Source organism: Phytohalomonas tamaricis (assembly GCF_003012345.1).
GTDB classification, from domain to species: domain Bacteria; phylum Pseudomonadota; class Gammaproteobacteria; order Pseudomonadales; family Halomonadaceae; genus Phytohalomonas; species Phytohalomonas tamaricis.
The window spans coordinates 230,687-329,679 of the sequence record NZ_PVRV01000021.1 but is presented as its reverse complement, the minus strand read 5'-3'; the positions used below and the strand labels follow the sequence as shown (position 1 = coordinate 329,679).

General features: G+C 53.6%; 87 protein-coding genes and 5 pseudogenes (1 of these 92 cut by a window edge). 46 read left to right on the top strand and 46 right to left on the bottom strand.

All coding sequences use genetic code 11. The features are described from left to right. Positions 1-101: 101 nt before the first annotated feature. Complete coding sequence (locus tag C3Z11_RS11225; RefSeq protein ID WP_317450669.1) at positions 102-1,178, bottom strand: TRAP transporter substrate-binding protein; 1,077 nt, start codon at positions 1,176-1,178, stop codon at positions 102-104. Between the two features lie 1,569 nt (positions 1,179-2,747). Between C3Z11_RS11225 and C3Z11_RS11215 the strand changes: the two genes are divergently transcribed. Then, the gene (locus C3Z11_RS11215) at positions 2,748-3,107 is read left to right on the top strand and encodes a hypothetical protein (protein WP_106478030.1); all 360 of its coding nucleotides are present in this window, start codon (positions 2,748-2,750) and stop codon (positions 3,105-3,107) included. Positions 3,108-3,270: 163 nt separating this feature from the next. Continuing rightward, the gene (locus C3Z11_RS11210; protein WP_106478029.1) at positions 3,271-3,864 is read left to right on the top strand and encodes an exopolysaccharide biosynthesis protein; all 594 of its coding nucleotides are present in this window, start codon (positions 3,271-3,273) and stop codon (positions 3,862-3,864) included. 149 nt (positions 3,865-4,013) lie between these two features. Here the strand turns inward: C3Z11_RS11210 and C3Z11_RS11205 are convergent, their stop codons facing one another. Beyond that, positions 4,014-4,613 carry a CAP domain-containing protein gene (locus tag C3Z11_RS11205; RefSeq protein ID WP_106478028.1) on the bottom strand — a complete coding sequence of 200 codons (600 nt, stop codon included), beginning with the start codon at positions 4,611-4,613 and terminating at the stop codon, positions 4,014-4,016. Between the two features lie 697 nt (positions 4,614-5,310). On the opposite strand from C3Z11_RS11205, the pseudogene C3Z11_RS11200 reads away from it, so the two are divergent. From C3Z11_RS11200 to C3Z11_RS11155, 9 genes and pseudogenes are all read left to right on the top strand, one after another. Further along, a pseudogene (locus C3Z11_RS11200) lies at positions 5,311-5,448 on the top strand (S-(hydroxymethyl)glutathione dehydrogenase); the annotation flags it as partial. Positions 5,449-6,065: 617 nt separating this feature from the next. Then, positions 6,066-7,730, top strand: coding sequence for a methyl-accepting chemotaxis protein (locus C3Z11_RS11195; protein WP_106478027.1), 1,665 nt, complete (start codon positions 6,066-6,068; stop codon positions 7,728-7,730). A 908-nt stretch (positions 7,731-8,638) separates the two neighbouring features. Continuing rightward, a complete protein-coding gene (gene vapB / locus C3Z11_RS11190) occupies positions 8,639-8,869 on the top strand; it encodes a type II toxin-antitoxin system VapB family antitoxin (protein ID WP_106478026.1) in 231 nt (76 codons plus the stop codon). Then, complete coding sequence (vapC, locus tag C3Z11_RS11185) at positions 8,869-9,279, top strand: type II toxin-antitoxin system tRNA(fMet)-specific endonuclease VapC (protein WP_106478025.1); 411 nt, start codon at positions 8,869-8,871, stop codon at positions 9,277-9,279. Before vapB ends, vapC begins: the two co-directional genes overlap by 1 nt. A gap of 1,060 nt (positions 9,280-10,339) precedes the next feature. Further along, positions 10,340-10,678 carry a DUF1353 domain-containing protein gene (locus C3Z11_RS11180; protein ID WP_106478024.1) on the top strand — a complete coding sequence of 113 codons (339 nt, stop codon included), beginning with the start codon at positions 10,340-10,342 and terminating at the stop codon, positions 10,676-10,678. A 2,202-nt stretch (positions 10,679-12,880) separates the two neighbouring features. After that, on the top strand, positions 12,881-13,573 hold the full coding sequence (locus C3Z11_RS11170; protein ID WP_106478022.1) for a plasmid recombination protein: 693 nt from the start codon (positions 12,881-12,883) through the stop codon (positions 13,571-13,573). 97 nt (positions 13,574-13,670) lie between these two features. Further along, a complete protein-coding gene (locus tag C3Z11_RS11165; protein ID WP_106478021.1) occupies positions 13,671-13,898 on the top strand; it encodes a hypothetical protein in 228 nt (75 codons plus the stop codon). A 500-nt stretch (positions 13,899-14,398) separates the two neighbouring features. Then, positions 14,399-14,935, top strand: coding sequence for a type IV toxin-antitoxin system AbiEi family antitoxin (gene abiEi / locus C3Z11_RS11160; protein WP_106478020.1), 537 nt, complete (start codon positions 14,399-14,401; stop codon positions 14,933-14,935). Continuing rightward, entirely contained in the window at positions 14,928-15,299 is a 372-nt protein-coding gene (locus C3Z11_RS11155; protein WP_106478019.1) for a hypothetical protein, read from the top strand. Before abiEi ends, C3Z11_RS11155 begins: the two co-directional genes overlap by 8 nt. 417 nt (positions 15,300-15,716) lie before the next feature. Here C3Z11_RS11155 and C3Z11_RS11150 read toward each other — a convergent pair. From C3Z11_RS11150 to C3Z11_RS11140, 3 genes and pseudogenes are all read right to left on the bottom strand, one after another. Beyond that, positions 15,717-16,883, bottom strand: a pseudogene (locus C3Z11_RS11150) (transposase). Between the two features lie 103 nt (positions 16,884-16,986). Continuing rightward, positions 16,987-17,514: a YgjV family protein gene (locus C3Z11_RS11145; protein WP_106478018.1), complete on the bottom strand. Its 528-nt coding sequence runs from the start codon at positions 17,512-17,514 to the stop codon at positions 16,987-16,989. Positions 17,515-17,532: 18 nt separating this feature from the next. Further along, the gene (locus tag C3Z11_RS11140; protein WP_106478017.1) at positions 17,533-18,426 is read right to left on the bottom strand and encodes a dihydrodipicolinate synthase family protein; all 894 of its coding nucleotides are present in this window, start codon (positions 18,424-18,426) and stop codon (positions 17,533-17,535) included. Positions 18,427-18,483: 57 nt separating this feature from the next. Between C3Z11_RS11140 and C3Z11_RS11135 the strand changes: the two genes are divergently transcribed. Then, positions 18,484-18,915: a hypothetical protein gene (locus C3Z11_RS11135; protein ID WP_106478016.1), complete on the top strand. Its 432-nt coding sequence runs from the start codon at positions 18,484-18,486 to the stop codon at positions 18,913-18,915. Between the two features lie 245 nt (positions 18,916-19,160). On the opposite strand, the gene C3Z11_RS11130 is transcribed toward C3Z11_RS11135, so the two are convergent. Next, the gene (locus C3Z11_RS11130; protein WP_106478051.1) at positions 19,161-20,126 is read right to left on the bottom strand and encodes a LysR family transcriptional regulator; all 966 of its coding nucleotides are present in this window, start codon (positions 20,124-20,126) and stop codon (positions 19,161-19,163) included. A 249-nt stretch (positions 20,127-20,375) separates the two neighbouring features. Between C3Z11_RS11130 and rhmD the strand changes: the two genes are divergently transcribed. The 9 genes from rhmD to lldD all read left to right on the top strand — a co-directional run bounded on the left by rhmD (position 20,376) and on the right by lldD (position 30,514). Beyond that, entirely contained in the window at positions 20,376-21,560 is a 1,185-nt protein-coding gene (rhmD, locus tag C3Z11_RS11125) for an L-rhamnonate dehydratase (RefSeq protein ID WP_106478015.1), read from the top strand. Positions 21,561-21,664: 104 nt separating this feature from the next. Next, on the top strand, positions 21,665-23,020 hold the full coding sequence (locus C3Z11_RS11120; RefSeq protein ID WP_106478014.1) for a GntP family permease: 1,356 nt from the start codon (positions 21,665-21,667) through the stop codon (positions 23,018-23,020). A 571-nt stretch (positions 23,021-23,591) separates the two neighbouring features. Next, complete coding sequence (locus tag C3Z11_RS11115) at positions 23,592-23,936, top strand: L-rhamnose mutarotase (RefSeq protein ID WP_106478013.1); 345 nt, start codon at positions 23,592-23,594, stop codon at positions 23,934-23,936. Between the two features lie 2 nt (positions 23,937-23,938). Beyond that, a complete protein-coding gene (locus C3Z11_RS11110) occupies positions 23,939-24,829 on the top strand; it encodes an amidohydrolase family protein (RefSeq protein ID WP_106478012.1) in 891 nt (296 codons plus the stop codon). A 94-nt stretch (positions 24,830-24,923) separates the two neighbouring features. Next, a complete protein-coding gene (rhaT, locus tag C3Z11_RS11105; protein ID WP_106478011.1) occupies positions 24,924-25,979 on the top strand; it encodes an L-rhamnose/proton symporter RhaT in 1,056 nt (351 codons plus the stop codon). Between the two features lie 36 nt (positions 25,980-26,015). Then, positions 26,016-26,786: an SDR family NAD(P)-dependent oxidoreductase gene (locus C3Z11_RS11100; RefSeq protein ID WP_106478010.1), complete on the top strand. Its 771-nt coding sequence runs from the start codon at positions 26,016-26,018 to the stop codon at positions 26,784-26,786. A 28-nt stretch (positions 26,787-26,814) separates the two neighbouring features. Next, complete coding sequence (locus tag C3Z11_RS11095) at positions 26,815-27,612, top strand: HpcH/HpaI aldolase family protein (protein WP_106478009.1); 798 nt, start codon at positions 26,815-26,817, stop codon at positions 27,610-27,612. A 40-nt stretch (positions 27,613-27,652) separates the two neighbouring features. Further along, positions 27,653-29,089, top strand: a complete 1,437-nt coding sequence (gene aldA / locus C3Z11_RS11090) for an aldehyde dehydrogenase (RefSeq protein WP_106478008.1) — start codon at positions 27,653-27,655, stop codon at positions 29,087-29,089. Positions 29,090-29,359: 270 nt separating this feature from the next. Then, positions 29,360-30,514, top strand: a complete 1,155-nt coding sequence (lldD, locus tag C3Z11_RS11085; RefSeq protein ID WP_106478007.1) for an FMN-dependent L-lactate dehydrogenase LldD — start codon at positions 29,360-29,362, stop codon at positions 30,512-30,514. Positions 30,515-30,831: 317 nt separating this feature from the next. Here the strand turns inward: lldD and C3Z11_RS11080 are convergent, their stop codons facing one another. The 10 genes from C3Z11_RS11080 to C3Z11_RS11045 form a co-directional block, all read right to left on the bottom strand. Continuing rightward, positions 30,832-31,584: a sulfite exporter TauE/SafE family protein gene (locus C3Z11_RS11080; RefSeq protein ID WP_106478006.1), complete on the bottom strand. Its 753-nt coding sequence runs from the start codon at positions 31,582-31,584 to the stop codon at positions 30,832-30,834. 84 nt (positions 31,585-31,668) lie between these two features. After that, on the bottom strand, positions 31,669-33,663 hold the full coding sequence (locus tag C3Z11_RS11075; protein WP_106478005.1) for a tripartite tricarboxylate transporter permease: 1,995 nt from the start codon (positions 33,661-33,663) through the stop codon (positions 31,669-31,671). A gap of 82 nt (positions 33,664-33,745) precedes the next feature. Further along, entirely contained in the window at positions 33,746-34,825 is a 1,080-nt protein-coding gene (locus tag C3Z11_RS11070) for a Bug family tripartite tricarboxylate transporter substrate binding protein (RefSeq protein ID WP_106478004.1), read from the bottom strand. A 147-nt stretch (positions 34,826-34,972) separates the two neighbouring features. Then, positions 34,973-36,052 (bottom strand): ABC transporter substrate-binding protein, encoded by a 1,080-nt coding sequence (locus tag C3Z11_RS11065; protein ID WP_106478003.1) that lies wholly within the window; start codon positions 36,050-36,052, stop codon positions 34,973-34,975. Beyond that, positions 36,049-37,470, bottom strand: coding sequence for a sensor histidine kinase (locus C3Z11_RS11060; RefSeq protein ID WP_106478002.1), 1,422 nt, complete (start codon positions 37,468-37,470; stop codon positions 36,049-36,051). Before C3Z11_RS11060 ends, C3Z11_RS11065 begins: the two co-directional genes overlap by 4 nt. Beyond that, positions 37,463-38,134: a response regulator transcription factor gene (locus C3Z11_RS11055; RefSeq protein WP_106478001.1), complete on the bottom strand. Its 672-nt coding sequence runs from the start codon at positions 38,132-38,134 to the stop codon at positions 37,463-37,465. Before C3Z11_RS11055 ends, C3Z11_RS11060 begins: the two co-directional genes overlap by 8 nt. Positions 38,135-38,742: 608 nt before the next feature. Next, positions 38,743-38,889, bottom strand: a complete 147-nt coding sequence (locus C3Z11_RS16875; RefSeq protein WP_158701016.1) for a hypothetical protein — start codon at positions 38,887-38,889, stop codon at positions 38,743-38,745. 283 nt (positions 38,890-39,172) lie between these two features. After that, complete coding sequence (locus C3Z11_RS11050) at positions 39,173-40,936, bottom strand: tannase/feruloyl esterase family alpha/beta hydrolase (protein ID WP_106478000.1); 1,764 nt, start codon at positions 40,934-40,936, stop codon at positions 39,173-39,175. A gap of 30 nt (positions 40,937-40,966) precedes the next feature. Continuing rightward, on the bottom strand, positions 40,967-41,125 hold the full coding sequence (locus tag C3Z11_RS16870) for a hypothetical protein (protein ID WP_158701014.1): 159 nt from the start codon (positions 41,123-41,125) through the stop codon (positions 40,967-40,969). A gap of 483 nt (positions 41,126-41,608) precedes the next feature. After that, complete coding sequence (locus C3Z11_RS11045; protein ID WP_106477999.1) at positions 41,609-43,420, bottom strand: tannase/feruloyl esterase family alpha/beta hydrolase; 1,812 nt, start codon at positions 43,418-43,420, stop codon at positions 41,609-41,611. A gap of 442 nt (positions 43,421-43,862) precedes the next feature. Between C3Z11_RS11045 and C3Z11_RS11040 the strand changes: the two genes are divergently transcribed. Beyond that, positions 43,863-44,450: a TetR/AcrR family transcriptional regulator gene (locus C3Z11_RS11040; RefSeq protein ID WP_106477998.1), complete on the top strand. Its 588-nt coding sequence runs from the start codon at positions 43,863-43,865 to the stop codon at positions 44,448-44,450. A gap of 662 nt (positions 44,451-45,112) precedes the next feature. Here the strand turns inward: C3Z11_RS11040 and C3Z11_RS11035 are convergent. From C3Z11_RS11035 to C3Z11_RS11025, 3 genes are all read right to left on the bottom strand, one after another. Continuing rightward, entirely contained in the window at positions 45,113-46,615 is a 1,503-nt protein-coding gene (locus C3Z11_RS11035) for a tripartite tricarboxylate transporter permease (RefSeq protein ID WP_106477997.1), read from the bottom strand. Between the two features lie 12 nt (positions 46,616-46,627). Beyond that, positions 46,628-47,104 carry a tripartite tricarboxylate transporter TctB family protein gene (locus tag C3Z11_RS11030; protein ID WP_106477996.1) on the bottom strand — a complete coding sequence of 159 codons (477 nt, stop codon included), beginning with the start codon at positions 47,102-47,104 and terminating at the stop codon, positions 46,628-46,630. Between the two features lie 62 nt (positions 47,105-47,166). Continuing rightward, positions 47,167-48,168 (bottom strand): Bug family tripartite tricarboxylate transporter substrate binding protein, encoded by a 1,002-nt coding sequence (locus C3Z11_RS11025; RefSeq protein ID WP_106477995.1) that lies wholly within the window; start codon positions 48,166-48,168, stop codon positions 47,167-47,169. A 675-nt stretch (positions 48,169-48,843) separates the two neighbouring features. Here C3Z11_RS11025 and C3Z11_RS17315 point away from each other — a divergent pair. Further along, the gene (locus C3Z11_RS17315) at positions 48,844-48,996 is read left to right on the top strand and encodes a GNAT family N-acetyltransferase (protein WP_158701012.1); all 153 of its coding nucleotides are present in this window, start codon (positions 48,844-48,846) and stop codon (positions 48,994-48,996) included. Positions 48,997-49,318: 322 nt separating this feature from the next. Continuing rightward, positions 49,319-50,347, top strand: coding sequence for a 23S rRNA pseudouridine(2604) synthase RluF (gene rluF / locus C3Z11_RS11015; RefSeq protein WP_106477994.1), 1,029 nt, complete (start codon positions 49,319-49,321; stop codon positions 50,345-50,347). Positions 50,348-50,475: 128 nt separating this feature from the next. Here rluF and C3Z11_RS11010 read toward each other — a convergent pair whose 3' ends face one another. The 3 genes and pseudogenes from C3Z11_RS11010 to C3Z11_RS11000 all read right to left on the bottom strand — a co-directional run bounded on the left by C3Z11_RS11010 (position 50,476) and on the right by C3Z11_RS11000 (position 54,795). Further along, complete coding sequence (locus tag C3Z11_RS11010; protein WP_262927370.1) at positions 50,476-52,401, bottom strand: TonB-dependent siderophore receptor; 1,926 nt, start codon at positions 52,399-52,401, stop codon at positions 50,476-50,478. A 949-nt stretch (positions 52,402-53,350) separates the two neighbouring features. Then, positions 53,351-53,971 carry a flavin reductase family protein gene (locus tag C3Z11_RS11005; protein ID WP_106477992.1) on the bottom strand — a complete coding sequence of 207 codons (621 nt, stop codon included), beginning with the start codon at positions 53,969-53,971 and terminating at the stop codon, positions 53,351-53,353. Between the two features lie 124 nt (positions 53,972-54,095). After that, positions 54,096-54,795, bottom strand: a pseudogene (locus tag C3Z11_RS11000) (IS5 family transposase). Between the two features lie 165 nt (positions 54,796-54,960). Here C3Z11_RS11000 and C3Z11_RS17125 point away from each other — a divergent pair. Further along, positions 54,961-55,332 (top strand): sulfatase-like hydrolase/transferase, encoded by a 372-nt coding sequence (locus tag C3Z11_RS17125; protein WP_262927369.1) that lies wholly within the window; start codon positions 54,961-54,963, stop codon positions 55,330-55,332. Positions 55,333-55,450: 118 nt separating this feature from the next. After that, positions 55,451-55,702, top strand: coding sequence for a hypothetical protein (locus C3Z11_RS17120; RefSeq protein ID WP_262927368.1), 252 nt, complete (start codon positions 55,451-55,453; stop codon positions 55,700-55,702). A gap of 229 nt (positions 55,703-55,931) precedes the next feature. On the opposite strand, the gene C3Z11_RS10990 is transcribed toward C3Z11_RS17120, so the two are convergent. From C3Z11_RS10990 to C3Z11_RS17110, 3 genes are all read right to left on the bottom strand, one after another. Then, positions 55,932-56,318 carry a cupin domain-containing protein gene (locus C3Z11_RS10990; RefSeq protein WP_106477991.1) on the bottom strand — a complete coding sequence of 129 codons (387 nt, stop codon included), beginning with the start codon at positions 56,316-56,318 and terminating at the stop codon, positions 55,932-55,934. 279 nt (positions 56,319-56,597) lie between these two features. After that, on the bottom strand, positions 56,598-56,741 hold the full coding sequence (locus tag C3Z11_RS17115; RefSeq protein WP_262927367.1) for a hypothetical protein: 144 nt from the start codon (positions 56,739-56,741) through the stop codon (positions 56,598-56,600). Beyond that, entirely contained in the window at positions 56,741-57,088 is a 348-nt protein-coding gene (locus C3Z11_RS17110) for a Rossmann-fold NAD(P)-binding domain-containing protein (protein ID WP_262927366.1), read from the bottom strand. Before C3Z11_RS17110 ends, C3Z11_RS17115 begins: the two co-directional genes overlap by 1 nt. Here C3Z11_RS17110 and C3Z11_RS16865 point away from each other — a divergent pair. Together C3Z11_RS16865 and C3Z11_RS16860 are read left to right on the top strand one after the other, a co-directional pair. Further along, positions 57,066-57,419, top strand: coding sequence for an APC family permease (locus C3Z11_RS16865; protein ID WP_262927365.1), 354 nt, complete (start codon positions 57,066-57,068; stop codon positions 57,417-57,419). The two genes, C3Z11_RS17110 and C3Z11_RS16865, sit on opposite strands and share 23 nt — an antisense overlap. Beyond that, on the top strand, positions 57,407-57,565 hold the full coding sequence (locus C3Z11_RS16860; protein WP_158701008.1) for a hypothetical protein: 159 nt from the start codon (positions 57,407-57,409) through the stop codon (positions 57,563-57,565). The genes C3Z11_RS16865 and C3Z11_RS16860 overlap by 13 nt, the downstream gene beginning before the upstream one ends. A gap of 99 nt (positions 57,566-57,664) precedes the next feature. Here C3Z11_RS16860 and C3Z11_RS10975 read toward each other — a convergent pair whose 3' ends face one another. From C3Z11_RS10975 to hpaI, 4 genes are all read right to left on the bottom strand, one after another. Then, positions 57,665-59,287: a GMC family oxidoreductase gene (locus C3Z11_RS10975; RefSeq protein ID WP_106477990.1), complete on the bottom strand. Its 1,623-nt coding sequence runs from the start codon at positions 59,285-59,287 to the stop codon at positions 57,665-57,667. A gap of 210 nt (positions 59,288-59,497) precedes the next feature. After that, positions 59,498-59,932: a homoprotocatechuate degradation operon regulator HpaR gene (gene hpaR, locus C3Z11_RS10970; protein WP_106477989.1), complete on the bottom strand. Its 435-nt coding sequence runs from the start codon at positions 59,930-59,932 to the stop codon at positions 59,498-59,500. Positions 59,933-59,995: 63 nt separating this feature from the next. Beyond that, the gene (gene gabD, locus C3Z11_RS10965) at positions 59,996-61,447 is read right to left on the bottom strand and encodes an NADP-dependent succinate-semialdehyde dehydrogenase (protein WP_106477988.1); all 1,452 of its coding nucleotides are present in this window, start codon (positions 61,445-61,447) and stop codon (positions 59,996-59,998) included. Between the two features lie 63 nt (positions 61,448-61,510). After that, a complete protein-coding gene (hpaI, locus tag C3Z11_RS10960; protein WP_106477987.1) occupies positions 61,511-62,314 on the bottom strand; it encodes a 4-hydroxy-2-oxoheptanedioate aldolase in 804 nt (267 codons plus the stop codon). A gap of 389 nt (positions 62,315-62,703) precedes the next feature. Between hpaI and hpaA the strand changes: the two genes are divergently transcribed. Beyond that, the gene (gene hpaA, locus C3Z11_RS10950) at positions 62,704-63,603 is read left to right on the top strand and encodes a 4-hydroxyphenylacetate catabolism regulatory protein HpaA (protein ID WP_106477986.1); all 900 of its coding nucleotides are present in this window, start codon (positions 62,704-62,706) and stop codon (positions 63,601-63,603) included. 66 nt (positions 63,604-63,669) lie between these two features. Here hpaA and C3Z11_RS10945 read toward each other — a convergent pair whose 3' ends face one another. From C3Z11_RS10945 to C3Z11_RS10925, 5 genes are all read right to left on the bottom strand, one after another. Then, a complete protein-coding gene (locus C3Z11_RS10945) occupies positions 63,670-64,470 on the bottom strand; it encodes an FAA hydrolase family protein (RefSeq protein ID WP_106477985.1) in 801 nt (266 codons plus the stop codon). Further along, positions 64,461-65,345: a fumarylacetoacetate hydrolase family protein gene (locus C3Z11_RS10940; RefSeq protein WP_106477984.1), complete on the bottom strand. Its 885-nt coding sequence runs from the start codon at positions 65,343-65,345 to the stop codon at positions 64,461-64,463. The genes C3Z11_RS10945 and C3Z11_RS10940 overlap by 10 nt, the downstream gene beginning before the upstream one ends. A 72-nt stretch (positions 65,346-65,417) precedes the next feature. Continuing rightward, positions 65,418-66,398, bottom strand: a complete 981-nt coding sequence (hpaD, locus tag C3Z11_RS10935) for a 3,4-dihydroxyphenylacetate 2,3-dioxygenase (RefSeq protein ID WP_106477983.1) — start codon at positions 66,396-66,398, stop codon at positions 65,418-65,420. Positions 66,399-66,458: 60 nt separating this feature from the next. Next, positions 66,459-67,967, bottom strand: a complete 1,509-nt coding sequence (gene hpaE / locus C3Z11_RS10930) for a 5-carboxymethyl-2-hydroxymuconate semialdehyde dehydrogenase (RefSeq protein ID WP_106477982.1) — start codon at positions 67,965-67,967, stop codon at positions 66,459-66,461. Between the two features lie 43 nt (positions 67,968-68,010). Further along, positions 68,011-68,397 (bottom strand): 5-carboxymethyl-2-hydroxymuconate Delta-isomerase, encoded by a 387-nt coding sequence (locus C3Z11_RS10925; RefSeq protein ID WP_106477981.1) that lies wholly within the window; start codon positions 68,395-68,397, stop codon positions 68,011-68,013. 537 nt (positions 68,398-68,934) lie between these two features. On the opposite strand from C3Z11_RS10925, the gene C3Z11_RS10920 reads away from it, so the two are divergent. From C3Z11_RS10920 to C3Z11_RS10900, 5 genes are all read left to right on the top strand, one after another. Next, entirely contained in the window at positions 68,935-70,815 is a 1,881-nt protein-coding gene (locus C3Z11_RS10920) for an FAD-binding monooxygenase (protein ID WP_106477980.1), read from the top strand. 312 nt (positions 70,816-71,127) lie between these two features. Next, complete coding sequence (locus C3Z11_RS10915) at positions 71,128-71,841, top strand: TRAP transporter large permease subunit (RefSeq protein WP_106477979.1); 714 nt, start codon at positions 71,128-71,130, stop codon at positions 71,839-71,841. 334 nt (positions 71,842-72,175) lie between these two features. Next, positions 72,176-73,075, top strand: coding sequence for an alpha/beta hydrolase (locus C3Z11_RS10910; protein WP_106477978.1), 900 nt, complete (start codon positions 72,176-72,178; stop codon positions 73,073-73,075). 29 nt (positions 73,076-73,104) lie between these two features. Continuing rightward, the gene (locus tag C3Z11_RS10905; RefSeq protein ID WP_106477977.1) at positions 73,105-74,730 is read left to right on the top strand and encodes a flavin-containing monooxygenase; all 1,626 of its coding nucleotides are present in this window, start codon (positions 73,105-73,107) and stop codon (positions 74,728-74,730) included. A gap of 25 nt (positions 74,731-74,755) precedes the next feature. Beyond that, a complete protein-coding gene (locus tag C3Z11_RS10900) occupies positions 74,756-75,502 on the top strand; it encodes an SDR family NAD(P)-dependent oxidoreductase (RefSeq protein ID WP_106477976.1) in 747 nt (248 codons plus the stop codon). A gap of 211 nt (positions 75,503-75,713) precedes the next feature. On the opposite strand, the gene C3Z11_RS10895 is transcribed toward C3Z11_RS10900, so the two are convergent. Next, positions 75,714-76,592: a transporter gene (locus tag C3Z11_RS10895; RefSeq protein ID WP_106477975.1), complete on the bottom strand. Its 879-nt coding sequence runs from the start codon at positions 76,590-76,592 to the stop codon at positions 75,714-75,716. Positions 76,593-78,021: 1,429 nt separating this feature from the next. On the opposite strand from C3Z11_RS10895, the gene C3Z11_RS10890 reads away from it, so the two are divergent. After that, positions 78,022-79,512 carry an aldehyde dehydrogenase family protein gene (locus tag C3Z11_RS10890; protein ID WP_106477974.1) on the top strand — a complete coding sequence of 497 codons (1,491 nt, stop codon included), beginning with the start codon at positions 78,022-78,024 and terminating at the stop codon, positions 79,510-79,512. Between the two features lie 63 nt (positions 79,513-79,575). On the opposite strand, the gene feaR is transcribed toward C3Z11_RS10890, so the two are convergent. Next, positions 79,576-80,514: a transcriptional regulator FeaR gene (feaR, locus tag C3Z11_RS10885; protein WP_106477973.1), complete on the bottom strand. Its 939-nt coding sequence runs from the start codon at positions 80,512-80,514 to the stop codon at positions 79,576-79,578. Between the two features lie 220 nt (positions 80,515-80,734). Here feaR and C3Z11_RS10880 point away from each other — a divergent pair, with 220 nt between their 5' ends. Further along, a complete protein-coding gene (locus C3Z11_RS10880; RefSeq protein ID WP_262927363.1) occupies positions 80,735-81,559 on the top strand; it encodes a helix-turn-helix transcriptional regulator in 825 nt (274 codons plus the stop codon). A 106-nt stretch (positions 81,560-81,665) separates the two neighbouring features. Here the strand turns inward: C3Z11_RS10880 and C3Z11_RS10875 are convergent, their stop codons facing one another. Beyond that, the gene (locus tag C3Z11_RS10875; RefSeq protein ID WP_106477972.1) at positions 81,666-82,307 is read right to left on the bottom strand and encodes a hypothetical protein; all 642 of its coding nucleotides are present in this window, start codon (positions 82,305-82,307) and stop codon (positions 81,666-81,668) included. A gap of 331 nt (positions 82,308-82,638) precedes the next feature. On the opposite strand from C3Z11_RS10875, the pseudogene C3Z11_RS10870 reads away from it, so the two are divergent. The 7 genes and pseudogenes from C3Z11_RS10870 to C3Z11_RS10840 form a co-directional block, all read left to right on the top strand. Continuing rightward, positions 82,639-83,047: pseudogene (locus tag C3Z11_RS10870) on the top strand (transposase); the annotation flags it as partial. Beyond that, positions 83,047-83,184, top strand: a complete 138-nt coding sequence (locus tag C3Z11_RS17195; protein WP_317450671.1) for an FCD domain-containing protein — start codon at positions 83,047-83,049, stop codon at positions 83,182-83,184. The pseudogene C3Z11_RS10870 and the gene C3Z11_RS17195, both read left to right, overlap by 1 nt. A 331-nt stretch (positions 83,185-83,515) precedes the next feature. Further along, complete coding sequence (locus tag C3Z11_RS10860) at positions 83,516-84,103, top strand: TetR/AcrR family transcriptional regulator (protein ID WP_106478049.1); 588 nt, start codon at positions 83,516-83,518, stop codon at positions 84,101-84,103. Positions 84,104-84,253: 150 nt separating this feature from the next. Further along, the gene (locus C3Z11_RS10855) at positions 84,254-84,865 is read left to right on the top strand and encodes a hypothetical protein (protein ID WP_262927362.1); all 612 of its coding nucleotides are present in this window, start codon (positions 84,254-84,256) and stop codon (positions 84,863-84,865) included. 111 nt (positions 84,866-84,976) lie between these two features. Continuing rightward, positions 84,977-85,849 carry a cytochrome b/b6 domain-containing protein gene (locus tag C3Z11_RS10850; RefSeq protein WP_106477970.1) on the top strand — a complete coding sequence of 291 codons (873 nt, stop codon included), beginning with the start codon at positions 84,977-84,979 and terminating at the stop codon, positions 85,847-85,849. After that, positions 85,846-86,619 carry a molybdopterin-binding protein gene (locus C3Z11_RS10845; RefSeq protein ID WP_106477969.1) on the top strand — a complete coding sequence of 258 codons (774 nt, stop codon included), beginning with the start codon at positions 85,846-85,848 and terminating at the stop codon, positions 86,617-86,619. The genes C3Z11_RS10850 and C3Z11_RS10845 overlap by 4 nt, the downstream gene beginning before the upstream one ends. Positions 86,620-86,718: 99 nt before the next feature. Next, positions 86,719-87,297, top strand: coding sequence for a hypothetical protein (locus tag C3Z11_RS10840; protein WP_106477968.1), 579 nt, complete (start codon positions 86,719-86,721; stop codon positions 87,295-87,297). 6 nt (positions 87,298-87,303) lie between these two features. On the opposite strand, the gene C3Z11_RS10835 is transcribed toward C3Z11_RS10840, so the two are convergent. Then, positions 87,304-88,260, bottom strand: coding sequence for an AraC family transcriptional regulator (locus C3Z11_RS10835; RefSeq protein ID WP_262927361.1), 957 nt, complete (start codon positions 88,258-88,260; stop codon positions 87,304-87,306). Between the two features lie 111 nt (positions 88,261-88,371). Between C3Z11_RS10835 and C3Z11_RS10830 the strand changes: the two genes are divergently transcribed. Continuing rightward, complete coding sequence (locus C3Z11_RS10830; protein ID WP_106477966.1) at positions 88,372-89,205, top strand: oxidoreductase; 834 nt, start codon at positions 88,372-88,374, stop codon at positions 89,203-89,205. Positions 89,206-89,277: 72 nt separating this feature from the next. Here the strand turns inward: C3Z11_RS10830 and C3Z11_RS10825 are convergent, their stop codons facing one another. The 6 genes from C3Z11_RS10825 to C3Z11_RS10795 form a co-directional block, all read right to left on the bottom strand. Beyond that, positions 89,278-90,087 (bottom strand): anti-sigma factor family protein, encoded by an 810-nt coding sequence (locus C3Z11_RS10825; RefSeq protein WP_106477965.1) that lies wholly within the window; start codon positions 90,085-90,087, stop codon positions 89,278-89,280. Beyond that, positions 90,084-90,605 carry an RNA polymerase sigma factor gene (locus tag C3Z11_RS10820; protein ID WP_106477964.1) on the bottom strand — a complete coding sequence of 174 codons (522 nt, stop codon included), beginning with the start codon at positions 90,603-90,605 and terminating at the stop codon, positions 90,084-90,086. The genes C3Z11_RS10825 and C3Z11_RS10820 overlap by 4 nt, the downstream gene beginning before the upstream one ends. After that, on the bottom strand, positions 90,602-91,030 hold the full coding sequence (locus C3Z11_RS10815; RefSeq protein WP_106477963.1) for an SDR family NAD(P)-dependent oxidoreductase: 429 nt from the start codon (positions 91,028-91,030) through the stop codon (positions 90,602-90,604). The genes C3Z11_RS10820 and C3Z11_RS10815 overlap by 4 nt, the downstream gene beginning before the upstream one ends. Before the next feature lie 351 nt (positions 91,031-91,381). Next, on the bottom strand, positions 91,382-92,401 hold the full coding sequence (locus C3Z11_RS10805) for an alpha/beta hydrolase (RefSeq protein ID WP_106477961.1): 1,020 nt from the start codon (positions 92,399-92,401) through the stop codon (positions 91,382-91,384). A gap of 88 nt (positions 92,402-92,489) precedes the next feature. After that, complete coding sequence (locus tag C3Z11_RS10800) at positions 92,490-92,918, bottom strand: organic hydroperoxide resistance protein (RefSeq protein WP_106477960.1); 429 nt, start codon at positions 92,916-92,918, stop codon at positions 92,490-92,492. Positions 92,919-93,068: 150 nt separating this feature from the next. Next, positions 93,069-93,539: a MarR family winged helix-turn-helix transcriptional regulator gene (locus C3Z11_RS10795; RefSeq protein ID WP_106477959.1), complete on the bottom strand. Its 471-nt coding sequence runs from the start codon at positions 93,537-93,539 to the stop codon at positions 93,069-93,071. Between the two features lie 344 nt (positions 93,540-93,883). On the opposite strand from C3Z11_RS10795, the pseudogene C3Z11_RS10790 reads away from it, so the two are divergent. Then, a pseudogene (locus C3Z11_RS10790) lies at positions 93,884-95,047 on the top strand (IS3 family transposase). Positions 95,048-95,122: 75 nt separating this feature from the next. Here the strand turns inward: C3Z11_RS10790 and C3Z11_RS10785 are convergent. Further along, the gene (locus C3Z11_RS10785) at positions 95,123-95,461 is read right to left on the bottom strand and encodes an endonuclease (RefSeq protein ID WP_317450668.1); all 339 of its coding nucleotides are present in this window, start codon (positions 95,459-95,461) and stop codon (positions 95,123-95,125) included. A gap of 1,818 nt (positions 95,462-97,279) precedes the next feature. Between C3Z11_RS10785 and C3Z11_RS17105 the strand changes: the two genes are divergently transcribed. Continuing rightward, positions 97,280-97,738: a general glycosylation pathway protein gene (locus C3Z11_RS17105; RefSeq protein ID WP_262927360.1), complete on the top strand. Its 459-nt coding sequence runs from the start codon at positions 97,280-97,282 to the stop codon at positions 97,736-97,738. Between the two features lie 1,057 nt (positions 97,739-98,795). Here C3Z11_RS17105 and C3Z11_RS17310 read toward each other — a convergent pair. Next, positions 98,796-98,993 carry the 3' portion of a DUF551 domain-containing protein gene (locus tag C3Z11_RS17310; protein WP_394810209.1) on the bottom strand. 69 nt of this gene lie beyond the right edge of the window, so only the last 198 of its 267 coding nucleotides appear in the window; its start codon lies beyond the right edge, outside the window; it ends in the stop codon at positions 98,796-98,798.

Genomic DNA, 98,993 nt, shown 5'->3' with positions numbered 1-98,993 from the left:
CACGACATCGACGACGGTCACCATCATCATTGCCAGCAAGGCAATGCCGGCGACGGTCAGCGCGATGCGGCTCAGCCAGGTACTGAGACGAAGCAGGGCGTTCATGATGCGTTCAGACCCTCCGACGTCGGCTGATCGCCTGCGGTGGCACATTTCTCGCGTGCCGCCTGGGCCTGCTGATAGACCTCACGCGCCGGCAGTCTCTTTTTCTCCAGATCGTTCAAGTACTTATCGGTGGCCTGCTTGAGTGGGGGGCCCCAGGCGGGATCGTTGAGCGGGTCGGCAATGGTGAGGATATGGTCATCCTCACCCTTGGCCTGGGCTTCCTTGCGGCCGGCCAGATCGACGTTATCGAACACTTCACCGGCCTTGAGCGCCCACTTCATGCCGCTATTGTCATCGATGACTTTTTTCAGGTTGTCAGGCAGGCGCTGGTAGGCGCGCTCGTTCATGGTGGCGATGAACATCAGCGTGTAGAGCGGCATCTCGGTGTGGTAGTCCGCCAGCTCGTTCAAACGAAACGTCTTCATCCCTTCCCACGGCAGGGTAACGCCGTCGATCACGCCGCGCTGCATTGAGGTGTAGGCCTCCGGTGCTGGCATACCAACGGGTTGAGCACCGAGTGAGGTCAACAATTCGCCTACAACATTGGTGGGGCGACGGATACGCAAGCCGGCGAGATCAGAGGGCTTCTCAACCGCCTTGTCGCGGGTGTTGATGAAACCGGGGCCGGTGGTGAACATGAACAGTACGTGGGAGTCACGGTACTCATTGGCTAGCGCGCCGCCCTGGTCATACAGCGTCTGGGCAATGCAGGCTCCCTGCTGGGCGCTCTTTGAGATGCCAGGCAATTCGACGATCTGGGTGAGCGGAAAGCGTCCGGCGGTGTAGCCCTGTGCGGTGATGGTGATGTCAGCTACGCCGTTGACCGTCGCCTGATAGGACTGGGCTGCCTTGGACAGTGTCTCGGAAGGGAAGACCTGCACCTTGAGCTCACCGTTGGATTCCTTCGCGACGGTATCGGCCCAGTTTTGTACGATCTGCTGGTTGATTTGCGATCCGGCCGGCCAGAAGTGGGCGAAGCGCAGCGTGGTATCAGCATGGGCCGTTAAAGAAAAAGTGACAGCTAAAGCGAAAGACGCAGCAATAGAGGAGGGCCGGGGTATTGGTAACATCATTGTTATTCCTCATTCAGGCTAATGTTCGTTATTTGACGGCAGAATAAGCATTTTCACATTGTGGATACGCTTAGTAGCATCCTATAGCCAGTAATTAGTGATGCATTATCGAGATCTCATCACATGGAAATAAAGTAAAGCACTATGCTGTAAAAGGGATGAGAGCACTTTATTTGCTGGTGTCTTAGCGTCAATGATGTGACAGCTAAAGGGGTAATGCGTTATGTCGAAAATGCCATGCCATTTGTTTATGTATAGTTATCAATTAGTTGTAGATATATACTTAAGGAAATTCTTATTGATAAAGGGCCATCTTCGCTTAAGCGGCTCTATACGCAATTTATCTGGGCTGGGTGGCACATCGAAAATAATCCTTTGCACAGGTAAGCCATGAGCGGCCATATTAGTCACAAATAATCGCAAGAAACAATTGCCTAGACATATACATTATAAAAGTTATCATTTTTGAAATTTACATGGTTCAAGCGAATAATTTAAATCTGACATCAAGATCTGATCATTATGTGGCTGCAGAAAATAGGCATCATAATTACTGGGAAATGAGAGACGCTTTATCTATTGGGCAGTCAAGATTTATTGATAATAACACTTGTGCTTGGGATGTTGTTCGAATCGAATTTACAACGACGGCTCACGTTAAAAGTATCGATGCACCACTCTGCCTGTCAGATATCCTGAATAGGAAAATTTCAAAATAATTTTGCGCGTCTGATTAATAGTCAGGCATTGCTGGCAGCTAAAATAAGAGAAGTTCATATCTGGTCTATATAAACTCCATATACCGGGACTGGCAATAATCTGCATTCCACCTCTTAACTATATTCGACGCCGACGCCGTGAAGTCTAGACTGGGCACGGTAGCCTTGGTTTGCCCGAAGAGTCTCTTGTGCTAATTTTCCCTATGCCGCAGCGTAGGTAACGCATGTCAGGACGCTACGAGATATTTGGCGATGGGGCGTCAGCACCGTGATGATAGGTAGGTGTTAAACGGAAACTGCTGGATTCTTTGTTCTAGGACTATGACGTGACCTGCTAGGTTAAGATTCCAAGAAGTGATTTCAAGAGTAACAAAGTCAGCTGATACTAGATCCCATCTGTGAGAAGTCGAATGCGGGGCAAAAGTGTTTATTGGCGCGCAATATGAGAAGAGGATGTGGAAGGTGGCGATACAGTAGGCCTGATACAGGTGCTCAAGCAGGCAGGTCCTTGAAAAAAGATGGACACTAAGAGGACGTTGGCCTTCCAAACCATCCTGAAACGGAAGTATATAAACGAGCACTTAAAGAGAGCTCGCCACGATAGCTACAAAACGAGAAAATCTCTAAGCAGCAAAAAACACTTCCTTCGTTTGTCTACAAATGATCTTGGCAAGCCTGCTAAGAGCGAGCCTTACCAATAAGCTTCGACACTACAAGACGTATCAGCATGAACAAGGAACAACTTATCAAGGTAATGGGTGAGCAAGCATGAAGGTAGTCGTCAGATATTTCAAAAAATCGAAGAACGCTTTATTCGTAAATTTCAATTTCGAAACCGGAGTCACATCTCATGGGGAAACATAAGCGCAGCAATGCTCCGGTAGGAAATATAGACAAGGCGCGAGCGCGACGTGTCCGACGTGAAAAGGAGCAAAAGAAGTATGACAAAAGTGGTGCAATCCTGCCGAAAAACGAAGGCGAACGTCAGGATCAAGAAGCTTTTCTAAAGTGGAAGGCTGCAAGCAGTAAAGCAATGGCTGAACGGCGGCGGCAGGCCGCACTGCACCGTGAGGCTCTCGATAAAAAATGGTGGGTGAGACTGTACCGGTTATTGACAGGCAGACGTGACTATCCATTTGATGCCACCCGCAAGAGCAGACGTTACAAAGACAAGCGGTCACGCTTGTGGTCCTCAAAGAGGCCTTGGTAAGTGATCAGTACTTTGATGGATTACGTCATGTGATTACTTTAATGATCACTATTGAGCTGTTTAACGCTAACCGAGGTTCATCTGCAATGTGGGGGAGTGTTCTATATTGAGCAGATCATTACTGATCTACTTCGGAGCGTAATAAAAGGAGTCGTAGCGATATATGGATGAACAGCAGGGGCCCGTGAACCTGGAGCAGATGCTAGAACGAATCGGGAAAGCGGGGCAAGACAGTAATCGCGTTACAATCGATGCTGTTATTTCAGCGGTAGGGCGCAGGGCATTTGGCCCGATATTGCTCCTGACCGGCATGATCACACTCATGCCCATTATTGGTGATATTCCAGGCATGCCCACGCTTATGGCTGTTCTGGTGTTGTTGGTCTCGGGGCAGCTTTTATTACGCCGAGACACATTCTGGCTTCCTAACTGGTTACTCAATCGATCCATTGCCTGTAATAAGCTAAACAAGGCATTGGATTGGATGCGTCCTCCAGCACGCATCATCGACCGTTTTTTAAAGCAACGTTTTACTTTTCTTACCCATAGGCTTGGTACGCATATCGTTGCCGTCTTTTGCATCATAGTTGCACTGGGAATGCCCGTAATGGAATTCATCCCGTTTTCTGCTAATGGTGCTGGCGTTGCACTTTCTATGTTTGGACTTTCACTTATTGCCGATGATGGTCTTATGGCGCTAATAGCCATGGGGGTTATCGGCATTACGTTAACGGTGATTTTATACAATCTTGTTTGATGAGCACTTTAATATATTATTCATATATGCCTGGGATTTGAAAAATTCACCTATATACAGGATACAAGTTGTTTTTGAATTTATATCTAGTTAAATGACAGATTATGTAATGAGTAAGTAAGCGTAATGTTGATAGTTTGCAATCAAAGCTATCGTGGCCGGGCAAAAACTTGGGTCCAGTAGCGCGAATATTTAGAGCTTTGCATATCGACTCTTGCTAAACCCATCTCGGTGAATGTGCCATTCATAATGTTGGCGCAGTGCCCAGGGCTAGCGAGCCAGCCGTTGATAACGGCAGTGGCAGATCTCTGCCCGGCCGCAATATTCTCACCGACGGCCTGCCATTTGTACCCCACGGCACTTACGCGGTCTCCAATTCTGGTTCCTTCCGGGCTGGCATGGCCGAAGTAATTGGTCTTCGCCATGTCTTTAGAGTGTTCCATCGCAGCGGCTTCGAGCTTACAGTTCCATGTTAACGGTTCCGCCGCCTCAAATGATTCATCGCCACACTGACGAGTTTGGCTACGAGCTTTGTTGACACGATCCAATAACGCCTTTTTGGTTTGATCTAGTTCGCAGCTACTAGCGCGAGACTGATCGCTGGCGGCTGGGCTGCCCGTGGATGCCAGTATTATTACATCATCTGCCTTGGCCAGTGTTTCAGGAGGATTAGCTTGAAGATAGCCCGTAGGACAAAAAAGGATCAATACAATTATAGGCTGCACGAAGCGAACAATAATGCAAGGCATAAATATGTACCTTAGTCCTGTTAGAAAGCTTTGCCGTGCGTACTGCTTGTGTCTATAGAGTACGGTAATGACCCGTTGCCTCGAACTTTATCGGCGTGGCCTGATAGGCTTGTTATGGCTGCTCAATAAAAGGGGGTGGAGACTATGAAAGTAGCAAATAAAACCACCGATGCTGCAAAAAAATGCCTTTAGCAGAACGATTATGGCATAAAACTGGTTTGGTAGGAGAGAAGAGGTTAATGCGTAAAAAATCAGTTTGGTATAGTAATACAACCCGAAAGGAAATGACAAATGCTGCTTGGTGCCGTTACCAAAATGTAATTAGATTAAATAGCAGTTAATATTTTTATTAGTGCTTCTTGGCGAGAAATGATTTTTGCTTATCAAGGTGAAAATATTTAACTGAACAATCTGAAGAGAAATTATAAAGCTATTTTTTAGTGGATGAACATTCATGTGATTATAATGCGAGATATTTATAACCTCAAAATATCTCTTTTATTAAGTTTATTGTTGTGATTTCATTGTCAGAATAAATCTAATTTTGGCCAAGAATGATATAAGTCATTTTATATGTAAGTTGGGTGGTGACGATATATTGTGCAAGTTATTATTTATAATAAGGATGAAGGATGAAGGATGAAGGATGAAGGATGAAGGATGTGGAAATATAGGAAGAAATTTACTTGGCAATATGGGCTATGTCGAGAGCTATATGCGCGGAGAGATCAATATTGACGACTTTGTCACCCATACGATGAAAATTGATGACATCAATCATGCATTGGAGTTGATGCATGAGGGGAAAAGCATTCGTTCCGTGCTGACGTTCTGATTGTGTCTCGGCAGTAGCGGCCACGGTTTATCCGAATTGCCACAAAGATAAGCCTGAACCGTGGCCTAGAGCCGGGTGTGATAGTGAGAGAGGCGAACGCCAAGGCGTTCGCCTCTTAAGACGGGCCCTGTCTGGTAACAGATAACGCGAAACTTCCTCCCTCATAACTTGAGACGTTGTCTTGCCGCGTTGCTTTATATTTGGCCCTTATACTATCCAGAGGGTTCCACATAGGAGACACGCACAGATTGGATCCGCTCTTAGCGGATAAAGTCGATAGCAACTTGTAAGAGTAGTTCCTCAATTGCTTCGGTAGCGGGGCGCTCTAGTTTTGCTACGGTTGCCCCAGCCAAGTTCCCATTATCCTCGCAGTAACGCCGTTTTTTTATTTTAGATGGCAGTCTCAGCTTCCAGCATAGCCAGAGCAATATTTACCCTGCGAACACATAGTCATTACTAATTAACATCTATCGAATATGAGCCGATAGATCAGTGTTCCTACTCGAAGCGCTTGGAGTGTGCCTGCAAGGTTAGTGCCCATACAGTCTCTTTACGGACTTTTTGAGCCTTCCTTCCAGCTTTTTACGAAGAGCTAATAACTATTGAGGTTTCGTTACGTGTCTATTCAATGGACTATTGCAAAAAAGCTGGCTTTAGTGATGAGTCTGTGCGCTTTCCTACTTATAGCAGTTGGGGTTATAGGGTTGGCATCATTGTCGCGTTCTAACTCGGATATCAAACAAATTCATCAAGGCAACATTGGTCCCTTGGTTGCCTTGCCACAGGCGATGTTTGGACAAGAAGAAATAGTTAATGAATTCACATCTGCCATTGATCGCAACGATATTACCGCTTTGAAAGCTGCCTTGGGCCATCTGTCTCAGCTTCGTCAGGTGATTGATAACGCTTGGTCAAACTATTATCCCGAAGGGATATCTACCGATGAAGAAAAAAAGATCGCTGACAAATACATAGAGCAGGCGGCGGCGCGCACGGCTGCTTTAAATCAACTTAGTGAGGCTGCAGCTGCAGGGAATATTATCGAGGCGCAGCAGATTCTCACAAATAATATGATGCCTGCCTATCATGTATCCTCGCTTATGTTTAATCAGCTTATAGAGTTGAACGCTGCACAAGTAGAGCGACGTTATCAAAGAGCTTTAAATACCTACCATACTGTGAAATGGAGCGTTATTGCAGGTATTGGCTTTGGCTTGACTATCATGGTTGCGGTAGTGGTAATGCTTAACCGCACCATCGCTCAGCCTCTTAGGCATGCTGCTTGGGTGGCTGACGCTATTTCTAATGGAAACTTGGATCACCGTCTCAAAGCAAAAAGTAAAGATGAACTGGGCAGTCTATTTTCGTCGCTAGATCAGATGTGTATCAAGCTTCGTGAAATAATGAGTGGCGTTCTGATGAGCTCTAACGAAGTAAGTGCAGCTGCACGCGAATTATCCATGGGTAACAATGAGTTGAGCAACCGCACTCAGCAACAAGCAGCAAGTCTTGAAGAAACAGCGGCATCCATGGAAGAGATGACCTCTACCGTTAAACAGAATGCTAATCATGCTGATCAAGCTGACCAGCTGGTCCGTGTCGTAGAGAGACAGGCGGAAGAGGGGGGTAAAATCGTTGAGCAGTCCATTGCTGCGATTACTGAGATTAATGCTTCGAGCCAAAAGATCTCAGAAATTACCAGCATGATCGATGAGATTGCATTCCAGACGAACCTGCTATCACTAAATGCCGCAGTTGAAGCTGCCCGTGCCGGTGAGCAGGGACGTGGATTTGCGGTAGTTGCATCAGAAGTGCGCAACTTGGCCCAGCGCAGTGCTGTTGCGGCGAAAGATATTAAGCTGCTTGTCCAAGACAGCATCTTAAAAGTAGAAGATGGCTCAAGGCTGGTGAACCATTCTGGGAAATCGCTTGAAGAGGTGGTCCAGGGGGTTCGAAGAATGGCTGCTCTCGTGACGGAAATTGCTTCAGCTGGCCGTGAACAGTTTGCCGGCATTGATCAGGTCAATACTGCCGTGGTGCAGATGGATAGCGTAACTCAGCAAAACGCAGGCATGGTTGAAGAGGCAGCTGCAGCGAGTAAATCGTTGGAGGAACAGGCTGAGCACCTACAGCGACAAGTAGGGTTCTTTAAGTTTAACCAAGCAGGTACACCTACTGCTGAGCCATACATGCTTTCAAGTGTGGCTCGTAGTACAGAAACATTGCCCCAGCCCTCTTACTCCCAATATATAATTTCAAGACAGCTTGGAACGGCAGCTTAAGGGAGCTTTGAAATAGTTTTTAATAGCCTTGTTGAATTGAGCAGTAGAAGTAAGCACACCATCTCGTATAAGTGATACTCGTGAGGTACGGATCAGCTCAGCTTGTGATTCCTGCGCCTCGGCCACTTCGGTGATCGGGGCGTTTTCATGTGCAGCAAATAAAAAAGGCCCAGCGTACACGCTGAGCCTTTAAAAGTCTTGCCTTCAGAGAGCTTACTAAATGGGCCTCTATCCTTGAAGTAAGTCGACCAATCCGTGGTCAGCGCCGTATATTCAGTAGCGGCTGCCTTAGAGTAGGTAATCTACGCTTAATACTTATACATAGCGACGCATTTGTAGTGTCATTATTTAAGTCATTCAGCTTATTGTTGCCGTCCTTGCCTAGTCGATCCCTCTCGTATCCCAGGCAATAGTGGCTTCTTATCTCGGTAACTCCTCAGCCTCGCAACTTATCTGACGATGTCGGCAACGCGAATATTCCATCGAACTCTAGTGCAGCCTAATCATTCGATATGGCGCGTTCAGTTGCAAGGCAGGCTGCAGCAGTGTGGTGCCGATCAATAGATGGCTTGCCGCTGACATCACTCAATGGCCTGGATAAACAATTGAGCAGGTATCAGTTAATTTGATAAAGATTTTATTAGGATATGGTTAAAAACCATGTAAATCAAAATTTAGTTTTACAAGATAAAAATGCATCAATTATTTATCAATAAATAGAATATTAACTGACGTTGCAGATTCGAAAATTACTGCTAACCGCTATCTTAATTCGCTTTTTACTTCTATGTTGTTTGGCTTCCATTGGTGTTTTAACAGAACCATACCTACATAAGTATATACCGTTGACATATCCCGAAGCGCCGATAGTATATGTATGCACGACGTATATATTGAGGTGAACTTTTATGGCGCAAGGATCTGTCTTCCAGTCAAATCGTAGCCAGGCAATTCGCCTGCCCAAGGCAGTTGCCCTGCCAGAAGGTATAAAACGTGTAGAAGTGATTGCGGTAGGTCGTATACGGATTATTACTCCAGCAGGTGAGTCCTGGGATAGTTGGTTCGACGAAGAGGGTGTCGCAGCAGATTTTATGGCAACACGGGGGCAACCTGACGACCAAGAGCGAGAATCTCTGTAATGCTCAAGTATTTACTTGATACCAATATCTGTATTTTCACGATCAAAAATAAACCCACGCATGTTCGTGAACTATTCAAGCGTCATCAAGACCAGCTATGTATCAGTACTGTGACACTTATGGAACTGATCTATGGCGCAGAGAAATCTGCCCATCCCGAGCGGAATTTGCACACTGTCGAAGGATTCGCCGCAAGACTCGAAGTATTGCAATACGATTCAGATGCTGCAGCACATACGGGCCAGCTTAGGGCGGAGTTGGTCAAGACTGGAAAGCCGATTGGCCCATATGATCAGATGATTGCAGGCCATGCCAGATCTCTAGGCTTGATCGTAGTCACCAATAATATGCGGGAATTTGAGCGTGTCCCGGGCCTGCGGGTAACGGACTGGTCTGTTTCTGATGGATAACTCCGTGCCCGAAACTGGCCACTAGTATGGGGTGAATACGAGTGTTAGACCTTTCGAGTCTTCCTCAGGCAATCCAACTGGTTAATCTTCAGGTGCAGCTAGTATCGGATGTTTCCAGCTTGCCATAATCCCAACAAGAAGGCGGCGTAACTGCTGCAGTAGTGGCATTGCCTCTTGGTTAATGGAGGGAGAGGTATAAACCCCTCATGTAAATATCCTCGAGGAAGTTGGCTAGGTTCTGGGTAGGAGGCGCCCAGACGTATATCGACTTGTGCCACACTAATGGCGATACATTTCAAGGTTTAACGCTAAACGCCGAGTGCCTTTGTCCGTGCTTTTATCATATCCCGCCGATGATGGGTAACTAGGAGCTTCGTTCAAGGCATTAGCTGTGACGTTCGAGCCTGCGGTGGCGGTTCCAGAATAAGGAGTTCATACCTATGCCAAATAAAAAACTTTCAATTGCAACGTGCTCGAAGTTCATAGGAGCTAGGCCGATAAGTCCGTAATGATTTAATGTACTTCGCACAAAGGATTAGATAAAACATATATCCATCGTGCCTCTAAAAGAAGGCTGAGATGGCACCATTTTTCTCCAGTGTAAGAACGGGCTCTTCACTTCGGCTCCTCAGCTAAATAGTTAGCCGAATGTACGAATTACCATGTATATGAGTCTTTGACGATATCCTCTCAATCCTGTTTGTTAATACCGAGCCTTAGGTCTTCCCGCCAAAACGATTGAAGTGAATGACCCCTGTGAAGAGCACTAACGCTTCGGTGTCGATTTGGCACGTAGATAGGGCAGGGCAGTAGCTGCGTCACAAGGTTAACCGCTTCTTTGGCGAGTGCGCTGCCAAAGGCAGCACAGAAACGCTAGCCGTGCTGGCAGGGAAATACTTCACAAGGTGACTCAGAGTAGAGGTTTGTAGATGCGGAAATAGCGGGATTGCTGCTGCAGTGTAACCCTACCTCCTACACCGTTCCGTAGTAACAAGTAACCGCCACCCGGCGGTATTTTTACGCCTGTCAAAAACCTAATTATTGCTAACTAGGAGTTGCTATGGCATCTGAGCCTATTCCCGTCGACATTCTTCTGCCCGATTCATGGCGCCAGCCTGCCCAGTACCGTCTCAAAAATGGCATGTCGCTGGTGGGTGTAGACGTGCCGGCGGGATTCATAACTGATGGCGCGAGTGTACCACGCATGTTCTGGTGGTTATTTCCTTCAGTCGATCGATATTTCGACGCTGCAGCCGTACATGACTATCTACTATCGCAGGATACCGAGTGGAGCAAAGCAGCGGACGCTTTTAATGAGGCGTTAAAGGAAACGGCAGTGCCAGGGTGGCGGCGAGTTGTGATGGTCACTTCTGTCAGGCTGTGGGGACTATTCCAATAACCGGAGGTTAATCATTTACAATGTAAGGAGAAGCCCAGCCATTATGCTGGGTTTCTCATGGGCAATCGTTTGGGCGCACATTTTTTTGTTAAAAAGAAGGTAGGTTGGGTAATGATCATTTAGCTATGCTCACGACATACCATATTCAATATGCAGAGCGGCCAATATAGCGGCAATCTCATTCAAGCCTCTAAATTTGTCGAGTAATGTCTTTTCGCTTGCTTTCTGTATGGGCGCGGGCAGCATTAACTACGCTGTAGGACTTTTGGGGCTACATCAGCAGCCATATGGTCATCACAATAGGGCCATTATTATTCGTCTTCCTTTATAAGCGGTGCCACTTTATTGGCATTCCGGTAATCAATCTGATAACCAAGATCGGCACATCCGCGTTGGCTTCCATAGTTGACGAGCCGACACCCAATTAGAGTAAGATATCTGCTCCTGGCAAAACGTGCTCGGACGTGTTCTTCGGGCCGTAAAAATAATTTTTTACAGCTTATAACATTGTTCTATACAAGGAATAAAGATTTGCACATTTATTATGAATAAATTCTATATTCATTTCATTTCATGAAATTACTGCATAATAATTTTGTACAAATGTAATAGCCACCCTAGCGATTACAAATAAAATGCATCGAACATAATAGACTTAACTAGGCTAAGATCATCAATTAACCTTAATAGGGCTAGGAAGAATTTTCATTTATATCCTGGCATCTTTTCTTTGATAAAATGCAATGTTACGAATGTTGAACGCCTTGCTACGTTGAGTTAATTGGAATAATAATAAGCTCAATAAACGTTTCGTAACCAGATAACACAAAGGCGTCCAAGGTCATTTTATTCTACGATTACCGCCAAATTATAAGATATTATTATCGATATAATATTGCTCAGACTATGTCTAAATCGCAATATAAGACCATTCTCTGCCAACCTTAAATTGATGAGACTAGCAACTGTATCTGTATAATCAGCACTGTAATAGTTCTGATCATCTAGCTCAACCGGCATCGCTATTGTGCCTCGTGTAAATCCAAGGTGCCAATATCTGCATCGCTACTGTTGACTTAGATGAACCACCTTTAGTATTGACTACTAAAATCATCGCCTATCCTATTCTTCGCCACGGTATACGCGCATGTCATGTAACATGCTCTCCATAAGTATTTTAACAGATTGCTTTTTATGCTTGTTTTTAGGCATGATCTCGCCATCAGCATCTTCATCTTCGATTGGCGCTTCGCTAGCTGGATCCGTATTGATATTCGAGCGAGCTTCCTCGGTTAGATTCTGATTCGGCCGCTTGTATAGCTTTAAATAGGCTTCCAGAAACATCCTGCTTATATTGATTCGAACATGGCGTTTAGAACAGCTGATGCCAACCTAAACCAGAGCTTCTCTTAGACAGCGTACCGAAACCCCAGCTTCGACTAATGGAGCTAAGTCCTTACGAATAAGCTCTAGCATAGGGCGAAGCTTTCCTTGCATAGCCTCGAATTCACTTTTTCGACTCCTAAGGTGTGCGAGCCCCTGATAATCCTGCTTAGTCACCTGCTATTCCCCTCTGGTTAAAAGATTTAATCGCCTTCAAGCATAAAATTTCGTGTAGTAGTGTTGGCCTATATAAATACATTAAAAGGTTTTTTAAAAGTATACGGCAGTACACAGAAGGTGCACAGAAGGTGCACAGAAGGTGAGCAGAAGGTGCATAGCGAGCAATTAGAGTGCACCTAAGCGACATTTGAACAAGGATCATGTTGATATCAGGGTGCGGTAGGGCCATCAGCATCAGTAACAGGCAGCCCGCAGGATATCATGACGAAGCAAAGGTCAACTGAGCTAACCCGCTTAAGCAAAAAAGGCTCACTTCCCGTCACGCAGGCATGAATCACAACATTTCACAGCAATGGCAACAACGTGCATCAGTGTTGACCATAGTATCTGGTGCTGTGTGTGCTTTCACTCACGCATTAGAGCTGAGTACGAACCGTCAAAAATTATGGCTAGAAGGCCGGCCTTGAAAGGCCCACGCAAAGGAAGCCTCAGGAATTTAGGAGGAAGACCTATTCTGTATCAGGGTCTTCCTCGCAATGGGTCTTCCTTTCGTCTGGGTTTTCCTCTTCTGGAGCTACCCATTCCTGCGTGCCCGCCCCTTATCTGATGGGTAGAAAGAGAACTCAGGAGACCACACCAATGAGCAAACCCACTGGATATCAGTTTATTCGAATCCAAGGATTTCCCCGTGGGCCGGCATCGAAACGCCATACCGTAGGATCGATCCTGGCTGAAGGCTTGAGGCAGCCGGGACATATCAGCCACATTCCGGGAAAGCCTCACTATGAGCTTGAGCGTCTCGACTCCCCACTTGAGGTCGTTGAGGAGTTACCTGCTTGGTTGAACGAGCAGATGAAGATCGCCCGTAATAAATCAAAGCGCAGCGACGGCACTGAGTACTTCCGATCAGTGCGAAAGGACGCCCTAGCGATCGGGACAGTTATCGCGAGCCTCCCGGAATCAATGTCTGAATTTAATCCGGAACGGTACAAAAGCTTTTCAGAGTGCACCACAGAATGGTTTAAAGATTTTCTTTCTCCCTACGAAATGCTAATCCATTTCCGTTTGAATCACTTTGATGAAGAGCATCCCCATTTTCACCTATGGTTCACTCCACAACCTAACGAGAAAAGGGAATTCAATTGGTCTCTTACTTCTGTTTGTGCACAGGGCAGGCAGTTTTATCATGATCTTCAAAAGCGCTTTTTTTCTGAGGTCGGATATCAATTTTTCGAAGAACGAGCAAAACCTTTTGAGGATCGTAAGCCGCGTACGTCTCGATGGCATGCAGTTAAACAAAGAGATGCTATCAATTTAAGTACACGCCCCTAATAAAGAGCCTCACTTACTATCTTTAAATAAGGAAAGCTCTGTTAGTGAAAAGGAGATCGCTGCTGAAGTTGAACGCCGCGTAGCTGCTGAAATAGAAATGCGCACAGTAGCTATAATTGAACAGCGTATCCAGGAAGAATTAAGGCATCGCGAGCAAGAGATAAATCAGGAAATGCGCGCTCTTATTCTAGCGGTAACTCGCCATGTGAATATGGCGCATCTTCTGGAAAGAGAAAGCTACCTTCATCTCGTTTTGTATGATGCGCCGAGTGAAGATCGTGCAGAACAACTTTTCGGTGAGATTAACGCTGATCTGCCTATATAAGAAGAGCATGCTTAGCTAAAGAGAAAGAGGGGTGGTTTAATATTATTGGGCGATGATTAAGCCTGTTATCTAAGTAAGGCTAAGGATTTATAAATAAAGGCCTTAGCTCGATGATCAATAGAGTGCTTATTTTACATTGCAAACCAGCCCAGCGCTTATCTCTATTCTCCATATAAGTATAGTGGAGTTATTTAATCAGCATCGGAAGGTATAAGTTTAACAAGCGATCGGTCACTGTGCTTTAGGAAAACTCCGCACTGCTAGGCATCATGAGCGAAATTCATGATATTGCAACTTCTCCTGGGGAGTCGTAAGGCAGCACTTTAAAGATACTTCTTGGGTGATTAAGTTGTCAGTGGCGCTAGAGTTTGATGTCCCACCTCGATTAATTTTTGGTCGGAGGCGCTCCCAGGGGTATTACTAATATGCGGATAAAAGCCTGTCGTGACAGTAAGTGTACGGCTAAACTACGATTACATAGTCTAGCCGTACACTTAAAAATGAATCTCTATACAGCTCTACGTACCTTCGACGATTGGGATGCTCAACAGCGACACGTATTCACGCATCACGATCTCGCAAAGCTGTTCCTTGATGACAGCCCTAAGGCTCTGCAGGAAGGGATTAATCGGCTTGTACGGCAGGGCATTCTAGAGCGCCCCACGCGGGGCATTTACGTGTATGCCCGCGCACGAAGCTGCGATGCCTATGTACTGGAGCATATTGCCGTAGCCATGCGCCGTGGCGAATACAGCTACGTAAGTCTCGAATCCGCGCTGTCCGAGTATGGGGCCATCTCACAGATACCGATGGACCGGCTTACGGTCATGACGACTGGGCGCAAAGGCACCTACAAGACCCCGTACGGTACAATTGAGTTTACCCACACAAAACGCCCCCTGGCCGCGTTGCTCAAGCGCATGAAAGACATTGGCCGACCACTTAGGTTTGCCACCCTAGAAGGTGCCTGGGGAGACCTCAAGCGAGTGGGGCGGAATACCCATCTGGTCAAACTTGAAGCCGCGCTTGATGATTGAGAAAGCCGACTTTGAAAAGCTGGTAAGGCTGGCTATAGCCGAGCCTGTTCACCAAAACATGCTTCTAGTAATCATAAAAGAATTATTTCATGCAGATATTCTCTTTGCGCTGGACAAGGAAAGGCTCCTAGATGGGCTCCCCTTTTGTGGGGCATACCACTACGGTTGTGACAGGGGCCAACCAATAGGTAAAAATCTGGCTTTTACCGATGATCGAGGCTCTGCCTGTCAGGACCTAGTCAGCATCAAGCAGTGCATTCAGGATTGCATCAGCAGGCGCTATCAGTTTGTGGTAGGTATCAAGGCGCCGGCAGAGTTGCGCGGAAATCCGAGCTACGCTGCAATCAAAGTCAATAAATGGTAGGTGGCCGTGGTAACTGCGCCTGTTCACAAGGATACCCTCAAGCAGCAGATCACGCTGGAGGTCGCCAATTTCTCGACATACATGCATGCAAGAGGCACGATGCCTAACGTTAACTATTCGCTTCTGTCCGATGGCTATAGAGACCTACTGATCATGGCCGGGTCTTCGATGAGATCATGGCAGATAATCTGGGCTCTCTAGCCAACGCGCAGAATTATGTGCGCCATAGGGATATCTGGGATCTGCAGTGGTTGAAATAGCAGGGCGTCTCGCCGAGCATGATGCTCATTCAGAAAAACGGGTATCCGGTTTACAGGGTAGATGGAGTCTCTCTGTCCCTCCGAATCTTTAATCCTCCCAGAAGGTTGATAGATCAACGCCGTGGTCTTCTCGGCTCGGGAAGGCCTATGCTGTAGGTCAGATAGCTTTCCCAGGAACAAGGACTACTGTCTGTGGCGACTTCTTTTTGTGCTTGGTGGTGTAGAGCATCCTGGCTCGCATCACTTCAAATGAATAGCCCTGGCCATCTCAGTTGTTATCCCTGGCCAGCCGGTTGATCGTCTCTAGGAAGGCGTTGGTGATCAAGATGTCGGTCTCGAAGTAGACCAGCATCTCCTCACGCCAGCCGGTGACGGCGTTGACGAGTTTCTTCCACGCCTCCCTCTGGTTCTGCGGGATGCCGTTAATCCAGGCGACCATTTCTCTCTCGGCATTGCGGCGATTGTTGCAATCCCAGATGTGGAAAAATCGGGCCCTGTGCCCATATGAGAAAGGCCCCCTAGGTCTCCATGATGAGACGTCCGCAGTCTGAGACGTCGTGAGCCCACTTCAGCAGGATCTTTTGGTCTTCTCTGAGGGCCCAGCGCTGGCTTGCGGTCAGATCCTTCCTGAGCCCCTTGCGGGTCTTTTCCAAGGCTTCTTTGGCTATTTCGCACGACGTGGAACTTATCGATCTCGGTGCGGGCCTGTGACAGAACTGCCTAGATGGCACGGCGGTAGGAATCCCCACCTTGTGGCGGTCGGTCATGTTCATGAGGCGCCTGATGAGGACATCATGCTGACGACCAGGCAGTAGGTCCAGCAGGGTTCGCTCTTCCAGCTGGTCAGGATGCAGCGGTAACGGCGGTTCAGGTACAGTTCGTCAATGCCTAGGCAGCGTGGCGTCTCGAAGCGGTACTAGCCCGCCAGGAATTTGGCCTTCTTCCTGCATATCTCTCGAACGGTCTTCTCGTCGAGGCTCGTAGTGTTAACCATGTAGGCGCAAGGATGGTTGGACGCTTCTTTTTCAACAGCATGGCTGTAAAGCCTCCCCTGTCATGCGGTAATCAATCACCATTTTTGGGAGCGCAGGCCGGAACGTATAGCGGCGGCGGGTCACCCAGAGGGTGACCCGTTTGCCATGGATGGGTAGGTCTCGGTAGGCGACATCTCGCTTACCGAAGCGCACAAACTTATTCTTAATACCGCACTCCTCACAGGCTATAGGCACAGGTGCTTCGACTTGGAGGAGATTATGCTCCTTCACCTTGTGGCCCAAGATGAAGTACCCAACAAATGGAGAATATTGTCTGGCAGAGTGGCCACACAACTCTCTTACTTACTGGTCCAATTTGCTTGAGAGCGACAGTGCACTGAGGCCACATGAGTGCAACCGCTGGGATATGGGATAAATGCGTTCGGACATGTGCTAATTGATGACTTCCTGATAACGCTGTTTAGCTCGGTAGAGGCGATAAATGGTAATTGTATTGGTCAAGAGTACGAAGCCTTCGGCCAGCGTCCCACCCACTGATCCTACCAAGAGATGACTGACCATCCATGCGACTGCCCCAAGCCCCAGAAAAACACGCATGGGGATACCTCGGAGCAAAAACATGCCCACCGTACCCAGCACCATCGCCACGATGGCGGGCAGGTCTGCCCAGCTCTGCCAGGTGAGAACGGCAGCCGCGCCACTTGCCGCCAACATGATTGCCATTGCCGCTTTACTGCCTGGATAGCGGCGTGCGAGTGCAATGCGAGCGACCACCAGCAATGACAACGCAGCGGCAGTCCAGCTCGCAAAAAACATGAACTGTAAAGCGAAGGCCACGTTGGCGGAGAGCAGCAGCACCAACAGCCGATCATCCTGCTTGTTGGAAAAAGCCCAGACGCAGAGTATCAGCGTCACCAAACCAAAAAGCTGTCCGGCCACCGTGCTATAGCTTTCGATCATAGAATTGCATACTCCTTATTAGGCTAATTGCCACTCATGCAATAGCCTGGAAAGCGTTTGTCGGTCCGTTCCTTTAAGCGCGTTGAGAGGTAATGGTAAGCAAGGAGGCGTGACTAACCCCATCAGCTCCGCTGCTGTGGCTGCCACACGTAGGCTGCCGCCATGTTGGCTGAACGATGCCCATAACGGGTGCAATCTTTCAGAAAGGCGCAAGGCTTCCTGGGTATCACCTGCTTGAGAGGCACGAGTAATGGCCAGTGCTGTTTGCGGGAACAGGCCACCAATCACCGAATACCAGGCCTGACATCCGGCATTTAGGCCTGTGGCTGCCATGGGATCACCGCTTACCCCGATCGTGACATGAGACGGAATAAGCGTTCGTAGACGCTCGACACGCGCCCTGGCGGCACCAGGTTCTGTTGGAACGCCTGGAATCTTGATGGAGCCGACGTTGGAAAGTTGGGCGATGCGCCCATGCAGCTCGTCACTGAATTCGAAATGGGTGGTGCCAGGGTTGTCGTAGACACATAGCGGCACTGACAGTTTGCGTGTCACGGTTTCGTAGAGTCCGAAGACTTCATCCTCGGATAATTTCTGGTATGACATCGGAGCCAGTAGCACAGCGCTCGCCCCCGCCTCCTGCGCATCTTCGGCTAAAGCCAATACCTCTCGGGTACTCAAGGCGCTGATGCCAATGATGACTGGGACATCGCCGGCATGTTTCACCGCGAGCTGCGCAATGCATGCCCGCTCCTGCCGGGTGAGATAGGCGTAATTCCCCGTCGACCCCAGCGCACCGATGGAATCGACGCCAGCATCGGCCAGGCGCTCGATCAGTCGTATAAAGGCTACTTCGTCAACTATGCCATGCTTCATGGGGGTCAAGGGAAAGGCACTCAGTCCGGAAAACATAGTTCGACGCTCCTCAGTAAATGATGATAAGACGATGGCCCGGGATGAAAGACTCACATGCCTCCCGATCAGGCCTCAAAGTTGGCAATCGCCACTAGCACTCATAAGGTCATCATGATAGCCCCGCCGGGACAGGAGGCGCTCTCTGTCCGCCTTGGTAACCCCAGACTCAACGATTCGGCTCGCGGCGAAGACAGCAATCAGGTCAACCGTACTGTTCAACAAGATGCAGATACTTCCCAGCAGGATAAACTGAGGGACCATGGCCTGCTCAGAAGTTACGAATTGGGGAATAAAAGCCAGAACGAACATGGCAGTCTTTACGTTCAATATCTCGACTATGATGCCATCCCTAAAGGCCTTGGCAGGACCGGCTCGCTTTTGGCAACGACGCCAGCAACGGGCAAGCCGTCATTGGTGCGCTGGGAGACAGCCGCTGCCAGGATCGTCTCGCTAACCGAGCAATTACAACGACAGGAATATATCTGATTGGCATTTGCTACGACGAGGCGAAACCGGCTTGAACAGCTTTTTTCGTTATTAACGTGAGTAAAAGCTCCAACTTTTTAATAAATAATTGCCCCATCTGCCGAAACTAAGCGCGAGCGACACCTCCAAATATGCTTATTTTAGTGAGCAGAAACGCTAAGTATTCACTCTTAATCTCTAGACAACTGCTCAGCGCTATAGTTTTGCTATTACGCAAGTAAAAGCTCCAACTGGCTCTCCTACGCTCAGCTTGGCATAAACGTTGGATGCTCCTGTCTCGCCGCAATCGCTCGCAGTATGGTGCACAATTGCTGCATAGGCTCGCTGAAAGGCTCGCCCCTGCGTGTCATGATGCCATAGGCGGGCAGGGTTCTACCCAATGAAAGGGGAAGTGCCACGACTGCGCCCATCTCCAGATAGTCCTTCAGCACAGACTCCGCCATGACCAGTATGCCGTTGCTGCGCCTGATAAGCTGCAGGGCGGCGAAAATTGAGCCGCACTCAATGATATCCGCCGGTGACATTAGCCCGGCCAGCTCGAACTCCTTTTCCAGCGCTTGGCGGGCCGGACTTTCGACGGGCTGAAGAATCCAGGGCCACTGATCGAGCATCACCGAAAGAGAGAGATCGGTTCGCTCGCTTAAAGGATGGTCGCGGCGAACTACTACCAGCATCCGCTCGTTACCCAATGGCTCAAAGTCGAAAATGTTGTGCTGCATCGCCGTAACGTAGCGCGCAACGGCAATATCAATTCGATTTTGTGCTAGCAACTCCACCAACTGATCGCTCGTCTCACCCAGCAGGCGCACCTGAAGGAAGGGGTGCAAGCGCTTTAATTCGATCACCGCCTCGGCTACCAGATCGGGAGCCGCTCCCATGATTGCGCCCATTACTAGCTGACCTTGATTGCCTAGCCGATGACGCTGCAGCGATTCCGCGCAGCGCTCCAGTCGGCTCAGCGCGCCGCGAGCAAAATCAACCAGAATCTCTCCTGATCGGGTTGGCCTTACGCCGCGAGGGGAGCGTTCAAATAGCGCACACCCAAATGTCGTCTCGATCTCATGCAGCATGCGTGTCGCTGCTGGCTGCGACATGTTGAGACGCTCAGCCACCCTATGCAGATTACGCTGCTCATCCAATAACGCAATCAGCCGCAAATGCTTATAGCGCAGCCGATTGAGTAGTGCTGCCTGTTCCATGATCTCTGACACGATCATCCTTCCTTGCGGTAAAAGAGACAGACTATCGATAACGACTAGCTATACCAGCATTTTTGGCTCAGACATTGGTCTATGCATACAAAATGATGACTTGCCGAAGAAATTTTAACTGCTTGTCGGAAATGGTTTTTTTACGCCGATAATCAGAGGGTATCACGCTCGCCATATTGCGCATTGGTCATCCCTCATTAACGCCGGTATTGCTGTCTCTACCCTATGGCATGAATGCAAGGAGACATTATGGCGATGCCCACTATCAAGCAGGTTCGCGCCTTCACCGTTCGTGGTGGTGGCGCCGACTACCACGACCAAGGCGACGGCCACTGGATCGACAGCCAAATCTCTACACCAATGAGCAAGTATCCAGAGTACCGGATGACGCGCAAAAGCTTCGGACTCAACGTGCTTGGTACTCTGGTGGTCGAGATCGAGGCTAGCGATGGCACGGTCGGATTTGCAGTGACCACTGCCGGCGATATCGGCGCCTTTATTGTCGAGCGACATCTGGCACGTTTTCTGGAAGGGCAGCGAGTCACTGACATTGAAAAAATTTGGGACCAGATGTTCAGTGCCACGCTTTACTACGGACGCAAGGGCGTGGTGCTCAATACCATCTCGGGTGTCGACCTTGCCCTGTGGGATCTATTAGGAAAGATTCGTCAGGAGCCGGTCCATGCCATGCTCGGCGGTCCTGTGCGCGACGAGCTGACCTTTTACGCTACCGGCGCTCGTCCGGATCTGGCAAAACAAATGGGCTTTATTGGCGGGAAGATGCCCCTTGTGCACGGCCCGGCTGAAGGCGACGAAGGATTGAAGATGAACCTCAACCAACTCGCCGACATGCGTGAAAAAGTCGGCGACGACTTCTGGTTGATGTACGACTGCTGGATGAGCCTCGATCTCAACTATGCCACTCGGCTCGCCCAAGGCGCCCAAGAGTTCGGCTTGAAGTGGATTGAGGAAGCTCTACCACCCGATGACTACTGGGGCTACGCCGATCTGAGACGCAACGTCCCGTCCGGCATGCTGGTTACAACCGGCGAGCACGAGGCCACTCGCTGGGGGTTTCGTATGCTCTTGGAGAAGGAGTGCTGCGATATTATCCAACCTGATGTGGGCTGGTGTGGCGGCGTCACCGAACTCATCAAGATCTCAGCGCTGGCCGATGCCCACAACAAACTGGTCGTGCCACACGGCTCTTCTGTCTATAGCTATCACTTCGTGATTACTCGCCACAACAGCCCCTTTGCCGAATTTTTGATGATGGCACCGGCGGCCGATGAAGTAGTCCCGATGTTCACCCCACTGCTACTTGATGAACCAGTACCCGAAAACGGCCGTATGCGCGCGTCTAAGCTCGACGCGCCGGGCTTCGGCGTACGTCTGAACCCGGACGCTGACTTGGAAAGACCTTACAGCCATTAAGGCGCCTCAGCGGATACGTTTTGCGGGCCGTAGCCCGGCCCGCAGGCGGCAGCCAAGAAAAGAAAAAGCCCGGTTTTGTAAAGTTTTTGTAGAAGAGGTACGCCGTGGAAACGCTCCATCTGTTCATCACGATAGCTCTGATCCTGCTGCTAATTCTCTACTTCAAGCTGAACCCGGCGATTAGTTTAGTCGTTGGCTGTATCTATCTGGGGCTGACCATGGGCCTGGGAATGACCGCTACCGTAGACGCCATCGGTTCCGGCTTCGGCAACATTATGGCTGCGATCGGGCTACCCATCGGTTTTGGCGTCATTATCGGCCAACTGATGAGTGACTCCAATTCGGCTCACAAGATTGCATATACCATGGTCAAAAGCGCGCCTCGCGGCGCGGGGCTATATGCACTGGGCCTGACAGGGTTTTTGCTATCCATTCCTGTATTTTTTGATGTCACCTTCGTGATTCTGATTCCGCTGGGTGTAGCGCTGGCCAAAACGCTACAGAAGCCATTGCCGTACGCTATTGGTGCGCTCGTAATCGGCGCTGCCACCTCGCATACCATCGTGCCCCCTACGCCCAACCCGCTGGCAGCGGCCTCTATCCTTGGCTTTGATATCGGCCTGATGACGCTGGCCGGTCTTGTTGTAGGCCTGATTACAGCGCTGGTGGTCATGAAGCTTTACTTCTTGATTCTGGATATGGGGCTATGGAATCCCTCCAAGGACGAGCTGCATGTCCAAACATTGGTGAACAGCGAATCTGCAGAGATCACCTTACCGGACATACCTCTCTGGCAGGCGCTGCTGCCGATCGCGCTACCCATTCTTCTGATTCTGAGCGGCACTGTCTATGACTACGCCCAACAGTCCGGCCTGATCGGCGGTGAATCGCTGCCGTCTACTGTGGCTTTTCTTAGCGACCGTATCGTTGCGCTACTGGCCGGCGCTATTGCCGCCTATGTGATTGCAGGCCGCACAATGAGCCGCGACGAATGTGACAAGTCGGCTTCTCGCGGTCTGCAGACAGCAGGACTTGTGTTGTTGGTGACCGGCGCAGGCGGTTCGCTGGGCAGTGTCATTCAGGAAACGGGCATTGGTCGAATGCTGGTCGATTCTCTGTTTCAGGAAACCGGTTCGCCGTTTGCCATGGTACTACTGACCTACTGTCTGGCGCTGGTGTTCCGCGTTGCACAGGGTTCGGGCACTGTCGCGGGTATTACGGCGATGACTATTATGGCGGGCGCTGCTTCGACAGGCATCGTGAATCCTCTATGGATCGCTCTCGCTGCGCTTTCAGGCGGCATCAGTATCGGTCATGTCAATGACAGCGGTTTCTGGATCACCACGCAGCTCTCAGGTTTCAGCGTCCGCGGCGGCTTCAAGACATACACCTTGGCTGAACTGATGGTGTCACTGACCATTCTTGTTATCACCCTGGCGGGGGCGACTCTGTGGCCATGACTTATGTCGCCAGAATCTTTTGCATGAAAGCGTTGGCTTTAACGACACAGGGCATAAGCGTAATAAGCCGCAAGTTTATTGCGCAGCCGATGCAGCAACGCGTTCTGTCTCCTGAAGTCCGACATGATCACTCCTGCATACCCCATGAGTGACGGCAGGTAATAACGCTTTGCTATACCACATTTTGGTCTCAGACATTGGTCTAGGCGGATAAGGTAATGACTTTACAAAGGAAATTTAAATGCTTGTCGGTAATGGATTTTTTACCTCGATAACCAAGAGGTATCACACTCGCCGTGTTGCGTATTGGCCACCGTCATCTGACATCGGTATTGCTGTCTTCAATCAATAAATTAATGCAAGGAAACCTCAGGACAATGCCTAACAGGATGGGGTCCCCCGAGCCTAAAACGCAGTGCCAATGTTCAACCCGCTGCTGATGGATAAACCCACAGCGGAGAATAGGCTTATGCACGCTCTCAAACTCGACCCACTCGGCTTCTGTGTCCGCTTAACCCCTGAAAATAATCGGGCACGTCCTTATACGCCCTAATACTCGGGAGAACGCTCTATGATTATTCGCGCCTTTCGTATGATGCTCAATGATGGTCAGGCCGAGGAGTACCGGCGCCGCCATGAGGCGCTCTGGCCGGAACTTGAGACTTTACTGCTGGACGCCGGCGTACTTGATTACCGGATATTCCTAGACCCCGAAAGCCATCATCTCTACGCAATGATGCAACTCGACGATGACCACCAGGTGGACCGGCTTGCAGAGCACGCTGTGATGAAACGCTGGTGGGATCACATGGCCGACATCATGGCGACGCGCCCTGACAATGCACCAGAAGAAGTACCTCTCGAATCGATGTTCACTCTGACCGCGTCATCCAGCGCAGCCCGTCAAGGAGAGTGACCGTGCAAGTGATCGACGCCCATGTTCATTTCTGGAGTTTGTCCCTCGATATACAGCCCTGGCTGAGCCATCCCGCGCCGAACATGCTGGGAGACTACCGCTCGATGGCACGAGACACCGGGCCCGGCGAGCTGCTGGCCCAGCGCGGCACGGTCGAACTGTTGGGCGCGGTTCATATCGAGGCCGATGCTGCCGATGGCCTCAAGGAAACCGAGTGGCTTGCGACACTGCCGACCACTGCACCGCAAGGGCTACCGTTCGTCATGGTCGCCGGGGTGGATCTTGCTGCGCCTGACTGCGCAGAGCGTCTAGATACTCATATATCTATGACGGATCGCATCCGCGGCGTGCGTCAGATTCTGAACGTGCATCCGGACCCACACTTCGATTACGTGGGACGCCACTACATGCGCGAGGCGGCGTGGCAATCAGGGTTCAATGAACTGGGCAAGCGTGGACTTTCCTTCGATCTGCAGCTCTATCCTGCGCAGATGGCTGATGCTGCCCGGTTGGCCGATGCTCACCCTCACACACTATTCATCCTCAATCATGCCGGAATGTACGTCGACCGCCACAGCGTTGAAGGCTGGCGCCAGTGGCGTGACGGACTGCGGCAGCTTGCCGAGCGCGACAATGTCGTCACCAAGCTTAGTGGCTTCGGCATGCTGGACCACCGCTGGACGCCGGACAGCCTGCGTCCGCTGGTGTTAGAAACCATTGATGCCTTTGGCATCGAGCGCTGTATGTTCGCCTCGAACTTTCCGGTCGACATGCTCTATGCCCGCTACGAGCAAGTATGGCAGGCCTACGACAACATCGTCAGCGCAGGCTCCAGCACCGAGAAGGCCGCGCTGTTTCATGCCAATGCGAGCCGATTCTACCGTATGGAATAAACGAGGTCGCTCTGATCAGGCTGGGGGAGGGCCATGTTCCTGCCCAGTCACAAAACAACACTTTTAATAATAATCACGACGAGGACGCCATTTCATGACCATATTGCTCGGAGTATTTCTGCATTTTGTCGGCGGTTTCGCCTCGGGAAGTTTTTATATCCCCTTCAAGAAAGTTCGCGACTGGTCCTGGGAAAGCTACTGGATCGTTGGGGGCTTCTTTTCCTGGCTGATCGTCCCGTTGATCGCCGCCTGGCTGACGGTACCGCACTTCTGGGCCATCATCGCCGAGGCGGATGGCTCGACGCTGGGCTGGACGTATCTGTTCGGTGTCCTGTGGGGTATCGGTGGGCTAACGTTTGGTCTGACCATGCGCTATCTGGGCCTGTCGCTCGGCATGTCGGTCATCATGGGATTGACGTCGGCCTTCGGTGCCCTGATGCCACCAATCTACCGTGACCTCTTCACTGATGCCACCGAGGCTACATTCACGGCCATGTTGCACTCCAGTGGCGGGTTGTGGGTACTCGGTGGCGTAGCGATGTCGCTGGTCGGCATCGCCACCTGCGGGCGGGCCGGCATGATGAAAGAGCGCCAGGTGCCCGATAAGACCAAATTTGAAAGCGTTGCCGAGTTCTCGCTCTCCAAAGGGCTGACCGTTGCGATCATTTCCGGGGTGCTCAGTGCCTGTTTCAGCTATGGCATTGCTGCGGGCAAGCCGCTTGCAGCGGCTACTGTGGCGGCGGGCGCCAACTCGCTGTTTCAGAATAACGTCACCTTCATGCTGATCATGTGGGGCGGGCTGACTACCAATGCGCTCTGGTGCTTTGCGCTCAACGCTAAAAACCGCAGTTTCTCCAACTACACCGACACCCGCACGCCGTTGGTTAAAAACTATCTGCTCGCGGCGGCGGCTGGCACGATCTGGTTCCTGCAATTCTTTTTCTATGGCATGGGCGAGAGCCGGCTCAACAACGACGCCAGCTCCTGGGTATTGCACATGTCATTCATCATTATCGTTTCAAATGTATGGGGATTGGTGTTTCGGGAGTGGAAAGGCACCAGCCGCCACAACCGGCGAGTACTCATCAGCGGCATCGTCATTATTCTGGCAGCCGTCTGTATGGTCGGGTTCGGCAACTATTTGCGCTGAGCATTTGCCAGCCAAACGCATGAAGGAGAGAAGAACATGCTACTTGAAGGTAAGAACGTCATTATCACCGGTGCCTCACGAGGCATTGGTCGTGCCGCCGCCCTGGAATGTGCACGTCAAGGAGCCAATGTGGTCATTGGCTACAGTGGTAGCGCCTCCAGCACGCCGCTGGTTGAGGCACTGATCCAGGATATCCGCTCGCTTGGACGAGATGCCACGGCAGTCGGCGCGCCTGCCGGGGATCCAGACACCGGCGGCAAGCTGGTCGAAGCAGCGGTCAGCCAATTCGGCAGTGTCGATGTATTCGTTAACAACGCTGGTATCTGTCCGTTTCATAGTTTCCTCGATATGCCGCGTGAGACTTATCTGGAGACCGTCAATACCAACCTCAATGGCGCCTACTTTGCCGTGCAGGCTGCAGCCAACCAGATGAAGCGGCAGGGTCGCGGCGGCGCCATCATCGCTGTCAGTTCCATCAGTGCGTTAGTCGGCGGTGGCATGCAAACTCACTATACCCCGACCAAGGCGGGGCTGCTGTCTCTCATGCAGTCCTGTGCCATTGCGCTTGGTCCTTACAATATCCGCTGCAACGCTGTGCTTCCGGGCACTATCGAAACCGATATCAACAAAGATGATCTGTCTGATACCAAAAAGCGTGATGCCATGATCAGCCGCACCCCGCTTGGACGGCTGGGCAAGCCGGACGATCTGGCGGGCCCCATCGTCTTTCTGGCTTCAGAAATGGCCGGGTTCGTTACCGGTGCCTCACTGCTGGTGGACGGTGGTTGCTACGTCAACCTTCAGTAACGTAACGCTTATGCTTTAGGAGCAGACCATGCACTTGCCTAAGAATCCGTTCAAGGCGCATCTCAATCACGCCCCTCGCTACGGCTGCTGGGCCGGCTTCGCCAATGCCTATGCCGCCGAAATACTGGCCACTACCGGCTTTGACTGGCTGTTGATCGATGGAGAGCATGCACCCAATACGGTGCCGGTAATCCTCAACCAGCTGCAGGCGGTGGCGCCTTATCCTTGTGCCCCGGTGGTGCGGGCTGTCAGTCACGACCCGGCACTGATCAAGCAGCTCCTTGATGTTGGTGCCCAGACACTGATGGTACCGATGGTGGATACCGCCGAGCAGGCCGAAGCGCTGGTACGTGCGACCCGCTATCCACCGCACGGCATTCGTGGCGTGGGAGGTGGACTTACACGTGCCACACGCTGGGACGCTGTCGATGATTACTTGAACATTGCCCATGAGGAGCTGTGCCTGATCGTGCAAGTAGAGTCCCCCGCTGGGATCGAAAATGTCGAGGCGATTGCCGCAGTCGAAGGTGTCGATGCCGTCTTTGTCGGCCCCGCTGATCTCTCGACCAGTGCAGGCCATATCGGCAATCCGAATCACGACGAGGTGCAGGCCATGATCCGGCGTGCGCTCACCGCCACCAAGAAAGCTGGCAAGGCGGCAGGGATTCTGGCGCCGGTCAAAGCCGATGCCGACCGCTACGCTGAATGGGGATTCGATTTCATCGCCGTGGGCATCGACATCAGCCTGTTGCGCCGTGCCGCACTCGAAACTGTTGCCCGCTACAGAAGCGACGCGTCTCAGGCGTCATCGTCGAGTACCTACTAAATTCCGGCACCGATTAATGCTGAATAAAAGGAGAAATATCATGGCCAGCGAAAGGATCTACCAGAATTATATCAACGGTGAGTTCGTTGCCGCTCAAGAATATTTTGACGTCTACAATCCTGCCAATGGACAACTGCTATCGCGGGTTCCTGAATCCGCCCCGGCTGATGTCGAACGTGCCCTTGGCGCCGCCCGTAGCGGGCAGAAGCCCTGGGCGCGCCTGCCCGCCGTGGAGCGGGCGGCGTTTTTGCACAAGCTGGCGGACGCCATTCGCGGTGAGGCGAAAACACTGGCACGTGTCATCACCGAAGAGCAGGGAAAAATTTCCGGGCTTGCCGAAATCGAGGTCAACTTTACTGCGGATTATCTGGATTACATGGCCGAGTGGGCCCGTCGCATCGAGGGTGAAATTATCGAGAGCGACCGCGCCAATGAGAATATTTTCCTGTATCGCAAGCCGATCGGCGTCGTAGCGGGCATTCTACCGTGGAATTTCCCTTTCTTTCTGATTGCCCGCAAGATGGCACCGGCATTGGTTACTGGTAATACTATCGTCATCAAACCCAGCGAGGAAACGCCCAATAACTGCTTTGAATTCGCTAGGCTACTCGACGGAGTAGGCCTCCCAGCTGGTGTTTTCAATGTCATTAGTGGCGGTGGTGCCAGTACCGGCAATGCGATGACGGCCAGCCCGTTGGTGGACATGATCAGCTTTACTGGTAGTGTCGAGACTGGCTCGGCGATCATGCGCAACGCCGCCGAACACATCGTTAAGGTCAATCTGGAGTTGGGGGGTAAAGCACCTTCTATCGTCCTCGATGACGCCAACGTCGATCTTGCTGTGAAGGCCATCCGTAGTTCCCGCATCATCAACACCGGTCAGGTGTGTAATTGCGCTGAGCGTGTCTACGTGCAGCGCGGCATCGCTGAAGAGTTTACAGACAAAGTCGCCCGCGCCATGGCCGACACCACCTATGGCGATCCGCTGGCACAGCCGGATGTCGAAATGGGCCCGTTGATTAACCGAGGTGGTCTCGACAAGGTTGCCGCCATGGTCGAGAACGCCACCCGCAGCGGTGCGGAGGCGGTCACCGGTGGCAGTATTGCTGACCTGGGGCAGGGGTTTCACTACCAGCCCACCGTCTTGAGCGGTTGTCGCAGCGACATGGAAATCATGCGCAGAGAAATCTTCGGTCCCGTGTTACCCATCCAGGTTGTAGACGATTTAGATGAAGCACTCGCGCTCGCCAACGACTCTGACTATGGTCTAACCTCGTCGATCTACACCCGCAGCTTAGCTAGTGCCATGCAGGCCTGCCGCGAACTCGATTACGGCGAAACCTATGTCAATCGCGAGAATTTCGAGGCGATGCAGGGGTTCCATGCTGGGGCTCGTAAATCAGGCATCGGTGGGGCTGACGGAAAGCATGGCCTATATGAATATACTCGTAGTCACGTGGTATATATGGAAATCTGATCTGAGAAAATCACTTCAGAGAATACCTTATAAATGACATGATCTCTGATATGCCGACGGCAAAAGTATGGCCGTCGGCCGCTAACAACGATGCCAGCCTATACCACGGCACTGTTTCAAAATTCTTAGTCAGTACGTAAGAAGGTGAACTAAAAACCGTCTTTAAGTTGATATCGGTACGCTATCCAGACTGTGGGAGTGTTGACCTTTGAGGTCGCAATGAGATTAAGCAGCGGTACTGTCTAAAGCTGTGTATTTACAGGAATTACCATGATTATTTCTGCGTCTACTGACTATCGTTTAGCCGCCAAGCGACGACTACCCCCCTTTCTCTTTCACTACGCCGATGGTGGTTCCTATGCCGAGCACACTTTGAGGCGCAACGTTGATGATCTAGCCGATATAGCCCTGCGTCAGCGCGTGCTGACAGATGCGTCCAATCTGTCTCTGGACACCGAGCTGTTTGGCGAACGTTTGTCGATGCCGGTGGCCCTGGCCCCGGTGGGGCTGGCCGGCATGTACGCCCGGAGAGGCGAGGTACAGGCTGCCAGAGCTGCAACCAGAAAGGGTATTCCCTTTACGCTTTCGACCGTATCCGTATGCCCCATCGCAGAAGTCACCTCGGCGATCGACCGGCCTATGTGGTTTCAGCTCTACGTGCTGAAGGATCGAGGATTCATGCAGCATGTGTTGGAGCGGGCCAAGGCGGCAGGCGTCAAAACGCTAGTTTTTACGGTAGATATGCCGACACCCGGTGCACGCTATCGTGATGCGCATTCCGGCATGAGTGGCCGATACGCTGCTGAGCGGCGGATGTTGCAGGCGATCACCCATCCCTTCTGGAGCTGGGATGTAGGGATTCATGGACGCCCTCACGACCTGGGTAACATTTCAGACTATAGAGGCCAAGCAACAGGACTTGAGGACTACATCGGCTGGCTGGCCAAGAACTTCGACCCCGCTGTCGCATGGCGGGATCTGGAGTGGATTCGCGAATTCTGGGACGGCACGATAGTTATCAAGGGCATTCTCGACCCCGATGACGCCCGCGATGCCGTACGCTTCGGAGCCGATGGCATCGTCGTCTCCAACCACGGAGGTCGCCAACTCGATGGCGTGCTGTCTACAGCACGTGCCTTGCCTGTTATCGCCGATGCGGTAGGTAGGGACCTGACGATACTAGCAGATTCTGGTGTACGAAACGGCCTAGACGTGGTGCGCATGATTGCACTGGGTGCCGACGCCGTTCTGCTCGGTCGCGCTTGGGTATTTGCATTGGCAGCCGCAGGAGAAGCCGGCGTTACCCATCTGCTGGAACTAATCGAGAAAGAGATGCGTGTGGCGATGACACTAACCGGCAAACACTATATTGCTGAGATTGGACCGGACTCGCTAGCCTCGGCCGTAAAAGCTCTCCAAGATTAACCATGCCAGCCAACTTTAATAGCAAAGACTGATGTGATTCCTCCTGGAGGTTGGTTCCGAGGAGAGGAGGCTTACGAATCGTCCACACTGTTGATCCTTGAGCTGTAGATGGGGTAAGCCATCGGCAAGACGCCTCCGCCGGGGGGGCTCTCATCATTGCTGAGGGTCAGGTATTGGTGCGATCGTCTTCAGCGGTGTCTGTGACGGCAACGATTCCGGGGGCGCAGGGCGTAGCTAGCTTGATTAGCATGGGTAAAGTGACTCTCTCCAGAATGGTACAGCATTGAGTTCTTATAAGAAGGAGAGAGTCATGACCTTCACAGCGTTCCGATTGCCTGCCAGATCAGGCGCAGAGCGAGCAGCGTCAGAATCCAGTTGAATATCTTGCCAAAGTGCCTGTCAGGCACACGCTTGAGTACTCGCAAGCCAATCCAGGTGCCGATGGCGCCGCTGACAATCATCGCTACTATCAAGGGAATCCATGGCCACAGGTCGAATCCGGCGTGGTTGAATACGACGATCTTGCAGACATGCTGCATACTCATGACTGAGGCGAAAGTAGCCACGGTGCGGAAGCGGTCATGGTAGATCTGCTTCAGGAACGCACCAATCAGCGGGCCGGTTGCGCCCACAAACAGGGTAAGAAAGGTGGTGACGACGCCAACTAGTGTCGGTCCCCAGCGTCCAAGCACCATACTGGGCAGAGGGGGGCCCCAGCACAGATAAAGAATAAACGCGGCGATGCTCAGGTACATGACCGCCGGGGGCAAGGATACGAGGACGAAACTACCCAGAATGGAGCCCACGATGGCGCCCGGCAGGAACGATAGGATCAGCGTCCAGTCGACATGCTTGAACAGCATGCCAGCACGGCCAGCATTGGAACCCAATTGAACCACGCCGTGCAGGGGGATGATCATCTGGGGAGGAACAATCTGAGCCATGACGCCCAGCAACATGATACCGCCGCCGGCGCCAAGGCTGGCCGTCAGCAGGGATGTCAGGCAAGCCATCCCGACCAGCAGCAGGAAGATAAAGGGTGAGAGCCCGTTAAATAAGTATTCAGGCATGTCTACCTCGGTGAAAGCAGAACGAGTGTGTCCAGATTGCGCCGTGCGGGGCTGGCCCCTGTGCTGCTGGGGGCCCCTACCGGGTTATCCGTTATCCAGCGGCCAGGGCAGGCTGACGGCCTGCTGTAATAGCCCTGTGGGCAGATCCAGCACCATTACATGGGACAATATGATCATGAAGCCCATGCCACAGGCGGTAAGCACGGAGGTCCGGAGCAGTGATGCCCGCGCTTTCAACAGCAGAAAGACGACGAAGAACAGCGTCATGGCAATCACATAGCCTACTAAATAACAGCCGAGGATCAGTCCCGCGAACCACAGGATATAGTGGTAAAAACCCACTGGCAGGGCGGCATTCTCCCCGTTGCGCTCGGCATCTTGATTGATCGGATCACCGGCACGGCAGCGCAGCTGGCGGTACAGCATGATACCGATAAGCGTCAGCATGACGATGCTGATACTGGCCGGGAACACACGAGACAGGTACATGACCTGAAAGGCGTCATACAGGCCGTACGCAAACACTGCCCCCATCACACAGGTGAAGAGGATTTGCGGCAGCATGTCAGACAGGCTCGGCTTCGCAACGACATCTTCTGCTTGCGGCCCGATCTGGCGCGACATGCGGGCAACATGACGCCCGGCAAAAAAGACCGACACAACGAGTAACGCCGCAATGATCAGCACGCCCGGTTTGGTCAGGAACGACCAGCCATCAAACTGTACGGCCTGGTAAAGGTAATTCTCCATGCCTGAGGCGAGCACGAAGCCGATCAGAAATGCAGGTCGCGGCCAGCCGAACCGCTTGAGAAGAATCCCCAGCACGCCCACGCCGAGGAGTGCTACTAGGTCACCCAGGTTGCGCGTGGCTTGGAAGGCAGCAAAGCAGATCACCATGATCATGAACGGTGCCATCAGCGTATAGGGGATGGTCGTCAGGCGAGCGACCCAGCGTGACAGCAGCAGGCAGGCGCCAGCGCCGAGTACGTTGGCCAACGCCAGTGACCAGATGATGGTATAGGTCACATCCAGGTTGCTGCCGACCATGTTCGGGCCGGGTTCGAGACCGATCAGGATCATGCCGCCAAGAAATACCGCCATACTGCCCGAGCCGGGAATGCCGAACAGCAGAGTCGGGATCAGCGCGCCGCCTTCCTTGGCGTTGTTGGAGGCCTCTGGTGCGATCACCCCGCGAATCTCGCCCTTACCGAAATTTTCCTTAGACTTGGTCGTCTGCATCGCGTGCCCGTAAGCGATCCAGTCCACCACGCTACCTCCGAGACCCGGTAAGGCCCCGACGATGCAACCAATGACCGCGCAGCGTAGCGCCAGCCATTTATGTTGAAATAAGTCACGCACCCCGGCGACCCAGCCGCCGCCCAGTGTCGAGGCCTCGGCGATGGCCGTGTTACGGCGTAACAGGTCAATAATTTCGGGGATCGCGAAGATGCCCAGGCCCATTACTACAAGCGGTATGCCGTCCATCAAGTAATCGATACCGAACGACAGCCGGAATTCCCCCGTTGCTGGCGCGCCGCCCATGGTGCCGAACAGCAGCCCCAAGCCGCAGGCACAGAGTCCCTTGATCAGACTGTTACCCGCCAGTCCGCCGACCATGCTGAGGCCGAGCAGCGTCAGCATGAACAGTTCCGCCGAACCGAAGGCAAGGATGATCGGACGTGCGATCAGTACGAATAACGTCAGCACCGCGGCGCCGAACAGACCACCGAACAGTGACGCAGAAAATGCCGCCGACAGGGCCCGTGCCGCCTGGCCCTTCTTCGCCAGCGGAAAACCATCTAATACCGTGGCCTGGGAACCGCTCGAGCCGGGAATGCCCATCAGCACGGAAGTGAACGTATCGGAGGTGGGAATGACCGCGACCAAGCCTATCAGCATCGCCAGGCCCGAAATGGTGTCCATGCCGTAGATGAATGGCAACAGCAGCGAGAGGCCGGCAATCCCGCCGAGGCCGGGGAAAATGCCGATACACAGCCCCAGCAGCACACCGAGGCCGAGATACAAAAGATGAGGCCCCGAGACCAGCGAGCCCAGAGCAGCGAACATGACGTCGAGCATCGACAATACCTAAGTGGACGAGGGAGGGCAGCGGCGCCCTGAGAGGCGGCGCCGCTATCATTTCGGGGTCAGAGCAGGCGGGTTAGAACCTGACGCCGTATCTCTCGTTCAGCCAATGTTGAATCCACTGGGTATCTTCATCCGACAGGCTAAAGATCATCTTGAACGCGGTATCGACGTTCTTGCCGAGGATCTGGTCATAGTCGCCAATTGCGATGCTGGCCTTCTCCTTGAAACCGGGTTGCTTGGCAACCTCGATCGCAGCCTGGCGGTAGGTGTCCACGATCTCCTGCGGTGTACCCTCTTGAAGGAACATGATTTTCTGCGCGGCGAATCCGGCCACGAAGAACGTTTTCCAGATGTTATACGCTTGGCTGTCCGGCTTCTCGCCGTGGATCATTTCATAGACTTCGGCGAAGTGGGGCAGGTCCGGGAAGGACGGGTCGCGTTGCATGGTGCCGTCTTCGCCCAGTATCCCCCAGGACATGATGGGGACTGCCTTGCCTTCCTCGACCAGCGGCGTCACCTTCTTGATATAAGGGGCGGAGGTCTGGTAATCCACGTTCACTTCGCCGCGCTCGAACGCCAGCCGTCCAGCAGAGCGATCCATGCCGAATACCGGTTTGATCTTCAGGCCCAGCATTTCCATGGCAAGCAATGGCACCAAATCGAGCGAGGTTGGTCCCAGGCTTGGGAAGGTCAGTTCCTGATCCTGCAGCTTAACCAGTTCAGCTGCAGAGTTGACGCCTAGGTCGGGTGAGAGGTAGAGCACACCGCCGGTGGGAGTGGCGAAAACCGGAATCCAGTCTCTGGGCTGATAGCGGGCGCGCTTATCCCCCAGCATCGAGTAGAACAGCGTGGAAGCTGTCGAGCCGAACACATCCAGGCCGTTGTTATCCCCACGGGCATCGAACTGGTTGGCGCCGTTGATCGAACCACCGCCGGGGACATTTTTTATCACGATCGTCGGTTGGCCGGGCAGGGTCTCGGAGATCAAAGGTGAAAAGAAGCGGGCCCAAGTATCCGTGCCGCCACCTTCCTTGAACGGCACAATCCACTCGATACGCTCGCCGCTGAAGTCGGCCGCCAAGGTACTTTGGGACGTGCCCAGACCGAAGCCCAGCGTCAGTGAGGCGGCGATTCCCACTATTATTTTTTTCATCTGAATTTCCTCGTAGAGACTCTGTACTGAAGCAAGGGAGCCGGTGAGACAGGCTCGGGAGCTAATCTACGGGGCGAACCTTGCAGGCACCTGTCACAGGGCATACTGATGGCTGCAACTTTAGGCGTAGGAAGATATCAGCCGAGGTCAGTCGGCGAGAGAGGACTCGATGGATTCGAACCATTCGTGAAGCAGTAGTTGGCGTTTGGCATCATCGGTCTGCAGCAGCAACTCCAGCCCAAACGGAATCGGTCGTAGCGGGCTCTGAGTCGAGCGGCGAAGATGTGAGATTGAGTGCGGGCCAGTCACCCGCTCATCGACCGGGTTGAGGCTGGACTCGTTGGCCAGGATCTGCTGTCCCCGTGTCGATAGCAGAAAGTCCAGAAACAGCTGGGCCTCTTTCTTGTGCGGCGCCTCCTTGGGAATGAAAGCGCTGCGCATGATCACCGAGGTGTAATCGGTCGGCAGAATGACAGCGAGATCCGGATTGCGCAGTGCCCAGGCGCTGGCATAGGAGCCGAGCACGTTATACGCCACCATCACCTCACCGCTGTCCAGCGCCTGGAGCAGTGACGTGCTGTTGGGATAGAGCCGTGCCTGCTGCGAGCCGAACACTTCAAGCAGGCGACCGTAGGTACGCGACTGCTGGCTGTCGTGAGTCCAGGTCAGATACCCCATACCAACGGTTTCGATATCGAGCATACCGATCTTGCCGGTGAAACGCTGATCAAAGGTACGGATCAGGTCGAGCAGCTGGCTGCGGCTCTGCGGTAGAGGCTCACCCTGCAGCACCTGGGTATTAAGCGCAATCGTGATCGGCTCATAGGTAAAGCCGAACACCTCGTTGCGCCATTTCGCCCAGTCCGGCAGTGCCTCGGTCTGGTCCGACACGTAGGACAGGGCGTAGCCGTCGTTGACTAGCTTAATCTGCAGGTCCATCGCCGGGCTCATGATCAGGTCTGCAGATTGAGGATAGCTGTCGAGAAAGTGACGGTACAGAGCACGCGTGCTGAACTCGGCGTAGCGGATCTCGATCTCAGGGTGGCGCTTTTGGAAGGCCTCGAACAACGGCACCATGGCAGGATGGTCGGCAGCGCCGTGAATAATCAGCGTGCGCGCTGTCATAGCTGCACCGTTTCGTGCCGGATAGTGGTAGTGCTCGGCAGCCCGAGCGCCATGAGTAACGAGTAGCCAGGCGAATGTCAGCACGAAGATCAGATGCTTCATATCGTCGTCTCCCGTGGGTACGGAAAGACTACCTCGACGATCAGCCCCTGCGGCTCATTGTCTTTTAGGCGCAGGTGGGCATGATGATGTTCCGCTACCTCCCGGGCCATGGCCAGACCGATACCGACACCGGGATGGAGGTTGTCCTGAGCTCGGTAGAAGCGTTCGAATACCTGCTCCTTCTCCTCATCGGGAATGCCCGTGCCCTGGTCACGGATCTGCAGCACGACTCGAGCGGGGAATGCCTGCTCATCAAGATGGATATCAACCTCCACGGTTCCGCCGGGCGGGCTGTATTTGACAGCATTCTCGATCAGGTTGCGCAGCATCTGCTTGAGCGCAAAGTCATCGCCTTTCAGACGCACCTGCAGCTCGCTCAGGTAGGCGATCTCAACTTCCTGATTCAAGGCCCAGACCACCAGCTCACGGCAGCTCTCCTGGACCAGTCGATCGAGAGACAGCCATTGTGGGGTCTCGCTCTGGAAGCGGTGGGCAAGTGTGGCCTGGTTCAGTAGCTGGTTGACGGTATTGGCGAGCAGGTTGGCACTTTCCAGTATCTGTTGTAACTGCTGCTGGCGTATACCGGGTTCGGTTTCCTCCAAGGCATTTTCCGCCTGCAATTTCAGGCCGGCGAGCGGCGTGCGCATTTGATGGGCAGCTTCGGCGGTGAACTTGTCCAGTCGGCTGAGGGTACTATCCAGCTGCGCCATGTAGTGGTTGATAGTATCCACCAGTGGCTTGATTTCCTTCGGCACGGCTACTGCCAACGGCTGAACATCGACCGGCGAGCGTGCAGCGATCGCCAGTTCCAAGGTGTGCAGCGGCTTGAGAATCTTGCGAATGCCGAATACCAGCAGCAGCAGGGCGACGCAGAAAAATGCGATCACATACTGGAGTACCAGCAGGCTGATCTCGTCAGCCAATGCTTGGCGCGCTGCAAGGGTCTGGCCAACAATAATCGTTACTTCGGTAGCACGATCATCCTCAATCAGCTGTTTGTGAATGGCCAGAAACCGCACCCGTTCGCCACGGTAGGTAGCGTAGTAGTAATACTGTACTGGCGTATCCGGGTTGGCTGAGGTGCGCACGGCATCCAGCGGAGGTTGTGGGATATCGTCATAGCCGGTCAGGCGTTGGTGGTCGGGGCCGAAGATGCCGTAAAACGCGCGGTCATTGCGTGCCATTGCCAGTATCTCAAAGGCAGATCGGGGCAGGTCGATGACAATGTCGCCGTCAGCCAGACTGATGCTCTCCGCCATTTGCAGCACCGAGCCGAGCATCAATTGATCGAATGAGATGCGTGCTGCACGTTCACCGTAGGCCTTGGCGCCCCAGTAAGCTGCCAGCCCGCTGCCGAGCAACAACAGCAGTGATAAATAAAGCAGCTGGCGCCGGATAGATATGAGTGGGCTAGTCATCCCGTTTTTCCAGCATGTAACCGAGGCCACGCAGGGTGCGAATCGACAGGTCGCTGCTGATCAGCGCCTTGCGCAGTCGCGCCACGTAGGTCTCGATCGCGTTGGGACTCCGATCTTCATTGAAACTGTAAAGGTGTTCCAGCAGCGCCTCCTTGCTGAGCAACTGGCCGCTGTAAGCCAGAAACACCTCCAGCAAACGGTATTCCCGCTGCTTGAGCTCCACCGGTTGTCCCGCTATCTGAACGCTACAGGTGCGGCGATCGAGCGTGAGATTGCCATAATGTATCTCGTCCTGCGCCTGCCCTTGGCTACGCCTGAGCAGGGCGCGGCAGCGCGCCTCAAGCTCACCACCGTCGAAGGGCTTGCTCATGTAATCATCTGCGCCGAGGTCAAGCAATTGGATACGGTCCTGTATCTGATTGCGTGCCGTCAGAATTAATACAGGAGTCGTTAAGTGACGCTGCCGCAGACTCTGCAAGAGCTGATCGCCAGGCAGGCCGGGTAGGTTGAGATCGAGAATGATCAGATCGTAGGACTGAGCATTGAGCATCTCTTGAGCTTGGAGACCATTGATTGCCAGATCGACGCCATGGCCGGCCTTGCGCATCCGCTGACTGATGGCATTACCGAGTACTCGGTCGTCTTCAACTACAAGGATGCGCATGAATCGGCTCCTTCGAACGCACGGGGATAAGTCATTACGGGAACATCGTACGCGAGCGGCGGCTTTCAGCGGCAATTAATGCAACCGGTGATTTCAGCGATAAGTCATTTCTTATCAGATAGTAATCAGCGGTAGTCGTAATGACCGTCAAAACCCAACTGATTTAGCGTGGCGACTGGAGAAGTATACGCAGGGCTTGGGTGGGTATGTCAGCTTGGGCAAGTGGACAGGATGGAGCTGCATGTGTTCTTTAAATTGAGAGGAAGACGACAAAGTGCCCGTTCTGTAGTTCGGAGTGTACCTGTTGCAGCGACATCAGCTTAATACGTTCGCTGCTCAGATTAGGGCGGTAGAGGCTGGAATAATGGCATGTTTGGTTGCGTCCCGGTGATCACCGGACAGGGCGAGACCTTTCATGCTTAAGCGTCGTGAAGAAGTAACCTGCGGCACAGAGAGGGCCGTATGAAGGAGGAGAGACCTGAAGTTAAAAGACCGCTTCGCTAATCGCCAAATATGACCAGGCGGTACACGGAGGCATTGCATAAATACCTGAGGTACCGCGTCCTGGCATCACGAATAATTGTACTGCGTGATCAGACGATTCCGATTCAGAGAGTACCGTACTGTTTAACCAGCTGAGCCTGATAGCCCTGATAGGCGTTTTCAGACATACGCATCAGCATGCGGTTGGCGCGCTTGAGCAAGGATACCTGAACATCGTTAGTACGTGCGGTGGAGGTGTTCTGAGTAGACATATGAGTGACCCTGTCGATTCATTCATTAGTTGTGTTTTTATTATGACCGATTATTAGACCTTAGTCTAGTCAATGCGCCCTTCGTCTACACCTGTGGATCCACATCATCAGGCACGTTGGCTCTTTGCCTTGTCATACTTAGCACATACACTTTCTGGGTGGTCGGGTGGTCGGGTGGTCGGGTGGTCGGGTGGTCGGGTGGTCGGGTGGTCGGGTGGTCGGGTGGTCGCCTGCGCCGTTGCAGCAAAATTATGCCCCCGCGTTAAAGCGCGGGGGCCAGCGGTTATTGATTTGAAAAAGTATAGGGAGTGAAGAGGTTGCTTCCCGGCCAGGCGCGAAGATGCACTATCTCGGCCGCGTCTCCCTTTACCCAGTTGGCTGCGTCATTGACGTCACCAATACCGGTGTAATGAGTGATTGCCGGGTAGGGGTAAACGGGGCGTGACATCGTTGGCAGTGAAGATTGCTGCGCCATCGGCGGCTTCCTGCGCTGCTTCTCGCCCTTGGTGTTATCGCCTCTCATCGCATCTTTAGGCGGTGTGTCTCCCGCCACATTGCTGCCAAAGCGCGGTGTGCCGAAATCGCTAGACTGGCTTGCCGAGTGCGTCATCACTGCATCCGGCGCGTTGTGGCCTTCGACCCAGGACATCATCGGCGTCAGCAGGTCGAGATTGCTCGGCCCCTGACCGTTGCCACAATGGGCGACACCAGGCAGCAGGTAAAGACGTTCAAATCCTTGCACGGCTTTTCTTCCCATCTGCGCGATCATCGCTTTGTGCAGCGCGACGGTATTTGCCGGGGAGATATGCGGATCAGCGAGGCCATGCCACATGATCAACTTGCCGCCGGATTGCTCGAAAGCCGACAGGTCGGGGTTGGTTGCATCGAACAGCGAATGGCGCGTGCGAAGCGCATCGAGGGTTGCCTCGCTGAACGAAAAGGAAGCCAGCGTGGCGTCCGGTTGCGGCTGTTTGAAAGCCAAATAGCGGATGACCGGCAGGGCGGCATTGGTGCTCATCAACGAGCCGTCCGCCTTGTCTGCGACATAGACGCCGGCCCACTCGAGTTCCGAGCCGTATTGTGGTTGGCCCGCTGTGAGATAAGCTCCCGTCTTGGGGTCCTGCGGCCCTGTGTAGAACTTCCGGGCCACATCCGCTTCCGCAGGTATCAGGCAGGCTGAGGTGTCGGTGGCGTTGGCCGCGCAGGTAATCGTCGCGAGGTCGAAGTGACAGGCGGCAGGGTTGGCGATCAGGCCGTCCTTCGCGCCGTCAAGCGTGTCGCATGCCTTGATGGCAGCTTTGTGAAGGAGTGGCAGGCGGTCGGCGAGTAGAATCACCTTGCCGTTCGCGTCGGTATTCGCGTTTGCCTGCCAGGCGTGATAGAGCGTGTTCTGCACCTGGAACAGCATGGCGGGCGCGCCGGCGATGATGCCGTCGAAGTCATTAGGGAAGCGCATCGCTTCCATCAACGCCTCGCGGCCGCCATCAGAGCAGCCATTGAAGTAAGCATACTGTTGCGGCTGGCCGTAGAATATCTTGATCAGCGTTTTGGCCGCTTCGGAAGTCAGATGCTGGGCACGATAGGCAAAGTCGACCCGCTTCTGGTCGTCCAATCCCCAGCTTCCGTCGTTCATCATCCCGCCGGAATGGCCCATGTCAGTCGCTGCCATGACGAAACCGCCGTCATTGAGCACCTTGCAGCTATCGGAGGCGCCGGACCTCAGCGTAATCTGGCCGCACAGTCCTCCGCAGCCGACCTGAAGATAGCGCTGCGTCCAGCTGTCGATAGGCAACAGCACCTGAAAATTGATTGCCGGGGCGAGAGAGCCCTTGACCGAGCAGACCTTGACCCCGTCGCTTGTGGTCTCGACGGCAGCGGTGACGGTGCTGCCGTCACCGCCGATTTCGTTGAGATCCACGTCGCTGAGAGAGGCGCAGCTGGCGACGGGCTTCACCACGTTCAGGGTGTCCGGGGTGGGCTGTGCGTTGGCTTGCTGGGTCACCAGAGCGAGGGCGAGTGCCGCGACGACGCTGATCCATCTTTTCATGTTAGAGCTTCTTTTTCATTGGGGTTAGATTCAGGCGTAACATCCAGGTAGATCGATCATCTGGATGCCGAACTCACGAGCGGGGGCACTGAGTAGAGCACTGACCCGCTCGCCTTCTAGGTCCGTCAGCGCGAGATGGATTTTGCCGCGTGGTGCCGCGATCCTGAAGGCGTGCTGGAGCATAATCATGAGCATCCTCCCTGGATGACCTGCTGGTCGGCGGAATATGGTTTGGCGCTGGAGTGCACTGCGAAGAGTAGCGTTTTGTCATGCAGCCGATATTCCGCGCATATCAACGTAGGTAGTTCACATGCTATCTATAATCCCGATACCAATCGGGATTAAATTATGGAAATACAGAGGAAAGGCTATCAATGGCGCGGGAGCCAAAGCCTTGTAGTCAGGTTCGGACCCTAGTCGACCCGAGACGGGGATAGGCTCGCCTATATGGAGAAGACTCTCTTTACTTCGACATTCTCAGCAAAGACATCGGCAAGGCGCGCAAGTTTGCTGCGATATGGTGGAATTCAATATTGCGGGGTTGAGTACCGCTTTGGGACATATAGGCCAGAATTGCACTGCGGAAGGGGCCGGGGCTCACCGGTATAGGCGCCGGTCAGGACCTGTCCCGGAGACGATCATGCCCCCGCGTCGAAACGCGGGGGCCAGTGGTTATTGCTCTGAAAAATTATAAGGGGTGAAGAGATCGCTTCCAGGCCAGTCGCGCAGATGCACTGTTTCGGCCGGGTGACCCTTTTCCCAGTTGGCTGCGTCGTAGACACTACCTCTGCCGGTGTAATGAGCGGTTGCCGGATAGGGGTAAACAGGACGCGACGCCTCTGCTAATGTGGATTGCTGCGTCATCGGCGGCTTTCTATGCTTCTCGCCTTTGTGCTTGCCGCCCTTCTGCGAAGCATCTCCCGCCACATCGCTGCCAGAGCTCGCTGTGTCAGAATCGCTTTCCGCGCTCGTGGCGCTTGTCATCACGGCGTACGGTGCGTTGCCTCTTTCGACCCAGGACATCATTGGTGTCAGCAGGTCGATATTGCTCGGTCCCTCACCTTGGCCGCAGTGACCTACGCCAGGCAGCAGGTACAGGCGCTCAAACTGTTGTACGTTTTTCTTGCCCATCTGTGCGTACATCGCTTTATGCAGCGCGACGGTATTCGCCGGTGAGATGTGGGGGTCGGAGAGACCATGCCACATGATCAACTTACCGCCGGATTGTTTGAAGGCCGACAGGTCCGGGTTCGTTGCATCGAATAGCTTATGACGCGGGCGAAGCGCATCGAGGGTCGACGTGGTGAACGAGAATGAGTCCAGCGTGGCGTCCGGCCGTGCTTCTTCGAACGCGAGGTAGCGTATCACCGCCAGCGAGGCGTTGGTGCTCATCAACGAGCCGTCCGCCGCATCGGTGACATACACGCCATCCCACTCGAGTTCTGAGCCATATAAAGGCTGACCGGCCGTGAGATAAGCGCCCGTCTCGGGGTCCCGCGGCCCTGCATAGAACTTCCGGGCCACTTCCGCTTCTGCGGGTGTGAGGCAGGCCGAGGTGTCGGTAGCATCCTGTGTGCAGGTGATCCTGGCGACATCGAAGTGACAGGCCGCAGGGTTGGCGATCAGGCCGTCTTTTGCGCCATCCTTCGCATCGCAGGCTTCGACTACAGCATTGTGCAGGATCGGCAGGCGGTCGGTGAGCAGGATCACGTTGCCATTCTCATCGGTGTTCGACTCTGCCTGCCAGGCGTGATAGAGCGTATTCTGTACCTGGAACAGCATGGCGGGCGCGCCGGCGATGATGCCATCGAAGTCATCGGGGAAGCGCATCGCCTCCATCAACGCCTCGCGGCCGCCATCAGAGCAACCATTGAAGTAAGCATACTGTTGCGGCTGGCCGTAGAACGTCTTGATCAGCGTTTTGGCCGCTTCAGAGGTCAGGTGCTGGGCGCGGTAGGCGAAGTCGGCACGCTTTTGGTCGTCCAGCCCCCAGCTGCCGTCGCTCATCATCTCGCCGGAATGGCCCATGTCGGTCGCCGCCATGACAAAACCGCCGTCATTGAGCACCTTGCAGCCATCGGAGGCGCCGGAGGTCAGCGTGATCTGGCCACACAGGCCGCCGCAGCCAACCTGTAGATAACGCTGGGTCCAGCTTTCGGTCGGTAACAGCACCTGAAAATTGATTTCGGGGGCGAGCGTACCTTCTACCGAGCAGACCGAGATGCCGTCGCTGGTAGTCTCGGTTGCTGAGGTGACAGCGCTGCCTTCGCCTCCGATTTGGGTGAGATCGACGTCGGCGAGCGACGCGCAACTGGCGGTGGGGTTCACCACGTTCAGTGTTTCTGGAGTGGCTTGCCCATGGGATTCCTGTCGTACATGGGATTCCTGCCACGCATGGGATTCTTGCCGCGCATGGGCTTCCTGCCCCACCAGGGTGAGGGCGAGTACCGCGACACCGCCCAGGGTACTAATCCATGTCTTCATATAGAGGCTCTTCTCTACGGGTTGGGAGTCAGTTAATTTATCCAAAATAAATGGATCGAATTGTCTGCACGCCCGTATGGTTGTTGTGATCATTGCTTCTTTTTGTCGAACAGCGACGGAACCCACAGGCTCGGGTTAACCTCCTTGAAATGCGCGCGCACGAAGTGTTCCTTGAGATGGCAAAGCACCGGGTCAGTCTCGTGGTCAGTCTTTGGCGCGTGGTACTGCGATCTTGATGGCATAGTGAAACGTAATCATAAGCAACCTCCGTGATGGCCTATCGGCTGGCGGAATGTGGCTTCGTCGCTGGAGTGCACTGCGAAGAGTAGCGACTTGCATTTAAGCCACTAATCAATGCACAGAAACGAATATAACTCACATGCTAGTTATAATCCTGATACCAATTGGTATTAGTTGTGAAAATAAACAGGAAAGATGATTGATGGCGAGATTGAGCCGGGAAGAGAGTCAGGCATTAACGCGCGAGCGGCTGCTTACTGCGGCGCGAGAGCTGTTTTTCAAGGAAGGTTATGCCACGACTTCCGTAGAGCGGATCGCGGACGCCGCCGGTTATAGCAAGGGTGCGGTGTATTCCAACTTCGAAGGCAAGGACGCCATTCTCCTGGAGGTCTTGGACAGCCAGGGTCAGCAGTGTCTGGGCGAGCTTTGCGGGAAGATTGAGCGTGCTAATTGTGCTGCTGACGTTGTCGAGCTGCTCGTTGATTGGGCGAATGATCGTTCAGGCAGCGGCAGCTGGTCACTCACCATTATGGAACACGCGCGCGTCGCCCCGAAGGGCGCCGCATCCCTCAAGCGGCAGGAAGAGATACTGAGCGGGCATTGGCGCCAGCTCGGTGAATGCCTATTGCAGCAGTTTCCCGGCATCGCCGACGATCCAGAAACTCTGGGTGCGCTGCTCCACGAGATTGCCTATGCCCCCGCGATGACCTTTGTCGCGTGGCCCACGGCAGGTGAGTTGATGAGGCTGGCAATGACTCCACTGTTGGCAAAAGCTGCGCCACCAGACTAGTTGTTGCGAAAAGATTGGCCGCGAAGCGCGGTTTGTGACCTCAGTTAGCCACCCGTCGGGGCGCGGCGTTGGGAGTAAAGTTGTTATCCAGGCCCAATGAATGCTAAGCGTTTGCTCATGCCCGTAGCCGGAGCGTTGGTTCCTTATATAGTTCTTGGTTAAGGATTGGGCAGTGTGTTTCTTTAACGTATGAGCGCCTAAGGGGCCAGAGCCTTGCCGTCGAGTTCGGACTTTGGTAGGTCCGAAGCAGGGATAGGCTCGCATACATGGGCAAGTCCTGGAGCGCCTGCTATTTCTCGTTGGAGAGGGCAAAGATACTTTCTCGCTCGCGGATCATTAAGTTGTGGGAGAGTGAAGCTTCCTCCTCATCGCTAGCCAGTGGCATCCTCAGCCGCGTGCCATAGCCTTAGTGGCTACTCTTACTTCGACATGTTCAGCAAAGGCATCGGCAGGGCGCGCAAGTGTGCGGCGATATGGTGGGGTTCAATGTTACGGGGTTGAACGCGGTTGAGTAACGCCTCGGACCATATAGGCCAGAATCGCACTACTGAAGGGGCCGGGCTCACCGGTGTAGGCGTTGGTTAGAACCTGTCCCAAGAAGGCGTCACTCAGAACTCCTCAAACAGATAAACAAGGCCCGGGGCAATGCCCCGGACAGTCGATCATGAGGGATTCTTGCTGCTTCGTATCATTCGCTTCAAGGGAAGGTTGCTCAAGAGCAACAAAATGATAGCCAGGGTCAGCACGATGGATAAAGGATTGGTCATCAGCTCAATCAGAAAGGCCGGCATACTGTCACCTACCGAGGACATGGCCTGGCGATAGGAGTTATCCATCAGCGGACCGAGGATAACACCGAGAATGATCGGTCCCATCTGGAAGCCAAAGATTTTAAGGAAATAGCCAGCAATGCCAAAGCCGAGCATCCAGTAGACCTCATTCATGCTGTTGTTCAGTGAGTAGCTACCCACCACGCACAACACCAAGATCAACGGAACCAGGATTGCCTTGGGTAACTCGACGACTTTGGAGAACAACTTGATGCCCATCAGACCAAAGATTAGCAGAAAAAAATTGGCCAACACCAGCGCGCCTACCATGAACCAGAAGATGTACGGTGTTGTTACCATTAGCATCGGACCGGGGTTGAGCCCATGGATGACCAATGCTCCAAGCATGACCGCAGTGACGGCATCGCCGGGCATACCTAGTGTCAGCATGGGTACGAAGGCACCGCCCACGGCTGCGTTGTTGGCACTTTCGGGTGCCACCAGCCCCTCGTAGGCGCCCTGACCGAAGGGCTTGGAGGGGTTCTTGACCGAACGCTTGGCGTGATCGTAGGCGAACAGCGAAGCGATGTCGCCGCCAGTGCCGGGTAGGGCACCCACGATGACCCCGATGATCGAAGTACGAATCGACAGCGGCAGAAATTTCAGCACCAAATTGAGTGAAGGAATAATCTTCTCGACATTCTGGCGCACCGGTTTGACGTTAAGCTGATGCAACTGGAAGAGCGCTTCGGCAACACCGAACAGGCCGATCATGACCACGACGTAATGAATGCCGCCCAGTAGCTGCATACTGCCTAAGGTGAAGCGTCCTTCAGCTGTGACCGGGTCCATGCCGACTAGGCCAATGACTGCGCCCAGAGACGCGGCGAAGATACCCCGTGACAGCGACTCCGCTGCAAGGCTACCGACAAGCAACAGGCCGAGCACGGCAATCAGGAAATAGTCGCGCGGTGCGAACTGCAGCGCGAATTCGGATAGTACAGGCGCGGTACTGGCCAGGATCAGTACCCCGATCAGACCGCCGATCACGGACATGACTGTACTTAGCCCAATGGCTTGTCCTGCCTCGCCCTGCTGGGCTAGGGGATAACCGTCAAAGGAAGTGGCAACCGCAGAGGGCGCCCCAGGGATGTTGAGCAAAATGGCCGTACGAGAGCCGCCGTACACGCCACCACAGAAAACCCCCACCATCAACGCAAGGGCATCATTAACGTCCCAAGCAAAGGTGAATGAAATCAGGATCGACACGGCCATTGTTACCGAGAGGCCAGGAATGGCGCCGATATAAATGCCGGCGAAGGTACCGATTGCCGTCAATAATAGCAGCGACAGATCGGTCCATGACATCAGGAAATAGGTGAACGAGTCAGCCATGGGAGAACCTCGTCAGGGTAGGTAAACCTGGAACAACAATTTGAACAGGGAGTAGATGATGGCAATGGAAACGGCTGCAATGATCGCAGAAGATACGAAGCGGCCATGACGCAGATAGACCATCGAGACGAACAGGAATAGCAGGGTACTGATGACGAAGCCCAGCGGTTCAAGTAGCAATAGATAACCGATGGCCATGGTCGAAAAGATGACGATCGGCAAAGGAAAATGGGCACTCATGAATTGTCGGGCTTCATCCAAGGCGCCCTGAGTATCCGGCTTCTGCTTGCGGAACTGGCCGGCTATGATGACCACCATCGACAGGATCAGAACGATGCCCAGGCCGAGGGGAAAGGCACCAGGTGAGCTGATCGATTCGAAGCCGGGACCTGAAATCCGATAGGCTTCGTAGAAGATGCCTAGGCTGAACAGCAGCAGCATTAAATTGAATGCGGGCTCGCCTGGCTGGAGTTTGGATTGCTTAGACATGGGTTCCTCCATGGGGAAACGGCGGAAAAGCTTAGGTTTTCGCGCCGTTTCAACGCGCTAGGTTACGGCTTGGCTATGCCGAATTCCTCGGGAGAAACCTTGGCGGACCCCGCCTTTTCCAGAGCCCATGCAGTTACGGACTGCCAGCGGTCTAGAAACTGTTTGGCTTCTTCGCCACGGAGGTTGAGCGATTGAGCGCCGTTCTTGGTCAGGAACTGCTGGAACTGCTCGTTAGCAACGCCTTGTTCATAGGCATCGGCAAGCGTAGCCACGATGTCATCCGGTGTCTCCTTGCGGACCGCAACAGTCCAGAATGGACCCCAGGGCAGGTAGGACTCGATCTCGGGCAATGCCTCTGTGATTGGCGCAACCTCTGGTAACTGCTTGATCGGCTCTTTGGTCAGCACGGCCAAGCCCTTTAGGCGGCCGGAAGCGATATGCTCTTGGGCGGCGGCCAGGCTCAGCGGCATAAAGTCGATATGACCCCCGAGCATGGCGGTAATACCCGGACCATCGCCACCGAAGGTCACGTTGCGGACGTCTAGCTCATCTACGGAATTGATCATCGCCAGCACGGTATTAGGTAGGCCACCTGCTCCGGTGCCGCCCATGCGTAGTGTCCCTGGATTAGCCTGGGCGTCCTTCAGCAGATCGCCCAAATTCTCCCAATCCTTGTCGGCTGGTGCTGCAATGACGACCAAGCCTTGTCCGATCACATTGATAGGTGTCATATCGGCATAGGTGAAGTCGGCTAAGCCCATAACCGGGTAGAGCTGCGGGTTTTCGGCCCCGTAGAGCAGGGTGTAGCCATTGGCTGGCTTGGTGAGCACGCTATTCATGCCAATAACACCGGTCCCGCCGGGGCGGTTGGTCAGTACAATAGTAGTGTCCAAGGCGTCTTCGACATGGGGCGTCAGGCTGCGGGCAACGTTGTCAGTTGCACCACCGGCGCCCCATTGGATAATGCCTTCGATGTTTCGTTCCGGGTAGTCGGCCAAGGCCGGGGAGAGCGCAGTTAGTGCGCCAGCCGAAAGGGCCAGGGTTGCCAGGGCTTTCTTGATCATGGCGGTATCCTCCGAGGTGCTGTGATTATTATGTATGGAATAAAAGTGAAGCTTCGGATGTGAATAATGTTCGTTTAGCGAATGATCGTCCTTATGGCGAACAAAACTAGAGAGGGGGTAGTGCAGAGTCAATTCACCTTATGTCGACCTTCGACCAATGTAGTGGATATCCGATATAGAACATGTCAGGCCTGTGTTAGCTCCAGCCTGGCTTTTGCTACTCACTTAAATCAAGAGAAGATACTGTTGTAGCAGTGGGCCTGTTTAGGAGGGGCAAGTCCAGACAGTATCTTTTAAAAAATCAACTGTATGGACTAAAGAACACGATGCGAACCTCATTAAGTGAGGTGAGGTAGTGACGATTTTTCTTATGAGTACAACGCCAACAAGCTCCCGCTAGTACAGCAGGCGATTATGTAATTTGAGTCTAACCACTTGAGTGCATCTCAGACCAGGAGAGCGTCATAAGGGGCAGCAGCGATGGGCAGTAGGGCGTGCACTCGAAACGAACACTGGAAGAAACGCGCCTGCTGTTTGCCAGTGCCGCTCATGACAATGGCTCACCGCTCACCTGTGTTGCTCATCACGACGACTGACCGGTGGGCATGGCAAGTGTTGTCGAGAGCGACTGTTCACAACGCGCAGATCTGCGCCCCTGGCTCGCCGTGATTATTTGTGCATCCCGACTATCGTGGGCAAGGTATTGCAGATCGGCTGATCGAAACGGCGGAACAAGCTGCCCGGGCGCTAGGGGAGGAAAGGCTGTATCTGATTACCGCAAACGGTCAGGCGCTGTATGAACGACACGGGTGGATGACACAGGAATAGTAGAATATCCGGATAGGCCATGTGTGCTGACGGAGAAAACATGGCAGGCATCGCCTTACTAATACGCCAAACCTATCTGGGAAGGATTGCGGAAAAAGCTGTGATGCTGTCATGTTGATCGATTGGTGCGTATTTTTGGCTGCCGTGTCCAGAGGCCTCTACTTTCTTTCAGGAACAACTGTCTGTCCGTATGCTGGGCATAAAATCAGTATTCTTGAGAATTAAAGCTAGAAGTCGACCGAGGAAGCAGTCGCCTTCCTGCAATAGCCAAGCGCCTCTTTTTAGCGGTACTTTCTAACCACTTTTAGCCTTGCGGCGTGTTATGTCATTACGAAAATCTACCCGAATCAATAAATATATCAGCGAGAGCGGCCTATGCTCGCGCCGCGAAGCGGACCGCTATGTGGAACAGGGCAACGTCTGGATTAATGGTCGTCGTGCCACCACGGGCGATCAGGTGGTTGCCGGGGATCGGGTAAAGGTTAACGGCCAAGAGATTGAGCCCCAGGAAGAGGAAGACCTGATACTGATTGCACTCAACAAGCCTGTGGGTATTGTCAGTACCACTGAGTCGAGTGAAAAAGACAATATCGTTAAGTTTGTAAAACATGGCGCGCGTATTTTCCCGATTGGTCGGCTGGATAAAGACTCTCAAGGGCTGATTCTTCTCACCAATAACGGCGACCTAGTGAACAGGATTCTGCGCGCTGACAACAATCACGAAAAAGAATATCAGGTGACGGTCAATAAACCGATTACCGATGAATTTATTGAAGGCATGCAAAAGGGCGTGCCGATTCTTGGCCAAGTGACCAGGAAGTGCAAAGTGGAGAAAGCGTCCACGTTTGTATTTACGATCACCCTGGTGCAGGGGTTAAACCGGCAAATACGTCGCATGAGTGAATATTTTGGTTATGAGGTGACGCAACTGATCCGCACCCGGATCATGAACGTCTCGCTTAAAGGCCTGGCATTGGGTGACTGGCGTGACCTAACGCCGAAAGAAATCGATACGATCCTCGCGCTGACTGAAGGCTCCGAAGCGGCGCCTAAACGCGCCAAATCGAAAGCGAAACCTCGCGCCCAGGCCGGTCAGAATGCACGCAAAGGCAAGCCGGGTACGGGCGCAAAGCCTACAGGGGCCGGTAAGGCGGCTACCGGCAAAGCGCGCTCAAAAGGTAAGGGGAAACCACTCGCGGCATCAGGTAAAACGCATCCCCAATCAAAGGCCACGGCTGGAGGTAAACCCACCCCCCAGGGCAAGCAGGGTGGCAAGCCCGCGGGCAAGGGCCGGCCCAAAGCAGGAAAGCCTGCAGTATGCGGCGCTACCCGGCCTAAAACGAAGCGGTAAACATTCTGAATGGTTGCGTGTCTTGCAGCGCTTTTGGCTATGTCAGGCTAATAAAAAAACGTATGGAGCAGGGCTTTCACCAATGAAAAAAGCGGCCCCGTCAGGGGCCGCTTCAATCGACGTTTACCTCACCAGTGGTATCGCAGCGTGGTCAGCACTGAACGATCATTGCCGTAATAGGCACTGTTGCTATAAGTATCAATATAAGAGATGTATTCGCGATCAAACAGGTTGGTCGCGTTGACGGTGAGATCAACCTTTGGCGAAAACTGGTAGCTTGCCATGGCATCAACCAGGGTATAGGAGGCCACTTTGCCGGTGTTGGCATCATCGGAATAGGTGGAACCGACAAAGCGGGTGCCTAGACCAACAGTAATGTCTCCTCGGTTGGCATCTCCCGGAATGGTATAATCAGCCCAGACGGACGCCAGGTGCTCCGGCACAACTGCCGGACGGTTGCCCTTGTTGCCGCCGATACCGTCTTCTTCTATTTCTGCATCCCAGTAAGAGTAGGCAGCCGTCAAATTAAGCCGGTTGCTGAGCGCTACCTTGCCCTCAAGCTCCAGGCCTTTGACGTTGACCTCGCCGATCTGGCGATACTGAGTTGTGGATACCTGCTGGGTCACGTTGGTTTGGGTCAGATCAAACAGCGCCACAGTGAACAGTGCATTGGTATTGGCTGGGCGATATTTCATGCCCACTTCATACTGCTCGCCTTCCTGGGGTTTCGCCCTACCGGATATCAGAGACCTGCTAGCTGGCGGCTGAAAGGACTCCGCGTAGTTGGCGTACAGCGAAAGATCGTCCTGTATCTTGTACGTCAGGCCGATTCGCTTGGTGAAGTCGTAGTCATTAACTTCATCGTCCGAGCCCGACTCGGTGTTAACGGCGTCATAACGCCCGCCCAGTGTCAGTATCCATTGATCATTAAACGTGAGCTCTTCCTGCAGATAGTAGCCCTGTGAGGTCATTTTCTGATCGAAATCGGCCAGTCTGTCGAGACTGATACAAGCGGTGCCGCAGTAGTCAGGGTTATTAATGTTCAGCCCAGGGGCGGTGCCGTAGTACTGACGCTCAAGGGTATCGGACTTGAAGTAGTCAAACCCGACCAGCGTGCGTGAGCCGGCACCCATCACGTCAGTGTCATAGTGCAATTGGTTGTCTATCGCGTACTGGTCGCTCTCACCGTACACACCGAAGGCACTTCGGCTATCGGCGGGATCGGCAGTGCCGCCATACACGGTGTTGTAGGTCATATCGATATGGGTGTAGCGCGCGTTCTGGTCAAAACCGAAGCCGTTGCCGAAGTCATGGCTGAACTGATAGCCGATATTACGCGCGATGGTATCCATGGCGTCGTAATCGGGCTCACCCAGAAAGGTTTTGGGATCGATCCCCGAACCGTAGGGAATGGACTGAGAGGCGTTGCTTTTACGGTCATTGAAATCCGCCAAAAGCGTAAGTGTCGTGGCGTCGCTGGGCTTCCAGGTCAGCGCCGGGGCGAAATAGAAGCGATCATCCCGGGTGTGTTCAGCACCGCGATCGGCATCTTGCCAATTGGTTGTGATGCGATACGTCCACTCGCCGGCCTGGTCGATGGGCCCGCCAAAGTCCGCTCCGGTTTCTGTGTGACCATCGCCCAGTGTGGTGTACACCTCGCCAAAATCGTAATCCAGTGGGCGCTTGGTGATGGCGTTGGCGATGCCGCCGGGAGCGTTCAGACCGAACAGGGTAGAGGTTGACCCCTTGAGCACATCAATACGCTGGAGTCCGTAGGGCTCAAGACGGCTACCGGTAAAATCGTCGGTTTGATAGCGCAGGCCGTCGCGATAGGTGCCCAGCGAGGTTTCTTCAAACCCTCTTATGAGCAGGAAATCATAGCGCGCATCCGAGCCGTACTGACTCACGCCGACCCCAGAGGTATAGGACAGCGCCTGCTCTAGGTCCTGGACCTTACGCTTTTCCATCTCTTCTTCGGTGACGGTTGATACCGATCTTGAAAGACTCACCAAGGACGTATTTGTCTTGCTGCCCGTTGTGGTTTGTTCTGCCACGATAGAACTGTCCGGGCCTATTGCGCTGTCTTTGAGTGCCGTTGACTCCACGGTAATGGTGTCTTGTTGTACGACCTCCTGAGCGTTAGCTGGGAGTGCCAATAAGCAAGCTGAGGTGGAGAGAAAGGAGAAAGCCAACGTCTGATCTCTCTTTCGGAATATTCTTATGGAACATTTTTTACCCGCCCCTGCTAATTCTATTGGTTTGATTGTCATTAGAGTGCCCTTGTAGAAGCTTCATGAGGAAGCCGCTTTATTGGTATGAAGACAAGGGATTCTGAAAAGTTGCCATGCAATAGTCAATAATAGTGATAGTTATTTTCATTTAGATTCTCGATTGAGAATGCCCTAGGCTTAATTACACGTCTGTTTCAATGCTAAGTTGGAATATGGTGCTCTGGTGTTGAACGGTTTTGATGAGTACGACTGTCTATAGATGGGCCGTTATGATTCCCTAATAAGCCAATGCTTCCAGTCTAGGGGTTCATTAAGTAAAATTTTATACCGTTATCTAAATGAATGTACTAAAAACAAACATCCTTCCTACTTCATAAATAAATTCACTCTCCATATACATAAAGTTTATGTAAATAATGTGCCTGCACCGCATACTTCTGCGTCCAAAGATATGTCACGCTACTATGTATGTTGGAGATCAACCCACGAATGTGAAACTAACATGAGCTATTGGCATTTATCACATCGATACGCAGCCAAAGTCTCGGATAGCTCCGATTTCGCTGACCTCCACCCTTAGTTGCTAAGTGCCGATCAGGCAGAACTTGCACAGCATATTTTGGCGAATCTGGATGCAATCTTGCATCGATGAGTGAGGGGCTTTCTCAGCGGCAAAAACGGATGTTTAGCGAGTGCACCGCCTAGCGCTTATCCGAAGGCGGTACTTTATCTAAAGGTGAATGAGTCAAAAATGCGGGTGGCATCGTAGCTACTAGCGTGGTCGAAACATCTTAAAATTTTGATTCTGGCTGATTTCGAAATAGTCCGCAGGCCCGCCGCCGCGCAGGATGGGGCGCGCTGCAGCGGTCTGGTAGATTCCATCAATGAGTAAACTCTGATCGATATGTACACCGACCACTTCTCCCAGCACCATCCAGGTGTCCAGCTTGTCACCGGCGGCGGACTGTAACTGGATCGATTGTGTCAGCTTGCATTCAAATACCACCTGAGCCTCTCTGACATGAGGCACACTCACCACCCGGGACTCAGCTGGCGTAAGCCCGGAAAGTTCGAACTCATCGATCTCTGGCGCTACCGCCGCACAGCTGGTATTCATCGGCTCCGCCAAGGCGCGGGTGGCCAGTTGCCAGCAAAATTCCCCAGTCGCTTCGATATTGCGCACGCTATCCTTGTAGCCGACGCTGGCGAAACCGATGATGGGCGGGGTGTAGTTGAATCCGTTAAAAAAACTGTAGGGTGCCAGATTCAGGTCACCGTTGCTTGCCCTGGAAGATATCCAGCCAATAGGGCGGGGACCAATGATGGCGTTGAACGGATCATGCGGTAAGCCGTGGCCTAGCTCCGGTTCGTAGAAATGTACGTTGTCTGGCATGTGTCTGCGTCCTGAGGGTTAGGGAAGTGTCGGAATGCAAAGAAGAGAAGGGTAGCCGCATGTCGCGCGCCGCTGCCAATGACATCTTCAAACATGACATTGTCCACGAGGAGCTGTTGACGTTTCACATGTGCAGCCAGAGGAATCCACACGCCATGGCCACCATACTCTCGTAATTCCGCTCCAGCTTGTCATAGCGTAACTCCACTGCGCGGTAGTGCTTTAGCCGCGCAAAGGCATTCTCGACCAGGTGCCGATAGCGATACAGCCCCTTGTCCAGGTCGGCATTGCCCTTGAGCGGGTTACGTTTTCTCGGGATCACCGGACGGGCTCCCTGGTCCTCGATCTGCGCACCGATGCGTTCACTGTCATAACCCTTGTCAGCCACAATCGCCTCGCCAGAAGGCAGTTAGGCTATCAGACCGGGGGCTTCGGTACTGTCGTTAATGTTGCCTCCCGTCAGCCTGAAAGCGACAGGTAATCCATAGGCATCAACCGCCAGATGGATCTTGCTCGTATGGCCCGCCCGGCTCTTGCCGATGGCCTCAGGCTGTCTGTTGGAAGCGCCGGCACTGTGCTGGTGCGCCTCGATATAGGTCCCATCGACGAACAAGGCTCTTCAATCAGGGCGTTGAATACCCTGAGTAGCTTGCCTGCCGCTGACCAGGCATTGAAACGCTTGTAGATCGAGTTCCAATACCCGAAGGTATACGGGGCAGGCCCCGCCATGGGCAGCCCACGCGCATCCGGTAGAGGATGCCCTCTATAGTCATTCGCAGATCAGGCTTGCGGTAGATAGCCTGTTGAACCAGAATTTTCTCCAGCTTCGACCAGAGTTAGTCACTGAGCATCAATCGGGACATGGCAGACTCGCAGAGTATTGGTGTGGGAACCTCCATTCTGCGGGTCTGCTCTTATTCAGCAATGCTCTTCTCGCGAAATTTCAACAGCCCCTAGCGCCTCCTACCAAGGTGTTCAAGTGCACCCGCATGCTCGGTGACACTATCATCCTGTTTGTCTCCGATCATGGCGACATGCTTGGGGAGCGTGGGTTGTGGTTCAAGATGAGCCCATACGAAGGCTCGTCGCGGGTACCACTGATGATCAGCGCGCCGAAAATTGAGCCGAGGCGGGTCGACGATCCGGTATCGGCGCTGGATGTCAATGCCACCCTGGCGGATCTAGTCGGTATCGATCGCAGCGCGATCGAGCCGTGGACCGACGGGGAATCGCTGCTGCCGCTCATGCACGTGGCTAGTCGTGAGACGCCGGTATACCTGGAATACGCCGCCAAGGGCAGTTATGCGCCGTTAGTGCGCCATCCGTCAGGGACGTTACAAGTTCGATCACTGCGAGCTTGATCCGCCACATCTGTTCGACTTTGAAGCAGACCCGGACGAGCTGAACAATCTGCCCGAGGAACCGGCGCATGACGAACTGCTCGGCGAATTCCAGCGTTGGTGTCGCGAGCGCTGGGACATGGAACGTTTCGATGTCGCGAGCGCTGGGACATGGAACGTTTCGATGTCGCGAGCGCTGGGACATGGAACGTTTCGATGCCGAGTGCGTGAGAGCCAGGCACGCCGACTCATCGTTTACGAAGCGCTGCGCAACGGTGCCTATTATCCGTGGGATCATCAGCCGTTAAAAGTGGCCTCGGAGCGCTACATGCGTAACCACATGGATCTCAACATACTCGAAGAGGCCCAGCCCTTCCCTCGCGGAGAGTAAGTGACGCCTTTGGGGAACCCGGCCACGGCTGGGTTCCTCAGGCTGCCAAGATGGATTTAACTGTTATTATGTTCACCAAGAGCCTTGGACATCTTCGGCTGGTACTATTTCCTGACAGTGAATACCGCCGCGGTGCTGGGTACGGTACTTGGCATCTCCGCCAGCTTGAGTAACAGCATTGTCCAGCTCAACGTCGGGTTCGATTGCATGTGCATAAATAAAGATTTTACTATGCAAAATTATAAACAACCTGCTCAAAGCTGTCGGTCGGAAATGTAAATACGAAGCGAAGCGGCACAGCACCAACATTGATAGTTTTATGCCATGCCCTTGGGGGAATGAAAACCGACTGACCAGCATACAATGGAAAAGTGACACCCTCGATTTCCATTTGCCCTTCGCCACTGAGGATATGGTATATCTCAGCAGGATCATGCTGATGCAACGGGAGTATGCCTTCAGGAGCAATGTCAGCCAGCCCCATACTCATCACGCCCGTTGAAGTCCTTTCAGCAGAAAATATAAGTTTCCAACGAACCTTTGTTTTAGCTGCAAATTCGGGATCTTCCCATGTTTCCCATGGATCTTCGCTGACATCGACGCTTTCTGGTTTCATTGCATTCTCCTCTCTAAAATCATTTACCGGAAATATAGGTTGCTTGGCAAACCGAAGAGCAAACTAAGGCCATTTAACGATTAACATTGACTACGACTCGACCACGAGTTCTGCCCTCAAGAAGGTCTTCCGCAGCACTAATAACTCCTGTCAGGCCCACCTCTTACGTCGTCTTCTCAAGCATGCTGGTATCAACTTCTTCAGCCAGCCGGTGCCAAGCTTCGTTACGCTCTGTCGACGGACGAGTAACGCTATTGATGCCCAATAATGAAACGCCTCTCAGTAGAGGTTGGAAATCTGCGGATAAGTGTCCTTTACCCAGGCAACGAAGTTATCGATGCTCTTCTGCCCACGCCCTTTCACCTTAATTGTATCGATATGAGGATGGGTCGCCATGAAGGCCGAGACGGACGTTTTTCCCATTACCCCGGGCCGAGAAGGCCGATCGTTCTGGCGTCCTTGCGGGCCAGATGGCGTGCGCCTACGCCGGGTATGGTACCGGTGCGATACGCCGACAGCAAATTGGCCGACATGTACGCCAGCGGTGCGCCGGTATCGGCATCGCTGAGGGTAAACATGAGAATGGATCGGGGGAGACCTTTCTCTCTGTTCGCAATGTTGGAGCCGTACCACTTGACGCTCGCCGTACAGAAACTGCCGCCCAGATAAGCGGGCATTGCCATCATGCGGCTGTCGGCTGTCGGCTTGGGCATGTTGGGAAAAGGGGAGTCCTCGGGAAACACGATCATGACCTGCAGTACGCTCAACACCGTTCTGGCGTCGGTACCGCGCATGTTGTGCGGGATGGCCGAGAACGGCCAGGCGTTCATGATCATGTGCAAGCAGCATCCGCGCTTCAATACCCCCTGGATCGGCATTCTTTTTCTGGCGACCATCGTGGCGATTCCCTTCCTGCTGGTCGATCCGGATCACATCATCGTCCTGCTGATCGGCGCTTCTACCAGCTGGCTACTAGCCTATATCGTCGCCCACATCAACGTCATTGTGCTGCGCATCAGGAAGCCGAACCACGCGCGGCCCTACAGGACGCCACTGTTCCGATTCCGCAGCTCGTCGGCATCGTCGGTATGGTATGTGTAGCCGCCAATGCGTCACCGTCGCCTGAGATGACAGCAATGGTGTATACGCTACTGGGTGTAGTGCTGGGCCTTGTCAGCTTGATCGCTATCTTCTGGGTCAAGTGCAAGATGAAAAAAGGGCTCTTCGAACCGGACATGACTGACTGAGTGTTGAAGAACGATTTACACCGGAAAAGCAACCGCCACCTGATGTGGCGGTTTTTTTATGCGCAAGTGACAGCGTAAGGCTGGATGACGATGAGATAGTTAGGTTGACTTGACCAGCAGGTCGGCGGCCTTCTCCGCGACAGCGATGGTCGGGGCATTGGTATTGCCGCGAGGCAGACGTGGAAAGACCGAACAGTCGATGATCTTGAGGCCGCTGATACCGTGTACGTTTAGGTCAAGGTCCACCACTGAGCAGTCGGGGTCGGGACCCATCTGGCAGGTGCCCACTGGATGATAAGTCGTCTTGCAATATTGTCGAACAAAGCTTTCCAGCGCCTCGCGATTGTCGGCCGCGCACTGGGCCATCAGTTGGCGCGCCTCTGGAGGAGAGAAGATATCGTCGACCAGCGCAGATAGCGATCGAGTATCGAGCAGAGCAAGCCCCGCTCGCAGGGCGCGTATTTGATGCTCGACATCTTCCGGTGCATCAAGAAAATTAGCATTGATCTGGACCGGCTGATCGGCGCGCGTCCCGGTCAGGCGTACATTGCCGCGCGAGACGGGTTGCAGATGGCCCACCTTGAGCGTAAGCCCATGTGTGCGACCCTTGCCGATGCCGTTCGGATCGTCCCAAGTGTCGAGCACCGGCATGAAATGAATTTGCGTATCAGGTCGCCCTTCGTCGGCGGTATCCAGAAAGGCGCCGCCTTCCAACACGTTCGAGGTCATTAGGCCATGGCGATACAGGAGCCACTCTGCACCATGGCGCAGCGCCTTGACGCCGGCATCTTCACCGTAGAGTGACGTCGGTGCCTTGAGGGTAGCATTGATGGACATGTGCAGGTGATCCTGCAGGTTGTCGCCGACCGGTAAATTCTTGAGGCACTTGATTCCCTGCTGGGACAGGTGCTCGGCGGGTCCGATGCCCGATTGCAACAGAATCTTGGGGCTGCCGATGGCGCCTGCGCTAACGATCACCTGCTGACGGGCATGGAATGTGATTGGGCCTTTTCTGGCGTGCCGGGCAACAATGCCGGTTGCCCGATCTCCGTCGATGATGACGCGCTCCACCTCGGTATCCGGAAGAATGGTAAGACGGCTATGGTCGCGTAGGCCGCTCAAATAAGCCTTGGCGGCGCTGTAACGTTCACCTTCAAAGGTGGTTGTCTGGTAGTAACCGACTCCGTGACGACCGTTATCGTTAAAGTCATTGACATAGGGCAGGCCGATCTCTTGGCCAGCGCGGACAAAGGCCTGCGTCAACGGATGGCGATAGCGGTTCTCGCTGACCTTGAGTGGTCCGTTGGTGCCATGCAGTTCGTTTGCTAGCGACTCGTTGCCTTCACTGCGAATGAAGTAGGGCAGCAGATCATCAAAGCCCCAGCCCGTACAGCCTTCTTCACGGGCCCAGCTATCATAATCTTCGCGGTGACCGCGAATGTAGATCATGCCGTTGACCGAACTGCTGCCGCCAATCAGCTTGCCCTGAGCTACGCTCATGGAGCGGTGGTGGGTCGCCGGATGCGGAGCCGTCATGTAGGGCCAGGTACGGGTCGGAATGACCTTGCCCAGCGCGGCTGGCATGCGGACAAGCAGGCTAGAATCCTGGCCGCCGGCCTCGACCAGCAAAATGGAGCCTTCGTTATGCTCAATCAGGCGATGGGCAATCACACAACCGGCCGAACCGGCACCGATGATGATGTAGTCATAATGTTCCTGCATTACTGTATTCCCAAGCCGCGATAGGGCGCTACGCGCCGACAGAGGGTGCAGGTTAAAAAACAATAGCGGCTATCAAATTGACTGGGCGTGCCAACTACTTGACTGCCTCAGCCAAGCGAAAATTGATTTTTATAATCAATGGCTTGAGAGCTTGTTCTTTAGTATGAGGCTGGGCGGCCGAAGGGAAAGTCGCGCTGCCCACGTGCTTCGTCAATCGTCTGGGTGTAGCCGCTGCACTTCGTTCAGAAGACTCATCAGAGTGCGATATTTCTCCGCGCCTAAGGCCTGCTGGATCTTCTGATACTGGCGTATCATCTCGTCCTTCATGTCATCGAAGAGGGCATTCCCCTCCGATGTCAGGGTCACGCAAAGACGACGCTGATCGTTTTCAGGTTTCCAGCGACGGACTAGACCGCTCTGTTCAAGACGCAGTAGCACACCGGTCAGACTGGGACGCAGTATGCATGCTAGCTCGGCCAGTTGATGACTCTCGAGTGTCTGATCATCAGACTGCCAAAGAATGCGGATGACCCGCCACTGCTGTTCGGTGATGTGATTGCGATTAAGATGTGGCCTGAAAAAATCCATTGCAGATTCACGTGCCTGAAGCAGTGCCAGGGTCAGAGAGGGGGTCGGGCGCGCCATGTTCTACCTTGTTAAAAAAAGCAACCAAGGGGATCGATCGTCCCCTTGATCTTAGCCAAGAGGTTAGCGAATGCCCATGCACAGGTATTTGATTTCGAGATAATCTTCGATGCCGTAGCGGGAGCCTTCTCGGCCGACGCCTGAGGCCTTGATGCCACCAAAAGGGGCGACTTCCGTAGAGATGAGACCTTCGTTGATGCCTACCATACCATATTCGAGCGCTTCCCCCACACGCCAGCAGCGGCCTACGCTTTGGGTATAAACGTATGCGGCCAGACCGAATGGCGTGTCATTCGCCATCCGGATCGCCTCCTCCTCACTGTGAAAGCGAAACAGCGGCGCCAAGGGGCCAAAGGTCTCTTCACTGGCGACATCCATAGCCGCAGTGACATCGCCGATGACGGTCGGTTCGAAGAAGTTGCCTCCCAGCGCGTGCGTTTGGCCACCGCACAGCACTTTCGCTCCTTGACTGACGGCATCGTCGATATGGGCTTTGATCTTATCGACCGCTTTTGGGTTGATCAGCGGTCCTTGCTGTGATCCTTCCTCCTCGGCCGGAGCGACCTTGAGCTGTTTCACGGCTGCCACGAGCTTCTCGCTGAAGGCGTCGTACACGGTATCCTGTACCAGAATGCGATTGGTGCATACGCAGGTTTGGCCGCTGTTACGGAATTTCGACGCCAGCGCACCTTCGACGGCCGCGTCCAGATCAGCGTCATCGAAGACGATGAAAGGTGCATTGCCGCCGAGCTCCATACTCACCTTCTTGATGGTACTTGCGCACTCTTCCATCAGTTGGCGGCCGATCTCGGTCGATCCGGTGAACGACAGCTTGCGCACGTTTTCGTTACGCGTGAGCTCACTACCGATTTCTCCGGCGCGGCCGGTGACGACATTGAACACTCCGGCCGGTATGCCTGCGCGCTCGGCTAGCTCGGCCAGGGCCAGCGCCGAGAGTGGCGTTTCCGACGCGGGCTTGAGCACCATGGTACAGCCAGCGGCCAAGGCGGGTCCCGCCTTGCGTGTGATCATCGCGACCGGGAAGTTCCACGGCGTTATAGCGGCGACGACGCCCACCGGCTGCTTGATCACTATCAATCGACGATTGGGCTTATCGTTGGGAATGACGTCACCGTAGATGCGCTTACCCTCCTCGGCGAACCATTCGATGAAGCTGGCACCGTAATCGATCTCACCTCGGCTTTCAGCCAGCGGCTTGCCTTGTTCCCAGCTCAAGATACGCGCCAGGTCCTCCTTGTTATCCTGCATCAGGGTGAACCAGCGGCGAAGAATTGTGGCGCGTTCCTTTGCAGTCTTGTCGCGCCAGGCGGGCAAGGCTGTGACTGCTGCGTCGATGGCGCGGCGGGTCTCGGCGGCGCCAACGCGCGCGACTTCGGTGATCGGCGTGGTGTCGGCTGGGTTAGTCACAGGGAAAGTCTCGCCACTGTCGGCGTTGACCCACTGGCCGTTGATGTAGACGTGCTGACGCAGCAGGCGTGAATCAGTCAGTTTCATGCGTTTTTTCCTGAAATGATAAGCTGGAATTTCAGGCCCCGGATAGGCAGCCGTGAGGGGTGTTCAATACACTGAAGGGGCGGAATTCGCCGGTGTTTCTCCCCCCTTGAAGGTGGTTGCCAGTTCTTTCAGCGCGCCCATGAGCAGGCTGGTATCGACGCCGACGGCGACGAAGGTGCAGCCCAGCTCAAGATAACGTTTGGCAAGCGTGCGATCGGCCGAGAGGATGCCGGCCGCCTTGCCAGCTTGACGAATGCGTCGGATGCCATCCTCGATGGCGTTCTGGACCTCTTTATGCCCCGGATTGCCGCGATGGCCCAGCGACGCACTCAGATCGGCGGGGCCGATGAAGACGCCATCGACGCCTTCAACGGCGGCAATCTCGTCGAGGTTCTTGAGTCCTTCCCGGGTTTCGATCTGTACCAACAGACAGATCTCTCCGTCAGCCTTGTCCAGGTAGCCGGGGATACTGTTCCAGCGCGACGCTCGCGCCAGTGCGCTGCCGACGCCGCGCACGCCCTCCGGCGGATAGCGCGTCGCACGCACTGTGGCACGCGCCTGCTCGGCGTTGTCTACCATCGGTACCAGCAAGGTCTGCACGCCGATGTCGAGGTATTGTTTGATCAGCTCTGTCTCTCCAATGGGCGGGCGTACCACGGGCTGCGCCTGATAGGGTGCGATCGCCTGTACTTGTTCGAGAATGGTGCGCAAGTCGTTGGGAGCGTGCTCGCCGTCGATCAACAGCCAGTCGAAGTCGGCATTGGCGGCCAGTTCAGCGCAGTAGCCGTTGGCGAGGCCCAGCCACAAGCCAATCTGAACCTCGTTGTTGGCGAGAGCCTGCTTGAAGGCATTGCGTGGCATGTCCATGAATGTTCTCCTGAAATATCTTTATGGTGCCTGTACGCCTGAGGCGCGGAGCGCGTTCGCCCGAGGCGGCGTTTCTCTCGGTGGCTTACAGTGGGAATACCGCATTGATCTGTCCCGTGCCGGAGCTACCGAAGGGTTCGGCCAGGATCTCGGCGGGCTTGTTGTAGCCTGTGCCCAACAGTCCCCTCAGCATGACTGTTGCCATACATACTTGACCTTGTTTGCCAGAACAATCTCACCCATTAATGTCTCCTTTATTGAAGTAGGGTTGTGGAAGGCCGGATGAGACCGAACGATAGTCGCGAGCCGACGGTGGAGTGCTGGGGCACGGTATTGTTAATATGTAAACGAGCAGCGACAGAAAAGGGTAGGCACACAGGAGACGCAGTATGGCGTTGGAGGCCATTCCCAACATTACGATCGGCCAGGAGTACGATCAGCGTTACGCTGACGCGACGGTGCACTACGACGCGCTGGGACGTATGGCTGATTTCTACGGGCGCAATATGCCGGTGCATTATCATGACCGGTTCTTTCAGGTGCACTACGTCAAGAGTGGCATGGTGCGAGTCTATTTGGATGACCGGCAGTTTCATCAACAGGGACCGATGTTTTTCCTGACCCCGCCGACCGTACCTCACTCTTTCACGACGGAGGAGGGCAGCGAGGGACACGTGCTGACCGTACGCCAGCAACTGGTGTGGTCCTTGCTTGAGGAGAGTCCCGATCTGGGCGGTATTCAGCGCATCGCGCCGGTCTGCGTGGCGACCGGTCACGTCAGTGAAGATGCGCGTACCGAGGTTGCGCGCCTCGAACGGCTGTTCGATGAGCTGAGGCTGGAGTTTGACAGCGAACGGCCAGGACGCGAGGCGGCGCTTACAACGCTGACCCGGCTGGTTTTTATCGGACTGTTTCGCCTGTCTACCAATTCGCTCAAGGCCCAGCATGTTCGTCATGAGGAGCTGACGCTGTTTCATCGTTTCAACCAGGAGATCGAAGCGCACTATCGGAGCCACTGGACGCTGGCGGAATACGCTGCAGCGCTCAACGTCACCGAGGCGCGCCTCAACAGCGTCTGCCGCCGTATTGCCGGGGTGCCCAGCAAACGAGTAGTGCATGACCGGCTGATTCAGGAAGCGCGCCGTATGCTGACCTTTACTCGCATGTCGATCAACGAGATCGGCTATCAACTCGGCTTTCAGGACCCGGGATATTTTTATCGCTTCTTTGCTCGTCATGCGAACACCACGCCATCGCGTTATCGTCATCACCAGACCGGCCAGGCATAGGCCGTTTTTGCCCAGTTCGGGTTTTGTCCGAAAAATTGGCGAACGCTGCCGGTTTCTGGACGATGCTTAATCGAATCGCAGGGTTACTTTGCCAAAGGGACCGTAGTCGGCCTCGATCTCGCTGCCGGAAGGGCATTCAATCGGGCCAATAAACGAGCCGGACAGCACTACTTGGCCGGCCTCGATCCGTTGGCCATAGGTCGCCATGCGCCGCGCTAACCACACCAGGCCTGTGACCGGATCATCGAGTACCCCAGCGCCCAGGCCGGTGGCGGTGACAACACCATTTTTCTTGACGATCGAGCCAACCCAGCGCAGATCGAACGCGTCCGGTGCGTGTTTCTCCTTCCCCAGTACGATGCCGGCATTGGCCGCATTGTCGGAAACGGTATCGACGATGATCCGCGGCTGGCCGGTACGGGCGTCCTTGCGCACAATGCGGGTGTCAAGTATCTCGAGTGCGGGCACCACGTAGTCGGTGGCGGCGAGAACGTCGTCACGCGTGACTTCTCCCCCCAGCGGCGCCTTCAAAACGAAAGCGATCTCGGCTTCAATACGCGGCTGAATGAAATGGCCCTTGGGTATGACAGCGTCGGTGTCAAATCGCATGTAGTCATAGAGCACACCGCTGTCAGGGGTGTCGATGCCGAGCGCCTCCTGCATGACCTTAGAGGTCAGACCAATCTTCCAGCCGATGATAGTATGCTGGCGCTTTTTCTTTTCGAGCTGTGCAGCCTGGATTGCATAGGCGTCATCAAGCGTCATATCCGGATGCTTGAGCGACAGCAGGCCAATCTGCTCGCGGTTTTCCTCTGCGGCGAGCAGGGCGTCCGCAGCTTCGGAGATTTGCGTGGCCGTCAGCGGCATCTCTCGTCCTCCACGCCGTTGACCAGTTTGCCGATGCCTTCGGCTTCGACTTCAATTACGTCGCCGGGCTTGAGCCAGATCGGCGGATCGAAGCGGGCGCCTGCGCCGGTCGGAGTACCGCAGACGATGATGTCACCCGGGACGAGCGTGGTGAAGGTCGAGACATAGTTCACGATGTAGCGGAAATCGAACATCATGCGCGACGTGCGGTCGTTCTGACGTACTTCGCCGTTGACGCGGGTGGTCAGCTCGATATCGTCGAGCTGGGAGGCGGTGCGAAACGGCACCAGCCAGGGGCCGATGGCGCCGGTGGCATCGAAGTTCTTGCCCTGGGTGACGTTGAACTTGGCGTGGCGGACCCAGTCGCGGATAGTGCCTTCGTTGCACAGCGTCAGCGCCGCGATGTGTTCATAGGCCTTTTCCTTGGGAATGCGACGTCCACCCTTGCCGATCACGATGGTGACTTCGCCTTCGTAGTCGAGCTGCTCGCTCTCCGGCGGACGCACTAAATTTTCCTGATGCCCCACGAAGCTGCGAGGGAAGCGAATGAACAATGACGGCTTGCTCGGTGCAGCCTGACCGTCTTTGTATTCTTCATTGCGCGACGGGAAGTTGACACCGACGCAGATCAGCTTCTCGGGATTGGCGATGGGAATCAGAAAAGTGACGTCCTCTTCGCGGTAGCTCGGGCGGCGTCCCTCAGCGGCGTGCAGCACCTCGTCGATGGCGCCAGCCTCGATCACTTCCTTGAGCCCCTTGAAGCGAGCACCGAATTCTGGCGTCAGATCGACGATGCCATCGTCGGTGACGGCACCGTAGCGGTCGGCACCGTTGGCATGAAAGGACGCCAGGCGGGCGGGAAGGGCAGTGCTCATGAATATTCTCCTGAAAGGCCCGGCTACTGCCGGGCCGTCGTTACCGAAATAATTCCAGAAAACCTGCTTTTCTCAAGGGGCGACGATGGGAGTGGCCTTCAACTGCGACACTTGGGGTTCGACACCCTCGAACAACGAACCGTGCTCGAACCAGGAGCGCGGCGCTGGTGCTCCCCACAAGGTCTGGCGCTGCGGATCCTTCAGATCCCACTTGATCGGTTCAAGATCTGGATCGACGGTCTGGTAGTCGGAACAATAGATCTCGATGCGGTGGCCGTCCGGGTCGAGGATGTAGAGGAAGAAGGCGTTAGAGATGCCGTGTCGCCCCGGACCGCGTTCGATATTGCTGACATAGCCGGTGGTGGCCATCAGATCGCATAGATCGATGATGTTGAGCGGGGTCGGCACCCAAAAGGCAGTATGGTGTAGGCGCGGCCCTTCGCCGTTGGTGAAGGCGATGTCGTGAACGCCGCCTTTGCGATGCATCCAGGCCGCCCACAGTTTGCCGCTCTCTTCATCTTCGGTGTATTCGGTGACGCGGAAACCGATGCTGTTGTAGAACTCGACCGCTTTGTCGACGCTGGGAGAGAACAGGTTGAAGTGGTCGATACGCAGAGGCTTGACGCCGTGATAGAGCGCGTACTGCTGATGGATGGGCGCCAGACGGTCCATCTTGAAATAGAACTCAATGGGCGTATCGAAGCAGTCAAGCGTGCGCAACGTGCGGCCTTGGTAGGGGCGCTCGACCCACTCGACCGGATGTCCCTGCGTTTCGAACCAGGCATATGCCTTATCCAATTCTTCTTCATCGAAGACCTTAAACGATAGCGCCTGAGCCGCCGCGGTAGCGCTTTTCTCGAGCACGATGCAGTGGTGACCGCGCTCTTCCATCGCGCGCAAGTAGATGCGCTTATCATCCTCGTCCGTGACCTGCAGGCCGAGAGTGTCGACATAGAAATGGCGGCTCTTGGCTAGGTCTGTGACGCCGAAAACGACGTGACTCAGCCGAAGGACGTTGAAAGCGGGATAGAGATTAGGAGCAGAAATGGGCATGGAATGTCTCCGTGAGCCACCGGGCGAGGCGGCGGCTGGCCACCTCGCGAGGTAATGTTATTAACCTAGTTTCGGTACCTGATGGACTTTACGCGGGAAGGAGACGTTGACCGTCTCCATGTAGAAGTCAAATGACCAGTCGCCACCATCGCGGCCAATACCGGAAGCCTTGACGCCGCCGAAGGGCGCTGGCAGGTGGCGGATATTCTCGGAATTGATCCACATCATGCCGGCCTCTAGTTCGTCGGTCAGACGCATGGCGCGGTTAAGATCGTTGGTCCACAGATAAGCGGCCAGCCCGTATTCCGTGTCGTTGGCGATGCGCAAGGCGTCTTCTTCATCCTTGAACGGAATGGCAGTCAGCACCGGACCGAAGATTTCCTCTTGGGCGATCACCATGTCATTGGTGGCGTTAGTAAACAGGGTCGGGCGAACGAAGCAGCCTTCCTCACCGACTTTTTCACCGCCGGCGGCGATGGTCGCTCCCTGCTCACGGGCCTTGTCGAAGTAGGAGAGCACTTTTTTCTCGTGTTCCGGGTGAATTAGCGGACCGACTACGGTCTCTGGGTCAAGCGGATGCCCTATCTTGACATTGCTGGCGATCTCGGCGACACGGCGGGTGAACTCATCATAGATGCTCTCCTGCACCAGCAAGCGAGATGAGGAGGTGCAGCGCTCGCCATTTAGCGAGTAAATCATGAAGCTGGCCGCATTGACGGCGCGATCAATATCGGCGTCGTCGAAGACGATGAACGGATTCTTACCGCCCAGCTCAAAATGGAAACGCTTCAGAGTTGGTGCTGCCTGAGCCATGATCAGCTGGCCCGTGCGGCTCTCACCGACGAAGGCGATCGCCTTGATCCCCGGGTGTTGGGTCAAAGCCTTGCCGGCGTCCTCGCCAAAACCGTTGACCAGGTTCAGCACGCCCTTGGGTAGACCGGCTTCCTCCGCGATCTCGACCAGTAGTTTTGCTGTCATGGGCGAGAATTCAGCCGGCTTGTGTACCACGGTGCAGCCGGAGGCCAGCGCCGGAGCGATCTTCCAAGTCGACAGCATGAACGGCGTGTTCCACGGCGTTATGACCCCAACCGGGCCCAATGGGCGCTTGGAGGTGACGTTCATCTGGGTATCGTTGCGCAGCGCCAGACCGTCCTCGGCTTCCGGCGCCTTGTCAGCAAAGAAGCGGAAATTGGCCGCGCCACGGATCGCTGCCTTGGACATGAAGCGCAGTGCCTGACCGGTATCCATGCACTCGGTAAAGGCGATTTCCTCGGCGCGCGCTTCGATCGCTTCCGCGACCTTGATCAGAATGGCGCGACGTTCCTTGCCAGAGGTCTTGCTCCAGGTCTTGAAGGTCTTCTGGGCTACCATGACAGCGTGATCGATATCGCTGGCTCCGCCCCGTGCGACCTTTGCCAGTGGCTGGAGGTCGACCGGCGACAGGGTCTCGAAGGTTTCGCCCGAAACGGCAGCGACCGATTCACCGTTGATATGGTTCATCACCCCTTGCTCGCGGAAGCGCTGCATGTGTGCCTGCGCGCGGGCAATATTCTCGTTCAAGGTACTCATCAAAAATCTCCTGGTATGTCGACAGGCTCAGGGTTTCGAAAGCTCACCGTTTCGACAGGCGGGCATGTATCGGAGTGTCTTTCCAGCTCAGCTCGGCGTTGATCTCGCGAATCTCCAGCGAGAGCGCGAAGTGAGATGTGGAAAGCGGTGTTGTGAGAGCTGCTTGTACCGCCGAAAAGATGCGATTCCCGGCTGCCTTGAGAGCAGATGTCTCACGTCCTGCCCCGACGGAAAGCGTCATCGCGACGAAGTCGTTATCGGGGTGGTCATCGGCGACGATGCAGTGGTCGGCAGCGAAAGCGCGCACGCGTATGCCAGCGAGGGGAAAGAGGTCATTCTCCTTCATTGCTTCCCAGGCGGCCTGGCAGACGTCGCGCATGTCGACGTGCCTTTCGATGTTCGGCGAATACTCGATATGCAAATGTGGCACATCATTCTCCTTTAGGTGGCACTTATGGCCTGGGCGGCTTGACCGCACAGTGGCTTCCCGCTCGGGAGCCTAAATCCATGAAAAGTACTGTGTCGATATTATTAACATATTAACAATAAAATCTTGTCTGTCTGTCAAGTAAGTTTTTTGCGTTCCGCATTAATCTTGCAAAAGTTACTTGCTAGATATCATATAAGGAGCACTAGGCGGCGATTTCATGCGACTTTAAGGGCATGTTGCGTTTCCTTGATGAATATCAGGTTCATATATTAACTATTTTTTCTCGGTTGGGAGATGGGGTCGACTAAGGTAGGTAGGTTAATTATGAAAAGTACAATGAAGGCTTTGTAAAACACATCCCCAAGAGCGCTGGGTTTTATCAGCATAGAAAATAGAAAAATGTTAACCCGCTCATGACCAGAGAATGCTGCACACGGGCGGCGGCTCAAGTGGGAATCTCAGCGGCATCCTTCAGGCCGACTATTGACGACGCGGCCGAGGTATCCGGACCGTCCGAACAGTAACGAGGTAAAGATCATGCAGTTTCATCATTACGGCTATGTATCCAGGGATCCTCGAATTCAGCCCGCGGCCGGTGTAGGCCTCAACCGCTCCGAGACGCTGCCTGATGAAGTGGATGTGCTCATTGTCGGCTCTGGGCCTGCCGGTATGATCACGGCGGCGCAGCTCTCTCAGTTCCCCGGCGTCAGCACCCGCATTGTCGAGCGGCGTGCTGGTCGGCTCGAGGTCGGTCAGGCCGATGGCATTCAGGCTCGCAGTGTCGAGACCTTTCAGGCGTTCGGGTTCGCTGATCGCATCATCGCTGAAGCGTACCGTATTACCGAGATGGCGTTCTGGAAGCCGGACCCAGAGAATCCAGAACATATCGTACGCACGGCGCGCACGCCTGATGATCCCGCCGGTATCAGTGAGTTTCCTCACTTGATCGTGAACCAGGCCAGAGTGCTCGACTATCTTGCCGAATCCGCTGTGAATGGCCCCGCACGCATTCGCCCTGATTATGGCTTTGAGTTCGAGGATATCGCGATCGGCGACGAAGGCGAGTATCCAGTTACTGTCACCCTTAGGAGCACATCGGGGAGTCAGGAAGGGCAGACGCGAACCATACGCGCCAAGTACGTCGTTGGTAGTGACGGTGCACGCAGCAAGGTGCGCTGCTCGATCGGGTGTACACTCGCTGGCGATCAAGCCAACCACGCCTGGGGCGTCATGGACGTGCTGGCCGTGACCGATTTCCCCGATATTCGTACTAAATGTGCGATTCAGTCACGTTCGGGCGGCAGTATCCTGCTTATTCCCCGCGAGGGAGGATATCTGTTTCGTATGTACGTGGATCTTGGTGAGGTGCCCGCAGATGGCAGCAGCGCCATTCGTGAGACGTCTATAGAGCAGATTATCGCCAAAGCTAATGAAATCATGCATCCCTATACGTTGGATGTGCGTAATGTCGCTTGGCATAGCGTTTACGAAGTCGGCCACCGGCTCAGCGATCGCTTCGATGATGTTGAAGATCCCGCCTCGGGGCGCCTGCCACGAGTGTTCATAACCGGTGACGCCTGCCACACGCACAGTGCCAAGGCGGGGCAAGGCATGAACGTGTCGATGCAAGACGGCTTTAATCTCGGTTGGAAGTTGGGGCATGTGCTATCGGGGCGCAGTCCCGCAAGGCTCCTTTCCACCTACTCGGCCGAACGGCAGGTCGTTGCCAAGAACCTAATCGACTTCGACAAAGAGTGGTCAACCATGATGGCCAAGCGTCCTGAGGAGTTCGAAGACCCCTCTGAACTCGAAGAATTTTATATGCGTACTATCGAGTTTCCGGCCGGGTTCATGACCGAGTATGCACCGTCGCTCATCACCGCCGAGACACGGCATCAGGCGCTCGCTACCGAGTTCCCGATTGGCAAACGCTTCAAGTCAGCCATGGTGTCGCGCGTTTGCGATGGTAATCCGCTACATCTTGGTCATCTGGCAAGCGCCGACGGACGCTGGCGGCTCTATGTCTTTGCCGACTCGGCCAAGGCTAACGAGCCATCGGCCGTGGATGAACTCGCCAATTGGCTTAAGACGGCGCCGGATTCGCCGTTGCAAGCCAGCCCTAAAGATATTGATCCCAACGCTTGGTTCGATGTGAAGGTGATCTACCAGCAGACCCATGATGAGGTCGATATAGCAAGCGTGCCCGGGGTGTTCATGCCGCAGGTTGGCCCGTTCGAGCTTACCGATTATGGCAATGCGTTCGGCATCTTGCCTGATGAGGATATTTTCGAAACGCGGGGCATTAATCGCGACGGGGCCGTCGTAGTGGTTCGTCCCGATCAGTATGTCGCGAACATTCTGCCGCTATCGGCAACCGAAAAGCTGGCGGATTTCTTTGGGCCCATCATGAATAGGTAGCGCATTCTGCAACGAGAAGAGGCGGGGCCAGTCAAAAAGCTGGTCACCGCTCTTTCCGCGATATGAGTACGAAAAGTACAAACTGTCTGATAATTACAGTATGCCTACTGTTATTTCTATAAATAATGTATCGCTATTTCATGAGTCTGTTTTCTCTGTCCAATGTCTAATCATTAATTTATTAATAAAAATATAGAATGCCGGTACTGTAATAACAACAATGCGGAGAAAAGCTCATGAATGGATCTGGTTTTGCACTGCGCCGCTCGTCTCTAATCTTCTGGTTCTTTTGTAGTCATTCGCATCGTGGCAATGAAGACCATGCGCGACGTCGAGCGCGCACCTCGCCACTCCATGGCCGAGCGTCTGGCGAGTCTCCGTGATGTTGCACCGATTATGGTGATCTTTGCCGTTGTAATCGTTGGCCTCTATGGCGGTTGGGCTAATCTGACCGAGGCCGCTTCGATCGGTGCTGCCGCTTGTGGGCTCTATGCTGTGCTGCGTGGCGGCCTGGGCTGGCAAGGGCTTTATAAAAGCCTGGTGGGCACGGCGGAGGCAACTGCCATGATTTATCTGGTCGTGGTCGGTGCGGACCTGCTCAATAGTGGCCTGGCACTGGGACAGCTGCCGATAGCGCTGGCGGAATGGGTTCTGAACAGTGGCCTTGCGCCGCTAATGGTACTGCTGATTATTCTGCTCATCTATCTGTTGCTGGGATGCGTGATGGATTCGCTGTCGATGATTCTACTTACTATTCCGATCTTCTATCCGATCATTTTGCAACTTGATCTATTCGGACTTGATGCCACAGACAAGTCGATCTGGTTCGGCATTGTGGCGCTAATGGCCGTGGAAATCGGCCTGATTACTCCGCCCATGGGCATGAATCTTTTTATCGTACAAAGGTTCAGTAGAGGCACAACGCTTGCCACAGTTAGCTGGGGCATCCTGCCATTTATTGGGGCAGACATAGTACGTATCGGTATTGTTGTTTTTGTACCGTACCTTTCGTTAATTTGGTTATGAACGTAAGACATCTTCTTTGTATGCACAAAGAAGCTAAGGAATATTTACACGACATGTAGGCATAGATTTTAAACAAAACAAACCAGGTGGTGCTTACATATGCGTCCTTATCAATAGGCCTTCTCAGTTCTAGCCATGACATTAATCATGCTAAAGAATATTAAGAAGCTTTGTAAGTAGTTGGCAGGATTGAGCAAAATTAAGGCACCAGGATTCAATAAATTCACCATCTATATCTGTTTATATATATGTTATTTGTAAGAGGTGTAACCTCAGTAGAGATGACTTCATTTATCCAACTATTTCCGACATTACGATAGAGAAGGTGTTTGATATGCATCCGATAGATTTCAGCAATCTAATTGTTCAGCTCAAGTCTTCTGCTCTAGATCTATCCGGTGAGGTGTCGACGGTACGAAAGGGTTTCTCCGAAATGATGAGCGGGCTACCGTTGCTTGATGATCTGGTTTATCGGGAACGTGATATCGGCGGCGTGAGAGGCATTTGGGGGGAAGGCCCTTGGAGCGAATCGGATCATGTCCTGCTTTATATCCATGGCGGTGCCTACGGATTCGGTAGCGCTCGAGACTACTTGTCGCTTGCCTCTAATCTTGCGCAAGACTGCGGCGCGCGATTTTTTACAGTCGATTATCGCTTGGCGCCAGAGCATTCATATCCGGCAGCTTTGGAAGATATTCTTTCAGCTTATAGAGGGCTTTTGGAGCAGGGCTATACACCCAGGCAAATAGTTGTGGCCGGTGACTCGGCTGGGGGCGGGGCAAGTGTAGCTATGCTCACAGCGGCAAGAAACGCCGGCCTGCCAATGCCGGCTGCAATAGCCGTCTTTTCTCCATGGTGTGATCTCTCATTATCAGGTTGCAGCATGCAACACCTTGCAGAAGTCGATTATCTGCTGACACGTGAAGGATTGGCCAAAATGGCGAAGTGTTACATCGGCGAACGAAATCCCCAAGATCCCTTGATATCTCCAATATATGCAAACCTCACGGGTTTACCGCCAATGCTTATTCAGGTTGGCTCCCACGAGATTCTCTTGAGTGATGCTACCAGACTCGCAGAAAAAGCAGGTATGGATGATGTTGATGTCCAACTGCACATCTGGCCGGAAATGTTTCATGTTTGGCAGATGTTTGCCTCAGCTCTTGGTGCTTCACGTAAGTCCTTGAACCTAGCTGGTACCTTTCTACGCGAACACTCTTCCACTTCTGCTTGATCTTTCCTGACCTAATAAGGTGAACGAGCATGTCGAAAGCGCATAAATCTTTTGAACACGAAGGCGATATTGATATCGCTATTATCGGGGCTGGCATAGCGGGTATGTACATGCTTTACCGCGCCCGGGAATTGGGCTTGAAGGCGCAAGTATATGAACAGGGAGACGAGGTAGGTGGTACCTGGTATCGGAATCGATATCCTGGCTTGCGCTGCGATGTTGAGAGTATGGATTATTCTTATTCTTTTTCTGAAGAGCTTCAGCAAGAATGGAAATGGAGTGAGCGTTTCTCTACTCAAGGTGAAATTTTACGATATCTTAAATATGTAGCAGAAAAGTTTGATCTTCGACGTGACATTAACTTCAATACCCGCATAGTTTCGGCACACTACAACGATGAAAATGGATTATGGAGAATTAAGAAAGAGAATGGTGAAACTGTCACTTCACTTTATTACGTCATGGCGACCGGTTGCCTCTCAGTACCGAAGGAGCCTAACATTAATGGAATTGACGACTTCAAGGGAAACATCTACTACACAACAGACTGGCCGAAAGAACCGGTAGATTTCTCTGGGAAGCGTGTTGCCGTTATCGGTAACGGTTCGTCCGGAATACAAGTTATTCCTATTTTGGCAGAACAGGCGCAGCATTTAATGGTATTTCAGCGAACCCCTAGCTTCAGTCTACCGGCATACAACGGACCAATTGATCCAGATTATGCTCAGGTGCTCAAGGATAACTACACCGAGCACAGACGATTTGCTCGGGAAGATAGTATTGGTGGAATTCCCTTTGTAAGCTATGACAAGTCAGCTTTCGATGTCAGTCCGGCTGAGCGTTGGCGTGTTTATAATGAATTATATCAACGTGGTGCTCCTTTTGCTTTTCAGTCAGCTTTCAATGACCTGCTTACAAGCGAAGATGCAAACCATACCGCAGCAGATTTCATTGCTGATAAAATTCGGCGCAAAGTAAATGATCCAGACGTTGCGGAAATGTTAATTCCACATGGTCAGTATGTGGCCACACGTCGTCTGTGTATGGATACGGGATATTACGAAACCTTTAACCGCGACAATGTCACTCTTACCAGTTTAAAGCATACTCCAATTGAACGTATCGTTCCGGAAGGTATTCAAACTTTGGATCAACTGCATGAGTTTGACTGTATTGTATTTGCTACAGGTTATGACGCAGTAACGGGGGCGTTGTTACGGGTCGACATACGAGGAAAAGAAGGACTTTCATTGGCTGAAAAATGGGAAGATGGCCCACGCTCCAACATGGGAATAATGGTAGCTGATTTCCCGAACATGTTTACTATTACTGGGCCAGGAAGCCCTTCCGTGTTAAGTAATATGTTCGTATCCATCGAGAACCATGTGGATTGGATTGCCAACTGTATAAAATATCTTGGAGAACATGGAAATACACATATCGCAAGCAGCAAAGAAGGCGAGGCCGATTGGGTCGCACATGCTAACGAGGTGGTGAGTAATACGCTTTTTCCTAAAACCAACTCTTGGTATATGGGGGCCAATGTGCCGGGTAAGCCGCGTGTATTCCTCGCATACATAGGCGGCGTAAATAATTATCGCAAGATCTGTGACCAAGTTGCTAACTCAGGTTATCCAGGTTTTGTAATCCATTAGATCTTTCTCACGGCGAGGTGGAAGGATGTTATTCGATGGAAAGGTAGCACTGGTAAGCGGCGCAGGATCGGGAATTGGACGTTCTATTGCTCTTTCCTACGCCCGAGAGGGGGCCAAAGTAGTCATTGCGGATCTGAATGAAAACAGTGGAGAGGAAACTCGTGACCTAATTCTCTCAGACGGAGGGGATGCAATATTTGTTCGAGTGGATGTGACCGATGATAATAGTCATCTGGCGCTGGTATCTTCAACTCTCAAGCATTATGGAGGTTTGCATGTGGCTTGCAACAACGCAGGCATCGGTGGGAAGCCTGTTGATGTTGAAGAATGTTCGCCTGAGGTATGGCAGAGAATTATTGACGTCAATCTTGTCGGGGTCTTTCTAGGCATGCGGCGACAGCTTCCCGCGCTTGTTGCAGGAGGCGGGGGAGCTATCGTTAATGTTGCATCTGTGATGGGAATGGCTGGGTTTGCTGGGCACTCTGCTTATACTGCGGCCAAGCATGGGGTGGTTGGATTGACCAGAAGTGCTGGTCTGGAATATGCAACGCGGAACATTCGTGTAAATGCGGTAGGTCCTGCATTCATAGATACGCCGCTATTGAAAGATCTGCCAGAGTCTGATCGTTCGGCACTTGCTGCGTTGCATCCGATAAATCGACTAGGCCAACCCGACGAGGTTGCAGAGCTGGTACTCTGGCTCAGTAGTGACAAAGCGTCTTTCGTCACTGGGTCTTACTATCCGGTCGATGGTGGATACCTAGCACGCTAAAGACCAGGTGCGGCTATTTTCCTTACAGACTTCTTTCCCAACGCTTTTATACTTTTACGTATTTGATGTTTCAGGCAAAGCCTCTGATGCAATGCCTGAAACATCGGTGCGCTTAGTAATCATGCGTTGCTTTCTTGTTCACCGAGACTAAGTTCTGCTTAATCTATTACTGGTATGCAGTTAGCCCCAAATCCCTAAGCATTTGACCTACCTACCACGTATGGCTAAAACGAACACGCATCTCATCATTTCTAAAAGTATTTTTACTATTAGTAGGAGATGAATAAGAAATCATCAACTTATTATTCCTATCAAGGTCGAATCCAAACGCAATACTTCCCCGCGTTTCCTGTAGCCTTGTGTCTGGGACCTTTGTACCGTTAAGCTTTATTTCTCCTCCGTTTTTATACATTAAAGAAAGTGCGCCATAAATTGAGCTTGTAAAATCATACGATGCCGTGAACTGGGCGCTGAGTATAGGCGACTGTTCTAGCGTTTCACCTAGATAATCATTGTTGTTACCATATACCTCAGCTTCCAGATTGCTTTCCAGATACCAGTTCTCTCCAACACCAATTGTATTGTTGTATGTCAGCAAGACCTCCCATCTATTTGCCCCGGGAGAGGTACCAGGACTGTTGGAGTCATACTCACCAAGCGGCAAAGACACTAACGCCATAATCCCGCTATAATATTTTTCATGTGGATTATTAAATAAGAAAAACGCTCCGCCGAAAAGAGGGTCTCCTATTCCTGATGCATGATTCTCATCAACGGAACCCGGCATTCTTAAATTGATATCGGCATACGGTAGAATAAATTGAGGTGTACAAAGGTTTCCACAAACATCTGAATACCAAACTTGTCGGTAGAGTAACGAATTAACTTCAAGGTTTTCTTTCCCTCTAGGTGGAGCTCCAGCAAAGTCATGTGCACTCTGGTGACCATAATAAAGTACCGAAACAGCGGTGCCCGGTGGAGCTGCGATAAAATCTCTTGCATCTATCGTACCTGCTGCGTACGAGTATTCTGAAAGATATACCAATGCTGTGAATGGAATGCTCACAAGATATGTTCTATTTATTTTCATAAATTCTCCTTAATTTTTTAGATTTCTTTTCGCATATTATCCAAGTGGCTTACAAATAGTTTCAAGATATTTTTATTAATTAATTATATTTGCGAATAGATATTTAAATTATTAGCCGGTCTGTATATATTAATGCAAAAAGTTGATTACAAATTATATTGCCCGATATATTATTTATTGACGATGCCGGACATATAATTGAGCGAGAGTGACGTGGAGGTTTTCCGTATAAAATACAATCACTTATATCTTCACGACTTTGGTATAGTATTAACTGTTGATGAGCCTTTGGGCCGCGAAGTACACAAGTAGGTAGGGGGGCATAAAAAGAATATGGTACGCATTACTATTAGCGTATCCCCATGTTGAATTGTTTCTGGCGCCGCTTGAAATACATAGTCAAAACCTGGAATCATACCGTTTTTGACTTCTCGAATATTTGAGCTTTCTTTACTTGCACGCCTCGCTCTAAGACCCAGAGTGGCATCTAACGCTTCGATATCCTGATTGGAATGCTTCTCCATCGAGGCGGAGGAGCAAAACCAGTCGACTGGTTTTGCACAATGTTCTGTCATGGCGAGAGTAAGGCTAGGCTGGGGGAACTGACACGGACAGGTATTGAATCGGGTATATGTTGTCTTGCAAGAACCGTAGAACAGGCATTGACATCCTTACAATTTCTACAGGCATGCCGAGAGCAGCTTATATAGATGTACTCAATTTCAAGATAGCTATTTTTCTCTCTATCCAGACCGGAATTTACGCATTAAAAGCTTGCGTACTTACTCCAGCACCAGCTTTAAATATTATCTGCATAGTTAACACACGTAACAGGTAAATGATGCTAATTACTCAAAAATACTTGGTATCTGAAATCATAATGGACTTTCGTCGATACGGTCTGATCTTTCTATTCTGTTATGATTTTAATTGCTTTTTAAGCAGTATGTTTTGCTTTTGATAGAAATAAGCATTTAATCTTATCAAGTTACAAAAAATAAAAGGTACTTCCAACACCATTCCTCTGATTAGTAACTTAAACTCCTTAACATTGATAAAGCATATTATTCTGAGTATGGCCCTATGATTTCTAGATTCTGACGACGCACGCCGGCGGAACAAGGAATATCATGCTAACCCTTATACTTTTTTTTCACCAGTTCGAACACTGGTAAAAAATGCTACCGATAAAATCCTACGAGTATAATATTCCCCGACAATAGCGCTACCAGACGGGATATGGCTGTACCAACTACGATGGTAGTTCAAATTTAATATGCGCGGCAGTCAGCGTCATGTCACTGGCAGAAAGGTTCAAGCGGTGACAACTCGATGGCACTAGCCTGACGACAATTGGTGGTACTGAAAGGCCAGTCATGCTTCTTGCCTCGCGGCACCGCTTTCCCACTTTGAACCAGAGGATTTTGTGATGAGTGACAATCAGGCGGCTGCATCCGAGGCGGTCCAGGCATTTTTCAAACGCGCTACCGGCTCGTTTATTAATGGTGACTTCCGAGCAGAGGGTAATTCGCGTGACATTATAGACCCCTCAAGCGGTGAGCCGCTGGCAACGATAGCAGAGGGCAATAAAGAGTTAACGGATGAAGCCGTTGCATTGACCAAGGCAAGCTTCGACGACCGTCGTTGGCGTGACCTGTCGCCAGCGGCGCGGGAGCGCACGCTGTTGCGCTTTGCCGATCTGGTCGAGCAGCACGGCGAAGAGCTAGCACAGATTGAAACCCTTAATCAGGGTAAATCCATCCATATTGCTCGTGCAGTCGATGTTGGTTTTTCGGTTGATTTCATTCGTTATATGGCAGGGTGGACGACCAAGCTTGAAGGTAGTACTCGAGAAGTGTCGATCGGTATGCCTGAGGGCACTCGTTTCAATGCTTATACGCTGCGTCAGCCGTTGGGTGTAGTGGCGGCTATTGTGCCGTGGAATTTTCCCATGATGATTGCATTATGGAAAGTTGTACCGGCACTGGCTGCTGGCTGTTCTGTGGTACTCAAACCCGCTTCGGAAACACCGTTGAGTGTGCTGAGACTGGCAGAGATTGCAGTCGAAGCGGGATTGCCCAAGGGGGTATTCAACGTAGTGCTGGGCTCGGGTTCGGTAGTGGGTACACGGCTGGCCGAGCACCCTGACGTGCAGAAGGTTACCTTCACCGGCAGCACAGCGATCGGCAAGCAGATTGGTCATGCTGCTGTCGAACACATGGCGCATTTCTCACTGGAACTGGGTGGCAAGAACCCGATGCTGGTGTTGGAAGATGCTGATCTGGAAAAGGCTGTCAACGGTGCCCTGATGGGGGGCTTGCTCAACCAGGGCCAGGTGTGCGCGGCGGCATCACGCTTTTATGTACACCGCAGCCTGCATGATGAATTCTGCCAACGCCTTGCTGGAGCAGTCGACGGCATGCAGGCAGGCCCCGGTATGGATCCACAAGCACAGGTTACACCGCTGGTATCGCAGCGCCAGCAGCAGAGCGTGCTGGCCTATGTCGAGCGAGCACGTGATCAGGGAGCTGAAGTACATGTCGGTGCCGAGGTGCCATCACAAGGCTACTACGTATCACCTGTAGTGATCAGCAATGCTGCACACACCATGGAGATCGCTCGGGAGGAGGTGTTCGGGCCCGTATTGACCGTCATCCCCTTTGACGATGTAGAAGAAGCGCTTGCCATGGTTAACGACAGTGAGCTGGGACTGGCGGCCAGTCTATGGACGGATAGTCTTGCTCAAGCGATGCATTTGACGCCGCGGATTGAGGCAGGCACCGTCTGGGTTAATACTCACGTTACTCTGGACGCGAGTCTTCCCTTTGGTGGCTTTAAAATGTCCGGCCTGGGCAAGGAGTTCGGTCCCGAAGCGGTGAACGCTTATACCGAGCTCAAGTCGGTCTGCATCGCTTACTGATCTGCATTAGCTTACCCGCCCCTTAGGGGAGCGGGTAAATCAATGCATGATGACCTGACTGGATCAGGCGACGCAGGCAAGCCGTGAGCGACGATATTCTCGTGGTGAGCTGTCGAATTCGCGTTTGAATGAGCGGCTGAAGTGAGCCGAATCACTGAATCCCCACTTGTAGGCGATCTGGGTAATTGACCAGTTGGTCTGCGCCGGGCTGGCGAGTTCTTCAGCACAGCGCTCAAGCCGCCGACGCTGTACATAGCGGCAGATGGTCTCGTTGTGCTTTTCGAAAAGCCGGTAAAGTTGGCGAATGGAAAGATTAAACTGCGCTGCCAGCAGACCCGGGCCCAGTTCATCTTCCTGCAGATGCTGATCAATGAATTGCTGTATGCACAGATAGAGCATGTCTCCACCCTGCTCCAACAAGGGCGCTGACGATAGTTGGTGCTGATGAATGGAGGGCAGCAGAGCAATCAGCGAGTCAGAGATACCGCTGTTTATTTCGCTATGGGGCAACTGACCCGCCACCATGCGGCTTACCACAAGTTGGAGGATCTGGCCGCTGGCACAGTCAGCATTGACTTTCATGAAAGGCACCGACCGGTGACCAAAGCGGCGAATTACCTCTTCACGAGGGAGATGAAAGGAATCGTGCTCAATCAAGCCATGAGGAAAAATTTCGCTTTCCTCGGCGGAATCCAGCAGCGCCATCTCGCCTGGCCGCATATCAAGCTTTGTGCCGTTCTGTACGAGGGTAGCTCTTCCCTGTTTTTGAACGATCAAAAAGCAATGACTGCTATCATCGCTATGTCGATGGGACCAACGACGCACAATGCGCTCGACGTTGGTTTTGATCCCTGCAATTTCTATTCCGCCCTCGAAGCGCTTCGAAACACTTCCGTTAAAACTTTGACGATGCAGAGGCGTGGAGTCGAAGCTGCCACAAACCTTGCGTAGGGCGCCAAGCCAATCATCAAATGAAAGGATCGGGGTATCCGCGGATAGCATGAGACCTCCTTGACGGTTCCATTCTTATTAATATATTAATGTTTGTATGGACACTGTAGAGAAGATGCTGCAGCGATACTAACATTCATTAGTCAAAGAAAAATTAGTCTTCCTTTTCCAGCCTCTTTCTGGTGAGTGGCAAAGCCACCGAACTCCAGTAAGCACCAGCGCTTAAAAATCATCACAAGGCGTGCAGCGCTGATACTGTCACGGCTCCCTTATGAAAACGGAAGTACCTTTTAATCTGATCCCATCGTTGACACAGACCATCGAAGCGCTGCGCTCAACATGCTTTACACGCCGATTGGTTACCCTGATGCGTGCTCTCCTTGAGTCTGATTGTGTGGTCATCATCGGTCATCGTCCGGGGCGGCATCCGATCTACCTGTTTGACTCTATTGTTCGCCAACGCGAGCTGCTGTTTCAGTACTATTTAATGCAGGCCTGGCAGCGGGATCCCTTTCTGTTGTCCCTCGACAGCGAAGGGCAGGAAGGGGTCTTTCGTTTCGCGGATGTACAGGCTTCGGCATCGCGGGAATACGTAGATAGCTTTTATCATCACACTGGCTGGCGGGGTGAGTTATGTCTTTCCATTCGCTTGGATGACAAACGCTGGGTGGTCCTCTATTTGGGCGTCATCGACGACGAGCGCCACTTCACCCGCGAGGATTTTCGATGTCTGATCAAATATTTTGATCTTTTGAGGGTACTCTGCCTTCAGCACTGGGAGCGCGCCCCGTTCCATCTGGCGTCCATGCCGCAAAGCCATGACGGCGTGCCCGGGAATATGAGCAGGCAACTAAACTGGGTTTTCACTACTTTCAGAGCTGAGCTGCTGACGCCACGCGAGCAGCAGGTCGTCGCGTTAATGGTCCAGGGCCTGGCACCTGATGAGGTTGCAGAGTGCCTTGGCATTACCGTTGGCATTGCCCGAAACCATCGCAAACACATTTATGCGCGTTTTGGCATTGGCTCAACCGGTGAGCTATTCCGGCTCTTTCTCAATCATGTGATTACTCTCGCCCCCCGAGAGGAAAAAACCTGACATTGTCCTTTTTGGGATATCGCCTCCATTCCGGCCGACAGTTAGCCTCTGATACCACTATTTTCATTGCTGGAGAGAGAAAATGACGCTGGATGCTGGAATCCTGTTAAGTGATCTTGAGCGAAGGGTGCAAGCGAGGCTTGATTCGACGCCGAGGTCGACCGCGTACCGACTGCATTGGAAATCTAACAATTTCGGCCGGTATCCAAATGACGATGTACTGGAGCAGTGCCACGTCCGCCGACGATAACTGTGGCGCACATTCGACGGGAACATCATATAAGCGGTCATTTGTACAGTGTTCGGCACGTAACGTAGTCGGGTCTTTGATGTGCATGTGCTCTATACACTGGACTGCACTGTGCTCTCTTGCGAAGGCGAGATCGATAGCATCAGTACTTTCAGCTGGAGTATCGCCCAGAAAATCGCAGTCCGGGATAGTCACGCCGCTATCTGAAATGCCAGGCATCGATCGACCAGCTCTACCTACGGTAGGCAACAGCATCTTTTGGCTAGCGAGCAACTGTAGAAGCATCGCGTCGACGTCCTGACGGCGCGGCATGTTCACGGCCTGCTCCGGTTGTGCCCAAGTGTTTGCAGGACCGGGTGGCGACAAGGTGGGCTCAGCCTGTACCTTCAACAGGCTTGGAAAATCCGGTGTAGCGCCCATCGGCAGCGGGCTATTGCTGGCCCGTACGGCATTCGGCAAAACATGAGGTACTGACGGCAAGGTACGAACGCTGGTCATAAAAAATCCTTTGATTAGAGACTGGCGCACCGTTAAATCTCAGGCTTCCTTTGGTAGCCAGCGCGGTCACGTCTCAATGGTCATCAACCACAAGGCTACCTACTAATAGGTAGGCAGTCAACTACTACCTTGCATGAATTTAGTGTCGATTTTCACTGCTTAGTGCATCTGGTCGCTAAATGCGATGAATCAACACGAAAATACCTACTATTGATACCCAGCTCATGTGCCTTTGTCTGCGGGCGGCTGAAGCGCGCTCTTGAGCGGCTCACCCACGTGCATCCCAACGCCTTGGCGACCCCGGCAGATATGGCCGCAGCATAGGTGACTTATGGCAGGACGTTATGAGCTTTCCCAGCATAGCTGGTCGCTGATCAAGGACATCGTCTCACCCACTCAGGCGATGGGCCAGCCAAGGTGTGATGACCGCCTGGTACTGAATGGCATCTTTTGGGTGCTATGCTCGAGAGCCAAATGGTGCGGCTTGCCGGAATGCTACGGTCCCTGTTCCACGGTATATGCGCGATTCCTTCAGTGGCGTGATGATGGCACTTTCGACGGTCTCCAGCTCAAGCTGCGCGATGACGGCGTGATGGACCTAGGCACGTGGATGATCGACCCCATGGCCGTTCGCGTTATCCGTTCCTCCTCGGAAGGCGGCAAAAAAGGAGTCAGGCGAACTGGTAGGCCAATCGTTGGGCCGCAGCCGAGTCGGCTTGACCACTAAGATCCATCTGATCTGACCGACAAGGAGCCCGGCGCAATCAAACGTAGCTATCGCAAGCATGTACACATCGTCGAAGCGCTGCAGAGGGGCGACCCGGATGCTGCTGAGCGTGCCATGCTGCTCATCTCGGTGCGTCTATCGCACAACTAAGAAGAAAATGTTCTTTGCGCCCGAGTTCAAGCGGTTATGATTTGGAAGAAAAGTGAGACCGAGTTATTAACTGGTGGTCAGGGGGAAGGCACTGAGACCTGTTAACATTATGGAGTCTCTATTTTTCTAGAACGATCACAATGAGTCGAACAACTACGGCTGTGAAAGAAAAGTAGGCTACGTCGCGTCCCTTGTTTTTAACTTTAATATCTTTCATGTAAGGGAGCGACGTTCCGGAGGCCCTATGCGGCTTTTGGGACAAGCCGGTTCAGTCGTCCAGCCTATGGACCATTCTTGACAAGTATTCTACTAGAAGGTAGATATGGTAAGTATGAGTAACCTTACAAGTACCTCCGACAAGATCCTTCAATGCGCGCGCTCCCTGGTCATCGCTGGGGGCTACAACGGCTTCAGCTATGCTGATATCGCCGAGGTCGTCGGCATTCGCAAGGCAAGCATCCACCATCATTTCCCAAGCAAGGTCGATCTGGTTCGGACACTTTTGGAGCAATATCGCGAAGAAGCGAAGACGGGGATCGCTGCATTGGAACGCTATCATGCTGACCCTGTGGATCAGCTTCGTGCCTATACAAGTTACTGGGCGGAATGTATTGGTGATCCCACAAGCGCCTTTTGTGTATGCGCATTGCTCGCAAGCCAGATACCCGTGCTGCCGCCAGAGATCGTGCTCGAGGTCCGGGCGCATTTCCGCATGCTATCGGCATGGCTGACCTCTGTCCTGGACAAGGGCGCAACGCAAGGAGGGTTCGTCCTTGCCGGCACCGCTCGATCCGAGGCGGAGGGATTCGTGGCTGGCGTACACGGTGCGATGTTGTCGGCTAGGGCCTACGGCGACGATAAGGTGTTCAAGGTCGTCACTGATTCCCTGATTGAAAAGCTCGTGTCTAATCGCTCGTAAAACCGAGCTGGCAGGGGAGGAGTCTTTCATAACACTAGAACCTACCATCTAGTAGGTAGACAATAGGTTTGATCCCTGTTAGCCTTGGATCGGAAGGCGGCTAAACCCGTCCACATCAACCTATCTACTAGTAGATAACCTGGAGTCAAAATGTTACGTCAACTTGTGGTGGGATTTGTCACTGCCGCGGCTATTGGCTCTACGACGTTGGCTCAGAGCGCAATGGCTGAGCCCATGAACGTACGCGGTACTATCGCCAGTTTCAGCGATCGGTCATTGAAGGTAAAAACGCGCGAAGGCGAGACCGCCGATATTGCGCTAGCAGAGGGGGCAATGTTTTCGGGGGTTAGCCGTGCAGCGATTACCGATATCAAGCCTGGCAATTACGTCGGTATCGCTTCGCTTCCCATGAAGGACGGCGGTAGTGGTGCTCTCGAGGTACTGATATTTCCGCCAGCCTTGAAGGGGGCCGGTGAAGGTAGCTTCGGCTGGGATCTGAAGCCCCAAAGCACCATGACTAACGCCACGGTCGCAGACGCTGTCAAAGGTGTGGATGGCCGAACCGTTACCGTCACTTATCACGGAAAAGAGAAGAAAATCACCATCCCCGAAGGAACGCCTGTCGTTACCCTTGCACCGGCCACCAAGGCTGATCTGAAATCGGGAGCAGTCGTCTTCGTCCCCGTCGAGAAAAGCACGGATAACAGCTTGACCGCGAAGCAGGTCGTCGTTGGCACCAATGGTGTCGTCCCGCCGATGTGACTGGAGGTCGCCACCGGCCTGGATTCAGGATTCTGCCAGGCCGGTGGCGCGTTCGATCTCGCAAACGTTGCGCTGTTTCGACCCATGCAGCTAAACCATCAGGACCGACCCATGAATCAGGAGACGCGACCGCTCCGATCGACACCTCTCCAATCGACACCGCGTCGGAGAACCATCTTCATCCGACGCCATACCGTGGTTACCCGCTTGTCGCACTGGCTGAATGTGGTGTGCCTGAGCTTTCTGATATTGAGTGGTCTTCAGATATTCAACGCTTACCCTCGACTCCACTGGGGCCAATACGGCATGGATTCCGATCCTGCCTTTCTCACGATAGGGGCGAGTGAAAATCATGGAATGCCGCAGGGTTTCGTGAAAACCGGCTCTGGCACTATTCCTACAACCGGTGTGCTGGGCCTGTCGAAGGTGGAAGGCGAGTGGGCGTCGCGTGCGTTTCCGACGTGGCTCACGTTTCCGTCCTATCAGGACCTTGCCGCTGGCCGGAACTGGCATTTCTTTTTCGCCTGGGTGTTCGTCATCAACGGTCTCATCTACCTGGGGCACGGCGTCTTGAGCGGGCATTTTCGGCGTGATTTGGCAGTGAGGCGGCACGAACTCGCACCGCGTCATATCTGGCGGGAGATCCTGGATCATGCCCGCTTGCGCTTTCCCGCCGGCGAAGCTGCCCGGCACTATAACGTGCTCCAGAAATTAACCTACATCGGTGTCATTGCAGGGCTACTACCGTTGATGATATTGACGGGGTTAACCCTGTCGCCGGGCATGGATGCGGCGTTTCCGAGTCTTCTCGATATCTTTGGCGGACGCCAGTCCGCCCGATCGCTTCACTTCATCACCGCTTCGCTGCTGGTCGTGTTCGTGATCGTTCACGTCGCCATGGTCATCCTCTCGGGGCCCTGGAACAACCTGCGTTCGATGGTCACGGGGCGCTATGCGATCCGCAGGAAGGAGCCTGACGCATGACAGATCTTACGCGCCGTCGCTTTCTGATCGGCAGCGCTCTGGGCGTGAGCGCGCTCGCGCTGTCCGGCTGCGACAGGCTGGAACAGAATCCTGAAGTGGGAGGCGTGATTCGCTCCGCCGAGAAGCTGACCATGAGAGCCCAGAGACTGCTTCTGGGCCGTGACGCGCTCGCCCGCGAATTTGCCGAAACGGACATCTCGCCAGCGTTCCGCGTGAACGGAACCAGCGCCCCGGACGGCGAGGCGTATGCGCAGCTAGTCGAGGGCAACTTCGCCAACTGGCGGTTGAAGATCGACGGGCTCGTCGACCGCCCGCTGGAGCTCTCGCTGGCAGACCTCAAGAAGCTTCCTGCACGCACCCAGATTACTTGTCATGACTGCGTCGAAGGGTGGAGTGCCATCGCCAAATGGACCGGTGTTCCGCTCGGAAGTCTCCTGGCTGCGACCGGACTCAAGCCCTCGGCGCGATTCGCGGTCTTCCATTGCGCTGACGAGCTCGAAAAGACGCTCGACGGCAGTGGTCGATACTATGAAAGTATCGACCTCATCGACGCTTTCCACCCGCAGACGATCCTCGCGTACCGGATGAATGACCGGGATCTATCGGTGGGTCACGGCGCACCGCTGCGTCTCAGAGTCGAACGACAGCTGGGTTACAAGCAGGCCAAGTACATCATGCACATCGAGATCGTCGACAGTTTCGCGGCGTTATGGGGCGGCAAGGGTGGCTTCTGGGAAGACCGGGGATACGAGTGGTACGCCGGGATCTAAGCGGTGTAGTCGACCTCGATACTCGACCCCAAGTGGGCATGACAATATGCGCCTTATTCCGTTTGTTCCTCAAGGCTACTTACTAGCCGGATGCCGATGATGAATGGTTACACAGGCTTCACCTTCGCCAGTCAGGAGGAATGGCTCAAGTGTTATTACTTCTTCCGCGCGGGCTTTGCAGCCGCATGGGCAGAAGCTGCCTTCACGCTGGGCTGCCCATCTTCGCTATTCGCGATGACCTTGCTCATCGTGTATCCCGCTTGGGATGCCGTAGCCAATGTTATCGATGCGGAACGCAGCGGCGGCTTGGGCAATAATCGGATGCAGGCCATCAATGTCTTCATCAGTGGTCTCGCGACACTCGCCGTGGTCGTGGCGCTGCAGATGAGCAACAACTCGGTGCTCGCGGTATTCGGCGCCTGGGCGATACTCTCGGGCCTGCTGCAGCTGGGTAGCGCCGTCGGACGCTGGAAGCGTTTTGAGGCACCGTGGGCAATGGTCATGATATTGAGCGGCGTCCAGTCTGCGTGGGTCGGCGCCTTCTTCATCTGGTTGGCCCGATCACCGGAGCCACCTTTGATTACCAATGTGGCCGGCTATGCGGCGCTGGGCGCGATCTATTTCCTGATATCGGCAATATGGATGTCCGTGAACGATCTGCGACACCCGGCTTCTTGAACGACCTCAATGCGACGAGACGAAATCCGATCTGGCGAACGCAGGCGGTATCGCGAAACTCTCCCGCATCCGCTTCGCCTCGGCGGCCGGCGTCAATCCGAAAAGACGTTTGAATTCCCGATTGAACTGCGAAGGGCTCATGTAACCCACGGCATGGCAGGCAGCCTCCGCCGTCATGTCCTGACGCACCATCAACAGACGTGCCTGATGCAGACGGGTGGATTTCACGTACTGCATGGGCGAGGTGTGCGTAACGGTTTTGAAGTGGTTGTGGAACGTGGGAACGCTCATGCCGGCTTCACTGGCCAGCTGTGACAGATCGAGCGGCTGTGCATAGGTCGCGTGGATGCGGCGTAGCGCCTTGCCGATCTTTCCGAACTGCCCCTGCATCGCCAGCGCCGCACGCATCGCATTGCCCTGGGCGCCGGTGAGCACGCGAAAATACAGCTCCCTTACCAAAGCCGGGCCGAGAATCGCCGCGTCGAGCGGCTGATTCATCGCTTCGAGAAAGCGCACCACGGATCCCCGCAGCGCAGTATCCATGGGGCTGGACATCAAACTTTGTGGCGCATCTTCCTTTGCCGGCGTTTGATTGCGGTCGATCTGGATCATCAGTTCGGCGGCGAGCTGAAAATCCAGATGCATGTAAATGGCCAGCAGCGGATGTTCCGGCGTCGCCTCGGTTTCCATCGTGAATGGTACTGGCACCGCGACCGCCAGATAGTGCTGTTCGTCGTACAGATAAACCTGGTCACCGAAAAAGCCCCGTTTTCGCCCCTGGCACACGATAACGATGCCTGGGTCGTACAGGACCGGGGTCCGCGACAGAGGACGATCCGAACGCAGGATACGCACGTCGGGCAGTGCGGTCAGGTTGTACCCCTCGTTCGGCGCCAGCGTCTGAAGCAACGCCACCATCTGTCGTTGTTCGGTCGACTGTGAGGCGTGGATGGGTTTCTTCATGTGTACCGATGAATTTATAAGAATAGGCAATAATAGGAGAGTTTCGTGCCTGAAAGAAGACAATGCAAAAGCGTAATGTGCATCTTCCACTGATACTCAGGAGCGACTTGCATGTCTGCCGGCAAACTCTTACTCATCACAGGCGTCAGCAGCGGCTTTGGCCGGGCGCTGGCACAGGAAGCGCTTGCTGCCGGCCATCACGTGGTTGGCACGGTACGCAGCGAACAGGCCAGACAAGCGTTCGAAAGGCTCGATCCAGCGAAAGCGGTGGGCCGGGTGCTCGATGTGACCGACTTCGATGCCATCGACGACGTCGTATCTGACACCGAAGCGAACGTCGGCGCGATCGATGTTCTCGTCAACAACGCCGGCTACGGCCACGAAGGGATTATGGAGGAATCCCCGTTGGTCGAGATGCGTCGGCAGTTCGACGTGAACGTATTCGGCGCGGTTGCCGTGACGAAGGCCGTGTTGCCCTACATGCGCGCACGCCGGCGCGGACACATCCTCAATATCACGTCGATGGGGGGCTTCATCACCATGCCGGGCATTGGCTATTACTGCGGCAGCAAGTTTGCGCTGGAAGGAATCTCCGAGGTGCTCGGCAAGGAAGTGAAGCCGTTCAATATCCACGTCACTGCCGTGGCGCCCGGCTCGTTTCGCACCGACTGGGCCGGCCGTTCGATGTCCCGCACACCGCGCTCGATTTCCGACTACGACGCGCTGTTCGATCCGATTCGCCGTGCCCGCGAGGAGAAAAGCGGTCAGCAACTTGGCGATCCGGCCAAGGCCGCCCGCGCGATGCTGACCGTCATCGACAGCGAGACGCCGCCGGCACATCTGCTGCTGGGAAGCGACGCGCTGACGCTGGTACGTGAAAAGCTGTCAGCGATGGCCGAAGAGATCCAGACATGGGAAACGCTCACGCGCTCGACCGACGGCTGATGGCCCAGCGCATTCCCGCGAACTCCGGCACCGGGTTCGGCATCGGCGACATCCACAGGATGTCGCCGAATCTCAACTTTCGCGCAGCATCTGTTCGAGCATCGCGGCATTGGGATCGTCCGGCCGACTGACGATGGCATAGTTGTAGTTGCCCTTCGACCAGTACTGAGCCATGAGCTTGCCGTCGATTCGCTTGCCCGGCTCCAGCATGTGGTTGCCGGCGCCCGGCGGGCGGATGTACATCATCATCTGGCGTCCGGTCTGATCGCGGTAGACCACCATCGCGGCAGGTCCTTGCTCCGTGGCGAGCAGCCGGGCATCGGTCATCTCCAGGCCGGCGGCGCTGAGATCGGGCGGCATGACCCCATCGCTGAAATGGGTCTGAAATAACCTGGCGATTCGTTCCTGATCGTCGCTGGTCGGCTCAGGGGGCGTGGTATCACTCGCAGCGACGATATTTTTCCCGTCGATAGCCGTGTTCCCGTCGAACGAGATGCTGTCGGTGAACAGGCGGTAGGCCTGAACGGCGTCCGCCATCGGCGGGGGCGAAGTCGGGCTCATCATGTCGTGGACCTTCCAACCGCCGGTCAGACCGATGCCCAGGGCCATGACCAGCATGGCTGCCGTCGCCAGCCAGCGCTGGTGAGTGGTTCGCCGGCGGCGACGGATCGCGGCCGGGTCGAGCGATGAGTTGGCCGGCCACTGTTCCGGGTTGGCATAACGTGCACGCAGGTGCTGTGCATCCTTGCGCCATTTTTCGAGCTCCGCCGCCTGCTCCGGATTGGCCTGGAGCCAGGTTTCGACCCACTGCCGGCGTTCGGCATCCAAGTGATCATCGAGATAGGCGTGCAGATCCTGCTCGGAGGGATGACGTGGATTCATTTGAGTCTCCTGAGTGACGGTGACGAGTGCTTTTCGTGCGATGTGCCTTCGTCCAGATCGCGCAGAGATCGGCGTGCTCGGGACAATCGCGACATCACCGTACCTATCGGAATATTCAGTGTTTCGCTCACTTCGCGGTAGCTCAGCCCCTCCACCGAGACGAGCATGAGCAGGGCGCGATGTTCGGGAGGAAGTCGATCGAACGCCTCCCAGGTGGCATTGGCCACGACGATATCTTCCGTCGAGGCGCTGGTCTGAGGATCGCTGGTGAATAGCTGCATGAGCCGCGCGTAGCGTCCGGCGCGACGTCGACCATCGATGAACTGTCGATACAGGATCGAAAACAGCCAGGCGCGTAGATCGCCATCGGGACGGCGACGCTGCCAGTGGCCGATCGCTTTTTCCATCGTCGACTGCACCAGGTCATCGGCATCGTTGGGGTTCTGAGTCAGCGACAGGGCGAAGCGCCGTAGACGCGGCAGAACTTCGCGCAGTTGATCGTCATCAGGTGGGTTCATGGGTGGTCCAGCGTATCGAAGGACGTCGCTGTAAGACGAACCGGCTGAAATTCTATTCCCTTCTGTCTGCAAGGGAATCGCAATCTTTCGGCGGTGGAATTCGACGGGCGGGAATAAAGCACTGGCAGCGTCGTCCTACTCGCTCCATTCAGGCCACGTTCCCTGGAGCAGACATGACCCAGAATTCTTCCCCGCCACCGAAACTGATACTTCGGTTCACGATTATTGAGGTCAGCCGCCATGGTCTCGACGGCGCGACCGTTCTCGTTGGAGATGGCATTGGCGAGATCGACGAGGCGCTGCCGGTTTCTTGCCACGAGGATCAGGTCATAGCCTCTCTCTGCCAGCCGCTTGGCGTAGACGGCGCCGATAACTGACGATGCTCCCGTGATGAGTGCGGTTCCCTGTCCAATCGAAGTGGTCATCTTTTTGTCTCCCGCAGCGCGGTCAATGTCGGTTTCATGACTTTATGCGGCGCGGCCGTGCCGAGAAATGACATATTCACGGCGATTTCGGACATCGAGAGAGGAGGCGGGGATGCAGAGGATCGGTTTTTGATTACATATGATTTCCAGATCGTTTTCAGACTTGTCCCTTCTATGGGTCCAACGGATATGAAGAAAATGACGTTGGAGAAATTTCCACTTGAGCACCAGTGTTTCTACCTGGCCATGCGCTGGGAATATCAGGCGGTTGCTAGCTCTTGACCGCAGAAAATCAAAGGACCGGGATCGCTCCCAGCCCTTCACCGTTTGGCCCTTGGCCGTGATGGGTATTTACTGTAGGTGCACCTTAAGCTCTTCACCGGCCTGGCGCATCGCCGCCTGCACTTCGGGAATGTCACTTAAGGGGTTGAGCAGGCCGTAGTCATGAATCATGCCCTCGTAGCGCACTGCGGTAACCGGCACGCCGGCAGCGTTGAGCCTGGCCGCGTAAGCCTCACCTTCGTCACGAAGCACATCGTTGCCGGCAGTCTGGACCAGCGCCGGGGGTAAGCCCTTGAGCTGATCAAGGCTGGCGCGCAGCGGCGAGGCGTGAATGTTGGCGCGCTGCTCGGGGTCGGTGGTGTAGCTGTCCCAGAACCACTCCATCATCGGCTTGGTCAGGAAGTAGCCCTGCGCAAACTGATTATAAGAAGCGGTATCGAAGCTGGCATCCGTCACCGGCCACAGCAGCGCCTGGTAGCGCAACTGCGGAGTACCATTCTCCTTCGCCATCAGACTGACGACGGCAGCCATGTTGCCGCCGACGCTGTTGCCGGCCACTGCCAGCCGTGAGCCGTCGACATTGATCTCATTGCCGTGCTCGGCGACCCAGCGGGTGGCGCGGTAGGCCTGGGTAATCGCCACCGGATAGTGCGCTTCAGGAGAAGGCGTGTAGTCGACATAGACCGCTACCGCACCGGAGTTGACCACCAGGTCATGAATCAGCCGCTCGTGGGTAGGGAAGTCGCCCAGCACCCAGCCGCCGCCGTGGAAGAACATGAAGGCCGGCAGATGGCCCTCGGCGTGTTCGGGGCGGACGATCTTGAGATTGATCCTCTCGCCATCGACCGTGATTGCCTTTGATTCCACCGTGACGCCGGAAAGATCGACCTTGACCGAAGACTGCGCACCGGCCAACACGGCGCGGGCTTCTTTGGGCGAAAGTTGCTCAATCGGTTTGCCACCGCTGGCGGCGAGCTGATCGAGAAACGTTTGGGTATTGCGTTCGATATAGCCGTTGTCGGCGGCAAACGCGCCGCTGGCGGCGATGGCGAGGGCGATACCGGCAAGAGGCTTATGGATCGTTTTCATTGTGAAACTCCTTCGTTCTCAGGCTTTCTCAGGGGTGAGAGGTCGCCGTCGCGTCATGCGCCGCGGTCGGCCTCAGTGCAGACTCGGTTCAGACATGTACTTCCAGAGTGACGTCGATGTTGCCGCGGGTGGCGTTGGAGTAGGGGCAGACCACATGGGCCTTGTCGACCAGCGCCTGGGCCTGCTCGCGGGCCAGGCCGGGCAGGAAGATGCTCAGTGCCACCTCGATGGCGAAGCCGGTCGGGACCTGGCCGATGCCGACGCTGCCTTCGACGCGGACGTTGGGCGGCAGCTTGACCCTCTCCTGAGCCGCGACGAATTTCAGCGCGCCGAGGAAGCATGCCGAGTAGCCGGCCGCGAATAACTGCTCGGGGTTGGTGCCTGTACCGCCAGCACCGCCGAGTTCACGTGGCGTGGTGAGGCGCACGTCGAGCTGATCGTCGGAGGAGACGGCACGGCCGTCACGACCGCCGGTGGCCTGAGCGTGGGCGCGGTAGAGAACGTTTTCGATGGTCATGATGTAACTCCTTGCTGTGTGGTGGGTGATTCTTTGTTAAGTAGCTGGCGATTAAATAGCGCACTACTTAATTGGTTAAAAAATTTAGCGCCTCATCGGCTACGGCTTATGTTGCTGCCGTATTCTTCCTTCTTCGCTGAGCGGCGCCGACTAATCGACAGCGCTGTTCAACCGATTGCGTAGCCTCAGCAACTCGTCATGCAGCGACTGAAGTTCCTGTGGCGTACACTGGCTGGCACAGGTCACTGCCTCAGGTAAGGCTGCTGCACGCCGGCGCAGCTCGCGCCCCGCGTCCGTCAGAGCAACCTCGACCTGACGCTCGTCCTGCCGGGCACGTTGGCGGGTCAGAAGTCCCGCTGTTTCCAAACGCTTGAGCAGCGGTGTCAGAGTCGCCGAGTCGAGAAACAGCTGCTCGCCGATCTCCGATACCGTTTGGCGGTCACGCTGCCACAGTACCAGCATCACCAGATACTGCGGATAGGTAAGATTCAGCTCACGCAACAACTTGCGGTAGAGCTTATTCATCGCCAGGCCCGTGGAGTACAGCGCGAAGCAGAGCTGAGCCTCTACGGCAGGCGGTGAATCAGTAGTGTTCTGGGTATGCTGGTCTGTAGTGTTCATGCAGACAATACTAGGTAGTGCGCGATTTAATTGCAAGCTATTTTAACCCTTAATTTATGACTTTCTCGTCAAGCCATGAACCAGACATGCTCCAGCCGGTAATGACGCGAATCTTAAGCTATTTGAGGGTACAGCTAGGTCTCTCAACATCTCAGACTCGGGAACTGGCAGCGGGGCGTTGAGCTGGTCGTCTCATTCTTAGGATAGACAGCATGGAAAATTCGCTGAGCCGACCTCGCTTAGCTTTCTACGACCTCGCTTAGCTTTCTAAGAGTGGTGTAGTTGTTTAATAAAACCGGACACTCATATAGATGGTACCCTTGCCACCCTTAACGAGGTATCTGATGACCAGAAAGCGACGTTCTTTCACACCGGAGTTCAAGCAGGAAGCAACCTGCCTGGTGCTGGACCAAGGCTATTCCATCACTGAAACTAGCCGCTCGCTCGGCGTAGTGGAAAGCGTCCTGTGACGCTGGCTAAAGCAGCTTGCCGAGGAGTGTGACGGTATCTCGCCCACATCCAAGGCACTGACGCCGGAGCAACAGCGGATACAGGAACTGGAAGCCCGGATTCATCGCCTGGAGAGGGAAAAGATGATATTAAAAAAGGCTACTGCTCTCTTGATGTCGGAAGAACTGAATCGTACGCGCTGATAGAACAGTTAAGCGAGCAGGAGCCGGTAGAAATGGTCTGTGAGGCGTTTGGCGTATTTTGTTCCTGTGACTATGAATACCGCCTCAAACGTTCATGCATCAACGTTGAGCGGTTAACGCTCAGGGCTGCCGTGAACCGGCTATTTACACAGAGCCGCAGTTCGGCAGGTAGCCGCATGATCACTGCAATGCTCAATGACGAGGGCATTACAATCGGTCGCTTTAAGGTTCGCCGTCTCATGCAGAAACTGAGGCTGGTATGTAAGCAACCAGGCCCCACGCTTACAGGCAGACCACCATTGAGCGCCCGGATATTCCGAACTGCCTGGGTCGTGAGTTCACAATCAACGGGCCCAACCAGGTCTGGTGCGGCGACATTACCTACGTTCGGGCCGGGCAATGCTGGAGTTACTTGGCGGTGGTTCTGGATCTTTGCGCTCGTCGGGTAATCGATTGGGCATTATCGACACGGCCCAATGCCGAGTTGGTGATTAGTGCGCTGGATCATTCTAAGAGCAGCGAGGAAGGCCTACTGGGCTGTTGTTTCACTCTGACCAGGGCAGTCAATACGCCAGCCGTTTGTTCCGCCAGCGATTATGGCGCTATCGAATGAGGCGGAGGAGCATGAGCCGGCGTAGCAACTGTTGGGATAATGCGCCCATGGAGCGCCTGTTTCGAAGCCTGAAGATCGAATGGGTTCCTCCCTTGGGCTATCCGAGCATTCACGATGCCAGAAAGGACATCGGTGAGTACTTGGTAGGCTACTACAACCGGCAGTGGTCTCATATGTTCAATCAGGGAGTCCCGCCTGTGTTGGCCGAAGCGAATCTTAAATTACTGCCCGGGATCAGTTGACCACTACACTCTTATGTAGTTAACAATGAGCGCGCCAACATCACATTTAGGATGGGCGAAGGCCAGCAAAATTCATCAGCAGATTGTCCAATTTGCCATACCGTTACCGAGGTTAGAGCGGTCACCATTCACCTCACCGATGCTCGGCACCAGGTTGACGAGGTCTCCCTCGGCGCGATTGAACTCCGGGCTGGTTGCCTCGCAGTTAGAACGCCCGCCATCTTGCCAGCACTGCAGTGCACGTCCGAAATCATAAGCCGGCATGATGTGCTCCCATTCGATCCGGCTGGCCCGTGCTTCCTGCTTGCGTACCTGATAGTCACAGTCCGCCAGATCGGGGCCATAAGTGCAGCCGCAATAAAACGTGTTCTGGTGATCGGCATAGATTTGTGTCGCAATCTTTTTTTGCGGCACTGAATGAACTCGGAGGCTCAGCAAGAACGGGTAAGGCAATGAGTGAAAGCAGGATCAATGTGAAACGGTACATAAGGACCACAGTAAAAAGAGGTACATAATAACGAAACCATGCTTTCTGACTACACTCGGTGTATGTGTGGAAGGTACATATTCTTCACCCCGTTCCATGTTTGGCACCCTGGACCCGATGTCAAAGTTAGTCCATACAAAGCGGTACATTGAACGGGTCATGCGATAAGCCGTGGCCTAGATCTGGTTCGTAGAAGTGCACGTTGTTTGACATGTGTCTTGCGCCCTAAGGCTTGGTGAAATGCCGAAATACGAAGAAAAGAAGGACAGCCGCATGTCATTAGGCACCGCCAATGCCATCTTTAAACATGACATTGTCCGCTAGGTTTTTACTCCGGGACAGCTGATACTTGCAGCCATGCGTATGCGTCCGGTGCATATCCTGATTGGTAAAACCTCATATCCTGAGACTGCTGCGGGTACCATCGCAGCGGTCCCACTCCATCGCACCTAAAATGTTTAAACACTGATCGAGCTCCGACTTCATGGATCAATGAGTCGGCATAGTGAGCTGTTAATTCTCTTACGGATACCGCTGGGTGATGGTCTTCACCAGGATAAACGTAAGCTATCAGTGTCTTGCATATAAACAGACCAAACAGAGAATGCTTTCAACTATCAAAGCTATGAAATGTCATCCGCATCGGAACGTTGATGCCCGCCGTGCTGGGCTGAATTAGCTCACAGTATTGGTGTGCAATATCATCGCCAGGGCCTTCTCACGTATGCACGCTGTAATCTGCCTCAAAGACAGTGCTTATCACACCGTTTTCTTCGTATTTCGTATTCACCTCTCCTAGGTTCTGTCTGAAAGTCCAGCCCGCATGAAGCGGTCGATGCTGCCAGCGCCACCATGGCCCTGAAACTGCTGGCCAGCCTGTCATAACGGGTCTTTAACCGACACTTTTTCTTCAGCCAGCCAAACCGCCGCTCCATTACGCTGGCGATATTTCGGCCGGTCGAACTGATGTGGAGGCTTCGGGCGTGGACGTCGATGTATGCAGCGTCGGGGAATAATCGGGCGCATACCGTGACGAGCACAATAGCGTCGTGACGTATCGCTACCATAATCCCTCCCAGCCGTGACATATCGACTGCGCTTGGGCGGAGGGTGACCCAGACGGTCCGGCAATCAGCCTTCTCCAGCAACACAATGAAATGGATTGATTTGGCGCGTTGGCTCACTGAATGTTCATAAAAAAACAATAGCTTATATTAATCTGCCATGCAGAAAGACAGTTATTATGTATAAATGTGTATGGATTTATGGCAGTTGTTTTTGTCATTCATATAAATCAATGAGTTAAATATGCTCGTCACTGTTGTTTAAAACAAATGCCATGGATTTTGGTCAAGAACGTTATATCCATTAGTATTTACTTAAATAGTGGGCTTTGTCTGAAAATTCAGCTCGCATGCAGCGCTCGGTGCAGGCCAGTGTCACCATGGCCCTGTGATCGAGCGCGGTAATCGCGTACTGAGGCTAACCCCGCTGGACAGAAATTCTTTGATTAGGCGCGTGCAATCCTTCTACGGGCAGAAGAGGCCATTACTGCCACGGTAGATGTCGCGGTAGGGAGAACAGGCGTTCTGCGTCTGGGCTATGCTTTTCGCGAATTAGGTAGGAGACGGCATGCGACATAACGGTATTGAACGCGTGAGCGTGTTCATCCAATATCAAAGCGTGCTGTCGCATTCCTATTAGCATTAATATATTCCAAAAACTAACTGGATGGTCGGAGAAAAATGAATAAGGCGAGAAATATTTCTAATTTGATAGGGCGTGCTATTTATGGGCTAATCAGCTTGGGTTTGGTAATTATCAGCCTCACAATGATGGGCGTTGCCCTATGGGATATATGGATCTCGATACACGAAAGAACCTTGCTTATCGCAGCCCTTCTTAATGCCATCGGCTTGATCGTGATTGGAATGGCTGTCTTTGATGTGTCCAAGTTCTTTTTAGAGGAAGAAGTTTTTAGCAGCAGCGCTACAAAGTCGCCCGCAAAACAGAGAGAGGCTTTATTAAAATTTTTTGTCATAATTGCCATTGCCATAAGTCTGGAATCCCTGGTCTTCGTGTTTAAAGCCGGGACAGAGGATATTACTACGCTGATCTACCCCACTTTCTTGTTGATTTCAGCTATTTTGGTGGTAGTCGGTCTTGGTGTATATCAGAGGTTGACTCGTGACGATGACAAATAGGCGAAAATGCAAACCGGCTATTCGTCTTTTCTTGTAGACTTGCCTGATTCAGTAGAAGGCCACCAAGCCTGTGCGATGTACCACAAGCTGAGGCGGCTTACGGGTGTGGTCTCGAAGAGTAATGGTCTATCTTACGAACCATTGTCGTCTCTGCTTGCCTTTTTATCGCTAACGTCGCGTAGGTCCTCGAAGGGGGTATGTGTCTGAGTAGACAATCCCGTAGCAAGCGCGGCCGTAAATTACCTAGACAACGATTTCAAAACCTGCCGTTAGCGATAGGGCGTTAGCCCAACTCTCGCACCGCACCACTTCCAACCAGTGGCCTAATTTCTTGGGGACTCAGACCGTAAGCGATCTGCTTCAAACATCGATGCATGGTTGCGGATTGGTTGCTGATTGCGCGTAACAAAAGTAACGGGTGTGAGAGGTGGATAAGAATAACCCATTGTTTTATCTAGGAAGCCGCATTGCAGGCGCGGCCCTCAATGTTAACGAATTGCACTCATAATCCCTTGGTCGTAGGCTCGAGTCCTACTGGACCCACCAGCCAAAACAATCACTTAGTAAGCATGGCCTGGAGTAGCATTTCCCGCTAGAGGGTTGTACAGGGAGCTGTTAGTACAATTCTTAATGTACTGGTTCCAACTTCTCAATTGCTTTCTCGAACGTTGCCTTTCTTCATCCCCGCACGCCCGGAGAGTACTCGGTCGGCGGCGGAACGTGTATTTTGCCCACCAGTTGTAAAGCGTTTTGGGGCTTATGCCGATGATGCGAGAGTCTTCCCCAATCCGAATGATTTGATTCTCACCATGGCGCATGGCTCAGCCTCCGTAATACCTGGCGCCGCCGGTACCATGTCCTCTGTTTTCCAATCCCCGATTTTTTCTACCTTCGAGCTTGTTGCCCAGCCACGGCTTCTTTCACGCCAGGCGTATTCCATAAGCGATTGCGATCTGATTCATAACCTTCTCCACAAAAAAGCCCGCACGAGGCGGGCAGGGCTTTGGGATGAGTCATCGCGATGATCTGAAAGGGTTCTGTTTGGGGCAGTAAACGATTAAATCGGTATTGCTATGTCTGGAGGAGAGGGCAAAGGCATCCAGTGAGTGAACGCAAATTGCGCTCCGTTCCTATGTATCTGCTGGTTTGCGGAGTCTATTGTTAAGACGCTGCATTCTATGCCGTCATATACCAATACTGTGACTCCCTCTGGTGGTACCGCTGTAGATACGGGAGTCCATTTGATTTTACTAAT

What these genes read in the sequence shown, in the direction of transcription:
- C3Z11_RS10945 (WP_106477985.1), bottom strand. Translation starts at nt 64,470, where the DNA reads ATGCCGCTGACGGCCACGCAAATCTCCGAAGCTGCGGACGCCCTGCTC.
- rhmD (WP_106478015.1), top strand. Translation starts at nt 20,376, where the DNA reads ATGGCGATGCCCACTATCAAGCAGGTTCGCGCCTTCACCGTTCGTGGT.
- C3Z11_RS11025 (WP_106477995.1), bottom strand. Translation starts at nt 48,168, where the DNA reads ATGATCAAGAAAGCCCTGGCAACCCTGGCCCTTTCGGCTGGCGCACTA.
- C3Z11_RS10825 (WP_106477965.1), bottom strand. Translation starts at nt 90,087, where the DNA reads ATGAATCCACGTCATCCCTCCGAGCAGGATCTGCACGCCTATCTCGAT.
- C3Z11_RS10860 (WP_106478049.1), top strand. Translation starts at nt 83,516, where the DNA reads ATGAGTAACCTTACAAGTACCTCCGACAAGATCCTTCAATGCGCGCGC.
- C3Z11_RS10805 (WP_106477961.1), bottom strand. Translation starts at nt 92,401, where the DNA reads ATGAAAACGATCCATAAGCCTCTTGCCGGTATCGCCCTCGCCATCGCC.
- hpaA (WP_106477986.1), top strand. Translation starts at nt 62,704, where the DNA reads ATGGCGTTGGAGGCCATTCCCAACATTACGATCGGCCAGGAGTACGAT.
- C3Z11_RS10910 (WP_106477978.1), top strand. Translation starts at nt 72,176, where the DNA reads ATGCATCCGATAGATTTCAGCAATCTAATTGTTCAGCTCAAGTCTTCT.
- gabD (WP_106477988.1), bottom strand. Translation starts at nt 61,447, where the DNA reads ATGAAACTGACTGATTCACGCCTGCTGCGTCAGCACGTCTACATCAAC.
- C3Z11_RS10830 (WP_106477966.1), top strand. Translation starts at nt 88,372, where the DNA reads ATGTCTGCCGGCAAACTCTTACTCATCACAGGCGTCAGCAGCGGCTTT.
- C3Z11_RS17120 (WP_262927368.1), top strand. Translation starts at nt 55,451, where the DNA reads ATGGAACGTTTCGATGTCGCGAGCGCTGGGACATGGAACGTTTCGATG.
- C3Z11_RS10850 (WP_106477970.1), top strand. Translation starts at nt 84,977, where the DNA reads ATGAATCAGGAGACGCGACCGCTCCGATCGACACCTCTCCAATCGACA.
- C3Z11_RS17115 (WP_262927367.1), bottom strand. Translation starts at nt 56,741, where the DNA reads ATGGGAAAAACGTCCGTCTCGGCCTTCATGGCGACCCATCCTCATATC.
- vapC (WP_106478025.1), top strand. Translation starts at nt 8,869, where the DNA reads ATGCTCAAGTATTTACTTGATACCAATATCTGTATTTTCACGATCAAA.
- C3Z11_RS11180 (WP_106478024.1), top strand. Translation starts at nt 10,340, where the DNA reads ATGGCATCTGAGCCTATTCCCGTCGACATTCTTCTGCCCGATTCATGG.
- C3Z11_RS10895 (WP_106477975.1), bottom strand. Translation starts at nt 76,592, where the DNA reads ATGAAAATAAATAGAACATATCTTGTGAGCATTCCATTCACAGCATTG.
- C3Z11_RS11145 (WP_106478018.1), bottom strand. Translation starts at nt 17,514, where the DNA reads ATGATCGAAAGCTATAGCACGGTGGCCGGACAGCTTTTTGGTTTGGTG.
- C3Z11_RS11035 (WP_106477997.1), bottom strand. Translation starts at nt 46,615, where the DNA reads ATGGCTGACTCGTTCACCTATTTCCTGATGTCATGGACCGATCTGTCG.
- C3Z11_RS11215 (WP_106478030.1), top strand. Translation starts at nt 2,748, where the DNA reads ATGGGGAAACATAAGCGCAGCAATGCTCCGGTAGGAAATATAGACAAG.
- rluF (WP_106477994.1), top strand. Translation starts at nt 49,319, where the DNA reads ATGTCATTACGAAAATCTACCCGAATCAATAAATATATCAGCGAGAGC.
- lldD (WP_106478007.1), top strand. Translation starts at nt 29,360, where the DNA reads ATGATTATTTCTGCGTCTACTGACTATCGTTTAGCCGCCAAGCGACGA.
- C3Z11_RS17125 (WP_262927369.1), top strand. Translation starts at nt 54,961, where the DNA reads ATGCTCGGTGACACTATCATCCTGTTTGTCTCCGATCATGGCGACATG.
- C3Z11_RS11095 (WP_106478009.1), top strand. Translation starts at nt 26,815, where the DNA reads ATGCACTTGCCTAAGAATCCGTTCAAGGCGCATCTCAATCACGCCCCT.
- C3Z11_RS11100 (WP_106478010.1), top strand. Translation starts at nt 26,016, where the DNA reads ATGCTACTTGAAGGTAAGAACGTCATTATCACCGGTGCCTCACGAGGC.
- rhaT (WP_106478011.1), top strand. Translation starts at nt 24,924, where the DNA reads ATGACCATATTGCTCGGAGTATTTCTGCATTTTGTCGGCGGTTTCGCC.
- C3Z11_RS10915 (WP_106477979.1), top strand. Translation starts at nt 71,128, where the DNA reads ATGAAGACCATGCGCGACGTCGAGCGCGCACCTCGCCACTCCATGGCC.
- C3Z11_RS16865 (WP_262927365.1), top strand. Translation starts at nt 57,066, where the DNA reads ATGACCTGCAGTACGCTCAACACCGTTCTGGCGTCGGTACCGCGCATG.
- feaR (WP_106477973.1), bottom strand. Translation starts at nt 80,514, where the DNA reads ATGCTATCCGCGGATACCCCGATCCTTTCATTTGATGATTGGCTTGGC.
- C3Z11_RS10800 (WP_106477960.1), bottom strand. Translation starts at nt 92,918, where the DNA reads ATGACCATCGAAAACGTTCTCTACCGCGCCCACGCTCAGGCCACCGGC.
- C3Z11_RS16860 (WP_158701008.1), top strand. Translation starts at nt 57,407, where the DNA reads ATGGTATGTGTAGCCGCCAATGCGTCACCGTCGCCTGAGATGACAGCA.
- aldA (WP_106478008.1), top strand. Translation starts at nt 27,653, where the DNA reads ATGGCCAGCGAAAGGATCTACCAGAATTATATCAACGGTGAGTTCGTT.
- C3Z11_RS11225 (WP_317450669.1), bottom strand. Translation starts at nt 1,178, where the DNA reads ATGATGTTACCAATACCCCGGCCCTCCTCTATTGCTGCGTCTTTCGCT.
- C3Z11_RS10795 (WP_106477959.1), bottom strand. Translation starts at nt 93,539, where the DNA reads ATGAACACTACAGACCAGCATACCCAGAACACTACTGATTCACCGCCT.
- C3Z11_RS11005 (WP_106477992.1), bottom strand. Translation starts at nt 53,971, where the DNA reads ATGCCAGACAACGTACATTTCTACGAACCGGAGCTAGGCCACGGCTTA.
- C3Z11_RS11075 (WP_106478005.1), bottom strand. Translation starts at nt 33,663, where the DNA reads ATGCTCGACGTCATGTTCGCTGCTCTGGGCTCGCTGGTCTCGGGGCCT.
- C3Z11_RS10855 (WP_262927362.1), top strand. Translation starts at nt 84,254, where the DNA reads ATGTTACGTCAACTTGTGGTGGGATTTGTCACTGCCGCGGCTATTGGC.
- C3Z11_RS10815 (WP_106477963.1), bottom strand. Translation starts at nt 91,030, where the DNA reads ATGACCACTTCGATTGGACAGGGAACCGCACTCATCACGGGAGCATCG.
- C3Z11_RS10820 (WP_106477964.1), bottom strand. Translation starts at nt 90,605, where the DNA reads ATGAACCCACCTGATGACGATCAACTGCGCGAAGTTCTGCCGCGTCTA.
- C3Z11_RS10990 (WP_106477991.1), bottom strand. Translation starts at nt 56,318, where the DNA reads ATGAAACCAGAAAGCGTCGATGTCAGCGAAGATCCATGGGAAACATGG.
- C3Z11_RS11050 (WP_106478000.1), bottom strand. Translation starts at nt 40,936, where the DNA reads ATGAAAAGATGGATCAGCGTCGTCGCGGCACTCGCCCTCGCTCTGGTG.
- hpaR (WP_106477989.1), bottom strand. Translation starts at nt 59,932, where the DNA reads ATGGCGCGCCCGACCCCCTCTCTGACCCTGGCACTGCTTCAGGCACGT.
- hpaD (WP_106477983.1), bottom strand. Translation starts at nt 66,398, where the DNA reads ATGCCCATTTCTGCTCCTAATCTCTATCCCGCTTTCAACGTCCTTCGG.
- C3Z11_RS16875 (WP_158701016.1), bottom strand. Translation starts at nt 38,889, where the DNA reads ATGTCTACTCAGAACACCTCCACCGCACGTACTAACGATGTTCAGGTA.
- C3Z11_RS11060 (WP_106478002.1), bottom strand. Translation starts at nt 37,470, where the DNA reads ATGACTAGCCCACTCATATCTATCCGGCGCCAGCTGCTTTATTTATCA.
- C3Z11_RS11030 (WP_106477996.1), bottom strand. Translation starts at nt 47,104, where the DNA reads ATGTCTAAGCAATCCAAACTCCAGCCAGGCGAGCCCGCATTCAATTTA.
- C3Z11_RS11080 (WP_106478006.1), bottom strand. Translation starts at nt 31,584, where the DNA reads ATGCCTGAATACTTATTTAACGGGCTCTCACCCTTTATCTTCCTGCTG.
- abiEi (WP_106478020.1), top strand. Translation starts at nt 14,399, where the DNA reads ATGAATCTCTATACAGCTCTACGTACCTTCGACGATTGGGATGCTCAA.
- C3Z11_RS11210 (WP_106478029.1), top strand. Translation starts at nt 3,271, where the DNA reads ATGGATGAACAGCAGGGGCCCGTGAACCTGGAGCAGATGCTAGAACGA.
- C3Z11_RS10905 (WP_106477977.1), top strand. Translation starts at nt 73,105, where the DNA reads ATGTCGAAAGCGCATAAATCTTTTGAACACGAAGGCGATATTGATATC.
- C3Z11_RS11170 (WP_106478022.1), top strand. Translation starts at nt 12,881, where the DNA reads ATGAGCAAACCCACTGGATATCAGTTTATTCGAATCCAAGGATTTCCC.
- C3Z11_RS10875 (WP_106477972.1), bottom strand. Translation starts at nt 82,307, where the DNA reads ATGACCAGCGTTCGTACCTTGCCGTCAGTACCTCATGTTTTGCCGAAT.
- C3Z11_RS17105 (WP_262927360.1), top strand. Translation starts at nt 97,280, where the DNA reads ATGAATAAGGCGAGAAATATTTCTAATTTGATAGGGCGTGCTATTTAT.
- C3Z11_RS10840 (WP_106477968.1), top strand. Translation starts at nt 86,719, where the DNA reads ATGAATGGTTACACAGGCTTCACCTTCGCCAGTCAGGAGGAATGGCTC.
- vapB (WP_106478026.1), top strand. Translation starts at nt 8,639, where the DNA reads ATGGCGCAAGGATCTGTCTTCCAGTCAAATCGTAGCCAGGCAATTCGC.
- C3Z11_RS10920 (WP_106477980.1), top strand. Translation starts at nt 68,935, where the DNA reads ATGCAGTTTCATCATTACGGCTATGTATCCAGGGATCCTCGAATTCAG.
- C3Z11_RS10900 (WP_106477976.1), top strand. Translation starts at nt 74,756, where the DNA reads ATGTTATTCGATGGAAAGGTAGCACTGGTAAGCGGCGCAGGATCGGGA.
- C3Z11_RS11155 (WP_106478019.1), top strand. Translation starts at nt 14,928, where the DNA reads ATGATTGAGAAAGCCGACTTTGAAAAGCTGGTAAGGCTGGCTATAGCC.
- C3Z11_RS11165 (WP_106478021.1), top strand. Translation starts at nt 13,671, where the DNA reads ATGCGCACAGTAGCTATAATTGAACAGCGTATCCAGGAAGAATTAAGG.
- C3Z11_RS10940 (WP_106477984.1), bottom strand. Translation starts at nt 65,345, where the DNA reads ATGAGCACTGCCCTTCCCGCCCGCCTGGCGTCCTTTCATGCCAACGGT.
- C3Z11_RS11045 (WP_106477999.1), bottom strand. Translation starts at nt 43,420, where the DNA reads ATGAAGACATGGATTAGTACCCTGGGCGGTGTCGCGGTACTCGCCCTC.
- C3Z11_RS16870 (WP_158701014.1), bottom strand. Translation starts at nt 41,125, where the DNA reads ATGATTATGCTCCAGCACGCCTTCAGGATCGCGGCACCACGCGGCAAA.
- C3Z11_RS11040 (WP_106477998.1), top strand. Translation starts at nt 43,863, where the DNA reads ATGGCGAGATTGAGCCGGGAAGAGAGTCAGGCATTAACGCGCGAGCGG.
- C3Z11_RS11140 (WP_106478017.1), bottom strand. Translation starts at nt 18,426, where the DNA reads ATGTTTTCCGGACTGAGTGCCTTTCCCTTGACCCCCATGAAGCATGGC.
- C3Z11_RS11115 (WP_106478013.1), top strand. Translation starts at nt 23,592, where the DNA reads ATGATTATTCGCGCCTTTCGTATGATGCTCAATGATGGTCAGGCCGAG.
- C3Z11_RS11205 (WP_106478028.1), bottom strand. Translation starts at nt 4,613, where the DNA reads ATGCCTTGCATTATTGTTCGCTTCGTGCAGCCTATAATTGTATTGATC.
- hpaI (WP_106477987.1), bottom strand. Translation starts at nt 62,314, where the DNA reads ATGGACATGCCACGCAATGCCTTCAAGCAGGCTCTCGCCAACAACGAG.
- C3Z11_RS11065 (WP_106478003.1), bottom strand. Translation starts at nt 36,052, where the DNA reads ATGAAGCATCTGATCTTCGTGCTGACATTCGCCTGGCTACTCGTTACT.
- C3Z11_RS11070 (WP_106478004.1), bottom strand. Translation starts at nt 34,825, where the DNA reads ATGAAAAAAATAATAGTGGGAATCGCCGCCTCACTGACGCTGGGCTTC.
- hpaE (WP_106477982.1), bottom strand. Translation starts at nt 67,967, where the DNA reads ATGAGTACCTTGAACGAGAATATTGCCCGCGCGCAGGCACACATGCAG.
- C3Z11_RS10880 (WP_262927363.1), top strand. Translation starts at nt 80,735, where the DNA reads ATGAAAACGGAAGTACCTTTTAATCTGATCCCATCGTTGACACAGACC.
- C3Z11_RS10975 (WP_106477990.1), bottom strand. Translation starts at nt 59,287, where the DNA reads ATGCAGGAACATTATGACTACATCATCATCGGTGCCGGTTCGGCCGGT.
- C3Z11_RS10835 (WP_262927361.1), bottom strand. Translation starts at nt 88,260, where the DNA reads ATGAAGAAACCCATCCACGCCTCACAGTCGACCGAACAACGACAGATG.
- C3Z11_RS10890 (WP_106477974.1), top strand. Translation starts at nt 78,022, where the DNA reads ATGAGTGACAATCAGGCGGCTGCATCCGAGGCGGTCCAGGCATTTTTC.
- C3Z11_RS10845 (WP_106477969.1), top strand. Translation starts at nt 85,846, where the DNA reads ATGACAGATCTTACGCGCCGTCGCTTTCTGATCGGCAGCGCTCTGGGC.
- C3Z11_RS11055 (WP_106478001.1), bottom strand. Translation starts at nt 38,134, where the DNA reads ATGCGCATCCTTGTAGTTGAAGACGACCGAGTACTCGGTAATGCCATC.
- C3Z11_RS11135 (WP_106478016.1), top strand. Translation starts at nt 18,484, where the DNA reads ATGCCTCCCGATCAGGCCTCAAAGTTGGCAATCGCCACTAGCACTCAT.